This window comes from Exiguobacterium sp. s102 (assembly GCF_018618635.1).
In the GTDB taxonomy this organism is placed as follows: Bacteria; Bacillota; Bacilli; order Exiguobacteriales; family Exiguobacteriaceae; genus Exiguobacterium_A; species Exiguobacterium_A oxidotolerans.
Genome location: NZ_JACSML010000005.1, coordinates 56993 through 149923, shown reverse-complemented (window position 1 = coordinate 149923; position 92931 = coordinate 56993). Strand labels below are relative to the sequence as shown.

Here is a 92931-nt window from a genome sequence, read left to right as displayed (position 1 = left end):
AAAGTCACGTTGACGAAGCTTGCGCTTCATTCATTGTTTGTATCCGAAGATACGTTTTTTGCCTCATCGTTCAGTTTTCAAAGTTCGTCATGTCGTATTAGCGACTTTAATAGATTAACAGGTTGTTTTGATTATGTCAACCGTGTTTTTGAAAAGATTTTTCAGCCCCAACAAACCGTTTATAAAAGGCGTCTCGCTGGAACATTTATTAATATAACAACAAAATTCGACAAACACAAGCATTATTTTAAAAAAACTTTACAAAAGCTTGTTTTGCGTTTTACATACAGCATCAGAGTCTTAACATACTCAATAAAGTAAACCCGATATTTGCAGGTCGTTCAGCCAGACGTCTCATCAAGTATGTATACCAGTCTACTCCGTGCGGTACATACACGACAACACGATATCCTGAATTGACCAACTCTTTCTGACGTTGCGGTCGCATCCCTTGAAGCATTTGAAATTCAAAACACTCATCTGAAATGTCAGCTTGTCGAATAAAGTCGAGTAGTTCCTCAATCATATCGTCATCATGTGTCGCGATTTGCGTATAACGTCCTTTCATCAAATTCTGTTTTACTAATAGAAGATAGTTGGCATCTACCATCGCCTTATCCTCGATGTAATGTTCCTTCGACCCCGTATATGCCCCTTTTACGATCCGGGTCATTGGTTCGAGTTGATCTAAGTCAAAACGACTACGGTGCAGATTTGCTTGAAGCGCCACACCAAGGTTCGGGTAAGAGAACTGAAGCACACGGAAAATTTTCAAAATCGACTCAGTCATTTCGTACTCTTCCATGTTGATCGTCACCCGGCGATTCAGCTGAAGTGCGACTTCAAGGATACGTTCCATCTGCATGAGGGCGAGTTCCGGATCTAACCGCACGCCGACGGATGTTAACTTTAATGAAATTTGTCCATCCACTTGTTCTTTCTCTAATCGGTACAAAACATCAATGCATTCATCCGCAATTGCCTTTGCATCCTGCACACTGTGAATAAACTCTCCTAAACAATCAATCGTGACTGCCCGACCCTGCGCATTCAACGTCCGGACTGTTCGGAACGTCTCATCGATTGTTTGCCCTCCTACGAATAATGTTCCCCCTAAAGGTAAGCCGACTGCTCGGGCCACACGAATAAGACGTTTATCAACAGCGAGTCGTTCGAATATCGGACCTGTTAGTTTTTCCAACACGTTCATCACCTCCTGTTTGTTGATTCCCTACTCTCCATAAAAAAAACGCCTTTCTTCTATATAGAAGAAAGACGTCAGCTTAATAAGAAAAATTAGTGTAACCAGATGAAGTATGCTAGGAACCCGAGTGACATAGCGTACATGATCGGGTGCACTTCTTTCGCGCGACCTTTCGCGATCATCGTGATTGGATAGAATAAGAACCCGAATGCGATTCCCGTTGCGATCGAATACGTAAGTGGCATCATGATGACTGTCAAGAAGGCTGGAACTGCATACTCGAACTTTTTCCAATCAATCTGGAGAAGTGAGGATGCCATTAACACACCAACGATGATGAGTGCCGGTGCTGTGACCGGCGCCGTGATGACGGCGAGAAGTGGTGAGAAGAATAAGGCAAGTCCGAAGAATAAGCCGGTTACGATTGCCGTCATTCCTGAGCGACCGCCTGCTGCGACACCTGCACTTGATTCAATGTATGAAACCGTTGTTGATGTTCCAAGGATTGAACCCGCGACTGTTGCTGTTGAGTCAGCGATCAATGCGCGTCCTGCACGCGGAACTTTATTTTCCTTAATTAATCCTGCTTGGTTCGCGACGGCAACGAGTGTTCCCGCTGTATCGAAGAAATCAACGAAGAAGAACGTTAAGATGACGACTGCCATCTGGACAGTAAAGATTTCATTGAAGTGAAGGAACGCTTGTCCGAATGTCGGTGCGATACTCGGTGGAGCTGAAACGATTTCCCCAAGGCTTGACGGAACAGGAATCAATCCAAAAATCATTCCCGCGATTGCCGTCAAAATCATTCCGAAGAAGATGGCGCCTTTAATTCCGCGTGTCATTAAGATCGCTGAAACGACTAAACCGAACACAGCAAGCAATGTTGTCCCTTGACCCAAGTTACCGAGTGAGACGAGCGTCGCTTCGTTTGCGACGACGATTCCACCTGTTTTCAAACCGATGAAGGCGATGAATAAACCGATTCCGGCAGCAACTGCCATTTTAAGTGGTTCTGGAATCGCATTGATGATTGTTTCACGAATTCCTGATGCCGTGAGTACCATGAAGACAAGACCCGATACTAAAACACCGGATAACGCCGTTTCCCACGGGATCCCCATTCCGATGACGACACTGTAGGCGAAGAACGCGTTCAGTCCCATACCGGGTGCGAGAGCAATCGGATAATTCGCGAGTAAGCCCATCGTGACTGAACCGATGACGGCAACAAGCGCCGTTGCACCGAAGACAGCACCAGGATTCATCCCGGCGTCTGCTAACGTATTCGGGTTAACGAATAAGATGTACGCCATCGCGAAGAATGTTGTCATACCGGCGATAAACTCTGTCCGCATGTTCGTACCGAGTCCGTCGAAGTCGAAGAATCGCGCGATCGCGTTCTCCTTTTGTTTAGGTTGTTGCGGTTTCATCTGTGTGCTCATGGTTGCCTTCTTTCCAAATAAGCCGTCTCAAGAAACGAAAAAAACGGCAGTTACCTAAGCGGTAAAAGCCGTTTCTTTAAGCGCACACTAGAATCAGTGCACGCCGTAGTAGGAACCTTTAAGGTGTTCCTGTAGAGACTTCCGGGCCATATCCCCAGAATTATACGGCATTATTTTTTGTTTTTTTAGTAGATGATTTAAAATAAGAACAGACACATCGTAGCATGCTCAAAATGCACGGTCAACCATAAAAACGAAATTTAAGGTCGTATTTTATCCGAACGTTCGGTTTTGAAAGCGTCACAAAAAACTCTTCTTCCTAATTCCTCGGGAAGAAGAGCCATAAAATTACTCCCATTCAATCGTTGACGGTGGTTTCGACGTTACATCGTACAGGACGCGGTTAACGTTCTGGACTTCGTTGACGATCCGGACGGAAATCTTCTCGAGCACGTCCCACGGGATGCGTGCCCAGTCCGACGTCATGCCGTCGATTGACGTAACGGCACGGATGCCGACTGCATAGTCGTATGTCCGCTCGTCACCCATGACACCGACTGAACGAAGTGGTGGCAAGACCGTGAAGTACTGCCAGATTTCACGTTCAAGACCGGCTTTTTTGATTTCGTCGCGGAGGATGAAATCAGATTCACGGACGATTTCAAGTTTCTCGTCTGTGATTTCACCGAGGACACGAATGCCGAGACCGGGTCCTGGGAACGGCTGACGCCAGACGATTTCGTCCGACAAACCAAGTTCTTTACCGAGTGCACGGACTTCGTCCTTGAACAACGTATTGATCGGTTCGATCAACTTGAACTGCATGTCTTCCGGCAATCCACCGACATTGTGGTGTGATTTAATCGTTTGTGCCGTATCCGTTCCGCTTTCGATGATGTCCGTATAGAGCGTTCCTTGGGCCAGGAAGTCCATATCCGTCAATTTTGACGCTTCTTCGTCGAAGACGTAAACGAATTCGTTACCGATGATTTTACGTTTTTGCTCCGGATCCGAAATCCCTTTTAATTTGTTCAGGAAACGGTCCTGCGCGTCGATTTTGATGACGTTCATATGGAAGTGATCGGCAAATGTCTTCATGACACTTTCCGCTTCCCCTTTACGTAACAAACCGTGGTCGACGAACATACATGTCAATTGGTCACCGATTGCCGCATGAATCAGTGCTGCGACGACAGACGAGTCGACACCGCCTGAAAGGGCACAAAGAACTTTTTTGTCGCCGACTTCTTCTTTAATCTTCGCGATTTCGATTTCGATGAAGTTCTCCATCGACCAGTCGCCTGTACACTGACAGACTTCGAACAGGAAGTTTTTCAAGAGTTCTTTACCGAACATCGTGTGGTTGACTTCCGGATGATACTGGACACCATACATTTTTAACTCTTCGTTTTTGATGGAAGCGATCGGGCAGGAAACGTTTGTCCCATCGACGACGAAACCGTTCGGAACCGTTGTGACGAGATCACTATGGCTCATCCAGACCGTCTGCTCGAGTGGTAAGTTTGCATACATCGCGGACGGATCGTTCAGCGTCAATGTCGCTTTTCCGTACTCCCGGTGTCCGGCACGCTCGACTGTCCCACCGAAGTGTTGCGACATCAATTGCATGCCGTAGCAAATACCAAAGATCGGAATTCCGAGTTCGAAGATTTCCGGATCACAGCGGTACGCGTCTTCTGCGTAGACACTGCGTGGTCCACCGGAGAAGATGATACCCGCTGGTGCGATGTCTTTGATTTCTGCTGCCGTAATCTTGTGCGAATGCAGTTCACTGTAAACTCCGAGATCACGGATGCGTCGTGTGATCAATTGGTTGTACTGACCTCCAAAATCGAGGACGAGGATCATTTCTTGGTCCAAATGTGCTTCCAAATCTATTCCCGCCTTTCAAGTTTCATGCGTACCCCTATGAAAAAAGCCCACTCTTCCCCCATGAATAAATGGAAAAAGAGCAGGCCGCTTCACAAAAAAATGTATACGAAGGGTCTGCTCCTTCATAGTCAGGTCGTTTAAGGTGACCCGGTAGAGACTCTCGCGCCATATCCGCGAGTATATACAAAGGAGATGCATGTATGATTTACGTTGTTCTCATTGTAACTGTATCAATTCAAAAATATCAACCCTCTACGCGACGAATCATATTTTCGAAATATTCACGTTTCTTTTCGAGCGACAACGTCTCACCACCATAAATCATCCGTTCATAGGCATCCGTCAACGGGCGCATCGCGTACGTTTCGTAATACCCATCGACTTCATGTGCAAGTTCCGCGAGCGTCCGTCCATCCTTATAATGGAACCCTTGTTTATCGAGACGTCGGAGCAAGAAGCGATACATCCGTTTGAATCCTTCCGGTCGTTTGATTTGGCTACGGAAGAAGAGAATTGCGGCCGTTCGTCTGATTGGTTTTCTAAACAGATAGAGGAACACAAGACCGAGCAACGCACCAATGATCGGCCAGACGGGAATCGAACGTTTTTCCGCCTGATTCGCTGTCGTCGCTTGGGCGTCATCGAGAAGATTTTCCTGCGGACGGTTCGGTGTTGCCGTTTCCGTATCTGTCTCTGTATCCCGTTGCGGATTTGATTGTTCCGTTTCGTTATCGGTCTCTTGATTGATCGTATATTGCCCTGTACCGTCAAAACTTACAGTCGGCTCGAGCGGTACCCAACCCGGTCCTTCGATGTAGACTTCGACCCAGGAATGGGCATTTTTGTTTCGGACCGTATAACTCGTGACAGCAGAACCGATGACATCGGATTCGCCACCTGTAAATCCTTTTACCCAGCGTGCCGGTAATCCAGCCGCCCGTAGTAACACAGTTGCTGAAGTCGAAAAGTTATCACAATAACCGAGCTTCGTCTCGAACAAGAATTGATCGACATAGTCTTGATCTTCTGCCGGGACAGCAACATCTTCCGTATTGTACTCAAAGTTTTCTTGCTCGAAGTAATTTTCAATCGCTTTCGCGCGCTCCCACGGTGTTTCTTCATCAGCAACGATCTCAGCCGCTAAATCACGAACCCGGTCCGGTAATGTTCCCGGCAGTTGCAGGTAACGATCTTGTTCCATTTCTGAAAGTTTTACCGGTTCATCCGTTTGGAGTAGTTTTTCAGTAAACAGTGGATACGCGTACTGAATCTGATAATTTTGCTGGCGCGTTGCATCGTCAAGATACGAAATTTTTTGATTTTCCGGGTTGATTAAAAGATTTTGCCGTTGATCAGCTGCCGTCAAGCGCACATTATCTCCATTGTAAGGGACAAACGGCAACTCGCGAGCCAACTTGAACGTCGCACTCTCTTCACGTGTCTCGACGTCATCGCCAAAGTGCGAGAAGAAACCACGCCCGTTAATCTCCGGACTTGACTCCGATAAAATCCAACCTTTACCGGTGTAGACGTCCTTCGTCTCGACCCGCCAGTACCGATTCCCTTCACTCTCGACTTGAAAAACTTCCCGGTCGTCCATTTGGAATGGACCACCGAGCTGTTCATCGTTCGAGCCGTATCCGACTTTTTGAATCGCATTCGTCGATGTACCTTCTCCTTCAAAACGTGACGTCCAGTCATACCAACTGTTTTGCCACGTCGCTGTGATGACCGGACTTTGCAGTGCCGCAACGATCGTTACACCGATAATCAACAAGGCACTAATCGGCCGAACGTAAGAGGCAGTCGGTCGTTCATTGATTTCTGTCGCATACAACAAAAGTAATGCCAGGAGGATCGGATACAAGATGAACTGGTCACCCGAGTAATCCGTCCATGTGTCACAATAGGCGATGAAACCGATCACACCGACGGTCAACCCAACAACAAATCCCCGATTCGGGAAGGTTCGGCGACCAAGGTAGCCGATTAAAAAGCTAATTAGACCGATCGATAAGGCGAAGGCCGGTCGTCCCGGCAACTCCCCATTGATGACACGTGATACATCATCCGTAATTTCACCTAATAGTCGCCACGGGGCTTCTTCCGGTGTCAAGATGAAGTAAAAAGACACCATCAAAGCAAGTAGACTGCCACTTAAAAACCACCGTCTTCGGACGTGCGATAGCAGGAGTGGTGTCAAAAGAAGCGGCAAGAAAGGAACGATGCTGTCAAACGTCGTCAGTTCCAGTAGCGGGGGCATGAAGCTCGCAAGTAGTAACGCCGCGAGTAAGTTCCAAATCAGTCGTCGACTCATCGGCTCCCCCTCCTTTCCGGCGTATAGACATGCACGGTCGCTTCCTGTCTGATTTTAGACATCCACATTTCGTTATTCGATTCAAGGTCCGGCGTGATGAAGAGGACGTTTCCACTCAGACGTAATGCTTTTGAGGAATACTCCCACGACTCAATGAATGAACGGGTCCGACTCGGTTGAGCCGTCATCAAATAATGTGTCAGCTTCGCCCCTTCAAGTGGTAGAGACAGGGACTGGACAGCATGACCGACGAGATGGATCCGGTAATTCAAGCGCCGTTTGTTGAGTTGATCGGTCGCATCGGCAAGCATCGAAATGCTCCGTTCGAACTGCGCATCACTCACCGTTCCTTCATCAAAAACAATTGTCGTTTCCCGCTCTTGTTCCCGTTCAAATGTCTTCGTCATCAAACCTTGGCGTTTCGCCGTTGCCTTCCAATCAATCTGGTTCATCCGGTCGCCACTGACATATTCCCGGACTCCAACGACGGTAAAGGATGACTGCCGCAAATCGAGCGAGACGGGCGAAATTCCGCCGTCCCCCCGATCGTCTTCATGTGGCAACTGCGTCGCGAGCCGTGCCGGTTCTATCGCGAGATATGTTTCGACCGGGTAGAGTTTTTTTCGCATGAATACACCGAACGGATCCGTAATTTCAATCACACAACCAGGAATCTGATACAGTCCACGACGAATCGATGGAATGACATATTCAATCTGTTCCGTCTTCCGGTAATGGGCACGTAACGAGCGCCGAATGTCTAAACGCTCCGCACTCAATGCTTCCGGTACTTCCTCTGTTACTTCGACGGTCCCGACAAGAAAAGGGTATTTTCGTCTAACTTGTAAAACGACAGGAATGTCCGTCCCGGCAATCAACATCTTATTCGAAACTTCTCGCGTCGCGACGGCTTTCGTCACGGGCCAGATTAAAAAAATCGTCCAGTAGACAGTCAAACCTGCCATGACGTAGAACAGTAACGAGGCTACATTTCCACCATCCACACGGGCGTAAATCCACAATGCCGTGACCATCAGGAGCAGGACGGCATAACGCCAGCCGATTTGCCACCGTTTCATAAAGACTCCACGTCGTGTTGAATCGGCACCGCAACTTCTTTTTTCACCTGTTCCAATACCCGTTCAGCCGACTGTCCGTGGTAGCGAGCATCTGCCGTCAAAATCAACCGGTGTGATAAGACGGGTGTCAACAGGTGTTTCACGTCATCGGGTAATACGAATTTCCGCCCTTCCATATAAGCCCAGGCTTGCGCGACTTTCATTAAAGCAATCGATGAACGCGGACTGGCTCCAAGGTAAAGCGAAGCATGCTCACGCGTGGCCTGGACGAGCTGAACGATATATTTTTTAACCGGTTGTGAAACGTGGACTTCCTTGACTTCTTCCTTCATCCGTAACAATTCGTCGCGCCCGATGACCGATTCGAGCGTGTCGATTGGTTCATCGCGTTCGAATCGATTCAGCAACTTCATCTCTTGCTGAAAATCCGGATAGCCCATCTTGACTTTGACTAAAAAGCGATCGAGTTGTGCTTCCGGCAATGGATATGTCCCTTCATGCTCAATCGGATTTTGCGTCGCCATGACAAAGAAGGGATTCGGAAGCGTATGGATTTCTCCGTCCACCGTTACATTTGCTTCCGCCATCCCTTCCAGTAACGCCGATTGTGTTTTCGGAGAGGTTCGGTTGATTTCATCCGCGAGAACGATATTGCCCATCAATGGACCCGGACGATACTCAAATTGACTTGTTTTTTGGTTATACATCGAAACACCCGTTAAATCCGAGGGGAGTAAATCGGGTGTGAATTGAACACGCTTAAAAGTCAGGCCGATTGAGCGACTGAATGCGCGCACGAGCATCGTTTTCCCGACCCCCGGTACATCCTCAAGTAAGACATGTCCTCCGGCAAGTAGCGCTGCTAACGATTGTGTAATAACATCTTCCTTACCGACGATTACTTTTTCTACGTTGTCGATGATTGCTTGAATCTCTCTTGTGTATGTTCGCATTGTCAGGCCCCTTGCTCTTTAGTAGTTGAATTTTCTGACTCTTTCTATCTTCTCATAACCGTAGTCCCTTTGGAAAGGCATATGAGTCTCTCAATACGCACAAAAAAGGAGGCGCCGCAGAGCGACTCCCCCTTTGTGTTTCAGGAACGATTACATGCCGTAAACCGTTCTTGATTCGTGCAGAGTGCACGTAAAACACGGGTACAATCCGTGTCTATAAACTTATTCCGTTCGTCAAGTCCGGTGATCCTCTTCTACTCGAAGCGACATGCGATCGTTCCCTCTACATTGATAATCATTCATGTGCATCACCATCCTTTCATATATTGAATATTACCGAATCTATTCGAAGTTAAACCTTGTTTTTTAATTATTTTTTTCGAAACCGGTAATACGTCGTTGCTAAAGCAAGTGCAAGGACAAGCCCCTTAATAATATTCAATGAGTAATACGGAACAGATAACATAACGAGCCCATTCTCAAGAATCCCGACTAAGCAGGCTCCGACTAATGTCCCGAGTGCGTTCGGTTTCCCTTGTCCGGCAAACGATGAACCGATGAAGGCAGCCGCGACTGCCGGCATCAAATAGCCGGATCCGGCATTAATCTGTGACGATCCAACCTGCGACGCAAGCAGGATTCCTCCGACTGCCGCGAGTAGTCCGGCAATCACATAGGCCAGTGCCCGGTAACGGTGCACCGGGATTCCCGTCAAGTGTGCCGCCTCCGGGTTTCCGCCGATGATGTATAAGAAGCGGCCGTGTCGTGTATGGTTCAAAAACAGATGCGTCACTGCTACGACGGCGAGCATGATTAGGATGATCCACGGTGCCTGACTGATTTTTAGGAAGGACTCCGGAATCATCCCGACTGTCGGTGTTCCGTCGAGACGGGGCATCCCGGCACTGATTGATCCGCCGCCGGTATACGTCATCGCCACCCCTTCAAAGATGAACATCGTCGCAAGCGTCGCAAACAAGTCGGGAATCTTGAATTTGACGATCAATAACACGTTGACCAGCGCGACGCTTAAGGCAATCAAAATCGCCAAGCCGATCGACAGACCAAGCGGAAGGCTGTACCAGACAAAAAATGAGACGACGAGCGAGCTGGCAAAGGTCGCGGTCGAACCGACCGATAAATCAAAACCGTTGACGGTCAGCGAAACGGTCAACCCGATTGCGATGATCGTCACAATCGAGATACTGCGCAAAATATTAATCAGGTTCGCGCCCTGTAAAAAGCTTGGTGCCGTCACGGCAAAAAAGACGATGAGTGCAAGGATTGCGAGGACGATCCCCCAGTCATTCAAAAAGCGTAACAACCGTTTACCGGATGCGTGTCGTTCCGTGTTTGGTTTTGATTCCGTCGTTGGTTCGTGAAGTACCTCGTTCATCAAGTCATCCCCCCTGTCGCATACAGCAGTAATTGGTCTTCCGTCGTCTCCGACGTATTCGTCTCGAACACGATTTTCCCGTCATACATGACATAAATCCGGTCCGTCACCGCCAGCAATTCATCGAATTCACTGGACGCATACAGAATCGCTTTTTGCTGTCCGGCCAGTTGATCGATCACGTCGAAGATTTCCCGTTTCGCCCCGACGTCGACACCTTTTGTCGGTTCATCGAGCAGCAGGACCGCAGCATCGGCGAGGAGCCATTTGCCGATCGCGACCTTCTGCTGGTTCCCGCCGGATAATCCTTCCACGCGTTGCGTTTCATCCGTTGATTTGATCGCCAATCGTTTGATGATAGCGTTGGCGGCAGTCCGTTCCGTTCCCGTCTTGACCCAACCGAACCGATTGACGAATTGTCTGAGACTTGCCGCGGTCATGTTTTGATAAATCGGATCCGTGACAAGGATGCCTTCTTTCCGGCGTTCTTCCGGGACCAGACCAATCCCGTGTCTGACTGCCTCGTGCGGCGACCGGATAGTCGCCGGTTCGCCGGCTATCCGAATCTGTCCCGCCACAGTCGGAGTCACTCCGAAAATCGTCTTACAGAGCTCGGTTTTTCCCGCTCCGACAAGTCCGGCAATTCCAATCACTTCACCTGCATGAACCGTCAATGACAGCTGATTGAGTTCACCCGGGACCATCACTTGATTGAGCTCGAGCAACGCTTGCCCGACGGTTCGGGTTTGCCGGTCCGTCTGTTGCAAACGTCTTCCGAGCATCTGTTCAACGATTGTCTCTTTCGTTTGCCCGGCTAATGCTTGGCGGGCGACAAGTTTTCCGTCACGCATGACGGAAATCGATTCACAGATTTCAAATAATTCCTGCAGGCGGTGTGAGATGAAAATCACGCCCAATTGTTCGCGTGTCGCGAGTTCCCTGATGATGCGAAACAAACGTTCCGTCTCCCGTTGACTGAGCGGCGCCGTCGGTTCATCCAGGATTAAAAAATGGCTGTCTTGAACGAGTGCCCGGGCAATCAAGACCAACTGTTTGTCGGCAAGGCGCAGTTCACTGACCCGTTGCCGGACATCAATCGAAGACTGGAGTTTCCCGAGCGCCTCCCGTGCAATCTGTTCAAATCGGCGTTGCCGGATGACCCCTTTGAGCTGTCCGTTCGTCAACAAATCGAGGCAAATGTTTTCCGCGACCGTCAAGTATGAAATCAATGCCGTATCGACTTCTTGGTAGACGATTTCAATTCCCGCCCGTTTCGCGGCCCGTGGCGAATCGATCTTCAACGGCACACCTTCAAACGAAATCGTCCCGTCATACGCCGCATGCGCTCCCGCCAATACTTTCATCAGCGTCGACTTACCGGCGCCGTTCGCTCCGACGAGCGCATGAATTTCCCCGCGGCGGACGGAAAAGTCAACAGCATCAAGCGCTTTGACACCGGGGAATTCAATTGAAATCCCACGCATCTCGAGCCGGTTCGTCGCGTCCAGATGCGTCATTTCGCAGCATTCGCTTTCCGCAGTTTTTCCATCCACGGTTCATTGAATTTCTCAGATGTGCTCCAGCCCTTGATGATTGTATCGAGATTGTACATCGTCGTATCGGCTTTGAGCGCCTTTTGCTCGACTAATTTAGCGTCCAGATCAAAGCTGCCCGGTGTTTTTTCACCGGCCAGTTTTTTCGCCAGCAGGCGCATGTCCGTCTGTCCGATCAAATGCGGATCAACGGCACTCGTCGACACCCAGTTGCTGCCATTCTCACGCATCAGGTTGATGTCCTGATTCGAGACATCGATTGAAATCAACGGGATTTCCTGACGTTTGTTGTCTTTTAAGGATTTATAGGCGCCTTTTGCGACTTCATCCCACGCTCCCCAGACGGCATCGATGCTTCCTTTCGGATATTTCGCGAGAATCGCGTTCATCTTCGTCGCGATATCGCCCTGGACATCCTGGAAATTCGTCGGTCCGACCGTTTCAAGCGTCTTGATTTTGCCGTCCGCTTCATACGTCTTATAGATTTCCTGACGGCGGTCAAGCGGTGCAAACCCCGGACCGAACCACAATTTGATGACCCGGACCGGCTTGTCGTCTTTCACTTTCGTCACTTCATCGAGTGAAAGTTCTGCCAGTTTGTGATCATCCTGGAATGTCTCCGTGATGCCTGTTAACGTCTGGTCCTTTTTCTTCGTCACCGTATCAAACGTCACGACCTGAATCCCTTTGTCGATCGCCGGTTTAATCATGTCGTAGGAATAATCTTCTTTTCCGTGCGAGATGATCAGTCCGTCATAATCCTGCTGAACGGCTTGCGCCACCAGTTCCTTGAACTTGACGTCATTGCCTTCGGAAATGAACGTGTTGACCTTAAACCCAAGCGCCTCCCCTTCCGAACGGGCACCGTCTAAAAATTGTTTCGTATGATCATCGGACGCCAGATTGCGGATGACGGCAATCTTGATGTCGCCTTGGACACTTTCCGGCACACCGCTGATTTTTTTCGTCGGTGTCGCTTCACTATTGGCGCAAGCAGCCAGCAAGACCGCCGGTGCGAGTAAGAATGCTAATTTTTTCATCTCGATCTCTCCTGTCTGTTTAGATGACCTGTTGTCCAATCGCCTGTTCGATCGTTTCCACGCTCGGCCGTTCAATGACGCCGAGTTCCGTGATGATCGCCGTGATGAGCTCGTGCGGTGTCACGTCAAACGCCGGATTAAAGACCTTTGTTCCGGCTGGTGCCGTTACTTTCCCCGCCAGTTGTGTCACTTCACTAGCATCGCGTTCTTCAATTTCAATCTCGTCACCTGATAAACTCGTCACATCAAACGTCGACAGCGGTGCCGCGACATAAAATGGAATCCCGAAGGCACGTGCGAGTAACGCCAGCTGGAACGTCCCGATTTTATTGGCCGTATCCCCGTTACGGGTGATCCGGTCCGCGCCGACGATGATGGCGGTGATCTGCTTTTCCTTGATCGTATGTGCGACCATATTGTCCGTGATCAAGGTGACGTCAATCCCTGCCCGTTGCAGCTCCCATGTCGTCAAGCGCGCCCCCTGCAACAAAGGCCGGGTTTCCGACGCATAGACGGATAACGGGATGCCTTGTTCCTTCGCAAGATAAAACGGGGCCAGTGCCGTCCCGTACGCCGCTGTCGCAATCGATCCGGCGTTACAAATCGTCAACACCCGGTCTCCCGCTTGAAACAGCTCCAACGCATGCACACCGATTTGCCGTGACGTCTTGGCATCGGCTTCATAAAGGGCAATTACTTTTTGTTCCAGACGTTTCGGCAGTTCCTCGAGCGTTGTGCTCGAAAGGATAAGCTGATTGAGCGCATCGAGTACGTTCCGCAAATTGACGGCGGTCGGCCGGGTCGCCAGTAACTCCGCCGATACCGTCAACAGTTTTTGTTTGACCTCGTCAAGCGATCCCGTCGTCCGGAACGCTTCCTGCACGAGGACGAATCCACCGAACAGACTGATTGCCGGCGCCCCCCGGACACGAAGTTGTTTAATCGCCTCAACCGCTTGCGCCAAATCATGAATGACTTCGTACCGTTCTTCTTGCGGGAGACGGGTCTGATCAAGGATCTTTAAGCACGCCCGCTCATAGATGACACTACGGATAAACTCGCTCATCGGCTCAATTCCTCCGTCACGTCAAAATTCCGGAGATCGGTAAACGTCTTACATTCGCCGCGCCGTTTAATCAATGCCGTCCCGAGGCGTAACGCATGACGTTTCCGTTCAAGGCGCGTCGCAGCATCCGGAATTTGTTCCAAATCAGCGACCGGTGCCAAACCAATCGTCCGCCGGATCAGTTCACAACCGGCGAAACCGAGCGCGTCTTGGAGAATTGTACTGAGGACATCATCGACAAGCCCGGGTACCGTCCGGAAAGGTTCGACGGCTTCCCGTTCCCACAGTGCCGTGAACGTCGAAGCAAACGTCAGCCAGAACGTATCGATATCCTTCACCCGCTTCTCCCGCAACTCAGCATAGTTCGGATACGCCGCAAAGCAGAGGTGGGCAATGAACTGACCGACATCAAACCCGAACGGTCCGTAAAAAGCGAACTCCGGATCGATGATTTTCGTTTCGCCCGCCGAAGCAAAAATGCTTCCTGTATGTAAATCTCCGTGTAATAAGGCCTCCCCTTTCGTGATGAACAACGTTTCGAGCTTCGCGACTTCCCGCTTCAGTTTTTCGTCCTGCCAGAGCTGCTGTACGTCTGTTTCCAAGCCGCTCTCGATGTTGTTTGTTTCCGCGTCGTAAAACGGATCCGTAAAGATTAACTTTTCCGTAATGTCGCATAAATCCGGGTTGTAATAGTCACGTGCGACCTGTTTTTTTCCGACCGGACCGAGCGCAAAATCTGACGTGAAAAATAACGTCCGTGCCAAGTAAGAACCGACATGTTCTGCAAGGAGCGGATACGTTTCGCCTGCGAGCAATCCCGTCCGAACGATTTGCAGGTGCGACAAGTCCTCCATCACTGTATACGCTTCTTCATGACTCGCATGAAAGACCCGTGGAACGAATGGCGTCGCGTATTTTGCGAATTCCTTCAGTGCCAACTGTTCGATCCAGGCCCGCTCGAGTGACAAGGGCCAGCTTTCCCCGACGACTTTTGCATAAGGTAATGCCTGCTTCAAGATCAAACGTTCTTTCCCTGCCTGAATCCGAAAGACTAAGTTCAAGTTCCCGTCGCCGATTTCTTCTGCCGTCGCTTCTTCCTGTCCGATGAGTCCGAGTTCCCGGACACGTTTAATGGCGTCCTGTTCTGTAAATGCTTGATATGCCATCTTGCTTCCCCCTTCATTTCTACACAAAAAACGCCGCTTTTCGTCATAGAAAAGAGGCGCGGGGTATCATCCGTCCTCTTATCTCTCAGACGAATGTCTGTTGGATGTAGCACCGTGCCGGATGGTCGGTTGCTGCGGCGTCTTCGGGCCAATTCCCTCTGCCAACTCACGATAAGAGTCATATGTGGTTGTTGTGTTCGATGTTGATTCGAATATTACGCCCGTCTTAAATCATCTGTCAATTCCAATTTTTAGTGAAAAACCATTTAAAAGACCGCCATCTATAGAAGCGGATTTCAAAAAAAATAAATTTTCAAAAAATTATTTGACATCACGTCCATCTCATGTAAAAATTGCAATTAGATTTCACAATTTCATCCAATTCTTATCAAGAGCAGACGGAGGGACGAGCCCTATGATGTCGCAGCAACCGACCAGTTGGCACGGTGCTAATTCTTGCAGCTAACACGCTGACAGATAAGAGTCCACGCGCAATTTTTCATGGTCTCTTGTCATTGACGAGGGACCATTTTTGTATTTTTTAACAAGGGAGAGACGACGATCATGGCGTACATTACCGCAACTTACCAACTCGGCGTGACCGATCAGTTACCAAAACGGGCAGAGCAAATCGCCCTCGGTCTGACGGTCGGCTCATGGACCGATTTGAATCACTTGGAACAACAACAGCTTGAATCCTTTAAAGGACAAGTCGTCCATACGGAAGAACACGACGGAAAAGGGTATGTCACGATCCGTTATCCGGAACACAACGTCTCACGAGACTTTTCGGCGATTTTGACGACCGTCTTCGGCAAGCTGTCACTCGACGGTCAAATCAAACTGACGGATCTTCAGCTTCCCGCTTCATTCACACCGGATTTCCCCGGTGCTAAATTCGGCATCGAGGGCGTCCGCCAATTGATCCAAGTCCATGATCGCCCCCTGTTGATGAGCATCTTCAAAGGCGTCATCGGACGGGATCTCGTTTTTTTACGGGAACAACTGGAAGCCCAGCTCGCCGGCGGGATTGATCTCGTCAAGGATGACGAAATCTTATACGACAATCCGCTGACACCGGCACTCGACCGGGCGCGGATTGGACGGGAAGTCCTCGATGCACACTATGAACGGACCGGTAAACGGGCCCTTTATGCGATTACATTGAGTGGTCCGGTCTTCCGCTTGAAAGAGCAGGCGAAACGACTGGTCGAAGCCGGAGCGACAGCCCTCCTGCTCAACACGTTTACATACGGGCTTGATGTCTTGCGGGAACTGGCAGCCGATCCGGAAATCCCGGTCCCGATCTTTAATCATCCGGCGTTGAGCGGTGCCTTGATCGCCAGTCCCGAGTACGGGATTGCCGCCCCGGTCCTGCTCGGAACGTTGCCGCGGATTGCCGGTGCCGACTTGACACTGTTCCCGTCGCCGTATGGGAATGTCGCCCTCGCCAAAGACTTGGCCCGCGGGATTGCCGTCGAAGCGACCCGAATCGGTGAGACCAAAACAATTCTCCCGGTCCCGTCCGCCGGAATCCACCCGGGTCTCGTCGCCCAGCTTGTTCGTGATTTCGGCGTCGATTCCGTCATCAATGCCGGAGGCGGTGTCCACGGTCATCCGCAAGGTGCTGCGGCCGGAGTCATCGCTTTCCGCCAGGCACTGGGCGCAGCACTGGCCGGCGAATCACTGACAAGTGCCGCCCACCGGCACGAGGAATTACGTGTCGCTCTCGATGCTTGGGGGATCACGAAATGACGATCCGGATTTTATGTGACTTTGACGGAACAGTAACGGAGCACGATAATATCATCGCCTTGATGCAGGAGTTCGCTCCGCCGGAAAAATTTGAACCGTTAAAACAAGGTGTGCTCGACCGGTCGCTCTCGATTCAGTCCGGCGTCGGACAGATGTTTCAGCTGCTTCCGTCCAGTCAAAAACAGGACTACATTGATTTCTTGATGACACGGGCGGTCATTCGTCCCGGCTTCGACACCTTACTCGCTTTTGCCAAATCAAACGAGATTGATTTTTCCATCGTCAGCGGCGGGATCGACTTTTTTGTCCAGCCGATTCTTGCGGATGTACTGACGGACGAAGCGATTTATTGCAACGGCAGTGACTTCAGCCAGGAGACGGTTCGAATCGAATGGCCGCATGCCTGCGACGCGGCCTGTACAAATCAATGCGGCTGTTGCAAAACCTCGATCGCCCGGAAGCTGAAGCAGAACGGTGACACGATCATCGCGATCGGCGACTCCGTAACAGATTTTGAACTGGCTAAGCAGGCGGATCACGTTTATGCACGGGATTATCTGATCACGCTATGTGAACAGCACGGCATCCCGTATACGCCGTTTGAAAACTTTCATGACATATTGAATCATCTGCAGACAAAGGTGGTGTACACATGACCTTCTTAAAACGATATGAAGAATTACGTGCCGTCAAACAGGAACTTGCAGCACGCGACTGGTTCCCCGGCACAAGCGGCAATCTCGCCATCCGGACAGCCGATCAACCGACTGAATTTCTCGTGACGGCAAGCGGGAAGGACAAACGGCAGGATACACCGGACGACTTCGTCCATGTCGACGCGTCCGGTCAACTGATCGGCGAACAGACGGGTCGTCCCTCTGCCGAAACGTTGCTCCACGTCGAGGTCTTCAACCGAACGACTGCCGGGTGTTCCCTTCACGTCCATACGATTGACAATAATGTCATTTCGGAACTGTACGGCGACCAAGGCGAGATTCGGTTTGCCGGTCAGGAAATCATCAAGGCACTCGGCCGTTGGGAAGAAGATGCGGAAGTCCGTGTGCCGATTATCCCGAACCATGCCGACATTCCGACGCTTGCCGCTGCCTTTGCAGCACATGTACATGCCGAGAGCGGCGCCGTCCTGATTCGCAATCACGGCATCACCGTCTGGGCACCGACTGCCTTTGAAGCGAAAAAACAGTTGGAAGCATTCGAGTTTTTGTTCAGTTACACCTTAAAACTACAAACGTGCCGACAGGCGATTCATTAAAAGGAGGAATTTACAATGGCAACAGTACTTTTCCAACAGACAAACGAACGGTATACGGATCAAAATGAGGTCTCTTCATTCCTTGCCTCACGCGGCGTCTTATATGAACAATGGGACGTCTCGAAGTTACCGGGCGACCTCGTCGAGAACTTTACATTAACGGATGACGACAAACAGACGATTTTAACGACATTCGCGGACGAGATTAAAGATGTTTCGGAACGTCGCGGTTACCAGACGGCTGACATCATCGCACTGTCGGATACGACACCGAATCTCGATGAATTACTCGTCAACTTCCAAAAAGAACACCATCATACCGATGACGAGGTCCGCTTCATCGTCAGCGGCCATGGCGTGTTTGCGATTAAAGACGAGGAGGTCGGCTATTACAACATCGAGCTCAATCCCGGTGATTTGATTTCCGTTCCCGTCAATACGCGCCACTACTTCACGCTCCAGGAAGACCGGAAAGTGGTGGCGATCCGAATCTTCGTCACGACGGACGGCTGGGTGCCGATTTACGAGCGGGACGCCCTGTCTTCAGCAAACTAATTCAGTCCGGTCCGGCCCAAGTCTTCTAGCGATAGAGGACCTGGGCTTTTTTTTGTACGGAAACGTCGTCTGACAAACATGTTTGAGGAAAGCGCGTGTCCGGGAGCATTTCCTATTCTAGAAACATGCCGTTTGTTTCGTCCATCTCCGATATAATGAAGAAAAGGACACAAAAAGGAGCTGACGTGTATGATGATTCGTCTCGTTCAAGAAACCGACTTACCGGATGTGCTCGCCATATATAATGAAGGAATCGAAGACCGGATCGCGACGCTCGAGACGGATACGAAAGATCTCGCCTTCATGCAGCAATGGTTCAGTGAACGCTCCGAGCGACATGCCGGTTACGTTGCCTATGAAGGGTCAAAGATTCTTGGCTTCATTTCGCTCGATGCCTACAATCCGCGTCCCGTCTATCAGTCCGTCGGCGAACTGTCCGTCTACATCACACGGACCCACCGCGGACAAGGAATCGGAAAACGACTACTCGACATCATCGAAGAACATGCAATCATTCACGGCATGCATAAGCTGATTCTTTTTACGTTCCCCTTCAACCGGATTGGACAAAAACTCTACATCAAAGCCGGATTCCGAATCGTCGGTACCTTTAAAGAACAAGGAATGTTAAACGGGTATTACGTCGATGTCCTGGCCATGGAAAAAATTCTCCCTAAACCGGACCAATGATGTTTTGGATTAAAGGTTCGGCAAGTCGGGAATATGAGACGAGGAAGATTCGTACAAGAAAGGAAGATTGCCTGTGAACATCCAGCAAATTCGAAATGCGACACTCGTCTTGACCTATGCCAACCAAGTTTTTTTAATTGATCCTTTTCTCGGTGAAAAGGGTTCGCTTCCTCCGTTCGACCATACACCGAACACCCACCGCAACCCCCTTGTCGACTTACCGGTCGATGTCTCGACCTTACTCGACCCGGATGCCGTCTTCGTGACACATCTTCACGCCGATCATTTCGATGAGGCCGCAAAACAATTGTTACCGAAGACGGTTCCGCTCTATGCTCAAAACGCGACGGACGCCTCTGTCATTAAAGAGGCCGGATTTACCGACGTTCAGCCGTTCGACCAGGGTGTGACACTCCGTGATGTCAAAGTTTTCCGCACGAACGGTCAACACGGCGTCGGCGAAATCGGACAACGGATGGGACACGTATCCGGTCTCGTCTTTACACATCCCGATGAGCCGACGCTCTATATCGCCGGTGATACGATTTGGTGTGACGACGTCGATTCTGCGATTGATACCTATGCACCGGATGTCATCGTCGTCAATAGTGGTGCCGCCCAGTTCCAGACCGGTGAACCGATCACGATGTCGGAACGTGATTTATTAGCGGTCCACGCGGCAGCGGCTGAAGCGACGATCATCGTCTCGCATCTCGAAGCCGTCAACCACTGCCTGCTCCGCCGCGATATGATCGCTGACTTTTTAGCAGCAAATCATCTCTCCGCTCACTTTTTGATTCCGGACGACGGCGAGACGCTCTCCTTTTAAGTCTCTCCTTCGAGAGTCGTACGAATACAAAAAAACCGGACGTTTTCCGTTTTCCTAAAAGGAAGAGGAACAGCGTCCGGTTTTTTCATGTTCATTCTTGCGGAATGACAAGACCGAGTAATCGGGCAAATGCGATTGCTTGTCCTTCCGTCACGATCGCCCCTGTCAAAAAGCGTGGATCAATCGTAATCCCCGAGACGTCCGCTTGTCGCAAGTCGAGTCCCTTTAACGGAGTTTCAACCCACTGGCTTTCCATCAATTCAACATCCTCAAAACGTAAATCGATGAGTTTCCCTTCGAAGAATTGTGTCTCCCGCATCGCCGTCTGCTCGAACGTTACTTGTCGGAGCGATGTCCGAATCACTTGTAAGTAATTCGCCTGGCATGCTTTTACCGTGACATGATCAAGCGTCGTTTCTTCTAATTGAACCCCCGTCAGGCGGCAGTCCTGAAACAGAACGCGATGAAAACGACTGTCACGGAACTGACAACCCGTCAAATCGCACTGCTCAAACCGGACATTTTCAAATGACGCGCGATCAAACACGAGACCCGCAAATGAGACATTCCGAAAACAGACTTGATTGGCATCGATCCGCTCCGTCAGCTCGATGGGTAACGTTTCTTTTTCATACATCATTTGATACAAGTACGGATCATCGATTTCGATTTCTGCAAATGTTTCGACTGCTAAATTATTCGGGACATCCGGTAGATGGATCATCGGTTTTTTCTTCATTCTCTCCCAACCCTTCTTCTTCTCAGTCCTTAGTGTACCAAACCTGTTACCTAAATATGACTCAAGAGGATGATCTCTAAAGTCATGCCGCGCTCTAAAAAGTGATGACATGTACACTCTTTTTCAATTTTTGATTTGAGACACTTTGAGACCGTGCTAGAATCAACATAAATAAAATAAGAACAAACGTTCTAAAAGGAGTGATTTTCGTGTCTTCTGATGCGGACTTTCCAAACCAACGTATTTTTTGCGTGGATAGTGTCTCTTTTTATGCCAGTTGCGAGTGCCATTACCGAAATCTACCACCATTAACAACAAAATTAGCCGTCGTTTCCGATTTAAAACGGAGCGGCTCCGTCATTTTAGCGGCGAGCCCTGCTTTAAAGGCCCTTGGTATCAAAACGGCAAGTCGTCTCTACCAGATTGAACAACTCCCGTACAAGGAACGAAAGCAGATTCACCTCGTCGAACCACGCATGTTATGCTACATGAAAACGTCGATTCGTGTCCTCGATGTGCTCCATCAATTCGGACCACCGGAAGCAATCCGGGTATACTCGATTGACGAAAGTTTCATCGACATGACGGGAACGGAGCACCTCTTCGGTACGGATTTTGAAGCTGCTAACCAATTACAGTCAGCCATCCTGGAACAAACCGGCATTCACGTCCGAATCGGGATTGGTCCTAATAACGTCATCGCGAAACTTGCCCTTGATTTACTCGGGAAAAAACAGGGCATTGCGCGTTGTGGTTATGCTGATGTCCCCCGTCTCTTACATGACTTTCCCGTTCGCAAGATGTGGGGGATCGGTCATCAAATGGAGCACCATCTGAATCAATTAGGCATCGAGACGATCGGCGATTTGGCGGCCGCACCATTAGAAACACTACACGAACGTTTTGGTGTCATCGGTGCCGAACTTTGGCATCATGCATGGGGCATCGATCAATCTCCGACGACGATTGATCCGACCGCTTTATTTCGTCCGGCATCATCCCGACAGAAGACGGTTGGTCATGGCGTGACACTAATGCGTGATTATTACGAATACGACCAGATTCGGCTGGTCTTAAGTGAGCTCGCAAGCGATGTCGCAGCCCGCGTCCGCTTTTCCAATCAACTTGGATGGACGGTTCACTTAGGTGTCCGTTACTCGAGACATATCGTCCGGGCAGGGTTTTCAAAGCAACTCCGTCTCCCTTATCCGACTTCAGACGAACGGATTATCCTGCGGCATATCCTTCAGCTGTTCGAGCCGAACTGGCTCGAACACGAACCGATTCGTTTTTTGTCCGTCTCGCTCGGTCAACTTGTCCCCGACCAAGGTGCACTGCAACTGTCGTTGTTCGAAGACAATACCCGTGTTTGGAAACGCAAACGCTTGTTAAAGGCAATCGATCATGTCAACGTCCGTTACGGGAAGGGAACTATCCGCCTCGCTGTTTCTTTTCTTGATACAAGTGTCGCCAAGCGCCGCCTCCGCTTCGTCGGTGGTCATCCGGGAGGTGACGGCAATGACACGGTATCGTGACCGTGGCAATTTAAAATGGATTCCGTTTTTGATGCCGGAGTACATTCAACTGTTGCGCGACTATTATAAAGATACGCATCGTTTAACACTACCGCCCATCGATGAACAACTTCAAGAATCATGGCAATTCATCCTCGAAGAAGCATTAATGGAAGGAAAAGAACTTGAAATCACGTATTATAAGGAAGGAAGCTATATCACACTGACCGGATTCATCGAACGAATCGAGCGCGAACGAGGACTTCTGTACGTCCGGAGTCAAAATTCGATCGAAATTCCCCTGATGCGACTAGTTCGGATTGAAAACGGGTAGGAGTGAAAGTGGGCTTCAATAATGCACTTATCTCTTGAATTATGATTTGAAAGAAGGAATGTTTGTATGTTTGAATGGTTTACTTCACTCCCCGTCGTGATCCAGGCATTACTCGCCGGGATGATGACATGGGGCTTGACCGCACTTGGGGCGGCACTTGTTTTCGTCTTTACGACAATTGAAAAAAAGGTCATGAATATGATGCTCGGCTTCGCCGCCGGTGTCATGATCGCTGCGTCCTTTTGGTCACTGCTCGCTCCGGCGATTGAATTTACGGAACAGGATGGTGGCATCGCCTGGCTTCCGGCTGCAATCGGATTTTTAGCAGGTGGCTTCTTCGTTCGCTTACTCGACTTCGTAACACCACATTTACACTTATCCGCACCACTTGAAAATGCAGAAGGCCCTTCGACCGGTCTTAAAAAGGCAACTCTGCTCTTTTTAGCGATCACCTTGCACAACATCCCGGAAGGTCTAGCAATCGGTGTCGCTTTTGGTGCTGCTGCGTTAAATATGGACGGGGCGACAGTCGCTGGTGCTTTGACGCTCGCACTCGGAATCGGGATTCAAAATATGCCGGAAGGTGCTGCCTTATCGATTCCGCTTCGTGGTGAAGGCATGTCACGCCGTCGCGCTTTCAATTACGGTCAAATGTCCGCCATTGTTGAACCGATTGCGGCAATGATCGGGGCGGCTGCCGTTTTCTTCATTCAGCCGTTACTGCCTTACGCACTCGCCTTTGCAGCCGGCGCGATGATTTTTGTTGTCGTTGAGGAATTGATTCCTGAATCACAAGCTGAAAACGGCTCGGATTTAGCGACACTCGGTCTAATGGTCGGCTTTACCGTCATGATGATTCTTGATGTCGCCTTAGGCTAAAAACAAACTGATTGAACAAAAAAAAACTCCTTCATCGCCGGTGAAGGAGTTTTCAGATTGATATTGGAATGACTTTTGAGTCCTTACCTTTCAACGTGTACCTTTAATTATTTTTTGAGGATGCGCATCGCATTTAAAACAGCCAGGACGGTTACACCAACATCCGCAAACACAGCTTCCCACATCGTCGCGAAACCAAATGCACCAAACAGGAGAAACACGGCTTTCACGCCAAGTGCGAAGAAAATGTTTTGATAGACAATTTTTCGTGTCGCACGGGCAACCTCAATTGCTTCGACCAACTGCTTTGGTTCATCTGTCATGAGGACGATATCTGCGGCTTCAATCGCCACATCACTGCCGAGTCCGCCCATCGCGATTCCGACATCGGCTCGTGTCAAAACAGGGGCATCATTGATGCCGTCGCCAACAAAGGCCACTTTTCCATCCGCTTGCTTCAAAATCAGTTCGAGTTGTTCGACTTTTTGATCAGGTAATAGTTCTGCTGCAACTTCGTCAATCCCGATTTGACGACCAATCACTTCTGCTGTTGCCAGACGGTCCCCTGTTAACATAATCGTTTTCTTCACACCGAGTGCCTTGAGGCGAGCAAGTGCTTCAACCGTGCTGTCTTTAATGTGATCAGCAATTCGGATGTAGCCCAGGTACGTATCATTGCGTGCGACATGAACGTACGTCCCGTCTGCCGTTTGATCAAGCGTCTCATAACCAAGTTCATTGAACCAACGGGCATTCCCGGCACGAATCGTATCCGTTCCGAAGCGACCGACGACACCTGATCCTGCGACTTCGCGATACTCTTGAACGGATTCCGTCACTTCACCATAACTTGCATATGTCCGTTGGATGGACTTTGCAATCGGATGATTCGAATGCTGTTCAACAAGCGTTGCCACTTTCAATAATTCTTCGTCTGAACAGGCAACCGGGCGGAGTTCCGTCACTTCAAAGACCCCTTCTGTCAAGGTCCCTGTTTTATCAAAAACGACCGTATCCAGCTGTTGTAATGACTCGAGGTGATTTCCACCCTTCACGAGAATCCCTCGTTTTGAAGCGGCACCAATTCCACTGAAGAACCCGAGCGGAATTGAAATGACGAGCGCACAGGGACAACTGATGACAAGAAAAACAAGTGCCCGGTAAATCCAGTCCTCCCATGTCGCACCCGTGACAAACAATGGAGGCAAGACAGCAAGCAATGTCGCAATCCCGACGACTGCCGGTGTGTAGACACGAGCAAATCGGGTGATGAATTTTTCCGTCGGCGCCTTGTGGCGCGAAGCATTTTCAACGAGATCAAGAATTTTTGCGACCGTTGACTCACTATAGAGACGGTCGACTTGAATCAACAGTCGCCCATCTGTATTGATCGTTCCTGCAAGAATCGTATCGTTCGTGCGGACACGTCGTGGTACTGATTCTCCCGTCAAGGCGACGGTATCGATGAATGCTTCTCCTTCAAGGATTGTTCCGTCGAGCGGAATCTTTTCGCCCGGTCGGACTAAAATTCGTTGCCCGACCTTCACTTGTAACGGACTAATCGTTTGTCCATTTTCAAGAGTTGCCGTCTCAGGACGAATATCCATTAATTCAGCAATCGATTTGCGGGATTGATCGACTGCCCGGTGTTGGAAAAACTCACCGACTTGATAAAACAGCATGACGGCGACCGCTTCCGGGTACTCGCCAATTAGAAAAGCACCAACCGTCGCGATGACCATCAAGAAATTTTCATCAAATACTTGCCCCTGACGAATATTTCGGATCGCGTTTCGTAACACATCCCAACCGATTAAGAAGTAAGCCAGCGCAAATGAGATAAGTTCAATTGAGCTCGGTAAAAAGAAGGCACTGATGAAGGCAACCCCACCGATGCTGTATTGAATCTTTTTCATTTGCGTTAAAAATGGACCGTGGTCATGAACATGACTTTCGTCAGATGGAACGTCACGAGAAACTTCGACGTTCGGCTCTAATTCTTGTACCCGTTTGACGACCGCATCGTATGTCGCGTCATCCGGTGCCTCTCCTTGATAAGTGATATAAAGCTTTTGTCCCGTAAAATCAAGATTTGCCGCTTCGATTCCTTCGACAGTCGAAACACCACGCTCGACCTTCGCCGCACAATTGGCACAATCAATTCCTGAAATTCGTAATCGCTCAGTTTTCGTTTCCATTCCTCCACCTCATTCAAATGTTCGTTTGATTATAAGTCCATCCTACTCTTTTTTTATTCATTCGACAAGGTGTTTTCGTTATCGGTCTTGCGCCCGATATTCAGATTAGTTCTATCTCAGAAGAATGAAACATGATATGTTTTTAGATAGTAAAATATAGAAGGAGAATAACATGACTATCATTGAATTACTTAAAGCACTCTTACTCGGTTTCGTCGAAGGGATGACGGAATTCGCCCCTGTCTCTTCAACTGGTCATATGATCATCGTCGACGATATGTGGCTTCAAACTTCAGAATTCTTAACTCAGTATTCCGCGAACACCTTTAAGATTGTCATTCAGCTCGGATCAATCCTTGCCGTCATCGTCGTCTTTTGGAAACGGTTGTTCAGCTTAATCGGACTCTATAAAATCGAAGGCGAGCATGATGCGACGGGCACACACAAATTAAAATTGCGTCACGTCTTAATCGGACTGCTTCCTGCTGCCGTGCTCGGTTTATTGTTCGAAGACTTCATCGATGAAAATCTCTTTTCGATCGATACCGTCATCATCGGTCTCGCTGTCGGTGCCATCTTGATGATTGCAGCGGATAAACTCGGTCCAAAAGAACCGAAAACGACGACACTCGACCAAATTACTTACCGCCAAGCGGCACTCGTCGGATTGTTCCAATGTATTTCACTTTGGCCAGGATTTTCGCGTTCCGGTTCAACGATTTCCGGCGGTGTCTTCCTCGGGATGAATCACCGGACGGCGGCTGACTTTACGTTCATCATGGCCGTACCGATCATGTTCGGGGCCAGTTTCCTCTCGCTCGTCAAAAACTGGAATTACATCGAAATGACTCACCTCAATTTTTACATCGTCGGTTTTGTTGCATCGTTCGCGTTTGCGCTACTCTCGATTCGTTTCTTCTTGAAACTGATCAATAAAATCAAACTTGTTCCGTTTGCGATCTATCGTCTTGTCTTAGCTGGGATTCTTGCAATCGTCGTTTACATGTAAGAAACAAAAAAACTATCAGTTTTTTGCTGATAGTTTTTTGTTTTTTTGAAACTTATTGAAACCGTTTAGGGTATATAGTAGATGAGATACAGAAAAAGGAGTGAACGAATTATGGCACGTAGAAATCGTGGGGGTTCTAAATTACCTCTCATCATCGGAATTGCTGTTGTTGTCATCATTGCATTTTTAGCAATCGGACAATACAACAGTCTCGTAAACGTCGAAGAAGATGTTTCGAACAAATGGTCACAAGTCGATAACCAAATTAAACGACGGGCGGATCTCATCCCGAATCTCGTCGAGACTGTTAAAGGTGTCGCTGGTCAAGAAGAAAAAGTTTACGGCGATATCGCAGAAGCACAAGCCGGCCTTGCCCGCGCTGCTTCGACAGAACAACGGATTGAAGCCGACCAGCAAGTCACGTCTTCTCTCCGTGGATTAATCGCCTTACAAACGACGTATCCGGACCTTAAATCAAGTGAACGATTCCAATCATTGATGGATACGCTTGAAGGGACAGAAAACCGTCTCGGTATCGCACGGAAAGATTACAACGATTCAGTCACACTCTACAATAAGAAACGTCGCAGTTTCCCAACTTCGCTTTATGCTTCGGCGTTTGGTTTTGACAAAAAACCATACTATGAAATTTCAGAAAGCGACCGCGAAAACCCAACGGTCGATTTCAACAGTGATTCGAAATGATTTGGCGAAGAACGCGCCTCCTTTTGAGTGCGTTCCTCGTTTTCTTCCTTCTGACTCCGACTGCCGAAGCCGTATCAGAACGCACGGGAGCCGCTTTCTTCATCCAAGATGATGCAAAGTTGCTGACCGCGTCGGAAGAAGCGGAACTCGCTCGTCTTGGTCAGGAACTCGAACAATATACGACCGCACAAGTCGTTTTAAAAACTGTCCCCGACTTAAAAGGACAGGACTTGAGCACGTATGCGAATGAAACCTTCCGTGCCCAAGGGATTGGACAAGAAGGAAAAGATAACGGTGTCATGGTGATCGTGGCACCAAACGAAAAAAGCCGGAATTTCCGGATTGAAGTTGGCTACAAGCTTGAGGGTGTCCTGACCGATATCACGGCAGGCCGGATCCTCGACCAATATGCCGTTCCTTATCGTGACGAAGGCGATTACGGAAAAGCAGCTTCAGAAACCTATAAAGCCGTCATCAGTGTCGTCTCGAAGGAACAGTCACTCGAATCACAAGATCCGCCTAAAGCGAATGCTGAAGAGGGATTGAGTCTTTGGGTCAAAATCGTCATCGGTGCAGGCCTTGTCCTGTTATTGTTCTTGGATATGAAATTTACAGGTGGCATGTTCTTCTTCGCAATCATCAACATTCTGTCAGCCGTTATGCGCGGCGGTGGCGGTGGTGGTGGTGGAAGTCGTGGTGGCGGCGGTAGTTCCGGCGGCGGTGGCGCAGAAAGGTAGGCGCAAATAATGAACGGATTATACATGGTTCTTATTTTTTACGGCGTGATGACCGTCGTCGGCTTCTTCTCGATGTGGTCCGATAAACGTCGCGCGAAACAACACGCGCAACGGACGCCGGAAGCTACATTGCTTTGGATTGCCTTTCTCGGAGGTGCGCTCGGTTCATTACTCGGGATGCAACTCGTACGTCATAAAACACGCAAACCGAAATTCCAGTTACTTGTCCCGCTTGCTCTTTTGTTACACGCGACGGGCTGGGTTTTGTTCATGACAGCATGATCGATCGTTTTACTTTTCGTTTCAATCACCCGATAAAGAAGATAGAGGATTCGATTTTCTTCGAATTCTCTATCTTTTTTTAGTTTGGTCAATAGCGTATTAAATGTTTGAATTCAGGTTACATTTCAATTATCTTTGGGTAAAGTATTTAACCAATTTAATAAATACATCTTTTTTTAGATGTATCTCTCTACAGGAAAGGTGGAAATCATTTTATGTGGCATCCTTGCGCCGAATGTACGACAACGATTCGTTTTATAGAGGCCGGCTCCTTACATATCCAGTCGAGCATCCCTCAAGTTTATTCGTACACATCGTTTAACCAGTTAGAGGAGCTTCTTGAATCAACGTTACAGATTAATGATGTTCCCGTCTCATGTCGAAAAGATGGATCGCGCTTTTCTACCCCAATGCTTCTCGCTTCTGTTCTACTCGAGCAATTACGTCATCGTCAAGCCATCGACTTCATCCAAACAGGTAACATGACGAGTCACCTGCAACCGATTTACGATATTCAGGCCAGCACGCTGTTCGCGAATGAGGCACTCCTTCGCGCCGCTGATCACAATGTCTCGATGTCACCAGGTATTCTTTTTTCGACTGCTTCAAAGATGGGACTCCACTCACGACTTGATCAACGCGCACGCGAAGAAGCGATTCGCGCGACACATCATATTGGCGGAACAGAGAAAACGTTCATCAACTTCCTTCCCTCGACGATTTATAACCCAGAATACTGCCTTCGTCATACGTTCGAAATCGTTGAACGATATAATGTCGACCCGAGTCGTCTTGTGTTTGAAGTCGTCGAAACGGAAAAAATTGAAGACGTCAATCACTTGAAACATGTCTTCGAACAATATAAAAAACAAGGGATACAAGTCGCGCTTGATGATGTCGGCGCCGGCTTCTCGACACTCGATATGTTGACGTTGTTGCAACCGGACTATATCAAAATCGATCGGTCTTTCATCTCGAACTGTGATACGGTCGCAGAAAATGAAGCCTTCTTACGAAAAGCTCGCCATCTTACGAAAGAAATGGGAATCAAGATTTTAGCAGAGGGCATCGAACGCGAGGAAGAACTCGAGCTTTGCCGGCAGCTTGGTTTCGATCTTGGTCAAGGATATCTGCTTGGTCGCCCTGCACCTTACGCACAATTCGCAAAGGCACAATAACAAGAAAAACAGCCCCCATTTTTTAAGCAGGGGCTGTTTTTTCATGAAGTTGTGATGATCTCGACATCATTTTGCTTAAGCACGCCCAGTAAACGTGCTGGCGATAAATCCGTCTCAATCAACTGACATAATGGTTCTTGTCCGATTCGTGCTGCCAACTGACTAAGTTCTACCGATGTCAGTCCTAAATCAAGACTCGTTATCGGTTGTCCGTTTTTTTGTAAATACGTCCGCAACTCGTTGTATGCTTCACTTTCACCCAACAACTGCTCCTGGACCAAGAGACCATATCCGACCTTACTTCCGTGTAAAATTGAATGTGTTGATGCAAAAGGAGACATCGCATTATGGACACCATGACCAATTGCCCCACGCGTCGCATCATCACCAAACCCGCCGACACTACCCGCTAACGGAATGACGGTTTCCACCAAGTGTTCGATGCTGGACGGATACGCCCGAAAAATCTCCTCGCTGATTGGTGTTTTTAAGATGAGGTCTTTGCACTGCTCCGCAACCCGTAAAGCCATTTCAATGATTGGATTCTCCACTGTGATCCCACTTAAAGCACGTGCCTCATACCATTTTGCAAGTGTGTCTACGAGACCCGCGACAAAATAATCATAGGGGCTCGCCGACAGAATCCGATGGTCGAGTAAAAGTGCCTCGATGACAACCGGCAGCGTATCAAAACGAAGATATTGACCTTGCGTGTCGTACATGACGCTAAGTGGCGTCCACGGCGCACAATTCGAGACGATCGTCGGAATGACAATCAAAGGTCGGTTCAATTGAACAGCAACTTTCTTTGCCGTATCAATCAATGATCCGCCCCCTAACGCAACGATGACGTCATATGTCGCACATGCCTTGACTAATTCCGCGACTTGAAAATCCGTACAATGCCCTTGAAACAGGACTTTCGGTAATGCTGGCAAGTAAGGATTCGCCGCTTGTAAGGCTTTTGCTCCGTGTAGTAGCACGCCACTCCGCTTCCCAAGCAACGTGTCAAGCTGAGATACGGCTTCTTTTTCATGTATGTATTGCAAAACTGCTTGACGAATCATCTAAATCCCCTCATTCCATTATTTGTTATTGCTCAGTATACGCAGACTGTTCCTTTCTTACAACCCCTCATTTCATTCGATTTTCATACTGAATAAGCGTACACTTATGAAGATAAAACGATTACATGAAGGAGGACTTCCACTCATGCAACACGTCACACTCAACAACGGTCTAAGTATGCCTCAACTCGGTTACGGTGTTTTTAAAGTACCTGAAGAAGAAGTGTATCAAGCAGTACTGGAAGCGTTACGTGCCGGCTATCGTTCAATCGATACGGCGATGATTTATGAAAATGAAGCAGGTGTCGGACGCGCATTACGTGACTCTGGAATTCCGCGCGAAGAAATTTTTCTGACGACGAAAGTTTGGAATGCGGATCAAGGATATGCAGAAACGCTCGCAGCCTTCGAAACAAGCCTCACTAAACTCGGGGTCGATTATGTCGATTTATATCTTATCCATTGGCCGATGCCGAACGAAGATCGTTACGTGGACACATGGCATGCGCTCGAAGAACTGTACAAGCAAGGAAAAACGAAAGCCATCGGTGTTTCGAACTTCCATATCCCCCACTTAAAGCGGATTCTGGAAGAAGGAACCGTCGTACCTGCTGTCAATCAGATTGAATTACATCCGTTCTTAAGTCAGGAAGAAATTCGGACGTTTTGTAAGGAACACGACATTTTAGTTGAAGCATGGAGTCCGCTCATGAAGGGACGCGACGCCTTGACTGAACCTGTCATCACGGACATCGCGACGACAAAAGACAAAACACCAGCCCAAGTCATTCTCCGCTGGCACATTCAACACGGGATTATCGCAATTCCGAAATCGGTCACGCCGAGTCGAATTCGTGAAAACCTGGCAGTCTTTGACTTCGAACTTTCAGCACCTGAGATGCAACAACTTGATGCGTTAAATCAAAATCAACGAACCGGTTCGAATCCGGATGAAATGCATAAAAAATAATCAAAAAAGGGAGGGCCGTTTTCGGCTCCTCCCTTTTAGTAACTTTTTCAAGAGCGGATTAACGATCGAGATTGTTTCCGTGATCTTGCTCGGCTACATCATCCGAGTGTGACTGCGTCTGTTTCTTATTTTCTTCATCACGCTCAGAGTCGAGCCGTTTGAAATCGTCATCGCGACGCATCGCAATGTCCGGCTTGCGGTCCTGTTCTACTTTTGCCCGATTGATGGCTTGTTCGTCTTGCGGCATCTGATCCGTTCCGGCTCGGTGTAAATCAACTTCGGCATGTTCTTCCTTAGAGTCCCGATCGACATCAAGCGTATTCCCTGAACCGAGTTGAGCATTTGAATTTGCAGCGCTCGATGTGTGCGTCTCATCATAACTGCCGTAACGGACTTTGACATCTTCATGTGTATTGTCCGTATTCAAATGCGGATCAAACTGAATATCCTGAACCTCAATCAGAAGTACGAATCCGCCGCCCTCGACTTCGACTTTACGTTCTTCTACATCTTCTGCAGGTAAATCAAGTGAGTCGAACAATTGATCGACTTCTTGATCGCGCCCTTTGTTGCCGCGGATCCGATCCATCCAAGATGGTTTTGTCGCCGCAATTTCCGCGTCCATTTGACTGCGGACGAGTTCGATATCTGATTTTTCCTTGACGATGACATAAAAATCTTCTTCACGGTGCCCCTGAATATGCAATTCATCCATTTTCGAGATTAACTCTTCTTCCGAGTAATACGTACCGATGTATTGTTTCGTTTTCATATGAATCTCCCCTTATGTTCGTTTTGTCGTACAACGTATCCTTATAAGGAGTATTTCCTGTTTCTCTGTAAAATATGCCAACAAGTCGGCTCTTCCATAAAAAAATAATCTATTTGACATGTTTATTCGCCAATCAGCTTTAATCCGACCGTCGCACTAAGAATCAGACCGATACATACTATCCGCTTCCAGTCTTTCGCTTCCTGATAAAAAATCATACTCAGTACTGTTCCACCGGCTGCCCCGATTCCTGTCCAGACAGCGTAAGCTGTTCCCATCGGCAATCCGTTCATCGCAAGTGTCAGAAAAACAAAACTCAAGCCGAATCCGCCAAACATCAATAGACCATTCTTGAACGTTTTATGCTGATTAAACGTATTGATGAAGACAACACCCAGCATTTCAAACAATCCGGCAATAATGACAAATAACCAACTCATTCTTCCACCTCCCCACTGACTAATTTCAATCCGATGACACCCATCAACAGCACACCAATCAATCCTAACTTCATGACTGACGCACTTTGGTCAAATAAAATGATGTCCAATATGACCGTCCCGACTGTTCCAAGGCCGACGAAGACCGCATAAACTGTTCCAACCGGCAAATGGTTACTCGCCTTAATCAAGACAGCAAAGCTGATGATGATGCTGATGATTGTTCCCATCCATTCGAGTACGCTATCTGCATGTTTCAAACCGACTACCCAAGCAACTTCAAAAAAGGAAGCCACTAGAATTCCTAACCAGTATTTCGTCATCACTTTTCCTCCTAACATTCATCCTAAAAAATAAAAAAAGCCCGGAAGCAGGCGTCTAGACGCTCTACTCCCGGGCTTTTATCCCTCCGTTGCATGAGGTGTACTCATGTGCCTCCCTCGGTCCAAGTCTACGTTGCCGTACGGAACCCTAGAGGCTAGCTATTTCGTTCGATGTCTTCACCCTAGCACGCTTGATTTTATGTGTCAAACAGGAGAATCCACTACCGTTAGCCAATATAGATAAGTGAATCAATCAAAGAGGAGGGTCTCATCATGCGCTACAAAATCAACGATCAACTTCGGATTCGACGTTTCACACCAGAAGATTTGGAAGCTGTTCATTCCTATGCCTCACAACCAATCGCCAGTCAGTATCAGTCGTGGGGACCGAACTCTGAGAGTGATACAAAACAGTTTTTACACGATGCACTTGAAAGTGAGCTCGAAAGTCCACGTCGTCGCTATGTCTTCGCCGTCACCTCTCCTGACGATCATGTCATCGGCGCGGGAGAGCTCATCGTCACCGACACAGAACATAAAATCGCAGAAATTGGATATATTTTATCGCCTGACGAATGGGGCAATGGTTACGCGACATCGATTGCAACATTTTTACTCGAATTCGGCTTCGAAAAATTAAACTTACATCGCATCACGGCAACATGTGATCCGCGAAATGTCGCTTCGGAGCGTGTCTTGCAAAAGGTTCGGATGACGCGCGAAGGTTTGTTACGGGAAACCGTTTATTTAGAAGACCACTGGCGCGATTCGTTGATTTACAGCATGCTCGACTGGGAGTGGCAGATTGATCACGAAGCAGAATAACTTCATTTCACCAAAAGAGATGGTCGAATTTCTAGCGAAATTCGTCCGTCTCTTTTTTGATTTATTCACGGCGGAATATGTCCTATGAAACCGTTCCCATAATTTAGTTCATTTTTACTATTTCTGATATCCAGCTCTTTTTCCAAAAAGAAAGTGCTAAACTTATCTTTAGACATGCTAAATTACAATTTTAATGATAGGAGCTCAATGAATGAAATCTTATAAATATTGGTTTACGAGTATCACGGCATCTGTCATGTTACTCGGGTCTCTCCCACTACAAGGCCACGCGGATACGAATCCGACACCAATGGAAGTGACAGAACAAACAGAAACAGAACAAGCAACCGGAACGCAGTACACACTTTCCGAAACTCCTGTTTTTGAGACTGCTGACGAGACGACCCTCGTCAAGACGTTACCAGCAACGACCGCCGTCGAAACCTTTGGCACAGATGGTCTCTTTACACGCATTTCAATCGATGGCGTCTATCGCTTCGTCAAGACAACGCAACTTGCAAAGCAACCGGTTTATCAAAAAATCGATTCGCAATACATAACAGCACTCGCGCCTTCCTATACGACTGCTTCAATTGATACGCCGACAGGAAAATCAATCACTCAAAATACGTTAATCGATACGTACGGGACATCAGGTGACTTCACGCGGATTAAACAAGGCGACGTTTACGTCTTCGTTTCAAGTAAATTCTTAAGTAAGACACCTGTTTATGAAACGACAGGCACTCAATTCGCCCAACAACAAACTGTGATTTATACAGATGCCGATACGACAAGTAAACAACTTGGGAGCTATTCTTTAAATGCTACCGTCAAAACATACGGGACGTCCGGCACATTCACCCGTGTCCAGTTCAATGGTGTTTACGGCTTCGTGCTTACAAAACAACTCGGTTCAAAGGAAGTTGAATCGTATCCGCTGACCGGGAAAAAGTACGCCCAACAAACGACATCCATTTACGACAAAGCAGCAACAAGTTCGGTCATCGGGACACTAGCACCGAATCAATCGGTCGATCTTTACGGGACATCTGGTCTTTATTCCCGCGTCCGAATCAATAATACCTACGGATACGTATTGACGGCGCACCTCGGCGATTCCGTCGTCTACGCAAAGACCGATCGGCTTTACGTCCAAGATACGACACCGATTCAGGTAGAGCCAAACAGTTCGAGCACCGTCTTGAAGCATCATAAACAAAATACACTTTTGACGATTTATGGCACGAGCGGTGCCTACAGCCGAATCATTTTCCGTGGCGAGTATGCGTACGTCTTGACGAGCTCGCTCGCGAACTCAAAAGTCTATGCCAAAACAGATCGCCTGTACATCCAAAAAACGACACCGATTCAGGTAGAGCCAAACAGTTCGAGTACCGTCTTGAAGCATCATAAACAAAATACACTTTTAACGATTTACGGGACGAGCGGTGCCTATAGCCGAATCATCTTCCGCGGCGAATACGCGTACGTTTTGACGAGCTCGCTCGCGAAATCAAAAGTCTATGCCAAAACGGATCGCCTGTACATCCAAAAAACGACACCGATTCAGGTGGAGCCAAACAGTTCGAGCACCGTCTTGAAGCATCATAAACAAAATACACTCTTGACGATTTACGGGACGAGCGGCGCCTATAGCCGAATCATCTTCCGCGGTGAATATGCGTACGTCTTGACGAGCTCACTCGCGAAATCAAAAGTCTATGCCAAAACAAATCGCCTGTACATCCAAAAAACAACACCGATCCAGCAATCCCCAAGCAGTTCAAGTACGGTTCTTAAGCATCATCAAAAGAACACGCTCTTGACGATTTACGGGACGAGCGGCGCCTATAGCCGAATCATCTTCCGCGGTGAATATGCATACGTCTTGACGAGTTCGCTCGCAGCAACGAAAGCAGATCTGTATGCGACGACAGGAACACGTTACGTGACCGAAGACAAGTTGGTCGTCCATCCAAAAGCCAGTCTTAGCGGAAACATTGGGACACTGAAAAAAGGAGCATTAATCACGACCTATGGAAAAAGCGGTTACTACACACGCGTTAAAATCGGATCACGCTTCGGATTCGTTGACTCAAGTCGGCTCGGTTTAAATAAACCGACATCTAAAGCCAAAGTCGGGACCGTCTTTTACGTCCATTTCAACCAGACACCACTCTTTTCTGCTGACGTCGCCTACAGTCGTCCGGCGAGTCACTTAAGCAAAGGAACGAAATTGATCGGATTAAAATCGATTGATGATGACTTTTGGCAAGTCCGTCTACCGAATGGTCAAACGGGTTACGTCCTCAATCCTTATATCGGAACGAGCAAACCGGATATGCGATATAACGAGCAAGCCATCAATCGTTCAAAAGTCTATACGGTCAAAGCAACGACTTCATTTTATGACACACCTGCCAGTCCAAAAAGTGCCGGGTTGGTCGAAAAAGGCAAGCGTGTGTATCCGCGTTACCGCGTCGGTAATTTCTATGTCATTCAGTCCGGCTGGACGCCCGTCTACATCCCGGTGACGGCCCTTACAGTGACGAGCGAAACAAAAGTTGACAAGAAAAATAATTCACGTGGCGAAAAGTTGATTCAAGCTGCTGTTGCCCATATCGGTACTCCGTACACATGGGGATCACAAAACGTGGCGAATGGTGGATTCGATTGTTCCGGCTTGATTCATTATGCGACGAACCAAGCCGGAAAATACGGCGGACGGACGAATGTCCGCGGTTACTGGTACGGAGCGTTCTTTACAAATCAACGCACAAGTATCAGTTCCGGAAAACGCTCGGATATCGTCTTCTTCGAAAACACGTATACGGATGGCCCCTCGCATATCGGGATCATGTTAGATAGTAAACACTTCATTCATGCCGGAGGATCACAACTGCAAATCAGTTCAATTTACGAGCCGCACTGGCGTGAGCACTTCCTCGGTTTCAAATCAATGTAATGATTAAAAAAACGGACCTTCCCTAACCCGGGAGGTCCGCTTCTTTTAGCTAACATTAAAATGTCATTTCCGCATATTTCGTAACTTGGCGATCGATTAAGTACAATTCGATTTGCTCGCGATACGCTTTATAGTGGTCTGACGCAATATGCGCTTCTAACGCTTCTTCATCTTGATAGACTTCATACAGCATGAACTGATGTTCATCTTCAATCGATTGATGTAAGCTATAACGCAAGCACCCCGGCTCGTTTTGTGAAGCTTTGTAGACCGTACTTAAAATCGGAAAGACTTGATCGGCTAAACCTGCTTTGACTGTGATGACCGCGTTGACAATAATTTCTCCCATGACTTGTTTTCCTCCTCATCATTCATTACTCCTATCTCTACCCGTTTTATAGAAAGTCATACCTCAAAAACCTGAAAGGATGATTATGATGCAACAGCAACTCTTCACTCAACTCGATCAACTCGAACAACAAATCATTGAAAGACGTCGTGATCTGCACCGTCACCCGGAACTCTCTTTTCAAGAAGTGCGGACACCAAACGCCATCGCCTCATTTTATGATGAGCTTGGTCTCCCTTACCGCAGGAACGTCGGTGGTAGCGGGATCGTCGCGACCCTCAAAGGAAAACATCCTGGAAAGACCATCGCCATTCGGGCCGATTTCGATGCCCTGCCACTGCAGGAGGAAACGGATCTCGCCTTCCGTTCGATTCATCCGGGTGTCATGCATGCGTGTGGACATGACGGACATACGGCGATTGCACTCGGTCTTGCCTCGGCCTTTACAGCACTGCAAGAAGACCTTCACGGAACAATCGTGTTCATTCATCAGCACGGGGAAGAAGTCTTCCCGGGTGGTGCCATTCAAATGATTGAAGACGGCTGTCTTGACGGGGTCGATGCAATTTTCGGTACGCATCTCGAAAATGACTTACCTGTCGGAACAATTGGCTATCACGCAGGACATACGCTGTGCGCCATCGATGAATTCGAAATCGTTGTCCACGGACAGGGTGGTCATGCGCAAGCCCCTCATAAAACACAAGATGCACTCGTCGCCGGGGCACAACTCGTCTGTAATCTCCAACACCTTGTCAGTCGGCGAGTTGATCCGTTTTCACCTGCCATCATCGCAATCGGTTCATTCCATGCCGGAACGGCTCCGAACATCGTTACTGGTGAGGCACGGATTGTCGGTGAAATCCGGACATTCGACGAAGCGCTGCGTCACCAGTTACGCCAGCAGGTCGATTTAGTTGCTCGGACGACGTGTGCCGGAATCGGTGCGAGCTACTCCATCGACTTTACGACGGGTTATCCATCCCTTTGGAATCATCCGGTAGAAACAAATCTCGTTAAAGAGGCGACGGCATTTTTAGGTGAAGCCCATGTCAAAGAACTCAAACCGATGATGGCAGCAGACGATTTCGCCTATTATTTAGAGCGTATCCCAGGAAGCTACTTCTTTACGGGGTCCGCCAAAACGGACGGGAGTACGATTTATCCGCAACACCATCCGAAATATGAAATCGATGAACGGGCACTACTCGTCGGCGCGAAATCTCTAGGTGCGACCGTCCTGCATGCCTTACAATCTTAATGATTGACTTTGTCGTTTTAGAGATGCTATTATCACATCAATGATAACGAATTTAATCAACTTCATATAACACTTATCAAGAGTGGACTGAGAGATCTGGATCGATGACGTCCCAGCAACCTGCCTTCAGTGGCAAGGTGCTACGACCAGCAAAGCGCAAGCTTTGGTTGATAAAAAGCGACGACTCCTTTTGCAACCAAGCAAAGGAGTCGTTTTCGTTTTCTCGCTGTCAGAGCACGAATGATTACAGGGCGACTACCGCCAGCGGAAAGGACGAGATATAGATGGAAAAAGCAACATTCGCAGGAGGCTGTTTCTGGTGCATGGTGACACCATTCGAAGAACTGCCCGGTATTCACGGAATTGTTTCCGGTTATACAGGAGGACAAATCGAAAATCCGACATACGAACAAATAAAAACAGGCACGACCGGTCATTCGGAGGTCGTCGAGATTACATTTGATCCGGCGTTATTCTCATACGAGCGGTTACTCGAACTTTACTGGCCGCAAACGGATCCGACTGACGCCGGCGGACAGTTCCAGGACCGTGGGACACAATACGCACCTGCCATCTTTTATCATACGGAAGAACAGCGCCTTGCTGCGATTGCTTCACGTGACGCGCTTGCTGCGAGCAATCGCTTTAAGCAGCCGATCGTCACACGAATCGAAGCGGCACAAGCCTTCTATCCAGCAGAAGACTATCATCAAAACTTCCACAAAAAGAATCCGGAGCACTACAAAAAAGACCGGAAAGCATCCGGTCGCGATGAATTCATCGATGTGGCTTGGAAAGAAGAAGTATCTGTCTAAACTAAAAAAAGCCCGCTTCGTGCGGGCTTTTCGTTTGTAGATACACTCTTATGAAGAGTGAATATGCTATAACAAGAGGCAATCCGTTCGCGCTCCCCTGTTTCGCCTCGTCTTCAAAGCGATTCGAGACGGATTGCGCTCTAACACTACTCTATGATTTTCTCTACGGTACACCCTGAAAGCTTCGTTTTTCGTTGACTCCTACGGGAAAAAGCGCGTGAACACGCGCTGCCAAGAGGCTGGCAAGACCCTGCTCGTTGTCCGTGAGGATCAAGGAGCAACGGCTTGCGCCTCGCCCGAGGAAAGCAACGAAAAGAACGAATCTTTCATTCCACAACTACTGATTCGTCTTCGCGCTAAAAAATCGACTTTATACTGCCAGAGTTAACCGTAAGAATTACGATACCTTTTCCGACAACTCATCCGAAGATTCGATTTCTACGATTTGATATCGTTTCAACACAAAAATACCGGCTAGCATCACAAGCAATCCAGCGACTTGTCCGAGCGAAAGCTCAAGCTTCGGTAAACCGAACCAACCGAACAAGTCGACACATAATGCAAAACTCAGTTGCGAAATCAAGACGACCGAAATCGCAATCGATGGACCGAGCAGCTGAATCCCGCGCATCACACAAAATACGACACCGACACCGACCAGACCACCGAATAAATAAAGCGGTTCGACCGTTTGAATGTTCGAGAATGTGCCACCCCGAAATACGAGTAGCGCAAACAGTGAACCGATGAACCCGACAAAAAAGACGAGGGTCGTCGTCGCCCATGCCCCGAACGCATGACTCATCCGTGCATTCAATACCGTCTGTAAACTAATCATCATTCCTGCCGTAATCGCACAAAACATACCTAGTCCCATGCTAGCCCCTCCTTATTCGTAACTATTGCCATTCGCTTTTTCTTTAATCCGCTCTACATCTAAAATAATGATTTTCCCGCGTCGTCTCGCCAAGATTTCTTCTTCACAAAGTGTTGAGATGATACGGTTTAAATGACGGTAACTCGTCCCGAGCCAATCGGCGACGTCATGGAGATTCGACGTTCGCATCTCTTGATAAAACAGACTGTCGGAAACGTCCGAGGTAATCGATAACAGATATCCGGCAAATCGTTCTTCGACCGAATAGAGGACATGAAATGATGCTGATTTCGAGTCCGCGTACCACTTGGTCGTAATGACCCGCAGTAAAAATTGTAAAAAGGTGTTCGTCGTATTGTGCTCACGTAAGATCGCATACGGAATGCTGAGTGCCACGACGTCCGTAATCACCTCGATGGTATTCAAGACTTCCCGTTGATTGATATATTCCGCATCACCAATCACCGTCATCGCCTTTTTAAAGCGTAAAATCCGTTGTTTCCCTTCAGCCGATGCTGCAGAGATTTTAATTTTTCCTTCGACGATGAAATACATCCGGTCAATCGGTTCACCCGTCACACATAACAGGTCCCCTTCCGAAAACGTTTCGATGCGTAAATAGCCTTTACTGGTCTCCGTAAAAATATCCGCTAAGTCGTACTGTTTTAAATAGGTCTCAATCGTCTGCATAGGCCCTCCCTTTAGGACAGTGAAAAAATCGCAACTCCGGCAAGCATCAAACTGATCCCGATCCACTGTCCCCGGTTACTCCTTTTTTTGATGACACCAAACCAGCCGTTCAAATCAATCACGAATGCACATAAAATTTGTGCGACGAGCAACAAACACATCGCCCACGTCATGCCAAGTAACTGGATCGACGTCAGTTCGGTCACGACGACGAGTACGCCAAGCAATCCGCCACTGGCATAGAGGAGCGGAAGCTGTCGAAAACCGCCGATTTTCCGGTCACGAACCACACTATAAATCGCTAAGCACCCCATCAATCCGACGAAATGAACGATCGTCACCGAAAACCACGGACCAATGGCATCTCCTAAACGGGCATTAAAAATCCCCTGCAACGCAATGAATAGTCCACTCATTAATGCGAATATAACTCCCTGCACTTTAAGGCACCTCCTTTTGTTTCTTCTGTTATGAGTAGACACTATTTTCACCTTATCTGAAAAGGACAAATGTCCCATTTTAAAAAATTGTATAAAAAAAGACGGATTGCCCGTCTTCAGCGTGTAGATAATCGATTAAGAGGCGTAACCATGAGATATCGGGATGCAATCCGTTCGCGCTTCCCCGTCTCGCCTCGTCTTCAAAGCGGTATTATCTAAAAAAAACGTCGTGTTTCGTTGATTCCTACGGGGAAAAGTGCGTTTTTTAACGCACGTTCAGAGGCAGGCAAGACCCTGCGCGTTGTCCGTTAGGATCAAGGAGCAACGGCTTGCGCCTCGCCCGAGGAAAGCAACGAATAACGACGCTTAATCTCCCGATCGCACGTTGTCTACAATCCGCCTCACTTCTCGATTACATATAATCCGCCCGCACCCGTTCAATTTGCGTATACGCTTCCTGTTGCATCCGCTCGAATAATTCAGATACGGTCGGAATATCTGTAACGAGACCAGACACGAGACCGGCGTTGACATACCCGTTGACCTCGTCACCATCGACCGCACCCGTCACGTGATACGCTTCTGTCGTCTTCGCGTTAAACTCATCAAGCGATGAAACACCTTGTAGTGCAGCAACGTACGGTCCATTTAACACACGCCGGACACGACCGACGGAACGACCGATGATTCGTGTCTCAAGATCCGTTGCTTCTACGAGATGGTTCTTGTAGTTCGCATGAACGACTGCTTCTTGCGTCGCAATCAGCCGCGTACCGAGTTGAACACCGGATGCACCAAGCATCCAAGCGGCTGCAAGGCCACGACCGTCTCCAATTCCACCAGCCGCGATGACGGGAAGCGTGACCTGATCCACGATTTGCGGAACCAGTGTCAGCGTCGTCAGCTCGAGCGGTGAATTGATACCTGCCGCTTCCACACCTTCTGCAACAAGCAAATCGACCCCGGCCGTTTCTGCCTTTAATGCATGTTTGACTGACGCGATGACCGCAATCGTCGTAATTCCGGCCGTCCGTAAACGTTCAGTATAGGGTGCTGGGTTTCCGGCTGATAAGGACACGACCGGAATCTGTTCTGCTATCGCTAATTCAATCAGGGCTTCCGTATGCGGCGAGACACCAATCGCAATGTTCAAGGCAATCGGATGCGTTGTTAATTGACGGGTCTGCTCAATCAAACGGCGCATTTCTTCCGGCGAACGTGTGCCACAACCGAGTGTTCCTAAACCACCGGCATTCGAGACGGCTGCCGTTAAGGCAGCATGACTGACATTTCCCATTCCGCCTTGGATGATTGGAACGCGGATTTGCAGTAACTCACATAATCGGGACATCGTCTTCCTCCAATCTGCTGTTTAAGAATGGTATACTAAGTAAGACTGAATTGAAATTCATTAATCGGAAAAGAGGGATTTTTATGAATATTCCATATCGTGATACGACACCTAGACTTGCGGAGACCGTCTTCGTGGCGCCGGGAGCATTCTTAATCGGTGACGTAACGATCGGTGAAGAGTCAACGGTTTGGTTCAACGCCGTATTACGCGGGGACGAAGGACCGATTACAATCGGGAAGCGTTGCAGCATCCAGGACAACGCGACGATTCATTTATACGAAGGGGCACCTGTCATCGTCGAAGACGAGGTGACGGTCGGACATAATGCGATTCTCCATGGCTGTCGCATCGGTCGCAGATCGATCGTCGGCATGGGGGCGACGGTCCTTGATCACGCCGAAATCGGTGAAGAATGTATCATCGGCGCCAATACGTTGATTCCCCCGGGCAAGAAGTTCCCGCCCCGCTCCTTGATTGTCGGGTCCCCCGGTAAAGTCGTGCGGCAGTTGACACCAGCTGATCTCGAGATGATTCAGGAATCAATCGACTCCTATGTTGATAAAGGGTACGCCTTCCGGGAACAGCTCGGACAATAACTGTTTTCCACATGCGAAAAGTGAACTTCCAGAAGACCGGAGTTCAGCTGTAATAGATTCATTTCTCAATTGACGCTACGGTCGTAAGCACAAGGTTACTTTCGCTTACGACCGCTCCGCAAACAATGGATGCTCCGACGCATCGTAGTCAGCACTTTTTTGTGTCACGTCGTGTGTCTCTTTGAAAATCGACTCAAAAAATCGGCTGGCCGGTGCCGCAAGCAGGCGATAGTATTGTTCGAACAATACTGCCGCATGGTGTCCGTTCCAGGCATCCGGAAGTAATTCTTGCGGGAGACCAGGATCCGTAAACAAAAACTTCCGGTATTCATGGACGAGCTTCGTCCGTTCGACAAAACACTGTTCCTCATCCATCTCTCCGAGTTGGATTTGGCTTTGGTGGACGATGTAACGCCGGCTGTACTCAACGATGAATGCTTCGTACCGCGCTTGTAACTCGTCGAGTGGAAAAGCACGTTCGACGAGCGATTGATCTTGTTGCGGTCCGTGGTATTCGCCGACGAAAAAATCGACGTATTCGGTAATCTGATACGCCTCGATCAGACGTGTCGCTTCTTTTTCAAGCGGGTTCGGAGAAATCCAGACCCCGTTTGATAAGTTACCGAAGCCACTCCATGTCAGTTCCTTCCGCAACTCATCCCGAATCTGACGTTTTTCCTCAGGAATCGTATACATTAATGTCCGCCATTTTCCATCCCAGACGTGTGGCGTCGACTTATAAATCCGCCGTGCCGCCTCTTCCATCCGTTCGACCCCACGGTCCGTCAGCGAATAAAAACTTTTTGTCCCTTGTTTTTCAGAAATCAACCATCCTTGCTTGACCATTCGTGAAACGGCAACGCGAACGGCTTGTTCGTTATGTCCGAACTCCTTCAACAACCGAATCAGACTTCCCACCCAAACCTGATTCCCGTAGTGCCGGATATAATCGCCATAAATCGTAAAAATCATCGATTGGGTATTCGCACTCATGTCATTCACTCTCTCTTTGATATAACGTTTTTTTGTGTACCGTTAGTATACGTGTTATTTCAGGTGGCGACCATCCTCATTTCCCTTGAAACTGCGGTGTTCGTTTCTCAGCAAAGGCGCGGAGTGCTTCAAGCCGGTCCTCGGTTGGTATGACTGCCTCATAGGCTTCCGTTTCAAGTCGTAAGCCGTCAGCGAGCGACACATTCATTCCGCCATCGATCGCTTGTTTCGCCTGACGAATGGCAATCGGCCCATTACGGAGCATCGCTGCTGCAAGTTCAAAGCAAGCCGGTAACAACGCATCCTTTGTCGCGACGACTTGCGAGACGAGACCGTATCGTTCTGCCGTCTCGGCATCAATTTTCTTCGCCGTAAAAATCAGTTCTTTCGCTCGTGTCTCACCAATCAAACGCGGAAGGCGTTGTGTTCCACCTGCTCCCGGGATGATACCGAAGCTCGTTTCCGTCAGACCGACCAACGCGCCGTCGACGATGATCCGGAAATCGCAGGCAAGCATCCACTCAAATCCCCCGCCAAGCGCGTGACCGTTAACTGCTGCAATCGTCGGTTGAGGCAACGCCGCGATGCTCGCAAAGACTTCACGGATTGCCAGCACATTCCGACGGACTTCTGTTTCATTCAGTGTCACCCGCTCTTTTAAGTCAGCACCGGCACTAAATGCTTTCCCTGTCCCGGTAAATACGACGACCCGGACCGATTCGTCCGTTTTGACGGCATCCACAAGTTCCTGTAGCTCGACCAGCGTCGGATAATCAAAACAATTCATCCGTTCCGGACGATCAATCCGAATCAGCGCAAGTTGTCCACTTCGTTCAAAATGAATCATGTCAGTCCCTCCCGTTCGACTATCAAGGCGATTCCTTGTCCGACCCCGACACACATCGTCGCCAGCCCGTATGTCCGGTTCGTCCGCTTCATTTCATGCAACAAGGTCGTCAAAATCCGAGCACCACTTGCACCGAGTGGATGACCGAAAGCGATCGCCCCTCCGTTGACATTGACCTTGTCTGCATCAAGACCAAGTTCGGCAATACAGGCTAGACTTTGTGCCGCAAATGCTTCATTCAGTTCAACCAGGTCGAGTTGCTCGATCGTCAGTCCTGCGCGCCGTAACGCTTTTTTCGTTGCGTCAATCGGACCAATCCCCATGATGGCAGGTTCGACACCTGCCGTCGCACTTGCCCGGTAAAACCCGAGCGGCGTCAGTCCAAGCTCGCGTGCGTGTTCCTCACTCATCAACAGCAAGGCTGATGCACCATCATTGACACCTGACGCATTCCCCGCCGTGACCGTTCCGTTTGGAAACAACGGGCGCAATGTGCCGAGCTTCTCGCGCGTCGTCTCTGGGCGCGGGTGTTCATCTTGACTGACCTCAAGCATCGCTCCCCGTTTGTTTGCGTAACGAACAGGAACGATTTCGTCCGCAAAACGTTGACTATCGATCGCCTGTTTTGCCCGGAACTGGCTTGTATACGCGAAGTCGTCCTGGGCGTCCCGGCTGATTCCATAACGCGACGCGACATTCTCCGCCGTTTCCGGCATCGAATCGGTTCCGTATTGTTCGGCCAGCCGTTCATTGACGAACCGCCAGCCGATTGTCGTATCGTATAACGTTTGATTGCCACGCGGGAACGCCGCATCCGGTTTCCCCATCACGAATGGAGCACGCGTCATACTTTCCGTCCCGCCGGCGATATAGACGTCGCCTTCGCCTAAGGCAATCGCCCGTGCGGCTGCGATGACAGCATCAAGTCCGGAACCGCATAGCCGATTCATCGTCGTTCCGGCGACGCTGACCGGTAAACCGGCAAGTAAGCCCGACATCCGGGCGACATTCCGATTGTCTTCGCCCGCTTGGTTCGCGTTGCCGAAAATGACTTCTTCGATTGTTTCAGGGGCAACTTGTGTATTACGGGCGAGTAAGGCTTCGATGACGACCGCTCCTAAGTCATCCGGCCGGACGTCTTTTAACGCCCCATTGTACCGTCCGATCGGTGTCCGGACGGCGTCGATGATCGCGACACGCCTCATGGTGCCTTCACCCCGCTTTTCGCATAGTCATATACTCCGCGTCCCGTCTTACGACCGAGTCGTCCCGCTTTGACGTATTGCTCGAGCAATGGAGCCGGACGGTATTTTTCTCCGAGCTTCTCATGTAAGTAACGTAAATTATGCAGGCGCGTATCGAGTCCGACTAAGTCTCCCAGTTCGAACGGTCCCATCGGATAATTCAACCCAAGCTTGATTGCCTTATCGATTTCTTCCGGCGTTCCAAGTCCTTCTTGCAGCATGTAGAAGGCTTCGTTACCAACGAGCGCACTGATCCGTGACGTGACAAACCCCGGGAATTCCTGAATGACGACCGTTTCTTTCCCCATCCGTTCGGCGACGCCCGTCAGTGCCGTCACGGTCTCATCCGACGTCTCAAGTCCACGGACGAGTTCGACGAGCGGCATCAGATGAACCGGATTAAAGAAATGCATCGCCATGACACGGTCCGGTCGCATCGTAAACGAGGCGATTTCCGTCGGACTCATCGTCGATGTGTTCGTCGCGAAAAAACATGCCGGCCGGGCTGCGGCTTCAATCGTCCGGAAGACGGACTGTTTAATCTCGAGCCGTTCCGGGACGGCTTCAATCACGAGATCGGCGTGTGCTGCGGCCGCTGTTAAGTCTGTCGAAAAACGAAGGTGCAAAAACAGTTGTTCGACTTCATCCGCCGACATCTTCCCGCGGACGATTCCTTTTTCGGCAATCCGTTCCAACTCCTGTTTGGCAGAAGTGAGCAAGGCAGTTTCGATATCGACGAGTGTGACTTCGAATCCTTTTGCGGCTGCGACGTAGGCGATTCCGCGCCCCATGACGCCTGATCCAACAACGACAATCTGATTAATCATCTGAATTCCTCCTTATAAAAAAATGTGCGGACTCGCGTCCGCACGTTGGTGTTTACAGTCCGAACGGATTAAGCGGACGGCTTCCGTAATACGATAAGATACTTTTCGTTTCCGTATATAAATCAAGCGTTTCGATACAGAGTTCACGACCGAAACCGGATTGTTTGTAGCCACCGAACGGCGTACCCGGGAAGGCGGAGAACGGACAGTTAACCATGACAATCCCGGCTTTGATTTGGTTCGCGACTCGTGTCGCCCGCGCCCCGTCCTTCGTCCAGACCGCTGAACCGAGACCAAATTCCGTATCGTTCGCGAGACGAACCGCTTCTTTTTCATCTTTGAATGGCATGACGACGACGACCGGTCCGAAGATTTCTTCATTGACCGCTTTCATCTCGTGCGTGACGTTCGTGATGATCGTCGGTGCATACCAGAAGCCTTTTTCGAATCCTTCGACCTGTTCGACTTGACCGCCCGCAAGGATCGTTGCCCCGTCTGCTTTTGCCGATTGGACGTACCCGTCGATGACATCGAGTTGTTGTTGATCAATGATCGCCCCGATGTGTGTCCCTTTATCGAACGGGTTCCCGAGGACAAGTTGCTTTGTCTTCGCGACGAATTGTTCCATGAATGTTTCGTAGATGTCTTCATGGACGTAAAGACGTGACCGTGCCTCACACGATTGACCGCTGTTATAGAAGATGCCGAATAATGAGCCGTCGACAGCAGCCGTGATATCCGCATCTTCAAAGACGATGTTCGGTGACTTGCCGCCGAGCTCGAGCGTGACACGCTTCAGTGTCTCGGATGCCCGGCCCATGATGTCTTTCCCGACCGGTGTCGAACCGGTAAAGGCTACTTTATCGACGTGCGGATGCTCGACGAGATGGTTCCCGATTTCACGTCCTGATCCCGGAATGACGTTGACGACGCCTGCCGGGACACCGGCTTCCAGACAAATTTCTCCGAGAATGATGGCAGTCAGCGGCGTCAGCGTTGCCGGTTTGACGACGACGGAACAACCGACCGCGATCGCTGGTGCGACTTTCCAGGCAGCCATCATCAACGGATAGTTCCATGGAATGATTTGGGCACAGACACCGACTGCTTCTTTTTCTGTGTAGTTATGGAATTGTCCCGGCACGTTATTGACGACACCGCGGTGACCGACGATCGCCCCGGCATAAAATTCGAAGTCTTCGATTGCCTGCGTGACTTGTCCTTGCGCAGCCGCTAACGATTTCCCGGTATCGAGAATCTCGAGTTCCACGATTTCATTGAAGCGCGACCGCATGATGCTGGCGATTTTGTTCAGGATTTGCGCACGACGACCAACTGGCCACATCTTCCATTTGCCATGGTCAAACGCCTCACGTGCTGCTTTGACGGCACGGTCAGCATCTTCTTTGGACGCTTTCGCCACTTCTGCCAGGACTTCTCCGGTCGCCGGGTTATAGGTCTTAAACGTCTCGCCTGTCGTGCCTTCGACTTGCTCCCCATTGATGACGAGGTGGTAGACCGACCGTTTCATTTCGATTGTTTTTTCGTGTACCGTTGACATGACATCCACTCCCTTTTTAGTTTCCTTTGAATGTAGGTTGACGTTTTTCGAGAAAGGCTTGCATGCCTTCCGTTTGATCGTCTGTCGCAAATAACAAGTAGAAATTTCTCCGCTCGTGTTCCATTCCGTCCTGAATCGACAAGTCGCCGGCTTTATCGACGGCATCCTTAATCAGGCGGACCGACATCTTCGGTTGCGCCGCAATCCGGTGGGCAACGGTCAATACCGTCGCTTCGAGTCGGTCGGCTTCGACGAGTCGGTTGACGAGGCCAAAACGCTCCGCTTGATCTGCTGTCATCTGCTCCCCCGTCCATAACCATTCGAGGGCACGTGTCCGGCCGATCCGTTTCGTCAGTCGCTGTGTTCCGCCTGCTCCCGGCATGACACCAAGATTGACTTCCGGGAAACCGAACCGTGTCGTATCTGTTGCATAAATTAAATCGCAGGCAAGTGCCAGTTCAAACCCGCCACCAAGGACATATCCGTGAACGGCAGCGAGCAGCGGTTTCTTCAACCGGCTGATGCGATCCCAATCGGCGAACGGGTCCAGGAGTTCCATCGAAATCGGTGTTGCCTCTACCATCTCATCGATATCTGCCCCGGCAGAAAATGATTTTCCGGTGCCACTCAATACGATGGCACCAATTGTTTCGTCACGGTCGAACTGCTCCATCGCTTCAACGATTTCACGAATCATCGCCCGGTTGAGGGCGTTGTACCGCTCCGGCCGATTGAGAGTGATGCGTCCGACCGCTCCATCAATCGCCGTTTTAACGTACTGTTGCATCGGCATGGACTTCTTCACCAATCATCAATGTGACGAGATCCCCAGCGAAGCTCATCAAGTCCTTCCCGGATGCTTTCCCTTCAAGTGAACGCATACCGGCCTGCATCGACTCGTGACTTTCGTAGACCATTTCACACATCAAATAATATTTTCCTTCGCCACCCATCGGTGAACCAACGATTTTCGTCACGGTCATCTCTTGTAAGCCGGGAATTTTAGCCGTGATCGGACCATGAACATTGAAGTAGTGCTCGTCAAACTGTTCCTTGTTCTCCGGGTGTTTATAAAGCGCGATTAGTTTTACCATATCAATTACCTTCCTTCACATGAGAGTAGAGACGGGTTTCATCGCCTCGAATGGATTTTTACACGTTTTACAGTACAGAATGCTGCGACATGCCGTCGGACCAAAGAGGTTTTCGATCGATACGAACGTCGAACCACAGTACGGACAATCAATTTCCCAAGATCCGTCGACGACGCGTGGTGGTGCAATTCCGAATGACTTCAGTCCCTCGATGCCCTGCTCAGTGATCCGGTCCGACGTCCACGGCGGGTCAAAGATGAAGACGACGTCGATTGTTTGTAACGCCGTTATTTGCTCGAGTGCTGCAATCGTATTTTTTTTGATGATGTCGAGTGCCGGACACCCGAGGAATGTCGGAAGTAACGTCACCCGAAGCGCGTATCCCGTCGCAGATTCCGTCAATTCCATCTTGTCGAACATACCGAGATCAAGAATGCTGACGGCATCGATTTCCGGATCCTTGACGGTATCGAGCGCGGCCTGGATTTCTTGTTGTAACGCAAGCGTCGTCATGACGCATCCCTCCTCACCATACGGCGGACTGGTCAATCAAGTAGACTTCTCCGAGCGTCGACAAGGCATCGTTCAAGTCAGCCGAATGTTCACCGTTGCGGCCATTGGCTGACATCCGCATCTCCGGTAACGTGACATTCAACTCGACGAGCGTCGGCGTCAATGTCTGATACCAGCGATCAAGCAAGATCCCCTGTCCTTCAATCAATCGCATCTCTTCGATGACATCCCCATGCGCCCCGTAGTCAAACATGTCGCCGAAGTCCGCCAGCACTTGTTCGAGTGCCGCATCCATCTTTTGACGTGCCGTCGGAGTCGCTTGATACAGTTGCGTGAACCACGTTTGCCAGTGGAGCAAGTGATAGTACAATTCCATATTGATTTTGACGGCGGCTGCCGCGAGTGGGGCATAGCTGCTGTTTTTTAAAGCATCGATGCGGATTTTTTTCGCCAGCGTGTAACAGTAGTTCCGGACGACGGCATACGCCCAGTCATATTCCGGTGTCTCCATGTAGTATCCGGGACCGTTGACCCGTTCGACGAGAATCGAATTTTTCCGTTCATGCGCCAGCCGGACGTGTGCCAATGCGTCCGCCTTCCCTTCCCCTAACTCTTCGAGCAACTGATAATACATCGCCGCGTGTCCCATCGAATCCTGGGCAATGGATGAGGACGCGACATCTTCTTCGATATGCGGTGCCAGACCAAGCCATTCCGAGCCGCGGAACGCATAAAGAAAATCGTCATCCGCTAACTGATACAGTAACGCTGCGAGCGCTGTCCGTTCTTGCTCCGTCATTTCGAGTCGCCTCCCTGCCAAGACATGATTTCTTTTTCGTCGAGCATCTGCTGTTCATAATGGCGCCACTTTTTCTTCAAGTAGCCGTACCCTTTCGTCGTCCGGTAATCCTTGTTATCGAGTCGCGTCAACATCTGCTTTTCGTCAGGAGTCAGGCCGCGGACGTCCGCCCGTTTGACGACCCAAATGTCGACGACCGGTTCGCGGCGCATGAAGTTTTCTTGCGCCATCAGTAAAGCCATTTCCTTGTTTGGTGCAAGCAAGCTGAATTGATGCGTGAACGCGGCGTTCGGCGTCCGTTTACTAAACACTTCGAACTCCTGATAAAATGTTTCCGTCATGTCGTTACCCTCCTTCATGCCATCGTCTCGGCCAACGCTTCACGGACCCACGCGTTATTTTGATAAGACGTCCGGCGTAAGGCGAGACGCTCCTTCGAACGCGGTCCTCCGCCTTGAATGATTTTCTTAAACTCCGACCAATCGGGCTGGGCATAAATCCATTGTCCCGATTCTTCGTCAAAACGGAGCGTTGGATCCGGAATGACCAGTCCAAGCGATTGAATCCGCGGGACATACTTCGTAAAGAAATTTTGCCGGAGTTCTTCGTTTGTCTTCGTCCGAATCTTATAAGCGATCGTGATATCCTGTTTTGATGTCCCGGTTGTTTCTTTTGTCGCCGGACCGAAGAACATCAACAGTGACTCCCACCATTCATCCAGTGATTCCTGAATCATTGCTTTTTGTTCGGGTGTTCCTTCAGCAAGTGCCATGATGATTGATTCACCATGCTGCGCATGGAACACTTCTTCCGCACAAATTCGTTGTAAGGCACGGGCATACGGACCGTATGACGCCCCTAACATGTTCGTCTGGGTGATGATTGCCGCCCCATCAACGAGCCAACCGATCGTTCCAGCATCTGCCCATGTACGGGTCGGCATGTGGAAGACGTTATGGAACTTAAGGCGTCCCGTAAACAGGTCATCCATCAAATCACCGCGCGTTTTCCCGTATGGTTTCATCAAATCCTCGACGACGCGGAGCAACAGTTGTCCGTGCCCCATTTCATCCTGGACTTTCGCCATGATGCCGAGCTTCCGGCGCAGGGACGGGGCTTTCGGGACCCATTCCTTCTCTGGTAAGGCGCCCATGATTTCGCTGATTCCGTGCATCGAAATCAATTTGATTAACGTATCGCGGTAAAACGCAGGCATCCAGTCATCGGCTTCAATCTTTTCACCGTTCTCGATTCGTTCCGTGAACCGGGCGAGCTTTTCATCTTCCGTCATGACTTCCGGTTCGAACAAGTGTGTTGCATCGTACATGTTGAGTTCCTCCTCTTGTCTTAAACAGGTTCTTTATCCGACGTTTCGGTCCGACGATCGACAATCCGCTCTGCTTTTCCTTCTGAACGGCTGACGCCATACCGTGGGTGACAGATCATTTCAATCGAAATCAGGCATTCTGATTTGATGGCTTCACAGACGGTTCGCATGACTGCTTCCTGCTGCGTCTGTTCTTCGAGCTCGACGTGCAGCTCGATCGCATCAAGTCCATGTCGTTTGACGAGATGAATTTGATAATGTGGTGTGACACCATCTTGTTTCAATAGGACACGTTCAATCTCCGACGGGAAGACGTTGACACCGCGGATGATCATCATGTCATCCGTTCGTCCTGTAATCCGGGACATCCGGGTCGTCGCTCGACCGCAAGCGCATGTTTCACGTGTAATCGAAGCGAGGTCCCCCGTCCGGTAGCGGATAATTGGAAGCGCTTTCTTTTTTAAACTTGTAAAAACGAGTTCCCCGACCATCCCTTCTGGTAACGGTTCCCCCGTGCTGGGATCAATGACTTCCGTGATGAACAAGTCATCCATGATGTGTAATCCCTGTTGCGCTGGACATTCGATTGCGACGCCCGGACCCATGATTTCGCTCAGTCCGTAAATATCAAGTGCAGTAATATTCAATTTTTCTTCGAGCGTCCGACGCATTTCTTCCGACCACGGTTCAGCTCCGAAAATTCCATAACGTAAGCCCGTTGTCCGGGGATTGATGCCCCGCTCTTCCATCCGTTCTGCAAGGCGCAGCACATAAGAAGGTGTACCGCAAATCCCTGCCGGTTTGAAGTCTTCGATCAATGTGATTTGCCGATCCGTATTCCCGCCTGATACGGGGACGACCGTTATCCCGAGTTTTTCTGCTCCGGCATGTAAACCGAGCCCACCCGTGAACAGTCCATAACCATACGCGTTATGCAACAAATCCGTCCGTTTTGCACCTGCCATGACGAGACCACGTGCGACGGCACCTGCCCAGTCGTCCAAATCTTCCTGCGTGTACCCGACGACCGTCGCTTTGCCGCTCGTTCCGGACGAGGCGTGAATGCGCGCAACCTCTTCTTGTTTGACGGCAAACAGCCCGAACGGATAGTTCTCACGTAAATCACTTTTTCCGGTGAACGGAAGTTTTTGAATATCTTCTAGCTGATCAAAGGCAACAGCATCAAGCCCGGCTTCCTCAAAACGTTTCCGGTAAAACGGCACACGTTCCATCGCATACCGGACCGTTTCACGTAAACGATTGAGTTGCAGTCGTTGTCGTGTTTCATGCGTCATCGTCTCAAGTGCCTCATCATAAAACATAGCGCACCTCCCCATTCATTTAACACAATAAAAATACGCCCGTTTAAATTTAGTTATACGTTAAACCTACGATACGTTCACAATGTTGTCAATGATTCATTTTGTTAAAAGCTCCCATATCTTTCGTCACCCAATCGAATCTTCGTCATTTTTCGGATTTAAGGTCTTTTCACCATCATAAAACGGCATAACATACTACTGTTTGGAAAAAATTTCTGAAATGGTTTGCTCATTTTGTAACTGATTGATAAAATATCGTGTGACAAGTGTTATACTATTTTTGGTAAGACCACTTGGAGAGAAACAGATATGTTTTGAAGATAGAGGAGGATTCTATGAAACCTGGTTTAGCCCTTGGTCAGACGGCACGCGTCGAAACGACCGTCACGGAAGAGATGTTCGCACAGTTTGAAGGAACCGTCGTCCATCCCGCCTACTCCACTGTGTCGATGGTTTATCATATGGAGTGGGCCGCCCGCAAAATCATCCTCCCTTATCTGGAATCGTCAGAAGAAGGCGTCGGGGGAGCAGTCAACGTAAAACATCTGAATATGGCACCACTCGGATCACAGGTCAGCATCATAGCGACGGTGACAGAACTGCGGGACAACCGCGTCCGGACAAAAATCGACGTCACGAACGAACACGGGTTGATCGGCGTCGGCGAAGTCACGCAAATCATTTTGGATAAACGATTTATTGAGGACAAGTTGACGACACACGTTTTTTAAACTAAAAAATGAAAGCGCTTACTTAGAAATCCAAGGAGGCTTTGACATGAACATGATCAATCCATCTACAAACACATCTTTATCAATCATGGAAAAAATCGCAGGACACGAGCAGGTCATCTTTTGTAACGATCCGATTTCGGGACTTCAAGCCATCATCGCGATTCACGATACGACACTTGGTCCGGCACTCGGCGGTTGTCGTATGGCACCGTATGCGACCGTCGATGAAGCACTGGACGATGTCTTGCGTCTGTCGCGCGGCATGACCTATAAATGCGCTGCTGCCGACGTCGATTTCGGCGGAGGGAAAGCTGTCATCATCGGTAATCCGGCAACGGACAAAACGCCGGAAATGTTTCGTGCTTTCGGTCGATTCGTCGATTCGTTAGGCGGACGTTTCTATACGGGGACGGACATGGGGACGACGATGGACGACTTCGTCCATGCGAGTCGCGAAACCTCACGGATCGTCGGCATCCCGGAAGCCTTTGGCGGGAGTGGTGATTCGTCGATTCCAACTGCTGAAGGTGTCGTCAATGGATTACGTGCAACGATTGAGAGCCTGTTCGGATCGGACGACTTGAGTCGTGCCTCTTACGCCGTCCAAGGACTCGGAAAAGTCGGTTATAAGGTCGCAGAACAACTTTTACATGCTGGTGCCAATATGTACGTCTCGGACATTAACGAAGCAGCACTCGCCTCGATCGTCAAAGAAGCCGAGATGACACCGGGAACGGTTCATGTTGTTGCCCCACACGAGATTCACCTGACGGATGCCGATGTCTTCGTCCCTTGTGCCTACGGCGGTGTCATCCGTGCGGATAACATCGCAAGTCTTCCGTGTAAGGCAATCTGCGGTTCAGCCAACAATCAGCTCGCAGACGATTCGCTCGCTGAAGAATTGATGCAGCGCGGCATCCTTTATGCCCCTGATTACATCGTCAATGGCGGTGGTCTGATTCAAGTCGCAGATGAACTGTACGGAGCCAATCATGAACGAGTCCTCCTGAAAACACGCCACATTTACGATGCCGTCCTGGAAGTATTCGGACAATCACGTGCCGAGTCAATCACGACACTCGAAGCCGCAAACCGGATGTGTGACAAACGGATTCACGTCCGCGCCCGCCACAATAATATCTTCACGAATACAACGAAACCAAAGTGGAACATTCGCAATCAATCTTGATGGAGGTGGACGAGATGGAATCACAATTCCCGATTCAACGTATCATTGACGATGCCGGTCAAATCGTCGACGAGACGAAACGAGACGCTTTGACGAAAGAATTAGCGTTACAGTTATTCACGCACATGAACCGGATTCGGACATTCGACCGAAAAGCGATCAACTTGCAACGCCAAGGGCGACTCGGAACCTATGCCCCGTTTGAAGGACAGGAAGCGGCTCAAGTCGGCAGTGCCCTGGCGTTAAACGATACGGACTGGATTTTTCCGACGTACCGTGATCACGGGGCGACGTTGACGTTCGGTGCCGATATGGTACGGACACTCCTTTACTGGAACGGACGGGTCGAGGGGTGTGTCCCGACGGACGACTTGCATATCTTCCCCCCTGCCGTTCCGATTGCCACACAAATCCCCCACGCGGTCGGTGCCGCATGGGCGGAAAAACGAAAAGGAACGTCCGCCGTCTCCGTTGCCTATTTCGGAGACGGGGCGACGTCTGAAGGTGACTTCCATGAGGGGATGAACTTCGCAAGTGTCTTCCAGGCACCGGTCATTCTGTTCAACCAAAATAACGGTTATGCGATTTCTGTCCCGATCCAGAAGCAGATGCACTCGGAGACAATCGCCCAAAAAGCACTCGCTTACGGCATGCCGAGCGTCCGGATTGATGGAAACGATGCCTTTGCCGTCTACTTCACGATGCAAGAAGCTGTCGCCCGCGCACGGAACGGTCAGGGACCGACATTGATTGAGGCCGTCACATGGCGGTTCGGTGCCCATACGACAGCGGACGACCCGTCGAAGTACCGCGATCAAGAACGGTCGCGCGACCGTGTCGATCCGCTCGAGCGCCTCGAACAGTTCATGCGCACGCATGGATTTTACGACGACACGGAAATCGATGCAATCCGGACACGCCATCAAATGGAGGTCGAGGAGGCCGTCAAAGCGATGGAAGCCTTCAAGCTACCGGCGATCGATGACCTCTTCGATCATACCTATGCGACGTTGCCAGCAGACGTCGCGCGTCAAAAAACCGCTTACCTGACTGCGAGGGGGAACTAACATGGCGACACCAATCAATCAGCAGACCGACATGACGCTCATCCAAGCCGTCACGGATGCATTACGCATTAAATTAGCGACCGACGACACGACGCTTGTCCTCGGCGAAGATGTCGGGAAAAACGGCGGCGTCTTCCGGGCAACGGACGGACTGCAAGCCGAATTCGGCGAAGACCGTGTCATCGACACCCCACTCAGTGAAGCGGGGATTGTCGGGACCTCGGTCGGACTTGCCGTCAATGGCTTTAAACCGATCGTCGAAATTCAATTTCTCGGGTTCATTTATCCGGCTTATGAACAAATCATGACCCACGTCTCGCGCATTCGGATGCGGACGATGGGACGCTACAGCGTACCGATGGTCATTCGTGCGCCGTATGGTGCCGGAATCCGCGCCCCGGAAATCCATTCGGACAGCACGGAAAGTTTATTCACCTCGATGCCAGGACTCAAGGTCGTCTGTCCTGCGACGCCTTACGACGCCAAAGGACTGTTACTTGCTGCAATCGATGACCCCGATCCCGTTCTGTTCCTCGAATCGATGCGGAGCTATCGGGCTTTCAAAGAACCCGTCCCAAACGAAGCCTATACGATTGAAATCGGTAAAGCGAACATCGTCTCGGAAGGAACAGATGTCACGTTGGTTGCCTGGGGTGGAATGGTGCAAGTCGCTCAAAAAGCAGCAGCACAGGCAGAAAAACAAGGTCTTTCTTGTGAAGTGCTCGACCTGCGGACACTCTATCCGCTCGATCAAGAGACAATCGCCGCCTCCGTCCAAAAAACAGGACGTGCCGTCATCGTCCACGAGGCCCATGCGATGGGTGGTCTCGGGACAGACTTGATTGCTTTGATTAATGACACATCCTTCCTCTACTTACGGGCACCGATTGCCCGCGTGACCGGATTTGATGTACCCGTCCCGTTGTTCGCACTAGAGGATCACTATATTCCGACACCCGCCCGCGTACTTGAAGCGATTACGCGTACGGTCGACTTCTAAGGAGCTGAGTTTATGACTGAAGTGAAACTACATGATGTCGGAGAAGGCATGACGGAAGGTGAAATCGCCCATTATCTCGTCAAAATCGGTGATCATGTGACGCTTGATCAACCGGTTGTCGAAGTGTCGACCGATAAAATGGTCGCTGAACTACCGGCACCGATTTCCGGCGTCATCAAAGACATCTTAATTCCGGTTGGACAGACCGTCACTGTCGGAACGACGCTCCTCCTGATTGAATCCGGTGACGAGGAAGCGGCAACACGTGAAACCGTCACCGAGCCATCGCGTCCTGTCGTGAACGCGCGAACACCGTTTGCCATACAGACGCGCCGTGTCCTCGCGACACCGTACACACGAAAAATTGCTCGCGATCACGGAATTGATATCGAACAAGTACCCGCATCGGACCCATCCGGACGCGTTTCGGAAGAGGATGTTTTGCAGTTCGTCACAAGTCGAGAATCCGCGTCACCTGTCCGGCCTGAAGCCGTCACGGCTCCTGAAGCGGTCACACCGTCAACTACTCCGACGACGTTACCGTTTCGCGGGATCCGCAAACAGATTGCGAAGAAGATGACGCAATCGCTCTTTACGATTCCTCATGTCACGCACTTTGAAGAAATCGACATGACACGTCTCCTTGCACTGCGGGCAGAACTAAAAGCGAACGGGACACCGATCAGTGTCAACGCCTTCTTCGTCAAGGCACTTGTCGTCGCCCTAAAAGACTTCCCGGTCTTCAATGCCAAACTGGATGAAGCCAATGATCAAATCATTTTAGAGCAGGAGTACCATATCGGAATCGCGACGGAAACGGAAGACGGCTTAATCGTCCCTGTCGTCCGTCAAGCCGACCAGCTCTCACTCCGCCTGTTACATGAACAACTCGCCGGACTGCACACACGGGCGAAAACAAACGAGTTGCGGGCGGGCGACTTAAAAGCGAGCACGTTCACGATGAGTAATGTCGGACCGCTCGGCAGTACTGGTGCGACGCCCATCATCAACTACCCGGAGACCGCCCTAATCGCTTTTCATAAAACAAAAAAACGGGCTTGCGTCGATGAAAACGATCAAATCGTCGTCCGCTCGATGATGAACGTCTCGATGTCGTTTGATCACCGCGTCGCGGACGGAGCGACGGCCGTCGCCTTCACGAATCGCTTCGCCGGTCTGATTGAACAACCGACTACTTTATTAATGGAGTTGATTTAAATGGTCGTAGGAGAACTGACACAAGAGCGTGACCTCCTCATTCTCGGAGGTGGACCGGCTGGTTACACAGCTGCGATTCGGGCGAAACAGCTTGGACGCGACGTCACATTGATTGAGCGGGAACGACTCGGTGGAACATGCTTGAACGTCGGATGTATTCCGTCGAAAGTATTGGCGCATGCTGCGCAGGAGCGGACACGTCTCTCACACTTGACGGCACTCGGCTTTTCCATCGAAACGACACATGATTTCGGCCAGTTAGCAAGCTACCGGGACCAAGTCGTGACGAAGCTGCGCCAAGGCGTCGAAGCGCTATGTAAAGCAAATGATATTGAATATATAACCGGATCCGCGTCCTTCCTCTCAGACGACCGGATCGGTGTCGAACACGGACATCAGTTCGATACGTACCGTTTTCAGGATGTCGTGATCGCGACCGGCAGCCACAGCATCCGTGAAGAATCATCCGTTCTCTTGAACGCGGAACAACTGTATCAATTACAAGAATTACCGGACAGTCTGATCATCATCGGGAACGATTATATCGCGATTGAAGCAGCGATGAGTTTTCAAGCGCTCGGGACAGATGTGACGTTGATCGCTGACGGCTTTGAGCTCGACACAAGTCTCGAAAAAGAATTGAAGCGGACGTTTAAAAAACAAAAAATCACACTTGTCAGTGGCACTGTGACGACGATTACACCGACAGACACTCATGTTGACGTCACAATCGTCAAGGCTGAACAAGAAAAAACTGTCCAGGCCAGTTACCTCTTCCAGTCGTTGCAACGTGTAGCCAATACACTTGATTTAGGTGTCGATCGGCTTGGTCTGACGTTAAACGAGGATGCAACACTAGTCGTAGATGCGCTTGGTCGAACAAACTTCCCCCATATTTATGCGATTGGGGACATAACACCTGGTCCGCAACTCGCGACGCGGGCAATCCATGAAGCAAAACGGACGGCGGAACATCTCGGTGGCGCTTCACCTGATACGACGATTCCTTACTTCCCGACAATCATCCGCTCACTTCCGCCAATCGCTTCCATCGGCTTGACGGAACAAGCAGCCACTGAAGGCGGGTTCACGGTGCAAGTCGGACAGTTTCCATTGACGGCAAACGGGGCGAGCAGTATCGATGCGGCCAGCGGTTTTATCAAAGTCGTCTCGGACGCGAAGACATCACTGATTTTAGGCATTCATATGATTGGGGACGGTGCCCTTGAACTCGCCGGTACATGTGCGCTTGCCCTTGAAATGGCTGCGAAACAAGAAGATTTACGTTTTCCGGTCCAAGCACACCCGAGTCGCAATGAAGCCTTGACGGAAGCACTCGAAGCACTGGTCGGACAAGCAATCCATCTTCCACCACGTCAACAGGCTGTCTTCTCGAACACGTAACCACACCACTTGTTTTTGAAGGAGCAACGCCCGATGGAACTTTACTTTACGAAACTTGAATGGGAACACCATTGCTTTCCGATTGCTGCGACGTCGGACGGTCTCTGTTATGTCGGTGCGTTTAACGAACCGTCCGAACTCTTTGAAGACTGGAAACGAAAGCATCTTCCACGGGCTGAAGTCTTAATTGACGATTCAAGAATCAATCCGTACCGGGAGCAACTGCTCGGTTATTTGCAGGGAGAGCGGACGGCCTTTACATTGCCACTTCACCCGATCGGGACACCGTTCCAGCTCGATGTCTGGCAAGCATTGCAAGCTGTTCCATACGGAAACACTACAACGTATTCCGAGATCGCAGCGGCCGTCTCACGCCCTCGTGCCATCCGGGCAGTCGGCACGGCAATCGGGAAAAACCGGTTGCTGTTAGTCATCCCCTGTCACCGGATTGTCGGCAAGAACGGTGATTTGATTGGCTACTGGGGTGGATTGAACATGAAACGCCGCTTGCTTGCCTTAGAGCAAGAAGTCAGTCCGAATACGATGTAATCGAAAACCCGAGCGACTCCGTTTTCTAACAAGAAACGGAACGCTCGGGTTTTCACGTAGACACGGCGTTCATTACGTCGTGGTTGATGAACAATCAGCCTTTTGTTCATATGTTTTTCTCGGTTGAGGCATGAGTCATCGAGATTAACACAAAATGAAATGGAGACAAGCTAAAGGTCAACGATCAAGCGGTTGTTGATTCTCATGCGAGACTTCGCTTTCCACGGGCGGAAGGCGAGCCTCCTTGTCACTTACGTTCCTCGGGGGTCTCACCTATTCCGCTGTTCCCGCAGGAGTCTCCGTCTCGCATGAGAATCAACGGATGACACCTGCTTCAGCATGTTCTTCATCAAAAGAATATAAAGATGAACAGCGGATGACTCAAACGAGGGACGTCACCCCTCCGATATCAGTTTACATTATTGATTCCAAACCGATATGTCGTCTCCCACTGGTACGTCGCACCCGGTTCGATGAGAATCGATGGAAAACGGGATTCATTGACAGCATTCGGATGAACTTGTGCCTCAAGGCAAAGACCAAGTGACGGACGGGACGGGACACCGCGAACCGTATAGTCGGTCAAAAGTTGTGTTCCCGTATATAAGACGACGACCGGCTGATTCGTCGTCATCTGTAACGTTCGTCCTGATACCGGATCCATGAGTTGCGCTCTCCCTTCGTCTAAGACGAACGGATGATCATAACCGTTCCCGGCATTGACCGTCTCCTCACTTTCCGATTCAGCGCCACTGCGAATCGACCGCCCTGTCCGGAAATCAAGGACCGTTCCGTCGACCGCACGGAATTCACCCGTCGGTAGCAGATCGGATCCGAGCGGTAGATAGGTCGAACTCGGTAACGTCAACTGATGATCCAGAATATCGCGTTGTAAGTTCCCGGACAGGTTCCAGTACGTATGATTCGTCACGTTCAATGGTGTCGTCTGATCCGTCGTTGCTTCAATCGACAACGTCAATGCTGTCCCGTTTAGCCGGTAGATGACATCCACCGTCACGTCCCCGGGATACCCTTCGCAACCATCCGGACTGAGCGTCCGTAAGTGCAACAGCTGTTCCGTTGCTTCGATGACATCAAAGAAGACTTGATCGAAGCCGTGCGTGCCGCCATGTAAGTGATTCGTTCCGTCATTTGCCGCAAGGTGATAGGTTTGTTCAGCAATTGAAAAGCGGGCTTGCCCAATCCGTCCGGCGACCCGGCCGACGATTGCTCCGAAATACGGCGAATGTTCTTTGTACGCGGCCAGTGTATCGAAGCCGAGCACCACACTCTCCATCTTGCCCGAGCGATCTTTGACCCGGACGTCATTGATGATGCCACCGTAATTCCATATCTCGACTTCCATGTCCGGTTGCATCAAGCGGTGCCGAACGAGTCGCGCGTCTTCTGTTTGATGTGTCTCGTACGTCATCGCCGGTCACCTGTCACTTGATGTGTCACCGTCTGCAGGAACCGGTTAAGTCCCGCCTGCCCTGCCTCCGTCTGTTTGAAGACACCGCAGTCTTCGAGTCCACGGACGAATTTTTCGGCCACCGCTTGTTCGACGTAAGCTGTGACCGGTTGACCGGTGTACTGTTGCTTCAACGATTCTGCCCAAGTCCGGTGTACCGGCAAGACGTCCGTCGTTTCACCGACGATGAACTGTTCGACCTGCTTTAGTTCTTCAAGCAACCGGGCTGGTAAGACCGCAAGTCCCATCACTTCAATCAAGCCGATGTTTTCACGTTTGATGTGGTGGATGTCCGCGTGCGTATGGAAAATGCCATCCGGATGTTCGACAGAGGTCCGGTTGTTTCGTAAGACAAGATCGAGTTCATAGACGCCGTTTCGCATCCGGGCAATCGGTGTCACCGTGTTATGCCGGACGCCGTCTGTCATCGCAATGATTTCCTGCTCCGCGTCACTATACGTCAGCCAGGCTGTATACACATCATCGGCAGCAGCGAGTAACTGGTGACGATCAGGGCTACTCAAGCGGATGACGCTGAGCGGCCAGTGTAACGTTTGCCCACTGACATCCGGTTGTTGCGGCAAGTCGAACCGGCTTTGGATCGTTGCTCGGTCCATCGCGAACTCATAACGCCCGCCTTGGTAATGATCGTGCGTCAAAATCGAACCGCCGACGATTGGTAAATCAGCATTTGACCCTGCAAAATAATGCGGGAATTGATCGACGAACTCCAGTAATCGTTCAAAGGCGTCGCGGTTGATTACCATATCGCGATGCGCCTGCGACAAAATGATGCTATGTTCGTTGTAGTAAACGTATGGCGAATACTGCAATGCCCAATCCTCACCTTGGAGTGTCAACGGAACGATCCGGTGGTTCGCCCGAGCCGGATGATTGTTGCGTCCGGCATAACCGACGTTCTCGACACAAAGCAAACACGTTGGATAGGTCGATGCTGCAACAGGTTCTGTCCGGGCTGCCGCAATTTCGCGTGGATCTTTTTCCGGTTTCGATAAGTTGATTGTAATATCAATTTCCCCGTAAACCGTCGCTGCCTTGTACTGGATGTTTTTCGCAATCCGTTTCGTCTGGATATAATTGCTCGCCTGACTGAGTTGATAGAAATAATCCGTTGCGTGCACCGGATTTTCTTTGTAGAGCTGATTGAACGTCGTCGTGATCGTCGAAGGACGATCGACGAACACATCCATTAATTCAGCTGCGAAACGTTCTTTTTCATCGAGTCGTGCTGCAAGCCGTCCGGACGCAATCATTTCTTCCACCAGCGCCTCGAGGATGTCTGGAATCGGTTCCGCTGTAACAGTCCCTGGATCGGTATAATCCGCCTGACCGACAAGCGCAAGAATTCGATTACGCGCATAGATTTCATCTTCTGCGTCAATCAGATGTTCAGCAATCGCTTGCTCAATCAATCGTTTGATGTGTTCATTCATCGCCTTCACTCTCCTCAATCCATTCTCTCTCTTATGTTGTCTGATAGCCGTTCGGACGGCGTTCGTGCCAGTTCCAGGCATCACGGATGATTTGGTCGATGTCCGTCCGACGCGGTGACCAGTCGAGAACACGTTTTGCTTTTTCTGATCCTGCGATTAACGTACTCGGATCACCGGCACGTCTTGCGACGACTTGTTCCGGAATCGGGTGCCCCGTCACCCGGCGCGCCGCCTCGATGATTTCGCGGACGGAAAATCCGTTGCTCGAACCGAGGTTAAAGACATCACTCGTGTGTCCTTGTTGTAAGTAATCGAGTGCGAGAATATGGGCATCAATCAAATCTTCGACATGAATGTAATCCCGGATGCATGTCCCGTCTGGCGTCGCGTAGTCATCCCCATAAATCGAGATGACAGACCGCTGATTGTTTGCGACTTCAAGGACAAGTGGAACAAGGTGTGTCTCTGGTGTATGGTCCTCTCCGACTTCTCCTGTCGCGCGTGCTCCAGCGACGTTGAAGTAACGTAACGCCACATAACGAAGACCATGTGCTTGTTCGCACCATTTCATCATCTTCTCCATCATCAATTTCGTTTCACCGTACGTATTCGTCGGGTTCGTCATTGCCGTCTCGAGAATCGGCATCGTTTCTTGCTCACCGTATGTCGCAGCCGTCGAAGAGAAGACGATTTGTTTGATATCATGTGCGACCATTGCCTCGAGTAAGACTTCCGTTCCGTAGACGTTATTGTTGAAGTATTTTAATGGTTGTTCCATCGACTCCCCGACCAACGAAAAGGCAGCGAAGTGAACGACTTGTTCAATCGTCTCTTTTGTAAAGACACGGTCAAGGAACGACCGGTCGCGAATATCTCCTTCGTATAAACGGGCTTGCGGATGGACCGCCTTTTTGTGACCTGCCTGTAAATGATCAATGACGACGACGTCTTTTCCAGCATCAATCAACTGATAGACCGCATGGGAGCCGATATAGCCGGCCCCACCGACAACTAGTACTGCCATATTAGATGACCTCCCGTTCGACTTCACGCGCTCCGTCTCCGACAGTCGCCGTGTAAAACGTTGCCGGATAACCGATCCGGCTTTCATAGCGTTGTCCGACGGCATCGATGAATCGGTCGACTGTTGACGTTTCAACGATTGCAATCGCACAGCCACCAAAGCCGGCTCCTGTCATCCGTGCCCCAAGGACACCCGGTTGCGCCCAAGCCGCTTCGACCAACGCGTCGAGTTCTTGCCCTGTCACTTCATAATCGTGTTGGAGTGACCGGTGCGACGCATTCATCAATTCTCCGAATTCCTCGAGTTGCCCTGCTTGTAGTGCTTCCAAGGCTTGTAACGTCCGCTCATTTTCAGAAATGGCATGGCGTGCCCGGCGCATCAAGCGTTCGTCGTCGAGTGTGACGGTTTCGAATTCTGCCATCGACCAATCTCCGAGCGTTGCATACGGCCGGACTTGCTGTAACTGTTCGAGCACCTGTTCACACTCCGCACGTCGCTCGTTGTATTTTGAATCGGCGAGTTCACGCCGCTTGTTCGTGTTCATGATGATGATTGTATAGCCCGTCAAGTCGAGCGGTGCATACGTGTAATCAAGCGTTTGGCAGTCAAGGAGTAATCCTGACCCTGCCTGTCCCATCCCGATCGCAAATTGATCCATGATGCCACTGTTGACGCCGATGTAGTGATTTTCGACCTGCTGACCGAACTTCACGAGTTCGACCCGGTCGAGATCCAATTCATATAAACGCTCGAGCATGACACCGATGACGAGTTCGAGTGAAGCAGACGAAGACAACCCTGCTCCGTTCGGAATATCCCCTTTAATCAAGACGTCAAATCCTGACGTGATGGCGTACCCGGCTTCCCGGAGGATGTGCACCATTCCTTTGGCATAATTCGTCCAACCGTCTTGCGGATTATGGGCCAAGTCGTCTAATCCGACTTCGATGATGCCGTCTGCTTCGAAGTTGAGTGAATAGAAACGACACGTTGCATCATCCCGTTTTCGGGCAATCGCATGCGTCCCGAGCGTCAAGGCACATGGAAACACATGACCTCCGTTATAGTCCGTATGCTCTCCAATCAAATTGATACGCCCTGGCGCAAAAAAACGATGTGTCGCCTGTACATCGAATTGCTCTTCAAAGATTTGTTCTAACGTCTGATCGGTCATGCGATCGGCTCCTTTTGCTCAATTTGTCTCAATTGATAGATGGGTTGAATTCGTAAACAACGTGCTTCATAGTCCGTCGAATAAGAGAAGTTCAGTCCTTGGTTCATCAAGTAAGCACCGCTCACCTGGCGATCTTCCACTTGATAGAGTCTACTTGCATCTAATCCCGTCAGTTTAAAGCTGTACTGGTGAATGCCATGCTTACGCATCGGTGCAACCGCCAAAATGACTGTCTCAGTTTCAGACGTATACTGCATGATGCTCGCTGTCGTTTGTGAGAATGGACTGAGGCGGTATTGACGTCCGTGCTGAACTGTCGGCCGAATCGTCTTGTATGTCTCAATCCATCCTTTCGCTTCCGCGAGTTCACTTGCCGTCCACTCACTTAAGTTTCCACCGATGCCGAGCGTCCCTTGCATCGAAGAGACGAACCGCGTCGCAAGCGGTAAGTTCCGCCCATTCAACCAGTTCGGACCATCCGTCACCCAGCAACTCATCATTTTTGCATTATAGGCAAACGAGAAGTCATGTTGAATCGTCAACCGGTCAAGCGGGTCCGTGTTGTCACTCGTCCAGACTTGTTCCGTCCGCTCTAAAATCCCGAGATCAATCCGACCTCCGCCACCGGCACACGCTTCGAAGTCGACCGTCGGATGCCCGAGTCGTAGCTCGTCGAAGATTCGATATAAGGCATCGACGTGACGCTTCCAAAGTTCTTTTTGCGCGTCCGGCGTTTGCGACGGGACACCCGGCTCAGAGAATGCCCGGTTCATGTCCCACTTGATGTAGTCGATTTCGTGCGACGTCAATAATTCATCCATCATGTCATAAACAAAACGTTCGACTTCCGGTAAACCGAGGTTCAAGACGAACTGGTTTCTCGATGTCGTCCGGACAGCACCCGGAGCATGATAAATCCAGTCCGGATGTGCGCGATATAAATCGGAGTCCGGATTGACCATCTCCGGCTCGACCCAAAGACCGAACTGCATGTTTTTTCCCTTCACATACTCAATCAAAGGGGTCAGACCGTTCGGAAACTTCTTCCGATTGACGACCCAGTCGCCTAATCCCGCTTGATCGGAGTGACGTTCACCGAACCAGCCGTCATCGACGACGAATAGTTCACATCCGATGTCCGCTGCTTGATTGACGAGTGCCCGTTGTCCCTGTTCCGTCACATCGAAATACGTCGCTTCCCATGAGTTATAGAGGACCGGTCGAACGTTTTCACGGTCAGACGCCGGCATGATCACGTGACGCTGGAAGTCATGCGCGCGCGCACTCATTCCGGCGAAGCCGTCCGGAGTATAGCCGATATAAAAGACCGGTGTTATTAGACGTTGTTCAGCGTCAAGCGTCCAGCTGAAGTCAAATCCATTCATCCCACCCGATAGTTGGACGAACCCGAAGGCATCTTGTTCAGCGTGAATCGACCAGTTGCCCGAATAGGCAAAATGGCCGTAAATGACTTCGCCCGTCGTCTCTGTCGCATTGTGTTCAAGCGCGAACCAGGGATTTGCCTGGTGACTCGTCACACCGCGTCGACTTTCAATCGTCTTGCGTCCTGCTGTCAGCGGCGTGATTTGTTTTTGGAATTCGCCCGTCCATGTCCCGGCATAATGATGGAAGTTGAGCGTCGGACGATTTAAAAGTCCCATCGCGAACGACTGCGCCGTCGTCAAACGGACAGGTCTTTCTCCTGCGTTTTCGACGATGAGCGAGCGCCCGATCATATCGTATGCCGCGAAAAGTTCATACCGTACCCCGACGCGCAAATCTTGGAGGGGATCGTGGAGCCATAAGACAAGTGCCGTATCCGACAGCTCTGCTTGCTCGAAAGAAAATTGACTGATTCTTGCTCCGTCTGCCCGTTCTGATTTTAACGTCGGTTCTGTATAGACCATCTCACCGAACGGGATAAAGTCGTACGTCGCGACGCCGTCTGGCGATTCGAATGAACTGTGGGCAAGAACCGCACTCGGTAACGCCGCATAATCTGCTCGATACGGAAGTCGTGCCCCGAAATACGTATGAACGAGCTTCCCATTCGCTCCGATTGTCACGACATGCGCGACATCTTGTCCTTCGATCACGAATCGGTGTTTCGATACTTCAAAGATTGCCATGGTCCTACCTCCTTACGTCGTCAGAATCAGTGTCGCAAGCGGTGCGAGTGTCACTGTTCTACTGCATGTCTCTTGCGTCGTCAGCTCCTGATATGTTCCGTCAAGCGTGACTTGTTTCGTTTCTTTTGTGTCATGGTTCATCAGGAAGACGAAATCGCGTGTTTCCCCGTGACGGCGAACGACTTCGACCTGGTCCGGCACTTCAAGCGTCTCGATTCCTGCTTCTTCAAAGGCTTGCGCGTAAATCGTATCGATCATCGCGTCATCGATCGACGCTCCGATGTACGTGATTGTTCCTTTGTATTGATTTCGCGTGACGGCTGCGACACCATCGTAAAATGTATCGCGATAAACGGCGAGCGGCTCTGCCGTCGTCGGTGTAATGAGATCGCACCAGAGGCGTGCCGTCGACGATTGTCCGTCAAGTCCCTCGACACGGTTTTGCTGGACCGCTTGAAGGGATTCATATTCATCGATTTCAATGCCGGCATACGTGGCAAACTTCCCGGGAAGTGTTTTCGGGATGACATTATTATGCGGATCCTTGACACCTGTCCGGTACGTAAAGATGACGTGCCCCCCTTGTTCCATGTAATCAATCAATGCTTGATCGAACGTCGGGTTCGTCAGGAAGTACAGCGGCACGATGATCAGTTTGTAGCCGTCAAGCGCATCGCCCGGAAAAACGATGTCCGTCGCAACCTGCTTGCGGACAGCCCCGCCGTAAAAACGGACGAACTCGGTCCGGAAATCAAACGCATCGCTGTGCGGTTGATGCGTCCAGGCCCAAACGTTTTCCTGATCAAAATAGACACCGACATCCGCTCGGTACGTACTGGCATTGATTTCGTCGCCGAACGTATTCAGTTCCGTCATGATCTGTTTGACTTCAGCAAACTTCCGTTTCGGTTTCCCGTCGTGGTCGATGATGCCGTGGCAAAATTCTTCCGTCCCGAACAAGGCGGCCCGGAAGCGGAAATAGACGATTGCTTCTGCGCCGCGTGCAACGGCTTGATACGTCCAGAGGCGAATATGACCCGGGCGTGGTAAGTATCCGATTTTGCTCCACCCCTGTGCGCCACTGAGCTGTTCCATGACCCAGAAACCTTTGCCCTGTTTCGACGACCGGCAGAGGTCGTGATCGCTCGCCATCTTCTCGAAACGGTTCGGCTCCGGTAACCCGCCCCAGACGGGATAGTTATCAAATGAGACATAATCAAGATCTTGCGCCATCTGTTGTTGATTCACAGCCATATCGCTGTAGACGAGGTTATGTGTGATAAAGGCATCCGGATGGATATGTTCCCGTAAGACATCGACTTGCAGCTTGTTGTAATAGTTATAGCCGTCGGCACAAAATCGGTCGAAATCGACGAGCAGGGCTGGACTATGTTCTTGGTAGACTTTACGCGGGACGGGAATTTGTTCCCACGCCGTATAGGTTTGACTCCAAAAGACCGTTCCCCATGTCTCGTTTAACACGTCAAGCGTGCCATACTGCTTCTTGAGCCAGACCTGGAAAGCGGCCCGGTCGATAGCACTGTAAGAGCGGTCCGACTTTTCATGACCGTACTCATTATCTGTCTGCCAACCGATGACACGCGGATGTTGCCCGTACCGTTTCGCCATTTCCGTCGTAATCGCGACGGAAAATTTTTGATAGGTCTCACTGTGAACCGTGTAGTGACGACGCGCGCCGAAGCTGATCGTCACACCATGTTCGTCGACCGGTAAAATTTCCGGATACTTATGACACATCCAGGCGGGTGGTGTTGCCGTCGGTGTACCGAGGACGATATCGAAGCCCGCGTCACTGAGGCGTGCGACGACGTCATCCCAAAAGTCGAAGTCATAAACCCCTTCTTCCGGTTCCATCATCGTCCACGCGAATTCTGCAATCCGGACGACGTTGACCCCCAGTTCTTTCATCAAACGAAAATCTTCCTCCCACAATTCACGTGGTGTTTGTTCCGGATAATAATCGACTCCTAAATACATGTTGCTCCCCCTGACTCAAAAAACAAATTATTTTACTGCACCGGCCGTCATTCCTTTTTGGAAGAAACGTTGGAAGAAGATATAGAAGACCATTGTCGGTAAGCTGATTAACACAAGTGAGGCATAGATTTTACCTGGATCGCCGCCGAGTGCATCTTTGAAGAAGCTCGGTGCCATCGTGACTGTCTGGTAAGCGGGATCGGTCATGAACGTCAAGACCATCAAGTATTCGTTCCACGAGTTGAGGAACGCATAGATTAATGCTGTCGCAAGTGCCGGTTTCGCGAGTGGCAACATGACTTTGAAGAAGACTTCTAAAATTGTCGCACCGTCGATATAGGCCGCTTCCATCAGTTCGTTCGGCAATTCGTCAAAGTACCCTTTGATGAGCATCAAGCCGAACGGGAGGAAAAATGCAACTTCTGCCCCAATCAATCCCCAATGATTGTTCAGTCCGTCAAACGAACGGAGCGTAAAGAACAAGGGGACGATCATCGAAGCAACCGGTAACATTAAACCGGCGAGGACCATATTGAACATGAGACGCTTTCCTGCGAACTCTAGCTTTGAAAAAGCGAACGCTGCAAACGCAAGAATCGTGATCGAGATGATGATCATGAAGAAGGCAACAAAGAAACTGTTGAAGACGAACGTTGGGAAATTCGGGTTTTGTAACGTCGCGATATAGTTCTCAAATCCATTGACACGTAAGCTTTCCTTGAACATGACAAAGATCGGGAACAGCCAGACGATTGAAGCTAAGGCAAGGACAAGGTTGATCATCCAACGACTCTTTTTAGATTCTACATTCATGGTACGTTCCTCCTTAGTTATCCATTTTCTTTTGTATCCGTAATTGGAAATACGTGATCAGCAACGCGATTGTAAGTAGCACGATGGCGACAGCACTCGAGTAGCCGACTTCCTGTTGGAGCATTGATTTTCGGAATAAGTAGGTCGAGATAAATTCTGTGGACGATCCCGGCCCACCGGCAGTCGTGATCCAGACTAAGTCAAATGTCTTCAGTCCACCGATGACACCGAGGATCGATAACGTGAAGGTCGTGCCCTTTAAGTTCGGGAACACAATGCTCCAAAGGGTCCGGAAGAAACCAGCTCCATCAATTTTCGCAGCTTCGAAAATTTCTTTTTCAATCGTCAACATCGCCATGTAGTACATGACCATCGACGACCCTGTCCACTGGAAGATATTGATGGCGATGACGGAATAAAGCGCGATATCCGGATCGCCGAGCCAATTCTGCTCGAGACTCCCAAGACCGATTGCACGTAAGAATTCGTTGATGTATCCAAATTGGAAATCATAAATTTGTGTGAAAGCTGCCCCAAGGACGACCGGACTCAAAACGACCGGGAAGAAGAAGACCGATTTCATCGCAGTCCGCAGCGGTCCTTGTGTATGCAGGAAGTACGCGAGAACAAGTCCGATTCCAGCCTGGATTGTGACCGTCAAGACGGTGAAGATGAAGGTGTTTTTGAGCGAAAGATAAAAGTCCGGATCTCCGAACATTTCCGCATAGTTTGAAAGCCCGACAAACGCTTTATCAAACGAAATCCCGTCCCATGAGAAAAACGAGTTATAGGCATTGTAGAAAATCCCGTAGTAGATGAAACTGACGACGAAAAGGACGATTGGTGCGACAAATGCCCAACCGACCATATTTTGTTTCATCTTGCCTTTTTTTCTTGGAGCAGGTGAACGTGTCGCTGCTGGTTTTAACGGCTCTGCTTTTGGTTTAATCGGCAATTCCTGACGCTCTGTCTGCATGTTGATTCCTCACTTTCCTCTTTTCCAAAAATCAGGAAGTGATACGCCAGGCGCATCACTTCGCTGTCTACTGCTTATTTCGCCGATTTATCCGCTGTATCTTGAACACGTTGAAGTGCTTCTTTCGGATCTTGACCTGTTGCGATATTTTGAAGTTCCTTCCCGAGGATATCGTTCAATTTCGTATCCCGGATTCCACGGCTCGCGACTGCGTCCGCAAGCGTATCGTTTAACATTTTGTATGATTCTTTTTCGCCTTCCGATGTGAAAGCGGAATCAGAGTCGATCGTGACATCTTTAATTCCTGGTGCCATCTCGAACTCACCCATGTAGACTTCTTGTCCTTCACCTTGACTCATGAAGGCGATGAACTCTGCTGCACCTTCTTGTTGTTTCGATTCTTTATTGACGCCAAGCGCCATATCGATTGAAGCGATGATTGGTTGTTCTGTTCCGCCTACGAGGTTAGGAAGTGGTGCAAATCCAAGCTCATCGTCAATTTTCCATTTGTCTTTTTTCTCAGCCGTCGTCATCGAGTGTGCTTCCCATGAACCGATGACCCACATCGCAGCTTTTTTATCGAAGAACTGGTTCATCCCGTCATTGTAAGTCGCAAGACCAAGCGCTCCTTCTTGGAAGACTTTATCTTCGAAGAGGTCTTGCCATACTTGTGCTGTTTTGACCATTTCGTCATCTGTCCATTTTGCTTCACCCGACAAGACTTTTTGAATGTAACCCGGCGCGACTTGGTGACTGAGGACATTGTAGACATCGATGTCGATCCAAGCATCTTTTGCTCCGAGCATCAATGGAATGACTTTATCGCCAGACGCTTTGATTTTTTTGACGGCATCGACCGTTTCTTTATAGTTCTTAGGTGGCGTGACACCGTATTTATCAAGCATCGTCTTGTTGTACATCAAGTATGCTTGTCCTGTGAAACCGATTGGGACTGCGTATTGTGTACCATCAAGTGTCGTCTGTTCAATCCCGAGCTCGACGAATTTATCTTTCCATCCATCTCCGGCTGCTTTATCCATATATGAATCGACCGGTACGACACGATCTTTATACTGCTGAATCATCGGTTCTTTTAAGCCAATGATGTCTGGGCCTTTACCTGACAACATTGCGACTTGAAGTTGCTTTTCATAGTCTTCACTGTACCGTTTGAATTCGACTGAATACTTGTCTTGCGATTTGTTGAACGCATCGACAACGGCTTTCCCAGCTTCAGGTTGTGGTGCCCAGCCCCACCAGGTAATGATTGTTTTACCGTCTTTTGTTGTCGTCTGTTGCTCATCTTCGCCACCACAAGCTGCGAGTAGTGCTGATAATGTAAGAACCGATGCTGCCGCTAAAATCTTCGATTTTTTAAATTTCATCTGATTGATCCCCTTTTTATGTGTAAGTATCATGCGTATTTTTGACCGTGTTGACCTTCCAGTTTCGCTTGTTTGCACCAGTCTTCCATCACCGTTTGGTCGATCGGCATTCCCTGTAGCCGAATCAACACGCGGGCAATCAAACGTAACCGATAATCCAATGTGTCGACTTCGCGAGCGACAAATAAGTAAAACTCTCCGCCAAGTGTTAAGCAGCCTGCCGTCCGCATTTGTTGCATCAATGCGCGTAATTCGATGTATCCGCTCTCATTTTTTCGAACATGCAGTTCTGAGGAACGGATTGTCAATACTCCTTGCACGGATGACATCCGGAATTGAAAAACTCCATCTTGTCGCGGACGGACGAGCACGATGTCTTGGTCCGGTGACCGTTCATCCCCTAGTTGTTGTTCAGTCATCCGCTGCGTTTGACGATCATAGTAAAAGCCGCGGATGGCCCCGTAACGCCCAAAAGCTTCACGATAGGAAACCCACGGATCTTTTGTTTCCATCGGCGCGTTGCCTCCTTCTTTCCGTTTCAGCTCGACTGGTCTTCGCCAGTCCGCATCCACCTCCACCGTTCACATGAACTTAGTAAATTAAATTTATTATCTATCTTTAAAAAGACTATAGCATATGACTTTTATATTTGTAAACGTTTTCATAAATTATTTTTCGGGGTTATCTCGAGATTGCTTGAAGTCCTGATAACTGAGGGCGTGACAAAGCGTCTTTTTCGTTGCTTTCCTCGGGCGAGGCGCAAGCCGTTGCTCCTTGGTCCTAACGGACACGAGCAGGGTCTTGCCTGCCTCTGAAAGTGCGTTAAACACGCACTTTTTCCCGTAGGAGTCAACGAAACGTGACGCTTTTTAAGTAATACAGTGAGAGAAATCCAGGCATGCAGACGATTTGGATCGCAATCCGTCTTGAATCGCTTTAGTCCAATTGCCGCTTTGAAGATGAAGCGAGAAAGGGAAGCGCGAACTGATTGCTTCTCGTTATCGCATTTTCACTCTTCATAAGAGTTTGCCTACAGTCAAAAAAACTACTTCCGTCATATCGATGGAAGTAGTTTATACTTTAAATCGTTTGAAAGACACTATTTGTCGCTAAGGCAGCTGCACTAAGTGCCCCTTGTTTTTCACTCCACGGCACCATCTTCACGTCCGTCTGTCGCGAGGCTGTTGTCAGCGCCGTATGCGCGACCCGTTCTTTAATCTGCTCGACGATGCCCGGTGCGCGTTCAAACATCGGGCCGCCTAGTAAAATCCGTTTCGGGTTCAACAAGTGAATCGTATTCAATACACCAATCCCGATATACTCTCCTGCTCGATGATAGGCGCGCGCCGCTTGTTCGTCTCCTGCCACTAAACGACTCCGCAGTTCCAGTAAGGTTTTTACTTGCGGATCAATGACTTCAAAATCGCGCAACAGTGACTTTTCGCCTGCCAATGCCTCAAGGCAACCACGATTGCCACAAGAACAGATGGGTCCATCTAAATCAAGTCGCATATGTCCGACTTCACCCGTGATGTGGTTTTCCCCATCAATCAACTTTCCATCCAGTACATAGGCGCCTCCAATCCCTTCGCCTGCATAAAGGTAAAAGAATTGATCGACCCCAACCCCCTCGCCAAATAACAATTCGAAGGAAGCGAGCGCACGCACGTCATTCTCGATGAAAACTGGATAGGCAAATCGTTCCTCTAAATGTTTTTTTAGTGCGACATCATGAAGGTGGAACCGAGGGGCAAATAGGATGACACCTGTTTCCGGATTAACCATCCCGTGGACAGAAATCCCGATGCCATGAATCGTCCCGACACCGTTTGTCGCTTCAATCAATTCTTCACACAGTTGACTGACGGCATCAATCATATCGTCACTCGTATCAAAGTGTCCGATCGATTCGACTTCATGGATCGTATTTCCACTCAAGTCGGCGATGACACCGATGAAACGATGACTCGTCGCATCGATTCCGATGACATATTGTTCCGTCGCAACCAATTCAAGCATGATTGGTTTGCGTCCCCCATTCGAAACTCCGAGTTCCCGCTCCGTCACGAGACCATCGGCAATCAACTCACTGACGATGTTCGAGACCGTCGGCTTCGTCAAATTTGTCCGCTGGGCAAGTTCGACCCTCGAAATTGGCTGATGCATTCGAATCAGGCGTAACACAAGTGCCCGATTGTAGGAGCGCATCCATTTTGAATTACGTGGTGTCTCTTTAGTCATGCTTCCCCTCATCCCCTCTAACCTTCTCCTTCCTATCTTCGCACATTTTGTAAGGGATTTCACTGTCTCCTTTTTAACTCATTTTGAAAGAGAAAGAGGCGAGGTTTCACGCTTCATCATATGGCTGCTCGATGACGAGGATTCGGCTACCGTCTGGCTTTTCCGTCAACTCCATTTCAATAATGGCCTGCCCGACTAGCAACACAGCGGGCAATTCTGGGTCCGTCTTCCGAAAAAAGCTGACATGACCTTGATAAACGTCCATATAATCAGCGAATAAAAACGTTCCATTGACATGGATTTCGTCTTGCTTCGGGTTGAATTCAAGTCGCGGGACCCCGAACCATGCTTCTCCGTTCAAATACAACAATGGTTTGTTTCCAATTCCTTCATTGGTGGCTCGGCGCACTTCAATCGCTCCTTTCGTCTCATAATAAAGGCGGTCATCCCCTCGTGTCGCAATGACAATCGGATGGTCTTGATACAGGACGATTTCAAGAATTTCATCCGCCTGTTCGACATAATAACCCGAGTCATCAGCTGTCGCAAAACTAATCGTGTACAGTTGAATCCAGGCGACGACATCTGTTACTTCGACCGGCTTCAAAAATAACGCGGAGACAAGATACGTCCGCTCCGGCATCACGATTAAGTTGACACAGATATCTGCCAATTGAATCGTTCGTACTTGTGTTGAAGGATACATTTCTTCGTAATCTTTCATAAAAACCACTTCATAATAATGCGTCGTCTCCCGGAGCTCTCTCCCAGGTAAACGACGATCAAAGTCGGCAATCTGGATGCGTTTCATGTTGTGCCTCCTCTGCAAAAACCTGTAAGTGTCTCATGCTGATTATTACCCAAAATTTGGTCTCTTTGCACTCCCCTAAAAATCAAAAAATCACCTCCCGATTTTTTCAGGAAGGTGACGCGTCAGATTGTTTTCATTGGAGATACAAGTCGTAGAGAACATAGAGCACTAGCGCAATCACAAAGACGAAAAAGAATTTTCCCGTACCAAAAAAAACACGGTCGCTTGTTTCGTTCCGATTATTTTTATCCGGATACATTATACAACTCCCTTTCTCATCTATCCAATTTTTCTCATATTGAACAGTTTCGCCTTTTGCGGCATCAATTCCTTCCGAACTGACGATCGATTGCTTTAAGATTTCATCCCGTTCGCAAAAAAGACGAGCGTTTCTTCTTCGTCCGTCGTTAACACACGGTCGACCGTTTCTTTGTATAATCGACGCACCTCTGAAATCTTCCCACCTGCTCGCTCCGTCACATCCATCGCCTGACGTAACATCGCGACTTCTTTTTCGAACGCTTCGCGGGGCATTGCCTCACCGTGCGACCAGACGTAATACGCCGCATCATACTCCGCGATTGCATCGAGTAACAACGTCATTCGCTCGACCGTATAGTTCCATTTCGCCGAAAAGATATCAGCATACATCGCGTCCCCTAAAAATAAGACACGTTCTTCCGGTATGTAAACAAGCAGACTCCCGGGTGAATGGTCATTTTCGACTTCGCGCAGAATACAATGCACATCCCCTAAGTCGACGACAAGTTCTCCCTCGAATTGAATATCTGGCAATTGTACTGCTATATCACGTGTCGGACCAAACTCGAGCTTGATGGCATCGGCACAAAATGGTATCTCGATTCCCTGCTCGATCCGCGCTTCGAGTTCTTCATCTGTCCAGTCATAATCTAGCATCTGTTCAATTCGCGCGACCGTCCGCTTCGTTGCCATCGCCGGAAGGTTCATTTCTTTTAGTCCGAAAATGTGGTCCCAGTGCCAATGGGTCAATGCCAGTAAATCAGGTTTTTTCAAGCCATGTCGCTCCACTTCTTCTAAAAACAGTGCTGCATGCCGGCTCGAGTTTCCTGCGTCAATCATCAAACTACGTTTTGCTCCGACGATCAGCCCTAAAATCGGTCGATCCGTTTCACTGACCGGTGTTTGATACCATACACGATCCGTCAATTGGTTAAATTGTTGCATCTTCATCGCCTCCTGCTTGTAGTATAACGAAAAAGCCCATCCGGATGACGCCCGGATGGACCAGTTCAATGCCTTTACTTCTTATTTTCTTTTTGACGGAAAGGCCACCAGACACCTGAACCGAACGAAACCGTAATCGCCGGGATCAAGAGCGGTAAGACAATCAATCCATACAAGAGAAGACCCGTGATGACAATCGTCGCGATTTGAACGAGACTGAGGACACCGGATGGCATCATCGCACCGAACGTACCGGCGAGGATGATCGCTGCCGTAATGATGACCGAGCCCATTTTTTTCATCGAGATGTACATCGCTTCTTTCGTCTCAAGTCCGTTGATCGTTTCTTCGCGGAAGCGATCAAGGAGGAAGATTGAATAGTCGATGCCAAGTGCGACAAGCATGACAAAGCCAAAGAATGGAACCGCCCAACTGATTCCGTCATACCCCAGTCCGTTGACGAAGATCAACTCTGCGATTGAGACCGACGTATAGTACGTCAGTAACAATGAACCAATCATGAACAGCGGCATGATGAACGAACGGAACATGATTGCGAGGACGATGAACAGACTCACGATCATAATCGCGACCGTCCGCGAAAAGTCCGCTTTTGACGTATCGTTTAAGTCACTATTGATGCTTGAAATACCACCGTAAGCAACTTTTGCCTCTTCGAGTGGCGTATCTTTTAACGTACTCGCAGTCGTTTTTTTAATCGCCGCGACTGTTTCGATCGCTTTTGGCGAATAGGGATCGTCGTTTAAGATGACTTCAAACTTCAATCCTGTTTCGTCATCAATTGCATATCGTTCGATGACCGGTTCAAACTCTTTATTCGTTAACGTCTCTTTCGGAATAAACATTCCGGTCCCGCGAATCGTTTTCGAATCGCCCATCTCAGTCAGAATATCCGCTACATCCGTTAAACCGTCTTCGATTTTTTGAAGACCTTCATTTGCCGAACCGACACCGTCCGCAAGTTGCGTCAAGCCACCACCGAGCTGTCCAGCTTGTGCACCTTGTTGTTCAATTCCTGTCGCCGCTTGCGCAATGCCGGTTTCAATTTGCGTCAATTGTTCCGATAAAGCGGACAACGTCCCGACCGCTTGCGGTATGTTTTGTGTCGTTTGCAGCCCTTGACCGACAGCGCCGAGCTGTTGATTGATTTGACCGAGACCATCTGCTGCCTGTTGCAATTGTGTCGCCCCAGCCGTCGCTTCGTCTCCAGCCGGAAGCTGTCCACTAATCGATTGAAGGTTTTTTTCGACTTCCTCTAAACCTTGACCGACTTCACCAAGACCCGTATTGGCATCTTTGACCCCATCTGCAATTTGCGCGAGTTGGCGGTCGACGTATAAATCGGGGATGACCTCACCCGTTGGTCTTGAAATCGACCGAACGGATTTGACACCATCCAATTTGACGAGCTCGCGACTTAACTGCTCCGCATAAGGAAGTGTTTCTTCTGTCACGATGTCTTTATCGTCCTTTAAGATGACGTTGACGGGGAGCGATTCTCCCGCACCAAATCCGTCTGAAATCGCATTTAACCCTTTGACGGTTTCGTATTTTTCTCCAATCTCATCGACTGTATTGAATGAAAGATCGTCATCATACGTAAAGAGCGTCGGGACTGTAATGACGGCGACGATTGCCATCGCGAGCAATGGACGGCGAATCGATAATCCGCCGTAACGTGCCCATAACTTACTATCACGGTGACTCGCTGCACTTTTCGACGGCCAGAATAATTTTTCTTTTAACGTCGCCATGAAGAATGGGACGAGTGTAAACAGGACGAGCAGTAAGACGGCAATCCCGACCGCTACTGCAACCGATGATTTAAAGATCGGGAAATCTGCGAATCCGATTGCCGAGAAACCGACGAGAACGGCAATCCCACTAATCAGCAATGTCCGACCCGCTGTTTTATACGTGTTGACGATTGCCGTTTCGACGTCATGTCCAGCTGTCAGTTCTTCCTTGTAGCGGCTTAACAGTAAGATACAGTAATCTGTCCCAATCCCGAATAAGATCGCGACGAGGAAGATTTGTGTGAAGTTCGAGACCGGGAAACCGAACCAATCAACAAAAAACGCCACAAATGATTGGCTCATCAGGTAGGTTACGCCGACTGCAAGCAGTGGAACGAACGGTGTGACGATCGAACGGAAGACGATAAGCAATAAACCAAAAATCAAACCGACAGTAATTAACTCCGTCCGTTTCAGTCCTTCTTGCGAACTTTTGTTGACGTCTGCATTAATCAGCGATTCACCTGTCAGATAAATCGTCCGGTCGTTCGGAAGGACATCCGCCCGGATTTTTTCCGCGAGCGCTGTAATTTCTTCTTGTGACCCGTCCACTGTAATTGGAACGAGCACCGTTTTTTTATCTTTTGAGACAAGTTGTCCTTCCGTTTCCTCACTTTCAAACGGATTAAGGACACCGGTCACAGGTTTGTCGAGTTTTTCTAAATCCGTCACGATTTGACCGATGTCAGTGCGGTCAGACGCTGAGACCTTGTCCTTTAACGGGATGACGAGCGAAATGGTTTCTTCACTTGCACCAGCTGCCTGTAAAATATCTGCTGCGCGCTGCGAATCTGCATCACTTGCGAGCTGAATCGCTCCAGCATCCTCTGCTTGTTTCGATAAGTTCGGTGCCGCTAAAAATAGACCGACTGTCGCAATCAATAAGACGATTACGATCGGCCAGCGCCACTTGACGATTTGTCGCATGCCTTCTCCACCTCTTCTAGTTCTATTTTTCTCTGCTGATTAATCTTCAATCTTTAAAATCGATTTAACCTTTTTAAACGTTTCGATAAACTGTTGAATTTCATCGTCCTCGACCTTACCGTCAATCAATTGTTCCAAATAGAGATAGATTGCCTGGTTCGATTCCTCGACGACATCGTGTCCTGCTTGCGTCAAAATGATTTGTTTCGTCCGATGATCATCTTCCGCCCGTTCGACTTCCACGAGTCCTTTTTCATTTAACTTTTTCAGACGGTTTGAAATCGCGCTTTTATGGACACCTTGCATGACGGCGATTCGTCCCGAAGCAATCGGTCCGTATTTACCGACGATTTTCAATAAATGAAGTTGCTCTGGAGAATACAAACGCCACACGGGAGATTCAACGGACTTTAATACGCGTTCCGTCCCATGAATCATGACTTCCTCAAACAGAAGGACGGCTTCCCGAAGATTGTCTTTCATTTTAGTTTACCTCCTAAACTGTTAGTGTTAGTTTAGCCCCTCAACTAGCTGACGTCAACTTCAAACTGTCACAATTAGGCAGACAGACCCGAGCAATGTTCGATATGATAAAAGAGAGCTTGATGTTTGCTAGATAAAGGAGGAAGAACGATGACCCTTTTATTTTGGATCGCCCTTGTGATTTGTATCATTGGACTTATTTTTACACTCATGGTCGGACGTAGCCGTAATGAAGAAAGCTACAGTAACAAAACAACTGCTAAAAACATGGTTTGGATGTACTTGATTTTACTACCGGTCATCTTAATCGTGCTTGGTGTATTTTATTACCTGCTGACAAAGTAAACTAAAAAAGATAAGCGGTCCCTTAAGCTACTGCCTTTAAGAGACTGCTTATCTTTTTTGATTAATTTAACGTTTTTGGACGGACGATATAAATGTCGCATTTCGCATAACGGGCAATGTTTTCGGATACACTCCCAATCATGATCCGTTCCATTGCGTTCATGCCGACAGCCCCACAGACAATCAGTCCTGCCCCGACACGCGGTGCAATGACTTTCGGGATCAGCGTCTTCGGTGACCCTGTCTCGATGACGAGCTCGACTGCATCCAACCCGGCTTGATGTGCCTGTTTTTCGTATCGTTCAAGTAATTCTTGTGCATACTCTGTCACGTTTTGGTCAATGAAGCGTTGGTTGGCACGGACATTCGCGAATGTCTGAATGTCGATGACATGTGTGATGACGAGCTTTGCATGATCAATTTTTGCAAACTGGACCGCTTTATCGAATGCCAAGTCTGCTGTCTTTGATCCGTCTACTGCGACCAGAATTGTATGGTAGTGGCTGTCCATCATGATTCACCCTCTCCACTCAAACAAAGGCAACACTCATAATTTATCGTTGTTTTCGTTCTCCAATGCTCTGTTTTCATGATCGAGTTTCCGTTCTGCTTCGATGCCTTCCGGCTCCGTCTCAAGAATACTTTTAGGTGACGGTGTCGGTCGCTCCGCACCTTCTCGATCCGCGAACAAGACGTAAGCACCATGCCGGACACCGACGACATGACGTTCGATTTCCTCGTCCGCTAGACCAAGCGACGTAAATGCCGTTCGGATTTCATCTTCTGTCGCCGGCTTTCCAGTAAAACGCTCGAACAATGTCCGTTTACCCGTGACGAGTTGTGCTGCTGACTGTCCCCGCAACATCGCCATATCGGTTTTATCCTGTAAGACGACGTATAAATCTTCCTCAAGATACCCTTTAAAATGTAAATCTTCAATATCCCGAATCAATTCGGTTTCATTTTCATACGTTCCGATAAATTGTTTTTTCCCCATTTGACTGTGTCCCCCTTTTTAACTTCTATAAGGGATATACCCGAAAAAACGAAAAGCAATGATTCAAACTGTCGGTTTGTTTCAAGAAACTGGTGTTTTTTGTTCTGAAAAAACCTTTTGTCGTCTCCGAAAGACCACTACTGTGACGATTGCGACTGCCACCGTCGCAATAACGGTAATCCATTCCTGTGTTAAAGTGAGACGATCGTTAAAGAACAGCCCACTATAAAACCAAATCATCACTACACCAAACACCCAATCCGAATGGAACCAGCTGAATACTAGTACACCACCGGCAAAAACAATCAGCATGATACTCGTCCAAAGCGAGACACTTAAACCAAACAGTTCCTCAAACCGGAAATCACGTAAAATCCGAAACGGTAAAATTAAGATTTGGACGCTCGACCAGGCTAGAAAGACGGAAAAAGGCGAGCGCATCCAAGGTGAACGGTTCGGATGCTGTTGAATTTTTGAATAGATGAGACAAAGACTTATGAAAGACACTGTCATCAACACGAGTTCCCACGGCGGACCTACAATCGAACTTACTCCGAGTCCAATCATCGTCAAACTGAACCATCCACTTATATCAAGTATCAACGTTCGATCTGCCGGATAAGATCGGACTGGACGGATGCACCAAATCAGGAGTGTCGTATACAGAACACCGACGACAGCATCAACGAATGGTGCCGGCATGATTGCTAACGGTAACTCGGTCGTCATCTTATACCACACGACACGGGCAAATAAAACGAATAAAAACGATAAAAAATTGAGTAAACGAAGTCCCGTCAGTGTCAACATCTCGCGTCCACCTCCTTACCTAGTCTTTTCCCGACGCGACATGCTCGAAAACAAAAAAACTGTCTTCAAGAAACGGATTCAGGTACGATGGAAAGATAAAGGAGCGTTGATCATATGCAACCATTCATCAAGCCCCACCAATATAATTTCATCCGGAATCAAATTGAGTTATTACTTCAACAATTAACGACCGTGAATGACCCCGATGTCCGTGATGCCGTTTTATACAGCGCGACGACAAAAATTTTCGACATCATTCCCATTCTGTCCCCGGAACAAGAGGAACTTTTGATGACGATCCGGAATCAAGCTTCAGAGCAACAGCTGTTCACGTATCTCGATCAAATCCAACCGTTCGTCGAACCATTTCCGACGATCATCCCCGCTGAAATCCAGGCACTTTTTCCAAAGGTAAAAAAACTCCATCTTCCTCCACTCGATACGATTGATTTTTCAATGACGACGTATTTGAGCTGGAATGATACGAGCAACAAAAAGAAATTTTTTGTTTATCCGCTCGACGGGACGTGGATCGGACTCGAGAGCACCTATTTACCAAACATTCAGCACGGAATTTGCAGCCTCTGTAAAACAAACAATGAGGTCGCGCTCGTCTCGGTTCGAACAAATAAATCAGCTGATCACTATCGTGCTGTCGGGAACTACTTATGCATCGATAGCGACCGATGTAACACTTCCATCACAGCGATTTCTGATCTTGAAAAATTCTTAGCAAATGCTAAATAACAGCAAAAGCGAAGCACCCTGTTTTCGGGAGGCTTCGCTTTTTAATCAGCTTGTAAATAGAATTGATTTTTCCCGCGCCGTTTCGCTTCATACATCGCAATATCCGCTTGTTCAATCAACGTCGTCCGTGACGTCGCATGTGTCGGATAGATTGCGCACCCGATGCTCGCTGTCATGCAGACCGGTGTGTCTTGAAGAATAAAGGGGCGTTCAAACAATTGTACGAGTAATTGTCCACACTCCTCAATCACGTTCGTTTCTTTCACGTCAAATAAAAGGACAACGAATTCATCACCGCCTTGACGGGAAATGACAGTGTTGTGTGGTAATTTTTTCTCAAGACGGCTGGCAATATCGATGATGAGTTGATCGCCGATTTGGTGACCATAGGTGTCATTGATTTGTTTGAAGTGATCCACATCAATAAAATACAGAGCGGCTAACCGTTCGTGTATTTCTGCGCGACGCAGCTCTTCTTTAAAGAGACGGGCAAACAAATACCGGTTCGGCAAATTCGTCAATGCATCGTGATAAGCCATATGCTCCATTTCTTCGAGCGCTCGCTCCAAGTCCGCCGTCCGCTGGTCGACTTTCGCCTCCAAGTTTTCCCGAAGCCGGTGATTATCCATGACAATACGAATTTGTCGCGAAATCAACAAAGGTGTCGCAATCATCAGCCCGATGGTCAACCCGTTAAAGGTGACGGCTTGGCGCGCCATTGTGATAAATAAAATCAACAAGAAAATATAAGGCGTCACTAAGCGTACCCAATCCAGCACGCGACGATTTAACATGAAATCGACAGACCGCTCATCTGCATCAAATAAAATCGCGGCTCCCCCTACTGTCAACGTTGTCGCGAGCCAAACTGGATCGAGCCACATGGCGGACACCGGGAAGTCCGCCCGATACAACACGACGTACAGAAGATCGGCTAATAGTTGTAAGTGAAAACCTAATAAGACGAGCAACAACGATCTACTGTTGCCTCGTTTCATCACGCCAAAGAATAAGATGATCATTCCTCCAAGGAGTAAAAAATCACCTAGCGGATAGCGAATCAACAGCAAGGTTTCTAAGTCAAATCCGGTCACATTTTCTAAATAGGGTGTAATCATATAGTGCCAAGATATCGATCCTGCAACGATCAGAATAATTAATTCATCGAATAAGAAAAATCGCAGATTGATTTGAGTGCGGCGATTGAATAAAAAGTAACAAAACGCAATCAAATAAAAGATAATCTGCAAGCTGAAGACAAAGTCAATCCAGTCGAATGGTCCAAAGCGTTCAGCCCGCTGAATTTGCAAAACCAATTGACCTACTTCACCTGCAATCAAAGCGATATTTCCTAAGAGCAACAGGGAAAATAGTCGTTGCGTAAAGGGACGAGTGGGATGTTTATAAATCGCCAGTAGGAGCATTGCAGAAGATAAAACAGCACCACCCGTCGTAAATAGACTATTACCGATTCGTGCGAGATCGGAGGACGTTCCTACAATGCCTAACCAGCTAAAATGACTCAAAATCCAAGCAATTATCAAAATATAAATTAATTTTTGTCTCACTTCGTCCTCCTCCCTTCAAATAGTTCTAATGTCCTATCATCTATCGGTCAAAACAATATATTTTTAACCTTCTTTTCTTATTATATTCAAAAAGTTTTTTATTTTCCTCTATTCCGCCTATCGAAGTATTTGGTTTGGTCGACCCTAAAAAATGCTTGCTCGAATGAACGAGCAAGCATTTTAAACTGTAGACAAAGTGCTATCGAGAGACGAAGCATCTTTTTTCGTTGCTTTCCTCGGGCGAGGCGCAAGCCGTTGCTCCTTAGTCCTCACGGACAACGAGCAGGGTCTTGGCTGCCTCTGAAAGTGCGTTAAAAACGCACTTTTCCCGTAGGAGTCAACGAAATGTGACGCTTTTTAGGTAACACCGTGACGGAAAGCCGGGCATGCAGACGGTTTAGAGCGCAATCCGTCTTGACTCGCTTTTAAAGCGAAAAGCAATCGTAAGCGACCCAGCAGCTTTGCTGTAGCGGCGTGACCGATTGCCGCTTTGAAGACGAGGCGAGACAGGCAAGCGTGAACGGATTGCCTCTCGATACCGTATGTTTACGCTTTTTAATAGTTTTTCTACACGCTGAAATGCTTGCTCGAATGAACGAGCAAGCATTTTAGTGTATTTTTAAGATGGAAGTACGCTAGACAATGGAAGTAGAATCGTAAATGTACTGCCTTCGCCTTCTTCAGATTCAACGTGGATCGTTCCATCATGTTCCTTGACGATTTCTTTACAGATTGATAACCCGAGTCCCGTTCCACCGATACGACGCGTATCGGAATTGTCTACGCGATAAAATTTATCAAACAGATGAGCAAACGCATGAGGCGGTATGCCGATCCCTTCGTCAATGACATGAATGATGACATTCTCATCATCCAAGTCCAGAACGACGTCAATTTCTCCACCATCCGGTGAATATTTGATTGCATTATTAATTAAATTACTTAAGAGCTGTTTAATACGATCTTCGTCAGCATGAATGGCTGGCAATTCCTTATTTAAGAGGCGTAGTCGAATCGAGTGGCGTACACTCGACGTCTCATAAATTTCGACGACTTGTTTCGCGACAGTGTACAAATGAAGTGTCGTCTTTTGATAGAGCTGCGCCCCTGATTGCATCCGTTGAACGTCTAAGAAGTCTGTCACTAAGTTTGACAAACGACCTGTTTCGTCATGAATCGTTGCTAAATATTTTTTTTGCTTCATGACATCGATTTCACGGTTCAACATCAACTCCGTAAATCCATAAATGGATGAAAGCGGTGTTCGTAACTCATGGGAGACCGTTGACACGAGTTCTGTTTTCAGGCGATCCGCCTCTGTTTCCCGGGTAATATCACGAATGACAAGAATGACACCTTTCCATCCGCCTTCAATATCAATCCGTTCCGCATACACTTCGAGGTGTGCTGTATTGTTTCGCACATCGAACTGAAACTTATCCGGAGGAACGATGCCTGAGCGAATTAAAGTGACATACTCATCAAATACGTCACGATCGTCGACTACACTTCGCATCACTTCAATCACATAGGACCCGGATGATAAGGTCCGGTCACTCGTGAACTCCGATTGTAATTCCGGAATCAGGTCAAACAGCGGACGGTTGACATACAGTTCGTCATTTCCGTCTTCTAGATAGATGATGGCCTCACGAATCGAGTCTAAAACTTGTTCCGTTTTTTTCTTTTCTTGTTTCATCTCTTCATACGAACGTGTCCGTAACAGAGAGAGCGTCATTTGTTGGGAGAAATCGCGCATATCAAGTAACTGTTGCTTTTTGTAAGGCGACTTGTACCGGACTAAATAAACTGCCGCCATCAACTGACCACTTGCCGGATTATAGATAGGTAGTGCCACTTCGTGTGTACTAAAGCTGTACGGAATGTCCGCTGTTCGGTCGACACGTTTTTCAGATTGAACGATCTTTTTACCTAACAGCATCCGACTTAACACGGACGTATCGTCAGTTCGTAAGGCTTCCAGGTGACTTTGTTTCATGCCATTCGTCGTTGCACCGATGTACATGCCTGCTTCATAAAGAAGAAGCGCTCCGTACTCTGAAGACGTGATATCAATCATTTTCTGGATGATTGACGGATAGGCTTCCATCGTTTCTCGAATGGCTAAGGCTTCTGTCAGTTCACTTCTGAGCTTTAATTTTTCTTCATTTTGTTTCGTTGCCTGGTAGGCTTCCTCTAATTCTTCTTGCTGTGCTTGCAATTCTTCTTGTTGTGCAAGCAATTCTTCACTTTGCGCTTGCAACTCTTCATTTTTCCCCTGCATCTCATCTTTATGTGCGTTCGTCGTCAGCGCCATTTGATTGAATGAGGCCCGGAGTAGACCGATTTCATCCGGACGTTGTTGTGCCACCTCATCTATTTCAATCGGTTCACTTCGCGTCAATTTTTGATTGTCGTCAATTAAGCGGAATAACTGTTTTGTCATCCGACGAATGAACGGATGAACGAACAATAGAATGAAACTGATTAAAACAAAAATACTTGAAATCCAAATCCATTGTGTATTCGCGACTTCAGTCCGTAATTTTAAAACGGCAGCTTCTTGTTGTTGCTGCAACGTATCACGGTATTCTTCCAGTGCCGATGATGCTTTTTCGATGTCTGGGGTGATATCAATCGATCCGTCTGCCGTTGGTTTGATTTGACCTTGCTCGACGAGACGTTGCGCGATTGGTAACGAAAACAAACTATCACCTTGTAAAAAATCTTCATTGATGCGATTTGCTTTTTTCTCCGTTACGTATGATTGCGTCAGCGGGAACAATGCCCCGTAATATAAATCATACAAGTTCAACATTTGAGCAGCGAATTCTTCTTCTTGATCCGTTTCTGCTCTGCGTCCAAACCAATCCGTCTCACTTTTGATTTCAGTCCGTAAGGCTTCAATCTCATCAAATCGTTCCTGATCTCCAAAAATCACGAATCCGCGTAACCCAAATTGGACGGTCTGCCAATTGTCCCAAAGCGTATCAGCCCGTCTATTTTTCTCACTAATCGTCTCAAGATCACTTCGGGACGATTCAATTCGTGTTTCCATGTAGTCATAAACAAAAAATGATGTCACCGATACTAATAGCAATACTACATAAAACACCGCTAGCAACTGGCGTCCGATTCGTCTCCGAATCCACTTGATCATAGAATATCCTCCTCACCACCCACTCAGGGATGATGCCTTTTTTAAAATGGTTTCAGTTACTTAAAAATAGCATAATCTACCGAAAAATACCTTAAAAATAATCGACTACAAAAAAACCTCCTCCAGATGACTGGAGAAGGTCTGTTAAACAGATTATTTTTTCGCTTTTTTGACCGTGATCGACGTCTTTACACTTGTCTGTTTATGCGCGTTGACAAGATAAACGGAAAGTTTCGTTCCTGCTTTTTGTTTCGCGATTTTTACAGAGAACGTTCCTTTTGACGTGACGGTTCCTTTAGCGATGACTTTCTTTTTCGCATTTTGTACGTAGACGCGTGTTTTTTTCTCACCTGTCCCAGACAGTTTCGTCTGACTACTAGTGATGGCTTTGACTTTTGGTGCCGCAGGTGGTGCCAAAACCGTTACGACAGTTGGTTTACTTGAACGTTTTGCGATATCAAGCACCGTCACGCTGAGGCGTGCTCCAGCTGTTTGTTTTGGTACTTTGACGCTGAACTTACCTTTCGCATCCACCATGCTTGTGGCAATCGTCTTATTCTTAGCGTCCTTCATGACGATTTTTCCACTTGCACTGGCTGTTCCTGTCACTTTCGTCGCGCCTGCGAGTACAGGATTCACTTTCGGTGCAGCAGGTGCTTTACCAGGCAATACTTCCGTCCGCTCAGATGTAACATCCGTTCCATTCACATAACGAATCGTCAAGACTGTTTCTTTTGCTTGGCGTGGAATTTGAACGGAGAACGTACCAGCTTTTGCTACCGTCGAAGCTAAACGTTTTGTTGACCAGACTTCTACTTTTGTGCCCGTCTTAACAGTCCCGCTGACAACGAGTTGATTGTCATAGACCGGTTTGACTTTTCCTTGTAAATGCAATTGTGAGATGGCACGCAAAATATTGATTTTCCCGTAACCGGATACCGGACTGACGTAGGCCGGAAGTTTTTCTGGCGCTTTACCAGGCGGATACTCGTCTTCCATGTCCTCTTCATCATCCTCGTACCAATCATTCGGATTTTCGAAGGCGAGTGGTTCTGCACTTGTTCGTAAGATGTTTTCGATTTCTTTTGGTTTCAGTGTCCCGTCGAGTGACGCCAAGATGCCGGCGACTGCCGCAACGTGTGGTGTTGCCATACTCGTTCCATCCATGTAGACGGTGTTACCGTCCGGGACGAGACTTGCGATTTTTGATCCTGGTGCTACGACGTCAAGCCCGAAACCGTAGTTCGAATAGTCAGCGACCATCCCGAGTGGATTCGTTGCTCCAACTGAAATGGCATACTCCGAGTTCGCCGGGAACCCGATGTAACTGTCATATTCATTCCCTGACGCCGCGACGACTGTGACGCCGTTGTCCGCTGCGTACTTCATCATGTAAGCCATCGTTCGACTCTCGCCGCCACCGAGGCTCATGTTGATGACTTTTGCTCCGTGATCGACAGCATATTTAATTCCGAGTGCGATGGCATCTGTTTCGCCTTCCCCATTCGCATTCAATACTTTAATCGGGAGGATTTTAGCAGATTGGTGAATTCCGCGAATGCCGTATTCATTTTCGAGTGCTGCCGCGATGACGCCTGAGACGTGTGTCCCGTGACCATTGTCGTCAAGGGCATCTCCTTTTCCATTGACATCGACATAGTTTTTTTCGTTCGCGATGTCGACTTTTCCTTGTAAATCTTTCAGGCGGTAATCGACTCCTGTATCGATGACAGCAATCGTCACCGGAGTCAGTGTTTTGCTGATTGGACTGGCGACGAATTGTTCAAAACCGATACCGACATCCGGTAACTGTTCGACGATCGCATTTTTATTTAACGCCCACTGGTAGTCATAGTTGATGTCCCCTGTTGCGCGGTACGTCTGAATTTTCTCGACATACTCGACGGCAGAAGACCGGCTGAGTGACTGTTTCAATGCCGTCGCGGTTTGACTTTTGACTGTCGGATCTTCCGTGACAATGACGAAGTCGCCCGCTTTACCAAGCGATAAACGCTCAACATCTGTCGCTGGAGTTCCAGCGATCTTCATCGACCGATTCATCTGACCCGGTTTTAATTTAACGATGAACCGTGTTTTTTCTTCTGATTGAATCGTCATTCCGAGTGAACGGAATGTTTCACTCAGCGTGCTTCCACCGAGCGTTGAAATTTCCATTTTTTTCGCATACTGATTGATTTCATTCGCGATGATTTCTGGTGACGCGTCACGTGTTAATTCAAACAGACGATTGACTGCCTGCTGATCGGCTTTTGATAATGTATACGTCGTTCCATTGACGAGCGCCGTCATCGCTGGTTTCAACGTCTTCAAGTCTTCTGCTGCTTGTGTTCGCTTATCTTTATTAAATAAAATCGCTTTGACGACGTAGGGTGACGCTTTGTAATACAGCGACGTTAAGCTACGTCCTTGCTCCGATTGACTCAACACTTGTTTTTGAATCGCGTGCATCAACGCAAGCATCGGCTTTTCTTCAGTCTTTTGCTTCAACGCTTCTTCCGCTGCACAGCTAATATCACTGATTGGTTCGTACTCGACTGCCAGTTTGACATCATTGTATGTCAGTTTAACGTGTGCCGCTTTCGTCGTTTTGCCTTCCTCGATATTCGGATAGTAATCGACTTTTATATAATACGGGCCATCCCAAGCGTAGGGAACCGCCAGTTTCATGGCTTCTTTTTCATTAGGTTCAGCGTAGCTCCGGTAACGATCGAATGTTTCATCTTTCGCTGCCATTTCTTCACTCGGATAGGCGGTCACTTCGATCGATTGATCCGTATCAATTGATAATTCGAAGTGCGATGCTGTTTTTTCGATTCCTGCTTGCTGTTCGACTTTATACCAATATGTATTTTTGTCGTTCGTCCCCGTTTCGAGGACCGTTTCTTGTCCTGCTTTTAATCCGATTGCCTGTCCTATTTCGTCTGCCGCTATCGTTTTCATAGCGAAAGGTCCCACTCCAAGTGTCAGAATGAGGCAGCTCAACATGAGCCAAATCGTCAACTTCTTCACCACTGTTCCTCCTTAAGAAAAATAAATCGTGCTTTTCTCAAGTATAAACAATATTTGGATAAATATGATAATTTTTTCGTTATATTACCTTACAATTTCGAAAGGAAAAATATTCACTTGACCGAACGACTTGGTCCCCCTGCTTTTTTTCAGAAGAAACCCCACCCTTTCGAACGAAAGGATGGGGCGCATATGTTATTTAAATTCAGACAGATACTGACCGTACCCCTCTTTTTCTAAATCTTCCTTCGCAATGAACTGTAGAGCTGCCGAGTTCATGCAGTACCGAAGACCGGTCGGCTCAGGACCATCGTTAAAGACGTGACCGAGATGGGCGTTGCCATGACGACTCCGGACTTCCATCCGCTTCATCCCGAGGGCAAAATCACTTTTTTCAATGATATTCCCAGGCTCGAGTGGTTGACTGAAACTGGGCCATCCTGTTTTCGAGTCGTACTTATCTTTTGATGAGAAGAGCGGTTCACCAGAAATCAGATCGACGTAAATCCCGTCCGCTTTTAAGTCGTGATAGGGATTGTCAAAGGCAGGTTCGGTCCCGTCTTCTTGCGTAACTTTATACTGAATATCGGTCAATTTTGCTTTCTTTTGAGCATCCGTTAACTTGTCATACTTCGGTAAATCGAGTTTCGGTTGATCGGTCCAGTAGCGGTCGATGAACTCATCTCGCCCGGAAGCGGCACGGTAAAACTTATACTTTTTCTCGCTCTTCAAGTAGTAGTCCTGATGATATGCCTCCGCCTCATAAAAAGGACCGGACTCAATCAAAGGTGTGACGATTTTGTCGTCAAAGATGCCGCGGTCTGCCAGGTCTTGTTTTGACTGTTCAGCGATTTGCTTTTGGTCATCGTTTGTATAAAAAATCGCTGTCGTATACGACTCGCCTTGATCGACGAATTGACCGTTCGGATCGGTTGGATCGATTTGGCGCCAGTAGACATCGAGTAACTGTTTGTACGAAATGACAGTCGGGTCAAACGTAATCAAAACGGCTTCCCGGTGACCGGTCGTCTCAGCAGACACTTGATTGTAGGTCGGGTTTTCAACGTCACCGCCGGTATAACCCGAGATGACGGACTTCACGCCCTTCAATTCCTCAAATGGCGGTTCCATACACCAAAAA

The 92931-nt window shown here is 48.9% G+C and carries 85 protein-coding genes and 5 riboswitches (1 of these 90 running past the window's edge); of the genes, 29 read left to right on the top strand and 56 right to left on the bottom strand.

Going from position 1 to position 92931, the window contains the following annotated elements; translation table 11 throughout:
- Positions 1 to 292: 292 nt before the first annotated feature.
- The 11 genes from KNQ02_RS12870 to mtnK form a co-directional block, all read right to left on the bottom strand.
- Entirely contained in the window at positions 293 to 1210 is a 918-nt protein-coding gene (locus tag KNQ02_RS12870) for a proline dehydrogenase family protein (RefSeq protein ID WP_235195251.1), read from the bottom strand.
- A gap of 86 nt (positions 1211 to 1296) precedes the next feature.
- Positions 1297 to 2601: an NCS2 family permease gene (locus KNQ02_RS12865; RefSeq protein ID WP_029332579.1), complete on the bottom strand. Its 1305-nt coding sequence runs from the start codon at positions 2599 to 2601 to the stop codon at positions 1297 to 1299.
- A 134-nt stretch (positions 2602 to 2735) separates the two neighbouring features.
- Positions 2736 to 2837, bottom strand: a riboswitch (purine riboswitch).
- Positions 2838 to 2997: 160 nt separating this feature from the next.
- Positions 2998 to 4518 carry a glutamine-hydrolyzing GMP synthase gene (guaA, locus tag KNQ02_RS12860; RefSeq protein WP_088838417.1) on the bottom strand — a complete coding sequence of 507 codons (1521 nt, stop codon included), beginning with the start codon at positions 4516 to 4518 and terminating at the stop codon, positions 2998 to 3000.
- A 129-nt stretch (positions 4519 to 4647) separates the two neighbouring features.
- Positions 4648 to 4749: riboswitch (purine riboswitch) on the bottom strand.
- A gap of 37 nt (positions 4750 to 4786) precedes the next feature.
- A complete protein-coding gene (locus KNQ02_RS12855; RefSeq protein WP_214808770.1) occupies positions 4787 to 6859 on the bottom strand; it encodes a DUF4129 domain-containing transglutaminase family protein in 2073 nt (690 codons plus the stop codon).
- Complete coding sequence (locus KNQ02_RS12850; protein ID WP_088836260.1) at positions 6856 to 7938, bottom strand: DUF58 domain-containing protein; 1083 nt, start codon at positions 7936 to 7938, stop codon at positions 6856 to 6858. The genes KNQ02_RS12855 and KNQ02_RS12850 overlap by 4 nt, the downstream gene beginning before the upstream one ends.
- Positions 7935 to 8891, bottom strand: coding sequence for an AAA family ATPase (locus KNQ02_RS12845; protein WP_029332575.1), 957 nt, complete (start codon positions 8889 to 8891; stop codon positions 7935 to 7937). Before KNQ02_RS12845 ends, KNQ02_RS12850 begins: the two co-directional genes overlap by 4 nt.
- A 370-nt stretch (positions 8892 to 9261) precedes the next feature.
- Positions 9262 to 10287: an ABC transporter permease gene (locus KNQ02_RS12840; RefSeq protein WP_204251417.1), complete on the bottom strand. Its 1026-nt coding sequence runs from the start codon at positions 10285 to 10287 to the stop codon at positions 9262 to 9264.
- On the bottom strand, positions 10287 to 11804 hold the full coding sequence (locus tag KNQ02_RS12835) for a sugar ABC transporter ATP-binding protein (RefSeq protein ID WP_214770509.1): 1518 nt from the start codon (positions 11802 to 11804) through the stop codon (positions 10287 to 10289). The genes KNQ02_RS12840 and KNQ02_RS12835 overlap by 1 nt, the downstream gene beginning before the upstream one ends.
- Positions 11801 to 12880, bottom strand: coding sequence for a sugar ABC transporter substrate-binding protein (locus tag KNQ02_RS12830; protein ID WP_214808768.1), 1080 nt, complete (start codon positions 12878 to 12880; stop codon positions 11801 to 11803). Before KNQ02_RS12830 ends, KNQ02_RS12835 begins: the two co-directional genes overlap by 4 nt.
- Before the next feature lie 19 nt (positions 12881 to 12899).
- On the bottom strand, positions 12900 to 13946 hold the full coding sequence (mtnA, locus tag KNQ02_RS12825) for an S-methyl-5-thioribose-1-phosphate isomerase (RefSeq protein WP_088836255.1): 1047 nt from the start codon (positions 13944 to 13946) through the stop codon (positions 12900 to 12902).
- A complete protein-coding gene (gene mtnK / locus KNQ02_RS12820) occupies positions 13943 to 15112 on the bottom strand; it encodes an S-methyl-5-thioribose kinase (protein WP_088836254.1) in 1170 nt (389 codons plus the stop codon). The genes mtnA and mtnK overlap by 4 nt, the downstream gene beginning before the upstream one ends.
- A 75-nt stretch (positions 15113 to 15187) precedes the next feature.
- Positions 15188 to 15290: riboswitch (SAM riboswitch) on the bottom strand.
- Positions 15291 to 15494: 204 nt separating this feature from the next.
- Positions 15495 to 15596, top strand: a riboswitch (SAM riboswitch).
- An 80-nt stretch (positions 15597 to 15676) separates the two neighbouring features.
- On the opposite strand from mtnK, the gene KNQ02_RS12815 reads away from it, so the two are divergent.
- From KNQ02_RS12815 to KNQ02_RS12790, 6 genes are all read left to right on the top strand, one after another.
- Positions 15677 to 16867, top strand: a complete 1191-nt coding sequence (locus KNQ02_RS12815; protein ID WP_088836252.1) for a 2,3-diketo-5-methylthiopentyl-1-phosphate enolase — start codon at positions 15677 to 15679, stop codon at positions 16865 to 16867.
- Positions 16864 to 17523 carry a 2-hydroxy-3-keto-5-methylthiopentenyl-1-phosphate phosphatase gene (locus KNQ02_RS12810; RefSeq protein ID WP_214808766.1) on the top strand — a complete coding sequence of 220 codons (660 nt, stop codon included), beginning with the start codon at positions 16864 to 16866 and terminating at the stop codon, positions 17521 to 17523. The genes KNQ02_RS12815 and KNQ02_RS12810 overlap by 4 nt, the downstream gene beginning before the upstream one ends.
- Positions 17520 to 18140, top strand: coding sequence for a methylthioribulose 1-phosphate dehydratase (locus KNQ02_RS12805; protein ID WP_088836250.1), 621 nt, complete (start codon positions 17520 to 17522; stop codon positions 18138 to 18140). Before KNQ02_RS12810 ends, KNQ02_RS12805 begins: the two co-directional genes overlap by 4 nt.
- 15 nt (positions 18141 to 18155) lie before the next feature.
- Positions 18156 to 18695 (top strand): 1,2-dihydroxy-3-keto-5-methylthiopentene dioxygenase, encoded by a 540-nt coding sequence (locus KNQ02_RS12800; RefSeq protein ID WP_088836249.1) that lies wholly within the window; start codon positions 18156 to 18158, stop codon positions 18693 to 18695.
- A 189-nt stretch (positions 18696 to 18884) separates the two neighbouring features.
- Positions 18885 to 19385 carry an arsinothricin resistance N-acetyltransferase ArsN1 family A gene (locus tag KNQ02_RS12795; protein ID WP_214767163.1) on the top strand — a complete coding sequence of 167 codons (501 nt, stop codon included), beginning with the start codon at positions 18885 to 18887 and terminating at the stop codon, positions 19383 to 19385.
- Positions 19386 to 19458: 73 nt separating this feature from the next.
- The gene (locus tag KNQ02_RS12790) at positions 19459 to 20214 is read left to right on the top strand and encodes an MBL fold metallo-hydrolase (protein ID WP_088836246.1); all 756 of its coding nucleotides are present in this window, start codon (positions 19459 to 19461) and stop codon (positions 20212 to 20214) included.
- 91 nt (positions 20215 to 20305) lie between these two features.
- Here the strand turns inward: KNQ02_RS12790 and KNQ02_RS12785 are convergent, their stop codons facing one another.
- Positions 20306 to 20953, bottom strand: coding sequence for a pentapeptide repeat-containing protein (locus KNQ02_RS12785; RefSeq protein ID WP_214808764.1), 648 nt, complete (start codon positions 20951 to 20953; stop codon positions 20306 to 20308).
- 209 nt (positions 20954 to 21162) lie between these two features.
- Between KNQ02_RS12785 and KNQ02_RS15830 the strand changes: the two genes are divergently transcribed.
- The 3 genes from KNQ02_RS15830 to KNQ02_RS12770 all read left to right on the top strand — a co-directional run bounded on the left by KNQ02_RS15830 (position 21163) and on the right by KNQ02_RS12770 (position 23680).
- Entirely contained in the window at positions 21163 to 22488 is a 1326-nt protein-coding gene (locus KNQ02_RS15830) for a Y-family DNA polymerase (RefSeq protein ID WP_214808762.1), read from the top strand.
- A complete protein-coding gene (locus KNQ02_RS12775; RefSeq protein ID WP_088836242.1) occupies positions 22472 to 22801 on the top strand; it encodes a YolD-like family protein in 330 nt (109 codons plus the stop codon). The genes KNQ02_RS15830 and KNQ02_RS12775 overlap by 17 nt, the downstream gene beginning before the upstream one ends.
- A 66-nt stretch (positions 22802 to 22867) precedes the next feature.
- On the top strand, positions 22868 to 23680 hold the full coding sequence (locus tag KNQ02_RS12770) for a ZIP family metal transporter (RefSeq protein WP_029332569.1): 813 nt from the start codon (positions 22868 to 22870) through the stop codon (positions 23678 to 23680).
- A gap of 107 nt (positions 23681 to 23787) precedes the next feature.
- On the opposite strand, the gene KNQ02_RS12765 is transcribed toward KNQ02_RS12770, so the two are convergent.
- Complete coding sequence (locus tag KNQ02_RS12765; protein WP_214808760.1) at positions 23788 to 25878, bottom strand: heavy metal translocating P-type ATPase; 2091 nt, start codon at positions 25876 to 25878, stop codon at positions 23788 to 23790.
- Positions 25879 to 26050: 172 nt separating this feature from the next.
- Between KNQ02_RS12765 and KNQ02_RS12760 the strand changes: the two genes are divergently transcribed.
- The 5 genes from KNQ02_RS12760 to KNQ02_RS12740 all read left to right on the top strand — a co-directional run bounded on the left by KNQ02_RS12760 (position 26051) and on the right by KNQ02_RS12740 (position 29789).
- Positions 26051 to 26887 carry an undecaprenyl-diphosphate phosphatase gene (locus KNQ02_RS12760; RefSeq protein ID WP_214808758.1) on the top strand — a complete coding sequence of 279 codons (837 nt, stop codon included), beginning with the start codon at positions 26051 to 26053 and terminating at the stop codon, positions 26885 to 26887.
- 111 nt (positions 26888 to 26998) lie between these two features.
- Positions 26999 to 27592 (top strand): LemA family protein, encoded by a 594-nt coding sequence (locus KNQ02_RS12755; RefSeq protein WP_088836239.1) that lies wholly within the window; start codon positions 26999 to 27001, stop codon positions 27590 to 27592.
- Positions 27589 to 28329, top strand: a complete 741-nt coding sequence (locus KNQ02_RS12750) for a TPM domain-containing protein (protein ID WP_088836238.1) — start codon at positions 27589 to 27591, stop codon at positions 28327 to 28329. Before KNQ02_RS12755 ends, KNQ02_RS12750 begins: the two co-directional genes overlap by 4 nt.
- 9 nt (positions 28330 to 28338) lie before the next feature.
- Positions 28339 to 28611 carry a DUF1294 domain-containing protein gene (locus tag KNQ02_RS12745; protein ID WP_369834755.1) on the top strand — a complete coding sequence of 91 codons (273 nt, stop codon included), beginning with the start codon at positions 28339 to 28341 and terminating at the stop codon, positions 28609 to 28611.
- Positions 28612 to 28826: 215 nt separating this feature from the next.
- Positions 28827 to 29789, top strand: a complete 963-nt coding sequence (locus KNQ02_RS12740) for an EAL domain-containing protein (RefSeq protein WP_214808755.1) — start codon at positions 28827 to 28829, stop codon at positions 29787 to 29789.
- Positions 29790 to 29830: 41 nt separating this feature from the next.
- Here KNQ02_RS12740 and KNQ02_RS12735 read toward each other — a convergent pair whose 3' ends face one another.
- Positions 29831 to 30856, bottom strand: coding sequence for an iron-containing alcohol dehydrogenase family protein (locus tag KNQ02_RS12735; RefSeq protein WP_214767177.1), 1026 nt, complete (start codon positions 30854 to 30856; stop codon positions 29831 to 29833).
- A 145-nt stretch (positions 30857 to 31001) separates the two neighbouring features.
- On the opposite strand from KNQ02_RS12735, the gene KNQ02_RS12730 reads away from it, so the two are divergent.
- Positions 31002 to 31826 (top strand): aldo/keto reductase, encoded by an 825-nt coding sequence (locus KNQ02_RS12730; RefSeq protein WP_088836235.1) that lies wholly within the window; start codon positions 31002 to 31004, stop codon positions 31824 to 31826.
- Positions 31827 to 31884: 58 nt separating this feature from the next.
- Here KNQ02_RS12730 and KNQ02_RS12725 read toward each other — a convergent pair whose 3' ends face one another.
- The 3 genes from KNQ02_RS12725 to KNQ02_RS12715 form a co-directional block, all read right to left on the bottom strand.
- Entirely contained in the window at positions 31885 to 32598 is a 714-nt protein-coding gene (locus KNQ02_RS12725) for a general stress protein (RefSeq protein WP_088836233.1), read from the bottom strand.
- A 122-nt stretch (positions 32599 to 32720) separates the two neighbouring features.
- The gene (locus KNQ02_RS12720) at positions 32721 to 33038 is read right to left on the bottom strand and encodes a DMT family transporter (protein WP_214767181.1); all 318 of its coding nucleotides are present in this window, start codon (positions 33036 to 33038) and stop codon (positions 32721 to 32723) included.
- Positions 33035 to 33361, bottom strand: a complete 327-nt coding sequence (locus KNQ02_RS12715; protein WP_088836231.1) for a DMT family transporter — start codon at positions 33359 to 33361, stop codon at positions 33035 to 33037. The genes KNQ02_RS12720 and KNQ02_RS12715 overlap by 4 nt, the downstream gene beginning before the upstream one ends.
- Before the next feature lie 273 nt (positions 33362 to 33634).
- Here KNQ02_RS12715 and KNQ02_RS12710 point away from each other — a divergent pair, with 273 nt between their 5' ends.
- Both KNQ02_RS12710 and KNQ02_RS12705 read left to right on the top strand, forming a co-directional pair.
- Complete coding sequence (locus tag KNQ02_RS12710) at positions 33635 to 34186, top strand: GNAT family N-acetyltransferase (protein WP_214767185.1); 552 nt, start codon at positions 33635 to 33637, stop codon at positions 34184 to 34186.
- A gap of 211 nt (positions 34187 to 34397) precedes the next feature.
- On the top strand, positions 34398 to 37154 hold the full coding sequence (locus KNQ02_RS12705) for an SH3 domain-containing C40 family peptidase (RefSeq protein WP_251135080.1): 2757 nt from the start codon (positions 34398 to 34400) through the stop codon (positions 37152 to 37154).
- 55 nt (positions 37155 to 37209) lie between these two features.
- On the opposite strand, the gene KNQ02_RS12700 is transcribed toward KNQ02_RS12705, so the two are convergent.
- Complete coding sequence (locus tag KNQ02_RS12700; protein ID WP_029332555.1) at positions 37210 to 37503, bottom strand: putative quinol monooxygenase; 294 nt, start codon at positions 37501 to 37503, stop codon at positions 37210 to 37212.
- Positions 37504 to 37591: 88 nt separating this feature from the next.
- Here KNQ02_RS12700 and KNQ02_RS12695 point away from each other — a divergent pair, with 88 nt between their 5' ends.
- Positions 37592 to 38764, top strand: coding sequence for a M20 metallopeptidase family protein (locus KNQ02_RS12695; RefSeq protein ID WP_214803335.1), 1173 nt, complete (start codon positions 37592 to 37594; stop codon positions 38762 to 38764).
- Between the two features lie 70 nt (positions 38765 to 38834).
- A riboswitch (SAM riboswitch) is annotated at positions 38835 to 38941 on the top strand.
- Between the two features lie 107 nt (positions 38942 to 39048).
- Entirely contained in the window at positions 39049 to 39579 is a 531-nt protein-coding gene (gene msrA, locus KNQ02_RS12690) for a peptide-methionine (S)-S-oxide reductase MsrA (RefSeq protein WP_088836228.1), read from the top strand.
- Between the two features lie 397 nt (positions 39580 to 39976).
- Here the strand turns inward: msrA and KNQ02_RS12685 are convergent, their stop codons facing one another.
- The 4 genes from KNQ02_RS12685 to KNQ02_RS12670 all read right to left on the bottom strand — a co-directional run bounded on the left by KNQ02_RS12685 (position 39977) and on the right by KNQ02_RS12670 (position 42937).
- The gene (locus tag KNQ02_RS12685) at positions 39977 to 40456 is read right to left on the bottom strand and encodes a DMT family transporter (protein WP_214808752.1); all 480 of its coding nucleotides are present in this window, start codon (positions 40454 to 40456) and stop codon (positions 39977 to 39979) included.
- Between the two features lie 12 nt (positions 40457 to 40468).
- Positions 40469 to 41146 (bottom strand): Crp/Fnr family transcriptional regulator, encoded by a 678-nt coding sequence (locus KNQ02_RS12680; protein ID WP_214770488.1) that lies wholly within the window; start codon positions 41144 to 41146, stop codon positions 40469 to 40471.
- A gap of 11 nt (positions 41147 to 41157) precedes the next feature.
- Positions 41158 to 41586, bottom strand: a complete 429-nt coding sequence (locus KNQ02_RS12675; protein WP_214767195.1) for a DMT family transporter — start codon at positions 41584 to 41586, stop codon at positions 41158 to 41160.
- Positions 41587 to 41998: 412 nt separating this feature from the next.
- Positions 41999 to 42937 carry an NAD(P)H-dependent flavin oxidoreductase gene (locus KNQ02_RS12670; protein WP_214803346.1) on the bottom strand — a complete coding sequence of 313 codons (939 nt, stop codon included), beginning with the start codon at positions 42935 to 42937 and terminating at the stop codon, positions 41999 to 42001.
- Between the two features lie 83 nt (positions 42938 to 43020).
- Between KNQ02_RS12670 and KNQ02_RS12665 the strand changes: the two genes are divergently transcribed.
- Positions 43021 to 43536 carry a gamma carbonic anhydrase family protein gene (locus tag KNQ02_RS12665; protein ID WP_214767199.1) on the top strand — a complete coding sequence of 172 codons (516 nt, stop codon included), beginning with the start codon at positions 43021 to 43023 and terminating at the stop codon, positions 43534 to 43536.
- Between the two features lie 105 nt (positions 43537 to 43641).
- Here the strand turns inward: KNQ02_RS12665 and paaX are convergent, their stop codons facing one another.
- From paaX to KNQ02_RS12605, 12 genes are all read right to left on the bottom strand, one after another.
- Positions 43642 to 44529: a phenylacetic acid degradation operon negative regulatory protein PaaX gene (gene paaX, locus KNQ02_RS12660; protein WP_088836220.1), complete on the bottom strand. Its 888-nt coding sequence runs from the start codon at positions 44527 to 44529 to the stop codon at positions 43642 to 43644.
- Between the two features lie 76 nt (positions 44530 to 44605).
- Positions 44606 to 45376 (bottom strand): enoyl-CoA hydratase-related protein, encoded by a 771-nt coding sequence (locus tag KNQ02_RS12655; protein ID WP_214767201.1) that lies wholly within the window; start codon positions 45374 to 45376, stop codon positions 44606 to 44608.
- Complete coding sequence (locus KNQ02_RS12650) at positions 45373 to 46581, bottom strand: acetyl-CoA C-acyltransferase (RefSeq protein WP_214767203.1); 1209 nt, start codon at positions 46579 to 46581, stop codon at positions 45373 to 45375. The genes KNQ02_RS12655 and KNQ02_RS12650 overlap by 4 nt, the downstream gene beginning before the upstream one ends.
- The gene (locus KNQ02_RS12645) at positions 46578 to 47447 is read right to left on the bottom strand and encodes a 3-hydroxyacyl-CoA dehydrogenase (RefSeq protein ID WP_214767205.1); all 870 of its coding nucleotides are present in this window, start codon (positions 47445 to 47447) and stop codon (positions 46578 to 46580) included. Before KNQ02_RS12645 ends, KNQ02_RS12650 begins: the two co-directional genes overlap by 4 nt.
- Positions 47448 to 47499: 52 nt before the next feature.
- Positions 47500 to 49008: an aldehyde dehydrogenase family protein gene (locus KNQ02_RS12640; protein WP_214767207.1), complete on the bottom strand. Its 1509-nt coding sequence runs from the start codon at positions 49006 to 49008 to the stop codon at positions 47500 to 47502.
- 16 nt (positions 49009 to 49024) lie between these two features.
- Positions 49025 to 49801, bottom strand: coding sequence for an enoyl-CoA hydratase/isomerase family protein (locus tag KNQ02_RS12635; RefSeq protein ID WP_214767209.1), 777 nt, complete (start codon positions 49799 to 49801; stop codon positions 49025 to 49027).
- Positions 49779 to 50102: an EthD family reductase gene (locus KNQ02_RS12630; RefSeq protein ID WP_214767211.1), complete on the bottom strand. Its 324-nt coding sequence runs from the start codon at positions 50100 to 50102 to the stop codon at positions 49779 to 49781. Before KNQ02_RS12630 ends, KNQ02_RS12635 begins: the two co-directional genes overlap by 23 nt.
- A gap of 15 nt (positions 50103 to 50117) precedes the next feature.
- Complete coding sequence (paaD, locus tag KNQ02_RS12625; RefSeq protein WP_214767213.1) at positions 50118 to 50615, bottom strand: 1,2-phenylacetyl-CoA epoxidase subunit PaaD; 498 nt, start codon at positions 50613 to 50615, stop codon at positions 50118 to 50120.
- A 13-nt stretch (positions 50616 to 50628) separates the two neighbouring features.
- Positions 50629 to 51414, bottom strand: a complete 786-nt coding sequence (gene paaC, locus KNQ02_RS12620) for a 1,2-phenylacetyl-CoA epoxidase subunit PaaC (RefSeq protein WP_214767215.1) — start codon at positions 51412 to 51414, stop codon at positions 50629 to 50631.
- Positions 51411 to 51755 carry a 1,2-phenylacetyl-CoA epoxidase subunit PaaB gene (gene paaB / locus KNQ02_RS12615; protein ID WP_214767217.1) on the bottom strand — a complete coding sequence of 115 codons (345 nt, stop codon included), beginning with the start codon at positions 51753 to 51755 and terminating at the stop codon, positions 51411 to 51413. The genes paaC and paaB overlap by 4 nt, the downstream gene beginning before the upstream one ends.
- Before the next feature lie 14 nt (positions 51756 to 51769).
- Positions 51770 to 52741 carry a 1,2-phenylacetyl-CoA epoxidase subunit PaaA gene (gene paaA, locus KNQ02_RS12610; RefSeq protein WP_214767219.1) on the bottom strand — a complete coding sequence of 324 codons (972 nt, stop codon included), beginning with the start codon at positions 52739 to 52741 and terminating at the stop codon, positions 51770 to 51772.
- Between the two features lie 20 nt (positions 52742 to 52761).
- Positions 52762 to 54063 carry a phenylacetate--CoA ligase family protein gene (locus tag KNQ02_RS12605; RefSeq protein WP_214767221.1) on the bottom strand — a complete coding sequence of 434 codons (1302 nt, stop codon included), beginning with the start codon at positions 54061 to 54063 and terminating at the stop codon, positions 52762 to 52764.
- 335 nt (positions 54064 to 54398) lie between these two features.
- On the opposite strand from KNQ02_RS12605, the gene KNQ02_RS12600 reads away from it, so the two are divergent.
- Genes KNQ02_RS12600 through KNQ02_RS12570 form a run of 7 tightly spaced genes read left to right on the top strand, consistent with a single transcriptional unit; the run spans position 54399 to position 61224 of the window.
- Positions 54399 to 54794, top strand: a complete 396-nt coding sequence (locus KNQ02_RS12600) for a thioesterase family protein (protein WP_088836210.1) — start codon at positions 54399 to 54401, stop codon at positions 54792 to 54794.
- A 46-nt stretch (positions 54795 to 54840) separates the two neighbouring features.
- The gene (locus tag KNQ02_RS12595; protein ID WP_214808749.1) at positions 54841 to 55986 is read left to right on the top strand and encodes a Leu/Phe/Val dehydrogenase; all 1146 of its coding nucleotides are present in this window, start codon (positions 54841 to 54843) and stop codon (positions 55984 to 55986) included.
- A 14-nt stretch (positions 55987 to 56000) separates the two neighbouring features.
- Positions 56001 to 57053, top strand: a complete 1053-nt coding sequence (gene pdhA, locus KNQ02_RS12590; RefSeq protein ID WP_214767223.1) for a pyruvate dehydrogenase (acetyl-transferring) E1 component subunit alpha — start codon at positions 56001 to 56003, stop codon at positions 57051 to 57053.
- A gap of 1 nt (position 57054) precedes the next feature.
- Positions 57055 to 58053 (top strand): alpha-ketoacid dehydrogenase subunit beta, encoded by a 999-nt coding sequence (locus KNQ02_RS12585; protein WP_214767225.1) that lies wholly within the window; start codon positions 57055 to 57057, stop codon positions 58051 to 58053.
- Between the two features lie 12 nt (positions 58054 to 58065).
- Positions 58066 to 59271, top strand: a complete 1206-nt coding sequence (locus KNQ02_RS12580; protein WP_214808746.1) for a dihydrolipoamide acetyltransferase family protein — start codon at positions 58066 to 58068, stop codon at positions 59269 to 59271.
- The gene (locus KNQ02_RS12575; RefSeq protein ID WP_214808743.1) at positions 59272 to 60675 is read left to right on the top strand and encodes a dihydrolipoyl dehydrogenase family protein; all 1404 of its coding nucleotides are present in this window, start codon (positions 59272 to 59274) and stop codon (positions 60673 to 60675) included.
- 33 nt (positions 60676 to 60708) lie between these two features.
- Entirely contained in the window at positions 60709 to 61224 is a 516-nt protein-coding gene (locus KNQ02_RS12570; RefSeq protein WP_214808740.1) for a methylated-DNA--[protein]-cysteine S-methyltransferase, read from the top strand.
- Positions 61225 to 61633: 409 nt separating this feature from the next.
- Here the strand turns inward: KNQ02_RS12570 and KNQ02_RS12565 are convergent, their stop codons facing one another.
- From KNQ02_RS12565 to KNQ02_RS12495, 15 genes are all read right to left on the bottom strand, one after another.
- Positions 61634 to 62656 (bottom strand): aldose epimerase family protein, encoded by a 1023-nt coding sequence (locus KNQ02_RS12565; protein ID WP_214770440.1) that lies wholly within the window; start codon positions 62654 to 62656, stop codon positions 61634 to 61636.
- A complete protein-coding gene (locus tag KNQ02_RS12560; protein WP_088836202.1) occupies positions 62653 to 64149 on the bottom strand; it encodes a UDP-glucose--hexose-1-phosphate uridylyltransferase in 1497 nt (498 codons plus the stop codon). The genes KNQ02_RS12565 and KNQ02_RS12560 overlap by 4 nt, the downstream gene beginning before the upstream one ends.
- A 31-nt stretch (positions 64150 to 64180) precedes the next feature.
- Positions 64181 to 65173, bottom strand: a complete 993-nt coding sequence (gene galE, locus KNQ02_RS12555; RefSeq protein ID WP_088836201.1) for a UDP-glucose 4-epimerase GalE — start codon at positions 65171 to 65173, stop codon at positions 64181 to 64183.
- 1 nt (position 65174) lies between these two features.
- Positions 65175 to 66347, bottom strand: coding sequence for a galactokinase (locus tag KNQ02_RS12550; protein WP_214805531.1), 1173 nt, complete (start codon positions 66345 to 66347; stop codon positions 65175 to 65177).
- Positions 66344 to 68476, bottom strand: coding sequence for an alpha-galactosidase (locus KNQ02_RS12545; RefSeq protein ID WP_214770436.1), 2133 nt, complete (start codon positions 68474 to 68476; stop codon positions 66344 to 66346). Before KNQ02_RS12545 ends, KNQ02_RS12550 begins: the two co-directional genes overlap by 4 nt.
- A 12-nt stretch (positions 68477 to 68488) precedes the next feature.
- Positions 68489 to 70474: a beta-galactosidase gene (locus KNQ02_RS12540; RefSeq protein ID WP_214808737.1), complete on the bottom strand. Its 1986-nt coding sequence runs from the start codon at positions 70472 to 70474 to the stop codon at positions 68489 to 68491.
- 27 nt (positions 70475 to 70501) lie between these two features.
- On the bottom strand, positions 70502 to 71287 hold the full coding sequence (locus KNQ02_RS12535; RefSeq protein WP_088836197.1) for a carbohydrate ABC transporter permease: 786 nt from the start codon (positions 71285 to 71287) through the stop codon (positions 70502 to 70504).
- 13 nt (positions 71288 to 71300) lie between these two features.
- The gene (locus KNQ02_RS12530) at positions 71301 to 72263 is read right to left on the bottom strand and encodes a carbohydrate ABC transporter permease (protein WP_088836196.1); all 963 of its coding nucleotides are present in this window, start codon (positions 72261 to 72263) and stop codon (positions 71301 to 71303) included.
- A gap of 74 nt (positions 72264 to 72337) precedes the next feature.
- Positions 72338 to 73648 carry an ABC transporter substrate-binding protein gene (locus KNQ02_RS12525; protein WP_088836195.1) on the bottom strand — a complete coding sequence of 437 codons (1311 nt, stop codon included), beginning with the start codon at positions 73646 to 73648 and terminating at the stop codon, positions 72338 to 72340.
- A 29-nt stretch (positions 73649 to 73677) separates the two neighbouring features.
- On the bottom strand, positions 73678 to 74160 hold the full coding sequence (locus KNQ02_RS12520; protein ID WP_029332520.1) for a hypothetical protein: 483 nt from the start codon (positions 74158 to 74160) through the stop codon (positions 73678 to 73680).
- 568 nt (positions 74161 to 74728) lie between these two features.
- Positions 74729 to 75889, bottom strand: a complete 1161-nt coding sequence (locus tag KNQ02_RS12515) for an ROK family transcriptional regulator (protein ID WP_214767239.1) — start codon at positions 75887 to 75889, stop codon at positions 74729 to 74731.
- 106 nt (positions 75890 to 75995) lie between these two features.
- A complete protein-coding gene (locus KNQ02_RS12510) occupies positions 75996 to 76700 on the bottom strand; it encodes a hypothetical protein (RefSeq protein WP_214808734.1) in 705 nt (234 codons plus the stop codon).
- Between the two features lie 354 nt (positions 76701 to 77054).
- Positions 77055 to 77906: an MBL fold metallo-hydrolase gene (locus KNQ02_RS12505; protein ID WP_214808731.1), complete on the bottom strand. Its 852-nt coding sequence runs from the start codon at positions 77904 to 77906 to the stop codon at positions 77055 to 77057.
- A 74-nt stretch (positions 77907 to 77980) separates the two neighbouring features.
- Positions 77981 to 80650 (bottom strand): MMPL family transporter, encoded by a 2670-nt coding sequence (locus tag KNQ02_RS12500; RefSeq protein WP_214770429.1) that lies wholly within the window; start codon positions 80648 to 80650, stop codon positions 77981 to 77983.
- Between the two features lie 39 nt (positions 80651 to 80689).
- Positions 80690 to 81133, bottom strand: a complete 444-nt coding sequence (locus tag KNQ02_RS12495) for a MarR family winged helix-turn-helix transcriptional regulator (protein ID WP_029332515.1) — start codon at positions 81131 to 81133, stop codon at positions 80690 to 80692.
- Between the two features lie 150 nt (positions 81134 to 81283).
- Here KNQ02_RS12495 and KNQ02_RS12490 point away from each other — a divergent pair, with 150 nt between their 5' ends.
- Positions 81284 to 81478, top strand: coding sequence for a hypothetical protein (locus KNQ02_RS12490; protein WP_088836190.1), 195 nt, complete (start codon positions 81284 to 81286; stop codon positions 81476 to 81478).
- Positions 81479 to 81539: 61 nt separating this feature from the next.
- Here KNQ02_RS12490 and KNQ02_RS12485 read toward each other — a convergent pair whose 3' ends face one another.
- From KNQ02_RS12485 to KNQ02_RS12475, 3 genes are all read right to left on the bottom strand, one after another.
- Entirely contained in the window at positions 81540 to 81989 is a 450-nt protein-coding gene (locus KNQ02_RS12485; RefSeq protein ID WP_088838409.1) for a universal stress protein, read from the bottom strand.
- Positions 81990 to 82025: 36 nt separating this feature from the next.
- Entirely contained in the window at positions 82026 to 82475 is a 450-nt protein-coding gene (locus KNQ02_RS12480) for a YflT domain-containing protein (RefSeq protein ID WP_214767247.1), read from the bottom strand.
- An 81-nt stretch (positions 82476 to 82556) separates the two neighbouring features.
- On the bottom strand, positions 82557 to 83285 hold the full coding sequence (locus tag KNQ02_RS12475; RefSeq protein WP_214770427.1) for a hypothetical protein: 729 nt from the start codon (positions 83283 to 83285) through the stop codon (positions 82557 to 82559).
- 114 nt (positions 83286 to 83399) lie between these two features.
- Here KNQ02_RS12475 and KNQ02_RS12470 point away from each other — a divergent pair, with 114 nt between their 5' ends.
- Positions 83400 to 84032, top strand: a complete 633-nt coding sequence (locus KNQ02_RS12470; protein WP_214770424.1) for a FusB/FusC family EF-G-binding protein — start codon at positions 83400 to 83402, stop codon at positions 84030 to 84032.
- Between the two features lie 41 nt (positions 84033 to 84073).
- Here KNQ02_RS12470 and KNQ02_RS12465 read toward each other — a convergent pair whose 3' ends face one another.
- The 4 genes from KNQ02_RS12465 to msrB all read right to left on the bottom strand — a co-directional run.
- A complete protein-coding gene (locus tag KNQ02_RS12465; protein WP_371816428.1) occupies positions 84074 to 85600 on the bottom strand; it encodes a diguanylate cyclase domain-containing protein in 1527 nt (508 codons plus the stop codon).
- Between the two features lie 619 nt (positions 85601 to 86219).
- Entirely contained in the window at positions 86220 to 88760 is a 2541-nt protein-coding gene (locus tag KNQ02_RS12460; RefSeq protein WP_214808728.1) for an ATP-binding protein, read from the bottom strand.
- Between the two features lie 153 nt (positions 88761 to 88913).
- Positions 88914 to 91790 carry a S8 family peptidase gene (locus KNQ02_RS12455; RefSeq protein WP_214803513.1) on the bottom strand — a complete coding sequence of 959 codons (2877 nt, stop codon included), beginning with the start codon at positions 91788 to 91790 and terminating at the stop codon, positions 88914 to 88916.
- A 195-nt stretch (positions 91791 to 91985) separates the two neighbouring features.
- On the bottom strand, positions 91986 to 92931 hold the 3' portion of the coding sequence (msrB, locus tag KNQ02_RS12450; RefSeq protein ID WP_214770416.1) for a peptide-methionine (R)-S-oxide reductase MsrB. It continues 155 nt past the right edge of the window; the window shows 946 of its 1101 coding nt (coding positions 156–1101); its start codon lies beyond the right edge, outside the window; it ends in the stop codon at positions 91986 to 91988.

Excerpts from the sequence above, each read along its gene's own strand:
- paaA (WP_214767219.1), bottom strand. The coding sequence starts at position 52,741 with ATGTACGATGCAACACACTTGTTCGAACCGGAAGTCATGACGGAAGAT.
- KNQ02_RS12585 (WP_214767225.1), top strand. The coding sequence starts at position 57,055 with ATGGCGACACCAATCAATCAGCAGACCGACATGACGCTCATCCAAGCC.
- KNQ02_RS12545 (WP_214770436.1), bottom strand. The coding sequence starts at position 68,476 with ATGGCAATCTTTGAAGTATCGAAACACCGATTCGTGATCGAAGGACAA.
- paaB (WP_214767217.1), bottom strand. The coding sequence starts at position 51,755 with ATGACGGAAACATTTTATCAGGAGTTCGAAGTGTTTAGTAAACGGACG.
- KNQ02_RS12655 (WP_214767201.1), bottom strand. The coding sequence starts at position 45,376 with ATGATTCATTTTGAACGAAGTGGACAACTTGCGCTGATTCGGATTGAT.
- KNQ02_RS12850 (WP_088836260.1), bottom strand. The coding sequence starts at position 7,938 with ATGAAACGGTGGCAAATCGGCTGGCGTTATGCCGTCCTGCTCCTGATG.
- KNQ02_RS12515 (WP_214767239.1), bottom strand. The coding sequence starts at position 75,889 with ATGACTAAAGAGACACCACGTAATTCAAAATGGATGCGCTCCTACAAT.
- KNQ02_RS12475 (WP_214770427.1), bottom strand. The coding sequence starts at position 83,285 with ATGTTGACACTGACGGGACTTCGTTTACTCAATTTTTTATCGTTTTTA.
- KNQ02_RS12470 (WP_214770424.1), top strand. The coding sequence starts at position 83,400 with ATGCAACCATTCATCAAGCCCCACCAATATAATTTCATCCGGAATCAA.
- KNQ02_RS12505 (WP_214808731.1), bottom strand. The coding sequence starts at position 77,906 with ATGCAACAATTTAACCAATTGACGGATCGTGTATGGTATCAAACACCG.
- KNQ02_RS12510 (WP_214808734.1), bottom strand. The coding sequence starts at position 76,700 with ATGAAACGCATCCAGATTGCCGACTTTGATCGTCGTTTACCTGGGAGA.
- KNQ02_RS12530 (WP_088836196.1), bottom strand. The coding sequence starts at position 72,263 with ATGCAGACAGAGCGTCAGGAATTGCCGATTAAACCAAAAGCAGAGCCG.
- KNQ02_RS12565 (WP_214770440.1), bottom strand. The coding sequence starts at position 62,656 with ATGACGTACGAGACACATCAAACAGAAGACGCGCGACTCGTTCGGCAC.
- KNQ02_RS12815 (WP_088836252.1), top strand. The coding sequence starts at position 15,677 with ATGGCGTACATTACCGCAACTTACCAACTCGGCGTGACCGATCAGTTA.
- KNQ02_RS12755 (WP_088836239.1), top strand. The coding sequence starts at position 26,999 with ATGGCACGTAGAAATCGTGGGGGTTCTAAATTACCTCTCATCATCGGA.
- KNQ02_RS12760 (WP_214808758.1), top strand. The coding sequence starts at position 26,051 with ATGACTATCATTGAATTACTTAAAGCACTCTTACTCGGTTTCGTCGAA.
- KNQ02_RS12840 (WP_204251417.1), bottom strand. The coding sequence starts at position 10,287 with ATGAACGAGGTACTTCACGAACCAACGACGGAATCAAAACCAAACACG.
- KNQ02_RS12560 (WP_088836202.1), bottom strand. The coding sequence starts at position 64,149 with ATGAATGAACACATCAAACGATTGATTGAGCAAGCGATTGCTGAACAT.
- pdhA (WP_214767223.1), top strand. The coding sequence starts at position 56,001 with ATGGAATCACAATTCCCGATTCAACGTATCATTGACGATGCCGGTCAA.
- KNQ02_RS12830 (WP_214808768.1), bottom strand. The coding sequence starts at position 12,880 with ATGAAAAAATTAGCATTCTTACTCGCACCGGCGGTCTTGCTGGCTGCT.
- mtnK (WP_088836254.1), bottom strand. The coding sequence starts at position 15,112 with ATGGCATATCAAGCATTTACAGAACAGGACGCCATTAAACGTGTCCGG.
- KNQ02_RS12765 (WP_214808760.1), bottom strand. The coding sequence starts at position 25,878 with ATGGAAACGAAAACTGAGCGATTACGAATTTCAGGAATTGATTGTGCC.
- KNQ02_RS12710 (WP_214767185.1), top strand. The coding sequence starts at position 33,635 with ATGCGCTACAAAATCAACGATCAACTTCGGATTCGACGTTTCACACCA.
- KNQ02_RS12730 (WP_088836235.1), top strand. The coding sequence starts at position 31,002 with ATGCAACACGTCACACTCAACAACGGTCTAAGTATGCCTCAACTCGGT.
- KNQ02_RS12750 (WP_088836238.1), top strand. The coding sequence starts at position 27,589 with ATGATTTGGCGAAGAACGCGCCTCCTTTTGAGTGCGTTCCTCGTTTTC.
- KNQ02_RS12795 (WP_214767163.1), top strand. The coding sequence starts at position 18,885 with ATGATGATTCGTCTCGTTCAAGAAACCGACTTACCGGATGTGCTCGCC.
- KNQ02_RS12670 (WP_214803346.1), bottom strand. The coding sequence starts at position 42,937 with ATGTCCCGATTATGTGAGTTACTGCAAATCCGCGTTCCAATCATCCAA.
- KNQ02_RS12775 (WP_088836242.1), top strand. The coding sequence starts at position 22,472 with ATGACACGGTATCGTGACCGTGGCAATTTAAAATGGATTCCGTTTTTG.
- KNQ02_RS12835 (WP_214770509.1), bottom strand. The coding sequence starts at position 11,804 with ATGACGCATCTGGACGCGACGAACCGGCTCGAGATGCGTGGGATTTCA.
- KNQ02_RS12480 (WP_214767247.1), bottom strand. The coding sequence starts at position 82,475 with ATGGGGAAAAAACAATTTATCGGAACGTATGAAAATGAAACCGAATTG.
- KNQ02_RS12650 (WP_214767203.1), bottom strand. The coding sequence starts at position 46,581 with ATGAGGCGTGTCGCGATCATCGACGCCGTCCGGACACCGATCGGACGG.
- KNQ02_RS12695 (WP_214803335.1), top strand. The coding sequence starts at position 37,592 with ATGCAACAGCAACTCTTCACTCAACTCGATCAACTCGAACAACAAATC.
- KNQ02_RS12575 (WP_214808743.1), top strand. The coding sequence starts at position 59,272 with ATGGTCGTAGGAGAACTGACACAAGAGCGTGACCTCCTCATTCTCGGA.
- KNQ02_RS12870 (WP_235195251.1), bottom strand. The coding sequence starts at position 1,210 with ATGAACGTGTTGGAAAAACTAACAGGTCCGATATTCGAACGACTCGCT.
- paaX (WP_088836220.1), bottom strand. The coding sequence starts at position 44,529 with ATGAGTGCGAATACCCAATCGATGATTTTTACGATTTATGGCGATTAT.
- KNQ02_RS12720 (WP_214767181.1), bottom strand. The coding sequence starts at position 33,038 with ATGAGTTGGTTATTTGTCATTATTGCCGGATTGTTTGAAATGCTGGGT.
- KNQ02_RS12580 (WP_214808746.1), top strand. The coding sequence starts at position 58,066 with ATGACTGAAGTGAAACTACATGATGTCGGAGAAGGCATGACGGAAGGT.
- guaA (WP_088838417.1), bottom strand. The coding sequence starts at position 4,518 with ATGATCCTCGTCCTCGATTTTGGAGGTCAGTACAACCAATTGATCACA.
- KNQ02_RS12605 (WP_214767221.1), bottom strand. The coding sequence starts at position 54,063 with ATGTTTTATGATGAGGCACTTGAGACGATGACGCATGAAACACGACAA.
- KNQ02_RS12570 (WP_214808740.1), top strand. The coding sequence starts at position 60,709 with ATGGAACTTTACTTTACGAAACTTGAATGGGAACACCATTGCTTTCCG.
- KNQ02_RS12845 (WP_029332575.1), bottom strand. The coding sequence starts at position 8,891 with ATGCGAACATACACAAGAGAGATTCAAGCAATCATCGACAACGTAGAA.
- KNQ02_RS12460 (WP_214808728.1), bottom strand. The coding sequence starts at position 88,760 with ATGATCAAGTGGATTCGGAGACGAATCGGACGCCAGTTGCTAGCGGTG.
- KNQ02_RS12600 (WP_088836210.1), top strand. The coding sequence starts at position 54,399 with ATGAAACCTGGTTTAGCCCTTGGTCAGACGGCACGCGTCGAAACGACC.
- KNQ02_RS12535 (WP_088836197.1), bottom strand. The coding sequence starts at position 71,287 with ATGAATGTAGAATCTAAAAAGAGTCGTTGGATGATCAACCTTGTCCTT.
- KNQ02_RS12735 (WP_214767177.1), bottom strand. The coding sequence starts at position 30,856 with ATGATTCGTCAAGCAGTTTTGCAATACATACATGAAAAAGAAGCCGTA.
- KNQ02_RS12805 (WP_088836250.1), top strand. The coding sequence starts at position 17,520 with ATGACCTTCTTAAAACGATATGAAGAATTACGTGCCGTCAAACAGGAA.
- KNQ02_RS12740 (WP_214808755.1), top strand. The coding sequence starts at position 28,827 with ATGTGGCATCCTTGCGCCGAATGTACGACAACGATTCGTTTTATAGAG.
- KNQ02_RS12640 (WP_214767207.1), bottom strand. The coding sequence starts at position 49,008 with ATGTCAACGGTACACGAAAAAACAATCGAAATGAAACGGTCGGTCTAC.
- KNQ02_RS12495 (WP_029332515.1), bottom strand. The coding sequence starts at position 81,133 with ATGAAAGACAATCTTCGGGAAGCCGTCCTTCTGTTTGAGGAAGTCATG.
- KNQ02_RS12635 (WP_214767209.1), bottom strand. The coding sequence starts at position 49,801 with ATGCCGATGCAACAGTACGTTAAAACGGCGATTGATGGAGCGGTCGGA.
- paaD (WP_214767213.1), bottom strand. The coding sequence starts at position 50,615 with ATGACGACGCTTGCGTTACAACAAGAAATCCAGGCCGCGCTCGATACC.
- KNQ02_RS12595 (WP_214808749.1), top strand. The coding sequence starts at position 54,841 with ATGAACATGATCAATCCATCTACAAACACATCTTTATCAATCATGGAA.
- KNQ02_RS12800 (WP_088836249.1), top strand. The coding sequence starts at position 18,156 with ATGGCAACAGTACTTTTCCAACAGACAAACGAACGGTATACGGATCAA.
- KNQ02_RS12485 (WP_088838409.1), bottom strand. The coding sequence starts at position 81,989 with ATGGACAGCCACTACCATACAATTCTGGTCGCAGTAGACGGATCAAAG.
- mtnA (WP_088836255.1), bottom strand. The coding sequence starts at position 13,946 with ATGAGCGAGTTTATCCGTAGTGTCATCTATGAGCGGGCGTGCTTAAAG.
- KNQ02_RS12745 (WP_369834755.1), top strand. The coding sequence starts at position 28,339 with ATGAACGGATTATACATGGTTCTTATTTTTTACGGCGTGATGACCGTC.
- KNQ02_RS12550 (WP_214805531.1), bottom strand. The coding sequence starts at position 66,347 with ATGACCGATCAGACGTTAGAACAAATCTTTGAAGAGCAATTCGATGTA.
- KNQ02_RS12725 (WP_088836233.1), bottom strand. The coding sequence starts at position 32,598 with ATGAAAACGAAACAATACATCGGTACGTATTACTCGGAAGAAGAGTTA.
- msrA (WP_088836228.1), top strand. The coding sequence starts at position 39,049 with ATGGAAAAAGCAACATTCGCAGGAGGCTGTTTCTGGTGCATGGTGACA.
- KNQ02_RS12630 (WP_214767211.1), bottom strand. The coding sequence starts at position 50,102 with ATGGTAAAACTAATCGCGCTTTATAAACACCCGGAGAACAAGGAACAG.
- KNQ02_RS12810 (WP_214808766.1), top strand. The coding sequence starts at position 16,864 with ATGACGATCCGGATTTTATGTGACTTTGACGGAACAGTAACGGAGCAC.
- KNQ02_RS12785 (WP_214808764.1), bottom strand. The coding sequence starts at position 20,953 with ATGAAGAAAAAACCGATGATCCATCTACCGGATGTCCCGAATAATTTA.
- KNQ02_RS12490 (WP_088836190.1), top strand. The coding sequence starts at position 81,284 with ATGACCCTTTTATTTTGGATCGCCCTTGTGATTTGTATCATTGGACTT.
- galE (WP_088836201.1), bottom strand. The coding sequence starts at position 65,173 with ATGGCAGTACTAGTTGTCGGTGGGGCCGGCTATATCGGCTCCCATGCG.
- paaC (WP_214767215.1), bottom strand. The coding sequence starts at position 51,414 with ATGACGGAGCAAGAACGGACAGCGCTCGCAGCGTTACTGTATCAGTTA.
- KNQ02_RS12715 (WP_088836231.1), bottom strand. The coding sequence starts at position 33,361 with ATGACGAAATACTGGTTAGGAATTCTAGTGGCTTCCTTTTTTGAAGTT.
- KNQ02_RS12500 (WP_214770429.1), bottom strand. The coding sequence starts at position 80,650 with ATGCGACAAATCGTCAAGTGGCGCTGGCCGATCGTAATCGTCTTATTG.
- KNQ02_RS12700 (WP_029332555.1), bottom strand. The coding sequence starts at position 37,503 with ATGGGAGAAATTATTGTCAACGCGGTCATCACAGTCAAAGCAGGTTTA.
- KNQ02_RS12855 (WP_214808770.1), bottom strand. The coding sequence starts at position 6,859 with ATGAGTCGACGACTGATTTGGAACTTACTCGCGGCGTTACTACTTGCG.
- KNQ02_RS12685 (WP_214808752.1), bottom strand. The coding sequence starts at position 40,456 with ATGGGACTAGGTATGTTTTGTGCGATTACGGCAGGAATGATGATTAGT.
- KNQ02_RS12680 (WP_214770488.1), bottom strand. The coding sequence starts at position 41,146 with ATGCAGACGATTGAGACCTATTTAAAACAGTACGACTTAGCGGATATT.
- KNQ02_RS12665 (WP_214767199.1), top strand. The coding sequence starts at position 43,021 with ATGAATATTCCATATCGTGATACGACACCTAGACTTGCGGAGACCGTC.
- KNQ02_RS12645 (WP_214767205.1), bottom strand. The coding sequence starts at position 47,447 with ATGATTAATCAGATTGTCGTTGTTGGATCAGGCGTCATGGGGCGCGGA.
- KNQ02_RS12540 (WP_214808737.1), bottom strand. The coding sequence starts at position 70,474 with ATGTATTTAGGAGTCGATTATTATCCGGAACAAACACCACGTGAATTG.
- KNQ02_RS12705 (WP_251135080.1), top strand. The coding sequence starts at position 34,398 with ATGAAATCTTATAAATATTGGTTTACGAGTATCACGGCATCTGTCATG.
- KNQ02_RS12770 (WP_029332569.1), top strand. The coding sequence starts at position 22,868 with ATGTTTGAATGGTTTACTTCACTCCCCGTCGTGATCCAGGCATTACTC.
- KNQ02_RS12525 (WP_088836195.1), bottom strand. The coding sequence starts at position 73,648 with ATGAAATTTAAAAAATCGAAGATTTTAGCGGCAGCATCGGTTCTTACA.
- KNQ02_RS12520 (WP_029332520.1), bottom strand. The coding sequence starts at position 74,160 with ATGGAAACAAAAGATCCGTGGGTTTCCTATCGTGAAGCTTTTGGGCGT.